At 45.3% G+C, this 115,343-nt stretch carries 112 protein-coding genes, 9 tRNA genes and 1 pseudogene (2 of these 122 running past the window's edge); 74 read left to right on the top strand and 48 right to left on the bottom strand.

The window, feature by feature from the left end:
• Both EE116_RS09190 and EE116_RS09185 read right to left on the bottom strand, forming a co-directional pair.
• A protein-coding gene (locus EE116_RS09190; protein WP_122874156.1) for an MFS transporter crosses the window boundary here: on the bottom strand, positions 1-589 show its start. It extends 614 nt beyond the left edge of the window; 589 of the gene's 1,203 nt are visible here — the first part of the coding sequence; it begins with the start codon at positions 587-589; its stop codon lies off the left edge, out of view.
• Positions 590-628: 39 nt separating this feature from the next.
• A complete protein-coding gene (locus tag EE116_RS09185) occupies positions 629-1,081 on the bottom strand; it encodes a copper resistance protein NlpE N-terminal domain-containing protein (RefSeq protein ID WP_122874155.1) in 453 nt (150 codons plus the stop codon).
• 107 nt (positions 1,082-1,188) lie between these two features.
• Between EE116_RS09185 and EE116_RS09180 the strand changes: the two genes are divergently transcribed.
• From EE116_RS09180 to EE116_RS09170, 3 genes are all read left to right on the top strand, one after another.
• On the top strand, positions 1,189-2,109 hold the full coding sequence (locus EE116_RS09180; protein WP_122874154.1) for an SPFH domain-containing protein: 921 nt from the start codon (positions 1,189-1,191) through the stop codon (positions 2,107-2,109).
• Complete coding sequence (locus tag EE116_RS09175) at positions 2,106-2,504, top strand: NfeD family protein (RefSeq protein WP_122874153.1); 399 nt, start codon at positions 2,106-2,108, stop codon at positions 2,502-2,504. Before EE116_RS09180 ends, EE116_RS09175 begins: the two co-directional genes overlap by 4 nt.
• An 81-nt stretch (positions 2,505-2,585) precedes the next feature.
• Positions 2,586-3,092: an endonuclease V gene (locus EE116_RS09170; RefSeq protein WP_122874152.1), complete on the top strand. Its 507-nt coding sequence runs from the start codon at positions 2,586-2,588 to the stop codon at positions 3,090-3,092.
• 97 nt (positions 3,093-3,189) lie between these two features.
• Here EE116_RS09170 and EE116_RS09165 read toward each other — a convergent pair whose 3' ends face one another.
• Complete coding sequence (locus EE116_RS09165; protein WP_122874151.1) at positions 3,190-3,561, bottom strand: hypothetical protein; 372 nt, start codon at positions 3,559-3,561, stop codon at positions 3,190-3,192.
• A 368-nt stretch (positions 3,562-3,929) separates the two neighbouring features.
• Between EE116_RS09165 and EE116_RS09160 the strand changes: the two genes are divergently transcribed.
• Genes EE116_RS09160 through EE116_RS09150 form a run of 3 tightly spaced genes read left to right on the top strand, consistent with a single transcriptional unit; the run spans position 3,930 to position 8,114 of the window.
• On the top strand, positions 3,930-4,979 hold the full coding sequence (locus EE116_RS09160) for a dehypoxanthine futalosine cyclase (RefSeq protein WP_122874150.1): 1,050 nt from the start codon (positions 3,930-3,932) through the stop codon (positions 4,977-4,979).
• Complete coding sequence (locus EE116_RS09155; protein ID WP_122874149.1) at positions 4,979-6,202, top strand: M16 family metallopeptidase; 1,224 nt, start codon at positions 4,979-4,981, stop codon at positions 6,200-6,202. Before EE116_RS09160 ends, EE116_RS09155 begins: the two co-directional genes overlap by 1 nt.
• Positions 6,192-8,114 carry a DEAD/DEAH box helicase gene (locus tag EE116_RS09150; RefSeq protein ID WP_122874148.1) on the top strand — a complete coding sequence of 641 codons (1,923 nt, stop codon included), beginning with the start codon at positions 6,192-6,194 and terminating at the stop codon, positions 8,112-8,114. The genes EE116_RS09155 and EE116_RS09150 overlap by 11 nt, the downstream gene beginning before the upstream one ends.
• Before the next feature lie 361 nt (positions 8,115-8,475).
• Here EE116_RS09150 and EE116_RS09145 read toward each other — a convergent pair.
• The 11 genes from EE116_RS09145 to EE116_RS09095 all read right to left on the bottom strand — a co-directional run bounded on the left by EE116_RS09145 (position 8,476) and on the right by EE116_RS09095 (position 11,740).
• Positions 8,476-8,550: transfer RNA gene (locus tag EE116_RS09145), tRNA-Glu, on the bottom strand.
• 20 nt (positions 8,551-8,570) lie between these two features.
• A tRNA-Lys gene (locus tag EE116_RS09140) sits at positions 8,571-8,646 on the bottom strand.
• 3 nt (positions 8,647-8,649) lie between these two features.
• Positions 8,650-8,726 (bottom strand) — tRNA-Asp (locus EE116_RS09135).
• Between the two features lie 8 nt (positions 8,727-8,734).
• Positions 8,735-8,810: transfer RNA gene (locus tag EE116_RS09130), tRNA-Val, on the bottom strand.
• Between the two features lie 19 nt (positions 8,811-8,829).
• Positions 8,830-8,905, bottom strand: a tRNA-Lys gene (locus tag EE116_RS09125).
• Positions 8,906-8,908: 3 nt separating this feature from the next.
• Positions 8,909-8,985, bottom strand: a tRNA-Asp gene (locus EE116_RS09120).
• 8 nt (positions 8,986-8,993) lie between these two features.
• A tRNA-Val gene (locus tag EE116_RS09115) sits at positions 8,994-9,069 on the bottom strand.
• A gap of 15 nt (positions 9,070-9,084) precedes the next feature.
• Positions 9,085-9,160, bottom strand: a tRNA-Glu gene (locus EE116_RS09110).
• Between the two features lie 12 nt (positions 9,161-9,172).
• Positions 9,173-9,248 (bottom strand) — tRNA-Lys (locus EE116_RS09105).
• Positions 9,249-9,444: 196 nt separating this feature from the next.
• Positions 9,445-10,875, bottom strand: a complete 1,431-nt coding sequence (glnA, locus tag EE116_RS09100; RefSeq protein WP_122874147.1) for a type I glutamate--ammonia ligase — start codon at positions 10,873-10,875, stop codon at positions 9,445-9,447.
• 85 nt (positions 10,876-10,960) lie between these two features.
• Complete coding sequence (locus tag EE116_RS09095; protein ID WP_122874146.1) at positions 10,961-11,740, bottom strand: histidinol-phosphatase; 780 nt, start codon at positions 11,738-11,740, stop codon at positions 10,961-10,963.
• 126 nt (positions 11,741-11,866) lie between these two features.
• Between EE116_RS09095 and EE116_RS09090 the strand changes: the two genes are divergently transcribed.
• From EE116_RS09090 to EE116_RS08980, 23 genes are all read left to right on the top strand, one after another.
• Positions 11,867-12,595: a chemotaxis protein gene (locus tag EE116_RS09090; protein ID WP_122874145.1), complete on the top strand. Its 729-nt coding sequence runs from the start codon at positions 11,867-11,869 to the stop codon at positions 12,593-12,595.
• Positions 12,595-13,854, top strand: coding sequence for a peptidase U32 family protein (locus EE116_RS09085; protein WP_122874144.1), 1,260 nt, complete (start codon positions 12,595-12,597; stop codon positions 13,852-13,854). Before EE116_RS09090 ends, EE116_RS09085 begins: the two co-directional genes overlap by 1 nt.
• Positions 13,851-14,348, top strand: coding sequence for a 5-(carboxyamino)imidazole ribonucleotide mutase (purE, locus tag EE116_RS09080; protein WP_122866867.1), 498 nt, complete (start codon positions 13,851-13,853; stop codon positions 14,346-14,348). Before EE116_RS09085 ends, purE begins: the two co-directional genes overlap by 4 nt.
• A gap of 10 nt (positions 14,349-14,358) precedes the next feature.
• Positions 14,359-14,832, top strand: coding sequence for a DUF3972 domain-containing protein (locus tag EE116_RS09075; RefSeq protein ID WP_122874143.1), 474 nt, complete (start codon positions 14,359-14,361; stop codon positions 14,830-14,832).
• A gap of 2 nt (positions 14,833-14,834) precedes the next feature.
• A complete protein-coding gene (locus tag EE116_RS09070) occupies positions 14,835-15,251 on the top strand; it encodes a GyrI-like domain-containing protein (protein WP_122874142.1) in 417 nt (138 codons plus the stop codon).
• A gap of 6 nt (positions 15,252-15,257) precedes the next feature.
• On the top strand, positions 15,258-16,796 hold the full coding sequence (locus EE116_RS09065; RefSeq protein ID WP_122874141.1) for an AbgT family transporter: 1,539 nt from the start codon (positions 15,258-15,260) through the stop codon (positions 16,794-16,796).
• A gap of 20 nt (positions 16,797-16,816) precedes the next feature.
• Positions 16,817-17,701 carry a glycine--tRNA ligase subunit alpha gene (glyQ, locus tag EE116_RS09060; protein WP_122874140.1) on the top strand — a complete coding sequence of 295 codons (885 nt, stop codon included), beginning with the start codon at positions 16,817-16,819 and terminating at the stop codon, positions 17,699-17,701.
• Positions 17,702-17,707: 6 nt separating this feature from the next.
• The gene (locus EE116_RS09055; protein ID WP_122874139.1) at positions 17,708-18,445 is read left to right on the top strand and encodes a Nif3-like dinuclear metal center hexameric protein; all 738 of its coding nucleotides are present in this window, start codon (positions 17,708-17,710) and stop codon (positions 18,443-18,445) included.
• A 9-nt stretch (positions 18,446-18,454) separates the two neighbouring features.
• Positions 18,455-19,165, top strand: a complete 711-nt coding sequence (locus EE116_RS09050) for a zinc ribbon domain-containing protein (protein ID WP_122874138.1) — start codon at positions 18,455-18,457, stop codon at positions 19,163-19,165.
• A 9-nt stretch (positions 19,166-19,174) separates the two neighbouring features.
• Positions 19,175-20,314, top strand: coding sequence for a lipid IV(A) 3-deoxy-D-manno-octulosonic acid transferase (gene waaA, locus EE116_RS09045; RefSeq protein WP_122874137.1), 1,140 nt, complete (start codon positions 19,175-19,177; stop codon positions 20,312-20,314).
• A complete protein-coding gene (locus tag EE116_RS09040; RefSeq protein ID WP_122874136.1) occupies positions 20,311-21,069 on the top strand; it encodes an RluA family pseudouridine synthase in 759 nt (252 codons plus the stop codon). Before waaA ends, EE116_RS09040 begins: the two co-directional genes overlap by 4 nt.
• A gap of 66 nt (positions 21,070-21,135) precedes the next feature.
• Positions 21,136-22,476, top strand: a complete 1,341-nt coding sequence (gene ffh, locus EE116_RS09035) for a signal recognition particle protein (RefSeq protein ID WP_122874135.1) — start codon at positions 21,136-21,138, stop codon at positions 22,474-22,476.
• Between the two features lie 67 nt (positions 22,477-22,543).
• Positions 22,544-22,774, top strand: coding sequence for a 30S ribosomal protein S16 (gene rpsP, locus EE116_RS09030; protein ID WP_002951203.1), 231 nt, complete (start codon positions 22,544-22,546; stop codon positions 22,772-22,774).
• A 6-nt stretch (positions 22,775-22,780) separates the two neighbouring features.
• Positions 22,781-23,023, top strand: a complete 243-nt coding sequence (locus EE116_RS09025; protein ID WP_122874134.1) for a KH domain-containing protein — start codon at positions 22,781-22,783, stop codon at positions 23,021-23,023.
• Positions 23,016-23,543 (top strand): ribosome maturation factor RimM, encoded by a 528-nt coding sequence (gene rimM, locus EE116_RS09020; protein WP_122874133.1) that lies wholly within the window; start codon positions 23,016-23,018, stop codon positions 23,541-23,543. Before EE116_RS09025 ends, rimM begins: the two co-directional genes overlap by 8 nt.
• Positions 23,543-24,247, top strand: coding sequence for a tRNA (guanosine(37)-N1)-methyltransferase TrmD (gene trmD, locus EE116_RS09015; RefSeq protein WP_122874132.1), 705 nt, complete (start codon positions 23,543-23,545; stop codon positions 24,245-24,247). Before rimM ends, trmD begins: the two co-directional genes overlap by 1 nt.
• Positions 24,244-24,600, top strand: coding sequence for a 50S ribosomal protein L19 (rplS, locus tag EE116_RS09010; protein ID WP_002951216.1), 357 nt, complete (start codon positions 24,244-24,246; stop codon positions 24,598-24,600). Before trmD ends, rplS begins: the two co-directional genes overlap by 4 nt.
• Positions 24,601-24,743: 143 nt before the next feature.
• Positions 24,744-25,076 carry a cupin domain-containing protein gene (locus EE116_RS09005; protein ID WP_122874131.1) on the top strand — a complete coding sequence of 111 codons (333 nt, stop codon included), beginning with the start codon at positions 24,744-24,746 and terminating at the stop codon, positions 25,074-25,076.
• 887 nt (positions 25,077-25,963) lie between these two features.
• Positions 25,964-27,364 (top strand): aspartate ammonia-lyase, encoded by a 1,401-nt coding sequence (locus EE116_RS09000; protein ID WP_122874130.1) that lies wholly within the window; start codon positions 25,964-25,966, stop codon positions 27,362-27,364.
• A gap of 86 nt (positions 27,365-27,450) precedes the next feature.
• Positions 27,451-28,794, top strand: coding sequence for an anaerobic C4-dicarboxylate transporter (locus EE116_RS08995; protein ID WP_122874129.1), 1,344 nt, complete (start codon positions 27,451-27,453; stop codon positions 28,792-28,794).
• A gap of 63 nt (positions 28,795-28,857) precedes the next feature.
• A complete protein-coding gene (gene cuyB, locus EE116_RS08990) occupies positions 28,858-29,541 on the top strand; it encodes a cysteate racemase (RefSeq protein ID WP_122874128.1) in 684 nt (227 codons plus the stop codon).
• A gap of 84 nt (positions 29,542-29,625) precedes the next feature.
• Positions 29,626-30,381, top strand: a complete 756-nt coding sequence (locus EE116_RS08985; protein ID WP_122874127.1) for a hypothetical protein — start codon at positions 29,626-29,628, stop codon at positions 30,379-30,381.
• Between the two features lie 308 nt (positions 30,382-30,689).
• Complete coding sequence (locus EE116_RS08980; RefSeq protein ID WP_122874126.1) at positions 30,690-33,062, top strand: tetratricopeptide repeat protein; 2,373 nt, start codon at positions 30,690-30,692, stop codon at positions 33,060-33,062.
• A 505-nt stretch (positions 33,063-33,567) separates the two neighbouring features.
• On the opposite strand, the gene EE116_RS08975 is transcribed toward EE116_RS08980, so the two are convergent.
• From EE116_RS08975 to alaS, 4 genes are all read right to left on the bottom strand, one after another.
• Positions 33,568-35,493 (bottom strand): transglycosylase domain-containing protein, encoded by a 1,926-nt coding sequence (locus tag EE116_RS08975; protein ID WP_122874125.1) that lies wholly within the window; start codon positions 35,491-35,493, stop codon positions 33,568-33,570.
• Positions 35,490-36,035, bottom strand: a complete 546-nt coding sequence (gene maf / locus EE116_RS08970; protein WP_122874124.1) for a septum formation inhibitor Maf — start codon at positions 36,033-36,035, stop codon at positions 35,490-35,492. The genes EE116_RS08975 and maf overlap by 4 nt, the downstream gene beginning before the upstream one ends.
• A complete protein-coding gene (locus EE116_RS08965) occupies positions 36,035-36,529 on the bottom strand; it encodes a 3-isopropylmalate dehydratase (protein ID WP_122874123.1) in 495 nt (164 codons plus the stop codon). The genes maf and EE116_RS08965 overlap by 1 nt, the downstream gene beginning before the upstream one ends.
• Positions 36,530-36,781: 252 nt before the next feature.
• Complete coding sequence (alaS, locus tag EE116_RS08960) at positions 36,782-39,331, bottom strand: alanine--tRNA ligase (RefSeq protein ID WP_122874122.1); 2,550 nt, start codon at positions 39,329-39,331, stop codon at positions 36,782-36,784.
• A gap of 179 nt (positions 39,332-39,510) precedes the next feature.
• Here alaS and EE116_RS08955 point away from each other — a divergent pair, with 179 nt between their 5' ends.
• From EE116_RS08955 to EE116_RS08945, 3 genes are read left to right on the top strand one after another with little or no spacing between them, the layout of a single operon-like run.
• The gene (locus EE116_RS08955) at positions 39,511-40,371 is read left to right on the top strand and encodes a Gfo/Idh/MocA family protein (RefSeq protein ID WP_122874121.1); all 861 of its coding nucleotides are present in this window, start codon (positions 39,511-39,513) and stop codon (positions 40,369-40,371) included.
• On the top strand, positions 40,368-41,300 hold the full coding sequence (hemH, locus tag EE116_RS08950) for a ferrochelatase (RefSeq protein ID WP_206159247.1): 933 nt from the start codon (positions 40,368-40,370) through the stop codon (positions 41,298-41,300). Before EE116_RS08955 ends, hemH begins: the two co-directional genes overlap by 4 nt.
• Before the next feature lie 40 nt (positions 41,301-41,340).
• Complete coding sequence (locus EE116_RS08945; protein WP_122874119.1) at positions 41,341-41,796, top strand: response regulator; 456 nt, start codon at positions 41,341-41,343, stop codon at positions 41,794-41,796.
• 382 nt (positions 41,797-42,178) lie between these two features.
• Here the strand turns inward: EE116_RS08945 and hpf are convergent, their stop codons facing one another.
• Genes hpf through fliW form a run of 6 tightly spaced genes read right to left on the bottom strand, consistent with a single transcriptional unit; the run spans position 42,179 to position 49,126 of the window.
• Positions 42,179-42,712: a ribosome hibernation-promoting factor, HPF/YfiA family gene (gene hpf / locus EE116_RS08940; RefSeq protein WP_122874118.1), complete on the bottom strand. Its 534-nt coding sequence runs from the start codon at positions 42,710-42,712 to the stop codon at positions 42,179-42,181.
• Positions 42,713-42,755: 43 nt separating this feature from the next.
• Positions 42,756-43,229 carry a type IV pilus modification PilV family protein gene (locus tag EE116_RS08935; protein WP_241091674.1) on the bottom strand — a complete coding sequence of 158 codons (474 nt, stop codon included), beginning with the start codon at positions 43,227-43,229 and terminating at the stop codon, positions 42,756-42,758.
• Positions 43,205-44,122, bottom strand: a complete 918-nt coding sequence (locus EE116_RS08930) for a PulJ/GspJ family protein (protein ID WP_122874471.1) — start codon at positions 44,120-44,122, stop codon at positions 43,205-43,207. The genes EE116_RS08935 and EE116_RS08930 overlap by 25 nt, the downstream gene beginning before the upstream one ends.
• Complete coding sequence (locus tag EE116_RS08925) at positions 44,122-44,730, bottom strand: prepilin-type N-terminal cleavage/methylation domain-containing protein (RefSeq protein ID WP_122874116.1); 609 nt, start codon at positions 44,728-44,730, stop codon at positions 44,122-44,124. The genes EE116_RS08930 and EE116_RS08925 overlap by 1 nt, the downstream gene beginning before the upstream one ends.
• Positions 44,731-44,734: 4 nt before the next feature.
• A complete protein-coding gene (locus tag EE116_RS08920; RefSeq protein WP_122874115.1) occupies positions 44,735-48,709 on the bottom strand; it encodes a hypothetical protein in 3,975 nt (1,324 codons plus the stop codon).
• 33 nt (positions 48,710-48,742) lie between these two features.
• Positions 48,743-49,126, bottom strand: coding sequence for a flagellar assembly protein FliW (gene fliW, locus EE116_RS08915; protein ID WP_122874114.1), 384 nt, complete (start codon positions 49,124-49,126; stop codon positions 48,743-48,745).
• A 152-nt stretch (positions 49,127-49,278) separates the two neighbouring features.
• Here fliW and EE116_RS08910 point away from each other — a divergent pair, with 152 nt between their 5' ends.
• The 4 genes from EE116_RS08910 (at position 49,279) to EE116_RS08890 (ending at position 55,148) form a co-directional block, all read left to right on the top strand.
• A complete protein-coding gene (locus EE116_RS08910) occupies positions 49,279-49,926 on the top strand; it encodes an outer membrane protein assembly factor BamD (RefSeq protein WP_122874113.1) in 648 nt (215 codons plus the stop codon).
• A gap of 9 nt (positions 49,927-49,935) precedes the next feature.
• On the top strand, positions 49,936-52,362 hold the full coding sequence (gene lon / locus EE116_RS08905; protein ID WP_122874112.1) for an endopeptidase La: 2,427 nt from the start codon (positions 49,936-49,938) through the stop codon (positions 52,360-52,362).
• A gap of 957 nt (positions 52,363-53,319) precedes the next feature.
• Positions 53,320-53,916: a hypothetical protein gene (locus EE116_RS08895; RefSeq protein WP_122874111.1), complete on the top strand. Its 597-nt coding sequence runs from the start codon at positions 53,320-53,322 to the stop codon at positions 53,914-53,916.
• Positions 53,917-53,933: 17 nt separating this feature from the next.
• On the top strand, positions 53,934-55,148 hold the full coding sequence (locus EE116_RS08890) for a LysM peptidoglycan-binding domain-containing protein (protein ID WP_122874110.1): 1,215 nt from the start codon (positions 53,934-53,936) through the stop codon (positions 55,146-55,148).
• A 155-nt stretch (positions 55,149-55,303) separates the two neighbouring features.
• Here the strand turns inward: EE116_RS08890 and rpsR are convergent, their stop codons facing one another.
• The 6 genes from rpsR to EE116_RS08860 form a co-directional block, all read right to left on the bottom strand.
• The gene (rpsR, locus tag EE116_RS08885) at positions 55,304-55,564 is read right to left on the bottom strand and encodes a 30S ribosomal protein S18 (protein ID WP_002946417.1); all 261 of its coding nucleotides are present in this window, start codon (positions 55,562-55,564) and stop codon (positions 55,304-55,306) included.
• A gap of 14 nt (positions 55,565-55,578) precedes the next feature.
• A complete protein-coding gene (locus EE116_RS08880; RefSeq protein WP_122874109.1) occupies positions 55,579-56,160 on the bottom strand; it encodes a single-stranded DNA-binding protein in 582 nt (193 codons plus the stop codon).
• Between the two features lie 9 nt (positions 56,161-56,169).
• Positions 56,170-56,556 carry a 30S ribosomal protein S6 gene (rpsF, locus tag EE116_RS08875; protein WP_122874108.1) on the bottom strand — a complete coding sequence of 129 codons (387 nt, stop codon included), beginning with the start codon at positions 56,554-56,556 and terminating at the stop codon, positions 56,170-56,172.
• A 90-nt stretch (positions 56,557-56,646) separates the two neighbouring features.
• Positions 56,647-57,633, bottom strand: a complete 987-nt coding sequence (gene holA, locus EE116_RS08870) for a DNA polymerase III subunit delta (RefSeq protein ID WP_122874107.1) — start codon at positions 57,631-57,633, stop codon at positions 56,647-56,649.
• Positions 57,626-59,545 carry an RNB domain-containing ribonuclease gene (locus tag EE116_RS08865; protein ID WP_122874106.1) on the bottom strand — a complete coding sequence of 640 codons (1,920 nt, stop codon included), beginning with the start codon at positions 59,543-59,545 and terminating at the stop codon, positions 57,626-57,628. Before EE116_RS08865 ends, holA begins: the two co-directional genes overlap by 8 nt.
• Positions 59,542-60,360 carry an HDOD domain-containing protein gene (locus EE116_RS08860; RefSeq protein ID WP_122874105.1) on the bottom strand — a complete coding sequence of 273 codons (819 nt, stop codon included), beginning with the start codon at positions 60,358-60,360 and terminating at the stop codon, positions 59,542-59,544. Before EE116_RS08860 ends, EE116_RS08865 begins: the two co-directional genes overlap by 4 nt.
• 136 nt (positions 60,361-60,496) lie before the next feature.
• Here EE116_RS08860 and ilvC point away from each other — a divergent pair, with 136 nt between their 5' ends.
• From ilvC to ruvX, 4 genes are all read left to right on the top strand, one after another.
• Positions 60,497-61,519 carry a ketol-acid reductoisomerase gene (gene ilvC, locus EE116_RS08855; RefSeq protein WP_122874104.1) on the top strand — a complete coding sequence of 341 codons (1,023 nt, stop codon included), beginning with the start codon at positions 60,497-60,499 and terminating at the stop codon, positions 61,517-61,519.
• The gene (locus EE116_RS08850) at positions 61,520-63,157 is read left to right on the top strand and encodes a divergent polysaccharide deacetylase family protein (RefSeq protein WP_122874103.1); all 1,638 of its coding nucleotides are present in this window, start codon (positions 61,520-61,522) and stop codon (positions 63,155-63,157) included.
• Entirely contained in the window at positions 63,154-63,921 is a 768-nt protein-coding gene (gene dprA, locus EE116_RS08845; protein ID WP_122874102.1) for a DNA-processing protein DprA, read from the top strand. Before EE116_RS08850 ends, dprA begins: the two co-directional genes overlap by 4 nt.
• A gap of 208 nt (positions 63,922-64,129) precedes the next feature.
• The gene (ruvX, locus tag EE116_RS08840; protein WP_122874101.1) at positions 64,130-64,504 is read left to right on the top strand and encodes a Holliday junction resolvase RuvX; all 375 of its coding nucleotides are present in this window, start codon (positions 64,130-64,132) and stop codon (positions 64,502-64,504) included.
• A 256-nt stretch (positions 64,505-64,760) separates the two neighbouring features.
• On the opposite strand, the gene EE116_RS08835 is transcribed toward ruvX, so the two are convergent.
• The 8 genes from EE116_RS08835 to EE116_RS08800 all read right to left on the bottom strand — a co-directional run bounded on the left by EE116_RS08835 (position 64,761) and on the right by EE116_RS08800 (position 71,556).
• Positions 64,761-65,360 carry an alpha/beta hydrolase gene (locus EE116_RS08835; protein WP_122874100.1) on the bottom strand — a complete coding sequence of 200 codons (600 nt, stop codon included), beginning with the start codon at positions 65,358-65,360 and terminating at the stop codon, positions 64,761-64,763.
• Positions 65,361-65,443: 83 nt separating this feature from the next.
• Complete coding sequence (locus tag EE116_RS13305; RefSeq protein WP_478210137.1) at positions 65,444-65,647, bottom strand: VOC family protein; 204 nt, start codon at positions 65,645-65,647, stop codon at positions 65,444-65,446.
• Between the two features lie 344 nt (positions 65,648-65,991).
• Positions 65,992-67,014 (bottom strand): hypothetical protein, encoded by a 1,023-nt coding sequence (locus EE116_RS08825; RefSeq protein ID WP_122874099.1) that lies wholly within the window; start codon positions 67,012-67,014, stop codon positions 65,992-65,994.
• Positions 67,015-67,016: 2 nt separating this feature from the next.
• A complete protein-coding gene (gene queA / locus EE116_RS08820) occupies positions 67,017-68,045 on the bottom strand; it encodes a tRNA preQ1(34) S-adenosylmethionine ribosyltransferase-isomerase QueA (RefSeq protein WP_122874098.1) in 1,029 nt (342 codons plus the stop codon).
• A gap of 25 nt (positions 68,046-68,070) precedes the next feature.
• The gene (gene tatC, locus EE116_RS08815) at positions 68,071-68,820 is read right to left on the bottom strand and encodes a twin-arginine translocase subunit TatC (RefSeq protein ID WP_122874097.1); all 750 of its coding nucleotides are present in this window, start codon (positions 68,818-68,820) and stop codon (positions 68,071-68,073) included.
• Entirely contained in the window at positions 68,820-69,224 is a 405-nt protein-coding gene (gene tatB, locus EE116_RS08810; RefSeq protein ID WP_122874096.1) for a Sec-independent protein translocase protein TatB, read from the bottom strand. Before tatB ends, tatC begins: the two co-directional genes overlap by 1 nt.
• Before the next feature lie 64 nt (positions 69,225-69,288).
• A complete protein-coding gene (hemW, locus tag EE116_RS08805) occupies positions 69,289-70,341 on the bottom strand; it encodes a radical SAM family heme chaperone HemW (protein WP_122874095.1) in 1,053 nt (350 codons plus the stop codon).
• A 264-nt stretch (positions 70,342-70,605) separates the two neighbouring features.
• The gene (locus EE116_RS08800) at positions 70,606-71,556 is read right to left on the bottom strand and encodes a helix-turn-helix domain-containing protein (RefSeq protein ID WP_122874094.1); all 951 of its coding nucleotides are present in this window, start codon (positions 71,554-71,556) and stop codon (positions 70,606-70,608) included.
• 113 nt (positions 71,557-71,669) lie between these two features.
• Between EE116_RS08800 and EE116_RS08795 the strand changes: the two genes are divergently transcribed.
• From EE116_RS08795 to EE116_RS08730, 15 genes and pseudogenes are all read left to right on the top strand, one after another.
• On the top strand, positions 71,670-73,631 hold the full coding sequence (locus EE116_RS08795) for a TonB-dependent receptor domain-containing protein (RefSeq protein ID WP_122874093.1): 1,962 nt from the start codon (positions 71,670-71,672) through the stop codon (positions 73,629-73,631).
• A gap of 87 nt (positions 73,632-73,718) precedes the next feature.
• Positions 73,719-74,855, top strand: coding sequence for a PepSY-associated TM helix domain-containing protein (locus EE116_RS08790; RefSeq protein WP_122874092.1), 1,137 nt, complete (start codon positions 73,719-73,721; stop codon positions 74,853-74,855).
• A gap of 40 nt (positions 74,856-74,895) precedes the next feature.
• Entirely contained in the window at positions 74,896-75,648 is a 753-nt protein-coding gene (locus EE116_RS08785) for a hypothetical protein (protein ID WP_122874091.1), read from the top strand.
• A gap of 204 nt (positions 75,649-75,852) precedes the next feature.
• Positions 75,853-76,320: an RNA pyrophosphohydrolase gene (locus EE116_RS08780; protein WP_122874090.1), complete on the top strand. Its 468-nt coding sequence runs from the start codon at positions 75,853-75,855 to the stop codon at positions 76,318-76,320.
• Positions 76,320-77,519: an aspartate kinase gene (locus EE116_RS08775; protein WP_122874089.1), complete on the top strand. Its 1,200-nt coding sequence runs from the start codon at positions 76,320-76,322 to the stop codon at positions 77,517-77,519. The genes EE116_RS08780 and EE116_RS08775 overlap by 1 nt, the downstream gene beginning before the upstream one ends.
• Positions 77,516-78,058, top strand: coding sequence for a HobA family DNA replication regulator (locus EE116_RS08770; RefSeq protein WP_122874088.1), 543 nt, complete (start codon positions 77,516-77,518; stop codon positions 78,056-78,058). The genes EE116_RS08775 and EE116_RS08770 overlap by 4 nt, the downstream gene beginning before the upstream one ends.
• A gap of 3 nt (positions 78,059-78,061) precedes the next feature.
• On the top strand, positions 78,062-78,682 hold the full coding sequence (locus EE116_RS08765) for a DNA polymerase III subunit delta' (RefSeq protein WP_002951794.1): 621 nt from the start codon (positions 78,062-78,064) through the stop codon (positions 78,680-78,682).
• Complete coding sequence (gene folP / locus EE116_RS08760) at positions 78,679-79,815, top strand: dihydropteroate synthase (protein WP_122874087.1); 1,137 nt, start codon at positions 78,679-78,681, stop codon at positions 79,813-79,815. Before EE116_RS08765 ends, folP begins: the two co-directional genes overlap by 4 nt.
• Before the next feature lie 24 nt (positions 79,816-79,839).
• The gene (gene ligA / locus EE116_RS08755) at positions 79,840-81,783 is read left to right on the top strand and encodes an NAD-dependent DNA ligase LigA (protein WP_122874086.1); all 1,944 of its coding nucleotides are present in this window, start codon (positions 79,840-79,842) and stop codon (positions 81,781-81,783) included.
• A pseudogene (locus tag EE116_RS13250) lies at positions 81,773-81,847 on the top strand (23S rRNA (cytidine-2'-O)-methyltransferase TlyA); the annotation flags it as partial. The gene ligA and the pseudogene EE116_RS13250, both read left to right, overlap by 11 nt.
• A 45-nt stretch (positions 81,848-81,892) precedes the next feature.
• Positions 81,893-82,924, top strand: a complete 1,032-nt coding sequence (locus tag EE116_RS08750) for an SAM-dependent methyltransferase (protein ID WP_241091696.1) — start codon at positions 81,893-81,895, stop codon at positions 82,922-82,924.
• Complete coding sequence (locus EE116_RS08745) at positions 82,890-83,771, top strand: bifunctional riboflavin kinase/FAD synthetase (protein WP_122874084.1); 882 nt, start codon at positions 82,890-82,892, stop codon at positions 83,769-83,771. Before EE116_RS08750 ends, EE116_RS08745 begins: the two co-directional genes overlap by 35 nt.
• Complete coding sequence (gene cmoA / locus EE116_RS08740; protein ID WP_122874083.1) at positions 83,768-84,472, top strand: carboxy-S-adenosyl-L-methionine synthase CmoA; 705 nt, start codon at positions 83,768-83,770, stop codon at positions 84,470-84,472. Before EE116_RS08745 ends, cmoA begins: the two co-directional genes overlap by 4 nt.
• Before the next feature lie 722 nt (positions 84,473-85,194).
• The gene (locus EE116_RS08735; RefSeq protein WP_122874082.1) at positions 85,195-86,133 is read left to right on the top strand and encodes a TAXI family TRAP transporter solute-binding subunit; all 939 of its coding nucleotides are present in this window, start codon (positions 85,195-85,197) and stop codon (positions 86,131-86,133) included.
• 328 nt (positions 86,134-86,461) lie between these two features.
• Positions 86,462-88,561, top strand: coding sequence for a TRAP transporter permease (locus EE116_RS08730; RefSeq protein ID WP_122874081.1), 2,100 nt, complete (start codon positions 86,462-86,464; stop codon positions 88,559-88,561).
• Between the two features lie 144 nt (positions 88,562-88,705).
• Here the strand turns inward: EE116_RS08730 and EE116_RS08725 are convergent, their stop codons facing one another.
• From EE116_RS08725 to EE116_RS08715, 3 genes are read right to left on the bottom strand one after another with little or no spacing between them, the layout of a single operon-like run.
• A complete protein-coding gene (locus tag EE116_RS08725; protein WP_122874080.1) occupies positions 88,706-89,188 on the bottom strand; it encodes a tetratricopeptide repeat protein in 483 nt (160 codons plus the stop codon).
• Between the two features lie 45 nt (positions 89,189-89,233).
• Complete coding sequence (locus EE116_RS08720; RefSeq protein ID WP_122874079.1) at positions 89,234-90,055, bottom strand: M48 family metallopeptidase; 822 nt, start codon at positions 90,053-90,055, stop codon at positions 89,234-89,236.
• Entirely contained in the window at positions 90,031-91,350 is a 1,320-nt protein-coding gene (locus tag EE116_RS08715) for an MATE family efflux transporter (RefSeq protein WP_122874078.1), read from the bottom strand. Before EE116_RS08715 ends, EE116_RS08720 begins: the two co-directional genes overlap by 25 nt.
• Positions 91,351-91,512: 162 nt before the next feature.
• On the opposite strand from EE116_RS08715, the gene EE116_RS08710 reads away from it, so the two are divergent.
• The 6 genes from EE116_RS08710 to EE116_RS08685 all read left to right on the top strand — a co-directional run bounded on the left by EE116_RS08710 (position 91,513) and on the right by EE116_RS08685 (position 98,613).
• Positions 91,513-92,826 (top strand): sodium-dependent transporter, encoded by a 1,314-nt coding sequence (locus EE116_RS08710; RefSeq protein ID WP_122874077.1) that lies wholly within the window; start codon positions 91,513-91,515, stop codon positions 92,824-92,826.
• Between the two features lie 8 nt (positions 92,827-92,834).
• Positions 92,835-93,818 (top strand): HTH domain-containing protein, encoded by a 984-nt coding sequence (locus EE116_RS08705; protein WP_122874076.1) that lies wholly within the window; start codon positions 92,835-92,837, stop codon positions 93,816-93,818.
• On the top strand, positions 93,805-95,745 hold the full coding sequence (gene abc-f, locus EE116_RS08700) for a ribosomal protection-like ABC-F family protein (RefSeq protein WP_122874075.1): 1,941 nt from the start codon (positions 93,805-93,807) through the stop codon (positions 95,743-95,745). Before EE116_RS08705 ends, abc-f begins: the two co-directional genes overlap by 14 nt.
• The gene (locus EE116_RS08695; protein WP_122874074.1) at positions 95,742-96,188 is read left to right on the top strand and encodes a hypothetical protein; all 447 of its coding nucleotides are present in this window, start codon (positions 95,742-95,744) and stop codon (positions 96,186-96,188) included. Before abc-f ends, EE116_RS08695 begins: the two co-directional genes overlap by 4 nt.
• 46 nt (positions 96,189-96,234) lie before the next feature.
• Positions 96,235-97,758: a DKNYY domain-containing protein gene (locus EE116_RS08690; protein ID WP_122874073.1), complete on the top strand. Its 1,524-nt coding sequence runs from the start codon at positions 96,235-96,237 to the stop codon at positions 97,756-97,758.
• A 96-nt stretch (positions 97,759-97,854) separates the two neighbouring features.
• Positions 97,855-98,613: a flagellin gene (locus EE116_RS08685; RefSeq protein WP_163028049.1), complete on the top strand. Its 759-nt coding sequence runs from the start codon at positions 97,855-97,857 to the stop codon at positions 98,611-98,613.
• A 109-nt stretch (positions 98,614-98,722) separates the two neighbouring features.
• On the opposite strand, the gene EE116_RS08680 is transcribed toward EE116_RS08685, so the two are convergent.
• The 5 genes from EE116_RS08680 to rpsO all read right to left on the bottom strand — a co-directional run bounded on the left by EE116_RS08680 (position 98,723) and on the right by rpsO (position 103,217).
• Positions 98,723-99,154, bottom strand: coding sequence for a trehalose-6-phosphate synthase (locus EE116_RS08680; protein WP_122874071.1), 432 nt, complete (start codon positions 99,152-99,154; stop codon positions 98,723-98,725).
• 276 nt (positions 99,155-99,430) lie between these two features.
• Positions 99,431-101,308, bottom strand: a complete 1,878-nt coding sequence (gene dnaK / locus EE116_RS08675; protein WP_122874070.1) for a molecular chaperone DnaK — start codon at positions 101,306-101,308, stop codon at positions 99,431-99,433.
• 31 nt (positions 101,309-101,339) lie between these two features.
• Positions 101,340-101,867, bottom strand: a complete 528-nt coding sequence (gene grpE / locus EE116_RS08670) for a nucleotide exchange factor GrpE (protein WP_122874069.1) — start codon at positions 101,865-101,867, stop codon at positions 101,340-101,342.
• Positions 101,864-102,643, bottom strand: coding sequence for an HrcA family transcriptional regulator (locus EE116_RS08665; protein ID WP_122874470.1), 780 nt, complete (start codon positions 102,641-102,643; stop codon positions 101,864-101,866). Before EE116_RS08665 ends, grpE begins: the two co-directional genes overlap by 4 nt.
• Before the next feature lie 301 nt (positions 102,644-102,944).
• Positions 102,945-103,217, bottom strand: coding sequence for a 30S ribosomal protein S15 (gene rpsO / locus EE116_RS08660; protein ID WP_002952011.1), 273 nt, complete (start codon positions 103,215-103,217; stop codon positions 102,945-102,947).
• Positions 103,218-103,361: 144 nt separating this feature from the next.
• On the opposite strand from rpsO, the gene EE116_RS08655 reads away from it, so the two are divergent.
• From EE116_RS08655 to EE116_RS08625, 7 genes are read left to right on the top strand one after another with little or no spacing between them, the layout of a single operon-like run.
• Positions 103,362-103,766 (top strand): RrF2 family transcriptional regulator, encoded by a 405-nt coding sequence (locus EE116_RS08655; protein WP_002946513.1) that lies wholly within the window; start codon positions 103,362-103,364, stop codon positions 103,764-103,766.
• Between the two features lie 3 nt (positions 103,767-103,769).
• A complete protein-coding gene (gene flhA / locus EE116_RS08650; protein ID WP_122874068.1) occupies positions 103,770-105,932 on the top strand; it encodes a flagellar biosynthesis protein FlhA in 2,163 nt (720 codons plus the stop codon).
• An 8-nt stretch (positions 105,933-105,940) separates the two neighbouring features.
• The gene (locus EE116_RS08645) at positions 105,941-107,059 is read left to right on the top strand and encodes a DHH family phosphoesterase (RefSeq protein ID WP_122874067.1); all 1,119 of its coding nucleotides are present in this window, start codon (positions 105,941-105,943) and stop codon (positions 107,057-107,059) included.
• A 3-nt stretch (positions 107,060-107,062) separates the two neighbouring features.
• Positions 107,063-107,290: a hypothetical protein gene (locus EE116_RS08640; RefSeq protein ID WP_122874066.1), complete on the top strand. Its 228-nt coding sequence runs from the start codon at positions 107,063-107,065 to the stop codon at positions 107,288-107,290.
• The gene (locus tag EE116_RS08635) at positions 107,287-107,466 is read left to right on the top strand and encodes a hypothetical protein (protein WP_122874065.1); all 180 of its coding nucleotides are present in this window, start codon (positions 107,287-107,289) and stop codon (positions 107,464-107,466) included. Before EE116_RS08640 ends, EE116_RS08635 begins: the two co-directional genes overlap by 4 nt.
• Positions 107,466-108,371 carry a tRNA 5-methoxyuridine(34)/uridine 5-oxyacetic acid(34) synthase CmoB gene (gene cmoB, locus EE116_RS08630; protein WP_122874064.1) on the top strand — a complete coding sequence of 302 codons (906 nt, stop codon included), beginning with the start codon at positions 107,466-107,468 and terminating at the stop codon, positions 108,369-108,371. The genes EE116_RS08635 and cmoB overlap by 1 nt, the downstream gene beginning before the upstream one ends.
• 11 nt (positions 108,372-108,382) lie before the next feature.
• Complete coding sequence (locus EE116_RS08625) at positions 108,383-108,919, top strand: PaaI family thioesterase (protein ID WP_122874063.1); 537 nt, start codon at positions 108,383-108,385, stop codon at positions 108,917-108,919.
• A 6-nt stretch (positions 108,920-108,925) separates the two neighbouring features.
• On the opposite strand, the gene EE116_RS13065 is transcribed toward EE116_RS08625, so the two are convergent.
• Positions 108,926-109,048 carry a hypothetical protein gene (locus EE116_RS13065; RefSeq protein ID WP_277418949.1) on the bottom strand — a complete coding sequence of 41 codons (123 nt, stop codon included), beginning with the start codon at positions 109,046-109,048 and terminating at the stop codon, positions 108,926-108,928.
• 92 nt (positions 109,049-109,140) lie between these two features.
• Complete coding sequence (locus tag EE116_RS08620) at positions 109,141-109,764, bottom strand: MBL fold metallo-hydrolase (RefSeq protein WP_122874062.1); 624 nt, start codon at positions 109,762-109,764, stop codon at positions 109,141-109,143.
• A 117-nt stretch (positions 109,765-109,881) separates the two neighbouring features.
• On the opposite strand from EE116_RS08620, the gene EE116_RS08615 reads away from it, so the two are divergent.
• The 6 genes from EE116_RS08615 to kdsB all read left to right on the top strand — a co-directional run.
• A complete protein-coding gene (locus EE116_RS08615) occupies positions 109,882-110,637 on the top strand; it encodes an NAD+ synthase (protein WP_122874061.1) in 756 nt (251 codons plus the stop codon).
• Between the two features lie 253 nt (positions 110,638-110,890).
• A complete protein-coding gene (locus tag EE116_RS08605) occupies positions 110,891-112,027 on the top strand; it encodes a DegT/DnrJ/EryC1/StrS family aminotransferase (protein WP_122874059.1) in 1,137 nt (378 codons plus the stop codon).
• Complete coding sequence (locus EE116_RS08600; RefSeq protein WP_122874058.1) at positions 112,020-112,934, top strand: tetraacyldisaccharide 4'-kinase; 915 nt, start codon at positions 112,020-112,022, stop codon at positions 112,932-112,934. The genes EE116_RS08605 and EE116_RS08600 overlap by 8 nt, the downstream gene beginning before the upstream one ends.
• Before the next feature lie 26 nt (positions 112,935-112,960).
• A complete protein-coding gene (cutA, locus tag EE116_RS08595; RefSeq protein ID WP_122874057.1) occupies positions 112,961-113,263 on the top strand; it encodes a divalent-cation tolerance protein CutA in 303 nt (100 codons plus the stop codon).
• Complete coding sequence (thrC, locus tag EE116_RS08590) at positions 113,260-114,720, top strand: threonine synthase (RefSeq protein ID WP_122874056.1); 1,461 nt, start codon at positions 113,260-113,262, stop codon at positions 114,718-114,720. Before cutA ends, thrC begins: the two co-directional genes overlap by 4 nt.
• Positions 114,717-115,343 carry the 5' portion of a 3-deoxy-manno-octulosonate cytidylyltransferase gene (gene kdsB / locus EE116_RS08585; RefSeq protein WP_122874055.1) on the top strand. 93 nt of this gene lie beyond the right edge of the window, so 627 of the gene's 720 nt are visible here — the first part of the coding sequence; its start codon is at positions 114,717-114,719; its stop codon lies beyond the right edge, outside the window. Before thrC ends, kdsB begins: the two co-directional genes overlap by 4 nt.

Raw genomic sequence — 115,343 nt, 5'->3', positions numbered from 1 at the left:
TTTTAGCCCGCACGGATATATCCGTTTTAAGCAGGACGATAAGGGCTACTGCATAAAGAGCGCAGTCTAGTAAAAAGGCGCTTTTTATCCCGAAAAAATGGATATAAATGCCCGCCAGACCCATACCTGCGGTGTATGAAAACGCCCAGATGAGCGAGTGGATCTCATTTGCGGTTTTTAGGTCGTCTTTGTTTAAAATTTTGGGGAAAAGGCTCATCTCGACCTGAAAATACGTTCCGCCGGCCCCGACTCTGATAAATATTATCACAAATAGCAGCCACATCAAGGAGAGTTTGTCGATAAAAACGAGCATAAAAACAGTCACCATCTCTACGACCGTGAGCGCTATGAGCATTGGTTTGGGGCTAAATTTATCCACCACGATACCGCTAAAAGGCGATAGTAGCACGCCCGGCACGAAAGCAAGCGCAGCAGCCGCCGTGATAGCCCAAACGGGCGCGTCAAGCTCGATAAGTAGCGTAAAAATGCCCGTGTGCGAGAACCAAACGCCGAAATAACAAATCAGCTGTATGAGCGAGAGGCGCGCGAAAACGGGCTGGGTTCTTAATAGGTCGATAAATTTATTCATTTTGGGTTTTGGGTTAAATTTGGGCGCTAAATTTGTCGCTTAGTTGGCTTCTAGCTTTTTGTAGATGCGCTCCTGGGCGAAATTTTCTTTGATAAAGCTGTTTTGGTTGCTGATCTGGCGTAGCGTATCGCCGTTAATCTCGAAATTTAGCTTTTCGCGGTATTGATTTGTCACTCTTAGGGTGTTGCCCTCTATCTCGTATTTGCCATTTTGTAGCTCTCTTTGGGCGATCTTTTTTTGATAAACGGTGTCGATTTTAAACGTACCGTCCGCGTTGAGCGTTAGCGTGCTTTTCGAGTTTTCGCTACATCCGTCGCAAAACACCTTAGCCTCGTAAACGCCGATCAAATTTTCCTTATCTACCTCGGCGCCGCACGTTTCAAAAACCTCAGTGCCGCCGCATTTTTTGCTATTTACCGCACTTGCGCCGCCGCTTGCCGCACAGCCTGCAAATATCATCGCAGCCGCTGCCAAAAATAAAATATTTTTCATGATTTATCCTTAAAATTTTGGCTAATTATACTAAAAATTTTCCGCTAAAATGGCGATTTTTTAGCAAAAAGCGGCTAAAATGATGAAAAATATTTTAAGGAGTAGTCATGGAAGAGAGCATCCCGTTTATCGTATTTGCCGTGGTCGTGCTGGCCTTTGCGGTCTTGTTTTTAAAAGCCGGCATTAAGATCATCTCGCAGTCTGATATCTACATCGTCGAGCGTTTGGGTAAATTTCACAAGGTGCTTGACGGCGGATTTCACATCATCATCCCTTTTGTCGATCAGATCCGCGCCGTAATCACCGTTAGAGAGCAGCTAGTAGATATCACGAAACAGCAAGTCATCACCAAAGATAACGTAAACATAAGCGTCGACGGCATCGTGTTTTTAAAGGTCGTGGACGGCAAAATGGCTCTGTATAACGTCGATAGCTACAAGCGCGCGATCGCAAATTTAGCCATGACGACGCTAAGGGGCGAGATCGGCGCGATGAATCTCGACGATACTCTTAGCTCGCGCGACCGCCTAAACTCCGCGCTACAAAGAGCGCTCGGAGACGCCGCCGATAACTGGGGCGTAAAGATCATGCGCGTCGAGATCTCGGAGATCTCCGTGCCGCACGGCATCGAAGAGGCGATGAATCTGCAAATGAAAGCCGAGCGCGAAAAACGCGCGATCGAGCTAAAAGCGCAGGCTGAAAAAGAGGCGCTCATTCGCAACGCCGAGGCGCTAAAACAAGAAAAAGTATTGCAAGCCGAAGCCATCGAGCGTATGGCCGATGCGAAAAAATACGAGCAAATCGCGCTAGCGACGGCCCAAAAAGAGGCGATGGACATGATAAACGAAAGCATGGCGCAAAACGCCAAGGCTGCCGAGTTCCTGCTCGCGCGCGACCGCGTTGGAGCCTTTAACGAGCTAGCCAAAAACGGCTCGAAAGATAAAATTTTAGTCCCTTACGAAGCAACCGAGCTCATCGGCTCTTTAAGCGTCTTAAAGGACTTTTTAGGCACTAGGGCGGCGAAATGATACCCGCATATTTGATGCTAGCCGCTGGCGTCGGATTAGTCATGCTCGAGTTTATGCTCGGTAGCTTTTTCGTGCTATTTTTCGGGCTTGGATTTTTAGCGGTCGGGGTGCTGGGATTTTTCGTCGATATCGCTTGGGAGTATCAAATTTTACTCATCGCTATCGTCTCTCTAGTCCTGCTTTTTGCGCTCAGAAAGCCTTTAAAGGCCAAATTTAACCAACACGAAAGTGAAGTCAAAGACGACTTTTTAAACGAGAGCGGCGAGGGCGAAATCAGAGAGGGTATGGTTTATTTTAAGGGCACTTTGTGGCGCTACGACGGTGATTTAGCCGAGGGCTCGAAGGTACGCGTGCGCGGCACGAAGGGAAATAAAGTCGTTTTGGAGCGAGATTAAATTTGAGCTTTTGAGGCGGCTTAATGCTTTAATCTAAGTCGCCTTTTTATGCGGCTCAAATTTAAACAAAAAAGGATAGCGGTGAAACTTGCCGTAGATGCGTATTATGTGGGAAGCAAGGCTAAAGTCGTAGGGGTTTTGTTTGAAAACTTTAGCGACGAAAAGCCGCTTGAAATCATATCAAAAATAGTAGACGGCGTAGCGCCCTATGAGAGCGGAAGCTTTTATAAAAGGGAGCTTCCGTGCATCGTCTCGCTTTTGCAGGATTTGGATGTGTGGGATATCTCGCTCATCGTGATCGACGGTTTCGTTTATCTTGACGACGAGGGCAGATACGGTCTGGGCGGGCATTTATACGAGCGCTTGGAGCGCAGAGTGCAGATCGTGGGCGTAGCCAAATCGCCTTTTAAAGGTAGCTGTAAGCTCGTAAGAGAAATTTGCAGAGGCAAGAGCAAGAGGCCGCTTTTTGTTAGCGCGGTCGGCATGGATGTGGACGAAGCGGCGCGGCTCGCAAAGGGAATGAGCGGCGAGTTTAGGTTGCCTAGCCTGCTTAAAATTTTAGACGACGAGACTAAAAGCGATTTTTAACTACTTTGCGGCGAAATTTGAGCTTAATTTTGCTGTTGCCAGCTGGCGTAAATTCGATGGGAAGTGCGGCCAAATTTGACCTTGACCGCATTAAATTTTAGTGTTTGTGATGAGGACAGGCGTGCGTTTTGTCGCTTGCGCCGCTTTTGCCGTGATGAGCGCACTCTTTATGTTGCGCGCACCCGTGCGCTTTTGCGTCGCATTTTGGGCATGGTTTTGATTTGGCGCAGTCGCCGCTACAGCCGAGATTTTTGTCTGCTCCGTGATTTCCGTGATGAGGGCACTCTTTTATCCCGCCGTGAGCCTGTGCGCAGCTAGCGTTTGTCATGCCGTGATGCGGGCAGCTTGCATCTTTTATCTGCGTAGCGTGGCGATACTCCTGCGCGTTTTGCTCGGCGGGAGCCGGTTTGTTTGCTGCACAGCCTGCAAAAAACAGCGCCGCAATCGCAGCTAAAATTAAATTTTTCATCTTTTCTCCTTTGGTAAAATGTCTCGCGATTTTATCAAATTTAAGCTTTATAAATCGGGTTAAATTTAAAAAGCCGCGGCAAATTTACGCCGCGGTTTATATAGGCGTCTATCTGCGACGGTGCGGACCATAGTGCCTACCTTGGCGATGCCTAAGCCCGTTGCGGCCGTCTCTGCGGTCGGGCTGTTTTATGACGCAACGAGACTCAACACCCCGTCTAGCGCCAAATGGCTAAATTTCTTAGCTTGGTTGCGTCTTTTCCCTTTTTTGAGGCGCGAAACGATATCCGCAAGACGTCAAAAAACGTGAATTTATCAAAGATAAAAGCGTTTTTCGCTAAACTCGCGTAAAAAATTTAAAGGAAAAATTTGACTAGACTAAGCGTGGACGAGGCGGTAAATTTGATAGAAAACGCCGAGCTAAACGAGCTTGGAGCGATGGCTCTAGCGCGCAAACGCGAGCTACATCCAGACGGCGTCACGACCTTTATTGTGGATAGAAACATCAACTACACGAACGCGTGCTGGGTGGACTGTAAATTTTGCGCGTTTTACCGCGATCACAAGGACGAGGACGCCTATGTGCTCGGATTTGACGAGATCGGGCAAAAGATCGAGGAGCTCATCGCTATCGGCGGGACGCAAATTTTATTTCAAGGCGGCGTGCATCCAAAGCTAAAAATCGAGTGGTACGAGGATCTCGTGGAGTTTATCGCGAAAAAATATCCAAGCATCACGATTCACGGATTTTCCGCGGTCGAGATCGACTATATCGCGAGGATCTCGCGCATAAGCACTAGAGAGGCTCTACGCCGTCTGCGAGAAAAGGGGCTCTACTCGATGCCCGGAGCCGGAGCAGAGATACTTAGCGACCGCGTCCGCGACGTGATCGCGCCTAAAAAATGCGACGTAGAGACCTGGTTGCGCATCCACCGCGAGGCGCACGAGGAGGGGCTAAAGACGACTGCTACGATGATGTTTGGCACCGTCGAAACCACGCGCGAGATCGTGGAACACTGGGAGCATATCAGGAGCTTGCAGGATGAGACTGGCGGCTTTAGAGCGTTTATCTTATGGAGCTTTCAGGGGCTAAATACGCGCCTAGCCGCCGAGCATCCCGAGATCAAAAAGCAAAGCTCGAATCGTTATTTGCGCCTGCTTGCGGTATCTAGGCTGTTTTTAGATAATGTGCCAAATATCCAAAGCAGCTGGGTCACGCAGGGCAGCTACATCGGGCAGCTAGCCTTGCTGTTTGGCGCAAACGACCTAGGCAGCACGATGATGGAGGAAAACGTCGTCAAGGCCGCCGGCGCTAGCTACCGTATGAATCAAGACGAGATGATACGCCTCATCAAAGATATAGGCGAAAAACCCGCCAAACGTAATACCAATTATGATATTTTAGAAAGGTTTTATTGATGAAAATCATAAATTTAAAAGCCGCAAATTTACAAATCCCTACCGTTTACGAGGCTAGTAAAACCCTGCCCGCGGTGAGCCTAAAGCTTATTTTTAAGGTTGCCGGAACTTGCGCGGAGGAGAAGGCCGGACTTGCTAAATTCGTCGCGAAAATTTTCGACGAAGGCACGCTAAGCAAGGGTGCGGCAGGCTTTGCCAAAGAGCTTGAAACGCGCGCGATCAGCCTTTACGCGAGCGCGGGATTTGAGACGTTTGCGTTTGAGCTAAACTGCCTAAAGGAGCACTTTTCTTTTGCGCTTGCTAAGCTAAAAGAGCTTTTAGAGGAGCCGAATTTAAGTCAAAAAAGCTTTGAAAAGGTTCGAACTCTGACTCTGGGCGAGATATCTAGCAATGAAAGCGACTACGACTATCTAGCTAGAGTCGCGCTAAACGGACTACTCTATCCCGGTACGAATCTAGCAAGACCTAGCATCGGCACGAAGCAAAGCGTGGAGAGTATCACGCTAGACGACGTTAAAAACTTCATCTCTAGCAAGCTTGATCTAGCAAATTTATTTGTAGTGCTCGGCGGCGAAGTGGCGCCGGGGGAGCTAAATTTGGACGAAATTTTAAGCTCGCTAAAGCATGGCGAAGCGCGCAAGCTAAAACTACTAAAAACAGATGAAAAATGCGGCGAAAAAGCCATCATCAAGCCTAGCGAGCAAGCCTATATTTACTTTGGCGCGCCTTTTGACGTTTCCCGTGAGGAGCGGTATAAGGCCAAGATAGCGACGTTTATTTTGGGCGAGGGCGGCTTTGGCAGTAGGCTGATGGAGGAGATCCGCGTGAAGCGAGGGCTAGCGTATTCGGCGTATGCTAGGAGCGAATTTGCGCTGAGCCACTCGCAAATTTGGGGTTATCTACAAACCAAAAATGAGAGCAGAAGCGAGGCGGTCGCAGTCGTAAAAGACGAATTTGCAAAATTCGTCAAAAACGGCGTAAAGGCTGGCGAGCTAGCGCAGGCTAAAAGATTTTTGCTAGGCTCGCAGCCGCTACGCCAAGAGACGCTTTTTAACCGCCTAAACATCGCTCAGAGCGAGTTTTATAACGGCTTTAAACTAGGAAATTTTAAAGACGAGCTAGAAAAAATCTCGAAGCTAAAGCTTGCCGAGCTAAACGCGTTTATCGCGGAGCACGCGGAGATAGAAAAGCTCAGTTTTGCCGTGCTTTACAATGAAATTTGATGAAAAAGACAGAATCAATCTAAAAAAAATCGGCGTAACCACTCTGCTCGATCTAGCACTTAAGCTTCCTAAAAGCTTCGAGGATACGAGTCTAGCCGCCGCACCAAAAGACGGGTACGTGAGCGTCGCCGTGGAGATAAAAAGCGCGTATCGCCAAGGCGGAATGCTGCACGCCGTATGCTGGTGTGAGGCGTGGGGGCAAAGCGTAAAGATCGTGATTTTTAACGCCAAACCTTGGCATCACGGCGCTTTTAAGGTCGGCAAAAGCGTATTTGTAAGCGGCAAATGCGCCTACGCCTACGGCTCGTGGCAGCTAACAAATCCAAAAATTGTCACGAAAATAAACGAAATCATACCCAAATACAAGCTTTCTCTCAGAGACGATTCGTTTAAAAATTTGATCCAAAAATACGTAAATTTGCCAAATTTGATCGAGGCGGGACTCGCGCCTAAGGAGGCTCGGTTTTTGCTAGATCTGCACAGAGGAGACGAAAAAAGCGTGGCGATGCTAGAGGCTCTCGTGCGAGAAAAAGCTGGTGAAGAGGTGCTAAAATTCGTCGAAATTTACAACTACCTAAAAAAGCTAAACGTCAAAAAAACGCATTTTAAAGCGCCTAAAATCAAGCTTTTTGATATCTCGGAGTGGCTTAAAAATTTGCCGTTTGCGCCCACGGATGACCAACTAAATGCCATCGCTGATCTGCGTGCGGACTTTAGCAGCGAGGAGGCGGTGCGGCGCGTCGTGATGGGCGATGTGGGTAGCGGCAAGACACTTGTTATGCTAGCTGCCGCGCTTAGCGTCTATCCCGGCCCTGCGCTCATCATGGCGCCCACGTCGATACTGGCCGAGCAAATTTACGCCGAGGCGGCGCGTTTGCTGCCTGATTTTATGCGAATTTTGCTTGTTAAAAGCGGCGACAAGCCTGAATTTGACGGCGTAAATCTCATCATCGGCACGCATGTTTTGCTCTATCAAAGCTTGCCCGCCGCGCCTTTAGTTATGATAGACGAGCAGCACCGTTTCGGCTCAAATCAGCGCGAGAAAATCAACGCTCTAGCTAGCGGAGGGCTTGGGCAAGAGACGCAACTTGACGGGGCGGAGGGCGAATCTAGCGGTAAATTTGACAGCGGCGAGCGGGCAAATTCGACCGCAACCGAGCCCGAAAAAAGAAATAAACAAACAAAAGCGGCGAATGAGACCAGAGCTCACGTGGTGCAGTTTTCGGCGACGCCGATCCCGCGCACGCTAAGCATGATACAAAGCAGCTTCGCGGAGTTTAGTTTTCTAAAGCAGATGCCTTTTGAAAAGCACATCCATATGCAAATTTTACAAAGCGCGAACTTTGGCGAGCTACTGACGCATATCAAATCGCAAATCGCCAAAGGCAAGCAGGTTGCCGTGATCTATCCGCTGGTTGAGAGCAGCGAAAACTCGAACTATCAGGGACTAGAGGAAGCGCAGGGGTTTTGGCGGACAAATTTTACAAATGTCTACGTCACGCACGGCAAGGACAAAGAAAAGGAGCAGGTGCTGCGCGAATTTCGCGAGCGCGGAGACGTGCTACTCTCGACGACGGTTGTTGAGGTCGGTATCTCGCTGCCGCAGCTTAGCACGATCGTGATCGTGGGCGCAGAGAGGCTAGGACTAGCGAGCCTGCACCAGCTGCGCGGGCGCGTAGGGCGAAACGGCGGGAGCGGATTTTGCTTTTTGTTTACAAAGCTCAAAAATCCGCCGTCGCGTTTGAGGGAGTTTTGCGAGACGCTGGACGGCTTTAAGATCGCCGAGATAGACCTCAAAAATCGCCAAAGCGGCGACATCCTAAACGGCGCGTTTCAACACGGTGCAACGTTTGAATACTACGACTACGAAGAGGAAATCACGCAAGCGGCGAAGGATAGGCTTGGGATTTAGCTAAATTTGCCTTTGGGATGGCAAAAATTGCTACTTGCCTGAGTATTTTTATATTTATTTTTAAATTTAAAATAAAATCGGTAAAAAATTGCGTTCAGAATTTTATGATTTTTAAAATTTACTTGAAACAAAATTTGCGGATAGTTTTTGGAGTGTTTTTGGCCTAATTAAAGCTCTCATGTTTGCATGGTTTATTATTATTCCTTTTTTACAGATTATTAAAAACAGAATTTGCATAAAACTCAATGCTTGTAGTTATTTATTTTTGTAGAAGCTAGATATATGCCAATTAGGGTTATATTTAAATATGGTTTTTTGTATAATGCAATTTAAAAAGTGAAGTAATAAATTTAAAGTGGATTGGTGACCCTTACGAGAATCGAACTCGTGTTACCAACGTGAGAGGCTGGTGTCCTAACCGCTAGACGAAAGGGCCAACAATGATAAAATAAATCGTGGTGCCCCGTGTAGGGCTCGAACCTACGACCCCATCATTAAGAGTGATATGCTCTACCAACTGAGCTAACGAGGCAAATGGCGCAGCGGACGGGGCTCGAACCCGCGACCTCCGCCGTGACAGGGCGGCATTCTAACCATCTGAACTACCGCTGCACCTAAAATGGTGGTCGCTATAAGACTCGAACTTATGACATCCACCTTGTAAGGGTGGCGCTCTACCAACTGAGCTAAGCGACCCAAATTTAACAAAAATAAATGGTGTCCTGTGCTGGACTCGAACCAGCGACCCCTTCATTAAAAGTGAAATGCTCTACCGACTGAGCTAACAAGACAAATGGCGCAGCGGACGGGGCTCGAACCCGCGACCTCCGCCGTGACAGGGCGGCATTCTAACCATCTGAACTACCGCTGCACCTAAAATGGTGGTCGCTATAAGACTCGAACTTATGACATCCACCTTGTAAGGGTGGCGCTCTACCAACTGAGCTAAGCGACCGAAAAGACTAAATCGTGGCGACCCTTAAAGGATTTGAACCTCTGTTGCTACACTGAGAGAGTAGAGTCCTGGGCCACTAGACGAAAGGGTCTATGTAAAAAAATGGTGTCCTGTGCTGGACTCGAACCAGCGACCCCTTCATTAAAAGTGAAATGCTCTACCGACTGAGCTAACAAGACATTTTTCAAAAAACGAAACGTGATTATATATAAAAAAGGCTGATTTGTCAAGACAAAAAGCCGTTGTTTTTCAAATTTGATTTATTTTGACAAATTTTGCATTCGTCAAAATCGCGAGAAAAGTCAAATTTGGCCCAAATTTAAAAAGGTCAAATTTGACTGAAAAACTAAAAAGGGATTTTAGCATCCCTTAAATTTAGCAAGAAAAGCAAGTTTTAAACTCATACGGAGTAGGGCGCGCTTCATACGGCCATACTTGACTCTCAAATTTATAATGCTGATACGCGTTTATAAACGTTGGGGTCATGATCGGGTGCAGATATTCGTTATCGCGAATTAGCGCCTCTAGGCTACCCCTCAACGTATGAGGGAGCTGCTCGATACCGCGCTCGCGGATTTCATCTAGGTGCAGTTTAAATAAATTTTCATCCATCGGACCGACTGGCTCCATCTTGTGTTTTACGCCGTCAAGCCCGGCCATGAGCATCGCTGAAAAAGCCAAATACGGGTTTGCCGTACCGTCAGGGAAGCGCATTTCGGCGCGGACTGATTTTTCTCCCGAGCCGTACGGGATACGGATCGAGGCGGAGCGGTTTTGGCTAGAATACGTTAGGATTGACGGCGCTTCAAAGCCAGGGATTAGGCGCTTGTAGCTGTTTGTGCTCGGGTTTGTAAATGCCGCGACGCTCCTTGCGTGTTTTAAAATCCCGCCGATGTACCAGCGCGCAAAATCGCTTAAGTTTGCGTATTTTCCCTCGCCGTAGAATAAATTTTTGCCGTCTTTCCACACTGACTGATGCACGTGCATGCCGCTACCGTTGTCGCCGTAGAGCGGTTTTGGCATAAATGTCGCCGTTTTGCCGTTTAGGTGGGCGACCATTTTGACGACGTATTTGTAAATTTGCACGTTATCGGCCGCTTCAAGAAGGGTTCCGAATTTAACGCCAAGCTCGCCTTGTCCTTGTGCGACTTCGTGGTGTCCTAGCATGACTTCGAGGCCTACTTGCTCTAAAACCTGCATCATTTCCGCGCGCAGATCGACCATGCTATCGGTCGGTTGCGTCATCAGATAGCCGCCTTTTCTTCTTGGGCGGTGGCCTGTGTTGTAGCTATCTTTAAAGTCCCTAGCGTCGTTCCACTCGCCTTCTTCGCTGTCCACTTCAAACATCGCGCAGTTTGGGCTATCTACTATTTTTACGTTATCAAATATAAAAAACTCATTTTCCGGCCCAAAATACGCCACGTCGCCCATGCCGCTCTCTTTTACGTAGGCCATGGCTTTTTTGGCTATCGAGCGTGGACATTTTTCATAAATTTGACCCTTGTAAATGTCGTAAATATCGGCAAAAACTACGACTGTAACGTCAGCGGTAAAAGGATCTAAAAAGGCGCTGGTCGCCTCAGGGCACATTAGCATGTCGCTTCTTTCGATCGGTTGCCACCCTCCTAGCGAGCTCGCATCCATCGGTATGCCGTTTACGAAGTGATCTTTTTCTACGAATTTTATGTTATAAGATATGCTGTGCCAAGCGCCGTTCATATCGGTAAATCTAAAATCCACGAATTTAACCTCGTGTTCTTTGCAAAAATCAAAAAAATGATCGACGCTTTTTACAAATTTTCCCATTTTTCGCTCCTGTGTTTATTGATTTCGTAATTTTATCATAAAATTTTACTTTTAAGATTAATTTAAATAATTTTTTCTACCCGATCTAAAATTTTACAAATTCTCTGTCGCGGTTTTTAAATACCGCACATTTTGTAAAGCTCAAAATTCTGGCGATTTGCTCGCATTTTTCGCCGTTTAGACCGACTTGGTCTTTTGCGTGCGCGTCCGAGCCAAACGTGATAGGGATTTCTTTTTCGGCGATCATTTCTAGCAAATTTACGCTCGGATACTGTTCGCCGACGGGTTTTCTAAAGCCGGCCGCATTTATCTCCACCGTCAAATTTGCCTTTTTTATCGCATCGATGGCGTTTTTGGCGAGGAGTCTAACGTCTGTTTTTGGCATAAATTTAAACACTTTTAGCAAGTCTACATGCCCGACGATGTCAAATTTGCCCGACTTCGCCATCTTTTCGACGCAGTAAAAATAATCCCGCCAAATTTGATCTATGTCGCGCTTTTTATATTCGCCGATAAACTCGGGATTGTCAAAGCCCCAGCCGCCCAAAAAATGCACCGAACCGATGAGATAATCGACCTTGCGCGTTAAAACCCGCTCGTCCATAAAGCCCTCTAAAAAATCGACTTCGTAGCCAAGCAAAATTTTGATCCGTCCGTCAAATTCGTCTCTGAGGCGTAAAATCTCGCTCTCGTAAGAGGGCATTTGCGAAAACTCCATGCGGTACGCTTCGTCAAATTTCATCGGCGCATGATCGCTAAATCCAAAATACTCGCAGCCTGAAGTTATCGCGCTTAAAACATACTCTCTAGGCTCATCCACGGCGTGTTTACAAAGCGGCGTGTGGTTGTGCAGATCGACTCTCATTTTTATCCTTAAATATTTTGCAAATGCTACCTAAAATTTAATAAATTTAAGGATAAAGTTCGGGTTTTTAAACTTATATTTCGTTAATTTTCTATATAATCAGCCCAAATTTAAATAGGAGTTTTTATGACGCAAGAAGAACTTGACGCCTTGATGGCGGGCGATCTGGACGACGTCGTTGCCGCAGACGAGAGCGACGCGCAAGCTAGCGGAGATGAAAATTTAGACCTAAAGGCTACCGACAAAGAAGTAGTGGAGCGCAAAGATGATGATGTCAAATTTGACGGTGACTATAGAGCATCCTCGAATATATCGTGGCCTCCGCCTCCTCCGACAGATGATCACAAGATGGTTCATCAGCTAGACGATGTCACAAAGGACAGCGAAGAAAAAGCTACGCAGATGTTTGACAAGCTTGACGCGATCAATAACTTCTCTATGGACGCAGAAAGCGGACTTAGCGAGATTATCAGCGGTATAGAGACTAATATCGAAATTTTTACCAAACTACACGAAAAATTCCCGAATATCGCTACTTTTGCCGAAGCGCTAGAAAAAAATAACGCACTAAAAAGCTCCGCCGAAACGACGCTAGATAACGTAAGAATGGCGGAAGACGAGATCATGATGGCGATGGACATGATGCAGTATCAAGACATCCACCGTCAAAAGATCGAGCGCGTCATCAACGTCATGCGAGCGCTTAGCAAGTATATGAGTAGCCTATTTGAGGGCAAGATCGACGACGAGAAGCGCGTAGCCTCGGCCGTACATATCGCGGGCGATACGCACACCGAAAACCTCGTTAGCAACGACGATATCGAAGCTCTGATAGAAAGTTTGGGCAAAAAATAGTGCTAAAGCCCGAGCTTTTATCTCCCGCGGGGAATTTAACCAAGCTAAAAATAGCTCTAGAGTACGGTGCAGATGCGGTTTACGCATCGGTGGCGAGCTTTTCGCTTCGCACTCGTTCGGCGCGCGAATTTAACCTTGAAAGCTTTAAAGAAGCTATCGAATACACGCACGCAAAAGGCAAGAAATTTTACGCGACGGTAAATGCGTTTCCTTTTAATTCGCAAATCGAGCCGCTAAAACGCCATCTACAAACGGTATCGGCGATGAAGCCAGACGCCTTTATTATCGCGACTCCAGGCGTCATGAGCCTAGCAAAAGAAATAGCCCCGGACATCGAGATCCACCTCTCGACACAGGCAAACGTTATGAACGCGCTTGACGCTAAAATCTACCACGAAATGGGCGCAAAACGCATCGTCGTGGCGCGCGAAATGAGCCTAAAAGACGTCGTGAAAATAAAAGAGCAAATCCCGACGCTAGATATCGAAATTTTCGTGCACGGGTCGATGTGTTTTGCGTACTCGGGGCGCTGTTTGGTTAGCTCCGTACAAAGCGGCCGCCAATCAAACCGCGGTAGCTGCGCTAACGACTGCCGATTTAAATACGAACTCTACGCCAAAAGCGAGGAGAGCGGGGTGCTGTTTCGCCTCGAGGAGGACGAAGGCGGCACGCATATAATGAACTCCAAAGACTTAAATTTATCCGCGCACATCAAGGATATCATCGAAAGCGGCGCTGTCGATAGCCTAAAGATCGAAGGCCGCACGAAAAGCGAATACTACGCCGCCTGTGCGACTAGGGCATACCGCATGGCCGTCGACGACGCAGCGGCTGGCAAATTTGATGCGCAAATTTACGCCGGCGAGCTAAATACGCTAAAAAATCGCGGTTTTACCGACGGCTACCTAGTAAATCGCCCGTTTGAAAAGGCTGACACGCAAAATCACGCTAGCAGCCTAGAGGAAGGCACCCATCAGGTAAACGCCATGACTTTAGACGGTGAGTTTTTTAAATGCAAATATAAAATTTTCCCCGGCAACGAGTATGAGATCGTGGCGCCTCTGGGCTCGCAGATAGATGAGTGCGAGAGCGAAATATCTCAAATTTTCGCTCGTGACGGCAAGAAATTTATCAAATTTAAAAAGCTCGTAACCAAAAAAGACAAAGAGATCACCGAGATCCACAGCGGCAACGAAAACGAAGTAAATTTGGGCGCGAGGCTGCCTAAATTTAGCTTTTTAAGAGAGGAAATAAAATGAAATTCGTATCTATAATAATGGGAAGCAAGAGCGACTACGACGTAGTTAGCGAGGCGGCAAAGGTGCTTGAAAAATTTAACGTCCCTTACGAGCTGATCATAAGCTCCGCGCACAGAAGCCCGAAGCGAACGAGCGAATACGTCGCCGCAGCCGAGGAAAAAGGCGCGCAGGTATTTATCGCGGCAGCCGGCATGGCGGCACATCTAGCGGGCGCTATCGCAGCAAACACCACTCGCCCCGTGATCGGCATACCGATGGCAGGCTCAGCGCTTAGCGGCGTGGATGCGCTTTACTCGACCGTGCAGATGCCCGGCGGCATGCCCGTGGGTACCGTGGCGATCGGTAAGGCGGGTGCGGTAAACGCAGCATATCTGGCGCTACAAATTTTAGCCCTAAACGATCAAAATCTAGACGAAATGCTAAAAGCCGACCGAGCGGCGAAAGCTAAGCAAGTAGAGGAAGACTCGGCGAAGGTGGAAGTTTTACTCGCCTAAAGGAGCAAAGATGCAGACATACTTAAGCATAGACGAATTTTGCAAGCTCGTGCACCTAGAGCGCGAGGTAATCGAGGGGATGATAAACCGCGGCGTGCTAAATACGAAAGAAGAAGGCGGCGAGATCCTCATAGAGGCTAGCCAGGGCACGATGAGCGTGGTGCCTAGCGTCGTGGCCGTACCTGCGCCCCAGATCGGTGCCGACGGCTTTAGCTTCGTGGAAAAGACGATCGGCACGATATTAAATTTGCACGAAAAGGTGCTCGACGCCAAAGACGAGACGCTAGAGACCCTGCGCAACGAAAATAAATTTTTAAAAGAGGCGCTAATCTCGATGCAAGAGCTCTACGACGAGGATCGCCGCACGGTCGAAACGCTTACAAAGCAGCTAAAAAATTCGCAAGATGAAGTCGAGTTTTTAAAACGAAAATACAAGCTTATGTGGAACAAAGCTGTTGAAAATTTTAAAGGCGACAAGGAGTAGTCGTGGAAATTTTAGCGGTAGATGGTTTTAAAATTTGCGGATTAAAAACTCGCACCAAAAATACCGACGAGATAAACGGAGACGGTAAAATCCCGGCCTTGTGGGCTAAATTTACAAAAGAATTTTATGACGGTAAAAGCGAAATTTACGGCGTTTATTGTAGTTACGAAAACGGCGTAAACGGGCTTTATGATTTATTTATCGGTACGAAGTCGCTTTGCTCAGGCGGTGAAATTTTAGAGATAAAAGGCGGCAAATACGCTGTTTTTAGCTTTCCAAACGAGCCGCAAAACGTAGCAAAATTTTGGGGAGAAATTTGGAAATATTTTGAAAGCTCAAAGCTAAAAAGAGCCTACGAAACGGACTTTGAGTTTTACGGTGGCGACGAGATAAAAATTTATATCTCGGTTTTAGATTAGGAAAAAATGGATAACAAAAATAGCGGATCGATCTTAGGCTTTATCGAAAAATTCGGCAACAAGCTGCCAAACCCTACCATGCTTTTCGTCTATCTTTCGGTTATCACGATTTTGCTATCGTTTGTGCTAGAGAGGCTCGGAGTTGGCGTCAGCTACCAGGCTATCAAGGACGGGCAGATCTCACAGCTAAGCGCAAACGTCGTAAATTTGCTCTCGGCTGATAGCATCAGGACCTTTGTTTCATCCGTGCTTAAAAACTTCACTGGATTTTATCCTCTTGGCGTGGTTTTTGCGATCATCTTAGGTATCGGAGTAGCGGACAAGGCCGGGCTTTTATCGGCGCTAGTTAAAAAAATCACCCTAAAATCGTCTAAAAAATGGGTAACTCCTATCGTGATATTTTTGGGTGTGATGTCCAACGTTGCCTCCTCGGTCGGCTACGTCGTGCTGATACCGCTCGGAGCTATTTTGTTTGCGGGTTTTGGACGTCATCCTATCGTGGGGCTGGCGGCGGCTTTTGCGGGCGTTAGCGGCGGCTGGTCGGCAAATCTGCTAATCGGCACGAACGATCCGATGTTTGCGGCGTTTTCTACGCAGGCAGCTAGCGTGCTAAATCCCGACTACGTAGTTTTAGCCACGGCAAATTGGTACTTTATGATAGCTTCGACATTTTTGATCGTGATCGTGGGCTCTTTCGTGACCGATAGGATAGTCGAGCCTAGGCTTGGCAAATTTAGCTTTGAGGGCGCGTTAAATTTAGATGAGCGCGACGAGATAAGCGCAGAGCAAAGGCGCGGGCTAAAATTTGCCCTCATCGCGTCTGTTGTTTTCGCGATCCTTTTGCTAGCGGCGCTTTTGCCGTCAAATTCGCTCTTTGGCGCAAAAGAGGGCGAGAGCTTTACGAAGTCCGTTTTCATGCACTCTATCATCATTTTTATGATGCTGTTTTTTATAGTAGCGGGCGCTGCATACGGGGCTGGAGCCGGGACGATAAAAAACAGCGGCGATTCGGTTAAATTTATGGAGCAAGCCGTCGCCGAGCTATCGGGATTTTTGGTTTTGATATTTTTCGCGGCTCAGTTTACATATCTATTTAACGCCTCGAACATCGGGCTGGTGTTATCGATAAAAGGCTCGGTTTTCTTAAAAGATATCGGCCTAACCGGGCTTAGCCTAATTATCGTCTTTATAGTCGTGATCGCGTTTATAAATTTATTTATCGCCGTGGATTCGGCTAAATGGGCAATGATGGCGCCTATTTTCGTGCCGATGTTTATGAATCTAGGCCTCTCGCCCGAGCTAACGCAAGCTGCTTTTAGGATAGGCGACTCGACGACGAATATTATAACGCCCTTGATGCCGTTTTTCGTGCTGATAGTGGCGTTTATGCAGCGCTACGACAAGGGGCTGAAAATCGGCTCGGTAGTCTCGATAATGCTGCCTTACACGGTCGCATTTTTGATCTCGTGGGCGGCGCTGATATCGGTTTGGTACGTTTTTGACCTGCCTTTGGGGCCTGGCGCGGTTATACACTATCTAAAATAAAATTTTAAAAAGGAAGAAAAATGACGTTTTCAGAGATTATTTTGACGTTGCAAAACTACTGGCGCGAGCAGGGTTGCGTGATACTGCAGCCATACGATATGCCTGCAGGTGCTGGCACCTATCATCAGGCGACTTTTTTAAGGAGCCTCGGGCCAAAGCCGTGGGCGACGGCGTACGTAGCACCTTCTCGTCGCCCAACCGACGGTAGATACGGCGAAAACCCAAACCGCCTAGGCGCTTATTATCAGTTTCAGGTGCTCATTAAACCAAGCCCGGAAAATATACAAGAGCTTTATCTAAAAAGCCTTGAAAAGCTCGGGTTAAATTTGAAAAATCACGACATCCGCTTCGTCGAGGATAACTGGGAGAGCCCGACGCTTGGCGCTTGGGGACTAGGCTGGGAGGTCTGGCTAGACGGTATGGAGGTAACGCAGTTTACCTATTTTCAGCAAGTAGGCGGCATCGCGTGCGAGCTGGTTTCGGCCGAGATCACCTACGGCCTCGAGCGCCTTGCGATGTACTTGCAGGACGTAAATAGTGTCTATGACATCGTTTGGGACGATAGGGGCGGCAACATCGTGACCTACGCCGACGTGCATAAGCAGGGCGAATTTGAGTGGAGCAAATATAACTTTGAAATCGCCGACGTAGATATGCTATTTCGCCAGTTTGAAAATGCATTCGGCGAGTGCAAACGTTGCTTGGAGGCTAAAATTTCGCTGCCTGCGTATGATTATTGCATGCTTGTGGCGCATACGTTTAACGTCCTTGACGCGCGCGGAGCGATCAGCGTAACGCAAAGGCAAGACTATATCCTAAAAATCCGCGAGCTGGCCAAAGAGTGCGCGCTGACGTATAAAGCTAGTATCGACGCTGCCGCCCAAAACAGCGCGAAGGGCGAATAAAATTTGATGAAAATCGGCGAAATTTACAAAATTTTAGACGAGATTAGCCCGTTTGCGAGTCAAGAGGAGTGGGATAATAGCGGACTGCTCGTGGGCTCTTTTGAGGCTAGCGCGCAGCGCGTTTATCTTAGCCTCGACGTCGACGACGAGCTTTTGGACGAAGCGCAGCCAAATTCGCTTATCATTACGCATCATCCGCTCATTTTTAAAGGACTAAAATCGCTAAATTTGGACAAATACCCAAGCAGCCTAATCGCAAAGATGGTGGCTAAAAACTTAAGCCTGATTGCTATGCATACTAATTATGATCTAAGCCATCTAAACGAATACGTGCTAAGCGAAATTTTGGGCTTTACGCCAAAGGAGCGCGATGGATTTTTGCTTTATGCGGACGTAAATTTGAGCTTTGACGAGCTTTGCGAGAGGGTAAAAACAAAGCTAAATTTGAGCCATTTAAGGGTTTGCAAAGGGCGAAAATTTGACCGCAATACGCAGGTAAAGCGCCTTGCATTTTGTACGGGAAGCGGCGGCGATTTGATTGATATCGTCAAAGCGGACCTGTTTTTAACGGGCGATCTAAAGTATCACCAAGCCATGAGCGCCGCGCAAAATAATCTTACTATGCTAGACATCGGACACTTCGAGAGCGAGCGGTATTTTGGGGAGTCGCTTGCAAAATATTTGCAAATTTTGCCGATTCCTACTATAATATCCAACTCAAAAAACCCGTTTTCATACAGTTAAAGGAAAAAGATGAATAAATATTTAGAACAGCTAGTCGAGCTCTCAAACATCGATAAAGATATCGACGATTTTACCCCGCGCCTTGAGAAGGTTCAAAGCGTTTTAAAAGCGACCAAGGACGAGCAGGCAGCGATTTTGGCGCAGATCGAGGAAGCGGCTACGAGCGTGACCGAGCTAAAAAATCAAAAATCTCAAACCAACGCGCATATAGCGGAATTTAGCGCAAAGATAAAAGACGTCGCCAAAAAGAGCGGTGCGGCAAAAACAGAAAAAGAGATAAAAGCGCTTCAACTAGAAGACGAGCTAGCTAAAGAACAGCTGGAGGCCGCAAACGAAGAGGTCGAAAGACTAGAAAAAATCATAGATAGCAAAAATGCGTTAAAAAGCGAGCTTGAGGCAAAGGCTGCGGAGCTCGGCGAAAATTTGACAAAAATCGAGAGCGAAATCTCGGCCGAAGTCGGCGCCATCGAGCAACAAAGAGATGAAATATACGCTAAAAAAAATAAGCTAGTCGGCGAGATGAATCAAAAAATCTTAACCTTTTACGAGAAAATCCGCAAATGGGCGCACAATACAGCCGTAGTGCCGGTCAAAAAGCAGGCGTGCTACGGCTGCTTTATGCAGATAAACGACAAGACTTATTCTGCCGTCATCAAGGGCGAAGATATCGTGACCTGCCCTCACTGCGGCCGAATTTTATACAAAGAAGCGGCGAACTAGCCTTTAAATTTGATAATAATTTATTACGTTTTAGTCCTCGCGGCGTTTGCCTTGGGGGCTTTACCGCTTGCGATTTTAGCTTTTAAGAAAAAGTACAGAGCCTCGATCCCCGCTAGATTTTTTTTGTTTAAAAATCCTAAATTTGACGCCTCGCGCGTGCATTTTCACGCGTGCAGTTTCGGCGAGGTGCGTTCTATCACGCCGCTAGTTAGTAGATTTAAAGATGCGGCCGCAGTCTCGGTCGTAACCAAAACGGGATTTGACGAGGCGAAAAAAATCACGCAAAATACGCGCTTTTTGCCGTTTGAGATATTTTTACCGTTTTGGCTAAAGCCTGTCAAAATAACGGTTATTTTTGAGGCCGAGCTTTGGCTAGGGCTTGTTTTTTGGGCTAAATTTAAAAGCTCGCGCATCATTTTGATAAACGCCAGGATTTCTGATAGGAGCTACAAAAGTTATCTCAAATTTAGCTTTTTTTACAGATATTTATTTAAATTTATAGATAAAGTTTACGCCCAAAGCGATCTAGATAAACAGCGCCTAGAGCGGCTCGGCGCTAAAAATATCGTCTTTAGCGGCAATATAAAATCAGCCTTTTTGCCAAGCCCGAGTAAAATTTACGCCAAACCAAAAGAGCGCGTGATCGTGCTAGCAAGCACTCATGCAGGCGAAGAGGAGCTGATTTTACGCGAGCTAAATTTGAGCGCAAACGACAAGCTGATTTTAGTTCCGCGTCATCCTGAGAGATTTGGCGAGGCGGGCGATATTTTGGCTAAATTTGCCGTAAAAAACGGACTTAGTTTTGTTAAATTTAGCGAAACTAAAAACTTTAACGCGCAGTGCGTGCTGGTAGATGCGATGGGCGAGCTGGTAAATATTTATAAATTTAGCGACGTCGTCGTGCTCGGCGGCAGCTTCGTGCCAAACGTTGGCGGACACAATCCGATTGAGGCGGCGCAGTTTGAAAACGCCGTGATAAGCGGGGAGTTTATATTTAACCAAAAAGCCTTGTATAGTGCGGTTGACGGCATAAAATTTGCAAAAGCGGGCGAGATAAATTTGCTTTTAAAGCAAAATTTACCAAAGGCAAAAATCGTCGCCAAAGGCGATGCAAGCGAGATTTTAAAAGATATTGAGGAAAATTTATGAAAGAAGAAAAAGCCTATAAACTGCTAGCGATCCAAGAAGGCATCTCAAACAACGAGGCAAAGGAGTTGATTGACGCTGGGCTGGTTAGCGCCAAAGGGCAAAGGATTGCTGTAGCGCGCGCGATGATGAGCGCGGCAACTAAATTTAACGTGCAAAAGCTACCGCGCCCAAGTGTGATTTTCGAGGATGAAAATTTGATTGTGATTGATAAACCGGCATTTTTAACATCGGAAAAAGTGAGCGAAACTTATAAATTTCCGTTGCTTCATAGGCTTGATAAGGAAACTAGCGGAGTGCTTTTGCTCGTGAAAAACGAGGAATTTCAAAAAAAAGCGATCGAGGAGTTTAAAAACTGCCGCGTAAAAAAAGAGTACGTCGCGGCTGTAAAAGGCATCGTGAGTGAGGAATTTAGCGTAAACGAACCTATAATCACGCTAAAAAACAGGGGCGGCGCGTTTTCTAAAATCTCGCCAAACGGCAAAGAGGCCTTTTCGCACGTAACTCCAGTGATGGTCGCAGGCAAAAAAAGTCTCGTAAAAGTCGAGATAAAAACCGGCAGAACACACCAGATCAGAGTACATCTAAAGCACGCGGGATACGGGATCGTCGGCGATGAAAAATACGCTAAAAATAAAGCCGCGAGAATGTATCTGCACGCCTATAAAATCGAGCTTCTGGGATATAAATTTAGGTCAAATTTGAGCAGTGATTTTAACAGGCTCGGTTTTGAAATTTCAAGAAATTTTGAGATTTAAAGAGCGATAAAGCTTAAATTTAATAAAATACGCGCTTTAGCTATAAATGTAAATAAAAGGTAGAATGTGTTTGAACAAATCAGCGAGTCGTTTCGTTTAGCCGTTAGTAAAATTCGTTTCGTAGACGATGAAAAAGCGCTAAATAACGCGCTTGACGTGCTTAAAAAAGCACTGCTAAAGGCCGATGTTCATCACAAAGTTACTAAAGAATTGCTAGCTCTCATAGAGGCTGATCTAAAGCAAAGCGGAATAGGCCAAAAGCAGTTTTTAGATGCGATAAAGTCAAATTTGACGAAGGTTTTAACTGCGCCGGGTAATCAAGGCTTTGTCTTTGCGTCCGTGGCTCCTACGATCGTGCTAATGGCTGGCTTGCAAGGTAGCGGAAAAACCACTACCACGATAAAGCTAGCAAATTATCTAAAGCTTAGAAAGAAAAAAGTTTTGGTCGCAGCGTGCGATTTGCAACGTTTGGCGGCGGTAGAGCAGCTTCGCCAGCTTTGCGAAGCAAACGAGATAGAGCTTTTTAGTATAGAAAACGAAACCGATCCGCTAAACGTAGCAAAGCAAGCGCTAGCTAAAGCAAAAAGCGGTCTTTACGACGTACTTTTGGTCGATACCGCAGGACGTTTGGCGATAGACGAAGCTTTGATGAAGCAGATAAAAGATATCAAATCAGCGCTCGAGCCGCATGAAATTTTTTACGTAGCTGACGCCATGAGTGGACAAGACGGCGTAAAAACCGCGAGCACGTTTAACGATGCGCTAAAAATAAGCGGCGTGGTGCTAAGCAAATTTGACTCTGACAGCAAAGGCGGCGTGGCTATAGGCATAGCAAAGCAGTTAAATATACCGCTTAGATTCGTAGGTATCGGCGAAAAAGTCGGCGATATGGAGAGCTTTATCCCTGAACGCATCGTGAGCCGTATAATGGGCGAGGGCGACTTAGCGACGTTGGTTGAGAAAACTAGCACCATAATAGACGAGCAAGAAGCAAAAAGAATAAATAAAAAGATCAAAAAAGGGCAGTTTAACTTTAACGACTTTTTGTCGCAAATGGAAAGCGTCAAAAAGCTTGGAAATATGAAAAGTCTAATCGGTATGATACCGGGTCTCTCAAGCGTGGCAAATCAGATAAAAGATATCGACCTTGATAACTCCAAGGAAATTTTACATATCAAAGCTATGATAAATTCGATGACGCAAAAAGAACGCGAGAATCCGGATTTACTAAACAATAGCCGAAAAAGACGTTTGGCTGCTGGATCTGGACTATCTCAAGTAGAGGTAAATCGCTTTTTGAAGCAGTTTGAAAACGCATCAAAAATAGCAAAGAGGTTTTCTGGTAAAGAAGGTCTAAAAGGGCTTGGAAATTTACTAAACCAAGCTAAAAATACTCGCCCTAATTAAAGGGCTTAAATTTGGCTACGAGTGTGGCTAAATTTAAGCCTATTTAAAAAACAGAAGGAGAAATATAATGGCAACAGTAGTAAGACTAACGAGAATGGGACGCAAGAAAAAACCTTTTTATCGTATAGTCGTAACAGATAGCAGAAAAAGAAGAGACGGCGGCTGGATAGAGTCGATCGGTTACTACAACCCGATGGTTGAGCCTGAGGTGGTAAAATTTGACGCTGAGCGCTTGGCTTATTGGAAGGGCGTCGGTGCGAAACTTAGCGACAGGGTTGCAAAAATAACTAGCAAATAATTAAAAATGGTAGAAAATTTTTTACTTGAATATGCTAAGCTCATCGCCGATTTTCCTGAAAAAGTGAAACTCGAGCGAATCGAGCTTGGCGAAAATTTTGCCGAGCTGATAATTTACGCCGATAAAGTCGATACTGGTAAACTTATTGGCAAAGACGGCAGAATGATAAACGCGATAAAGACTGTAATTGTCGGCTATAAAGCCAAAGATGCGACGTCATACCGCGTTACGGTAAAGCCTCTTGAATGAACTTATAGAAGTCGCACTGCTTGGCAAAACTGTAGGACTAAAGGGGTTTGTCAAGCTTCATAATAAGGGCGACTTTCCTAATCAATTTAAAAAAGACGCTATATTTTGCGACAAAGATGGCAAAGAACTTGTTGTAAAAAGCTACAATCATGCAAATGATACAATCTCTTTTTATGGTTTTGAAAACATAGATAGCGCAAAAACTCTTACAAATAAAACAATCTACACTACAAAAGAAGAAACTAGAAAAAACTGCAAACTAAAAAAGGGTGAATTTTTCTATTTTGATGTCATTGGTTGTGAAATTTACGAGAACGGTCAAAGGCTCGGCGAGGTAGAAGATATAGACGAGGTCGGCGCAAATCATCTGTTTTTGGTAAAAACCGATGAAAATTTGATTACCAAGGGATCGGAAAAAAGTTTTTACATTCCATATATCGACGTTTATGTGGAAAAAGTTGATGTAGAAAATAAAAAAATTTACACCAAAAACGCTATCTTGATTTTAGAAAATTCCTAATGAAATTTACCTTTGTTACGCTTTTTGAAAGCCTTGTACAGCCTTATTTTGAAGACAGTATTTTAGGTCGCGCTACAAAAGAGAAACTTATTTCGATTGATTTTTTAAATCCTCGTGATTTTAGCACGGATAAGCATAAAAAAGTAGATGACTATATGGTTGGCGGTGGTGCGGGACTACTTATGGCATGTCAACCTCTTGATGATACTTTAAATTTTTTACTAAAAAAGGAACCAAAAACTCACATTATTTTTCTTGCGCCTGCCGGGAAAAAATTTACTCAAAACGACGCTAGACGTTTGGCAAAAAAAGAGCACATTTGCTTAGTTTGCGGTAGATATGAAGGCATAGATGAGCGCATAGCAGAGAAATACGCGGATGAAATTTTTTGTATCGGCGACTTTGTGATGACGGGTGGAGAGCTGGGGGCGCTTTGTATTTCTGATGCGATTTCTCGCAATATCGACGGCGTTTTAGGAAACAATGAAAGTCTTGAAGTTGAGAGTTTTGAAGGAAATTTACTTGAGGCTCCGTCTTTTACAAAACCCAGTGATTACAAAGGTTCCGGCGTGGTTTCAGCGTTTTTAAAGGGAGACCATGCTAAAATCAGAGCTTTGAAAAATAATATGGCGTTCTTAAAAACTAGGTTTTTTCGTCCGGATTTATACCGAAAATTTGAGCCGCCGACTAAGGAAAAAATATGAGAAACAAGTATATCGAGGCGTTTGAACAAACTCAAATAGCCCAAAAGTCTGTGCCTGATTTTCGCGCTGGAGATACTTTGCGTATAGCTATCCGCATCAAAGAGGGCGATAAAACGAGAATTCAAAATTTTGAAGGTATCTGCATAGCAAGACGCGGAAGCGGAACTGGCGAAACATTTATCATCAGAAAAATCGGCGCAAATAGCGTAGGCGTAGAGAGAATTTTCCCTATCTATAGCGAAAGTCTAGAGAGCATAACTGTTCTAAGACAAGGTCGCGTTCGCCGCGCTAAGCTATTTTATCTACGCGATAGACGCGGTAAAGCCGCTCGCATCAAAGAGCTTAAAAAATAGTTTTACTCCTTGCAAAAGTCTAGTTTTAGGCTTTTGCCCCTACCTAATTTTTATTAAATTTCAAAAATTGCTTAATTAAAATCAATTATTTTATCTAAAATTATAGTTACAATGTCGTTATTATTTTATAATAAAGGTTGTAAATGGAAAAGATAGTATGGCAAAATAGTATATTTGACGGTGTTACCATCGCTAAGCTTTTTGATGGCCCGCATAGCAAGGAGATTCGTATAAATTTAGAAAAAGGCGCTCAAATGAAGGAACATAAGGCTCCTGGCGCTATCATGGTGCAGGTTTTAAGCGGCAAGATAGATTTCAGCGTTGGAGAAAATAGTGTTATCTTGGATACGCTAGATATGATTACGCTCGAGCCAAATGTAGTGCATGCTCTAGCTGCTTTAGAAAATAGTATCGTAAGACTTAGCTTGAGCAAAAATGACGATGTAAGTAGGGTTTTTAGAGTCTTAAAACCTTAGTCCCTGTTCTTGTGGTTTTTGCTATAAAGCTACCGATAAATAATTAGTCTATATAATAGCTGTAGTGGTGCCATACAGGGATCTACGATTAATTTTTGGCACCAAAGTACGACAATGAAAAGAGCTTATTATAGGCAACTCTGCTGTGAGGTGGCTTTGGCGGGGTTGCCTATATTGCGGTAATTCAAATTTTACTGTGCTGGCGTCATTTTATAAGGCGTTTTAAACTTTTTTAATATATGATTTTTGCATAGTTTGTCTCTGAGTAGCGGTGGCGAAGCCATCAACCTCCATAAGGTTTTATGTGTATAAGGTTTGGCTTTAAATTTTATAAAATTTAGATAATAGCGCGCAACTAGAAGTACTTTTGTTAAATTTATTACATGGATCTAAAAACAAAGTAAAAACCAGCTATATAAAATAAGTGTGTTTAAATTTAACGCTCGAAAATTTCTTAAATTATAAAAAACTAAGATTTTGTCAGTCTACAATAAAAAATATAAATTTAAAACCATATAAAATTTATAGCCGTCAAGCCACTCAAAAAATCAAAATTTAAACCATCAACCTCTTTCAAGAAAAATTAATATAACATTTTAAGTTAAGCTTTGTTATAAGTATAAAATAGTAAAACAAAAAGTTAATAATTTAAATTTTAGAAACACTATCCCATACATTTACTACTCGTGTTTAAAAAATGTATAATATTTAAAAGCAAAAATTATTGCGTTATTTAGGATATTTTAAAGATAAATTAAGTTCACATGGATATATTAAAATAACAAAATAGTAATAAAAAAATAAATATAAAATTAAACTTTTAATTTAAATATCAGTTTAATTGCGCTATAGTTTCACTATTCAATTTCATCACAAGGAGTACCATTATGGGAACCAGAAGAGAACACGACTTCATAGGTGAGCTAGAGATAGCTGATGATGTATATTACGGCGTACAAACATTTAGGGCGCTTGAGAATTTCCACATGAGCGGACGACCGCTTAAAGATTATCCGTATTTCGTTAAGGCATTTGCTCAAATCAAAAAGGCTGCGGCCTTAGCCAACAAAGAAGTCGGAGTTCTAGACGCGCAAAAAGCCGACGCCATCGCAAAAGCGTGCGACGAGCTGATCGCGGGTAAATATTTAGATCAATTCGTAGTAGATATGATTCAAGGCGGCGCGGGAACTAGCACCAATATGAACGCGAACGAAGTTATAACAAACGTCGCGCTTGAAAGCCTTGGCCACAAAAAAGGCGAATATCAGTATCTGCATCCAAACGACCATACGAATTTAGGCCAAAGCACCAACGACACTTATCCAAGCTCGATCAAAGTCGCTACATACGCTAAACTAACCGATCTTTTAAAGGCTATGGAGCTACTTAAAAACGAGCTAGAAGCCAAGGCAAAAGACTTTAAAGATATCATCAAAATGGGTAGAACCGAGCTGGAAGACGCCGTTCCTACGACGCTTGGCAACACGTTTAACGCATTTGCAAGCTACATCAAAAGCGATATCGAAAAAATCACCGCCGCAAGAGAGTCTATGGCTGTGCTAAACATGGGCGCAACTGCTATCGGTACGGGCATCAACTGCCACCCTGATTATAAAGCTGCCGTTCATAAAATTTTGAGCCAAATCACCGGCGTAAATTTTAAACCTGCAGATGATTTCATCGCAGCCACTCAAGACACTGCCGATTTCGTTCACGTTAGCGGCGCGCTAAAAACCGCAGCCGTTCGCCTAAGCAAGATCGCAAACGACTTAAGATTAATGAACTCAGGTCCAAGATGCGGTCTTGGCGAGATAAATTTACCTCAGATGCAGCCTGGTAGCTCCATCATGCCTGGTAAAGTAAACCCTGTCATCGCAGAGGTCGTAGGCGAGGCGTGCTATGAGGTAATGGGCAACGACGTAACTATCATGCTTTGCAGCGAGAGAGGCGAATTTGAGCTAAACGCATTTGAGCCGGGCATCGCTTACGCGCTATTTAACTCTATATTTATCCTAGAAAACGCGATGAAAACTCTAGCCGAAAAAGCAATCAGAAAACTAACTGCAAATCCTGAGGCATGCCTAAAATCAGTACTCGGCTCAGTCGGTATCGTGACTGCGTTTAATCCATACATCGGCTACGAAAAATCTGCAAGCATCGCTAAAGAAGCATTGCAAACAGGCAAAGCCGTGGGCGATATTTGCTTGGAGAGAGGATATTTGAAAAAAGAGGAGATAGACAAGATCCTAGAGCCTAAAAATATGCTAAACCCTCATATGGGCAAATAACTGAGCAAAAGTCTTAAAGCGCCGAAGTTGAATTCGGCGCCTTTTAAATTTAGTAAGTAAAAAAATCTAATACAAGGAGTTTTCCTATGGATATAATGCTGATTTTACAGATTATAGTCCTACTCGGAGGTATCTACCTAGGCGTTAGGCTAGGCGGTATGGGCGTAGGTTACGCCGGTGGTCTTGGCGTCGTTATTTTGGCGATGCTTGGTATGAAAGTGGATATGAAAGATATCCCGATGGACGTTATTTTAATCATCGCGTCCGTTATTTCGGCCATCACTGCGATGCAAGTCGCGGGCGGACTTGATTATTTGGTTCAGGTCGCATCTAAAATTTTGCGCAAAAACCCAAAACAAATCAACTACCTAGCGCCTATCGTTACCTATCTGCTTACGATCCTAGCAGGTACGGGTCACACTGCGTTTTCTATGATCCCTGTTATCGTAGAGGTTGCTAAAACGCAAAACATCAAACCTAGCGCGCCTCTTGCGCTTTCGGTCGTTTCGTCTCAAGTAGCGATCACTGCTAGCCCTATATCTGCGGCTTTCGTTGCTATGACTGGCGTTTGCGAGCCTCTTGGCGTTAGCTATCCGATGCTACTTTTCATCTGCATATCTACTACTTTCGTAGCTATGATAATTACGGCCTTTATCGTAAATAAATTTTACGATCTTGACCTCTCAAAAGATCCTATCTATCAAGATAGACTAGCTAGAGGTGCGGTCGCTGAGATAAAAGAGGTAGAGTATCAAGCTCTAAAACCTTATGCGAAAAGATCGGTTGCGATATTTGCCGTCGGCGTTTTAGTCGTCGTTTGCTATGCGCTTGTTATTTCAAAGAGCCTTGGCATCGTGGCAAAACCTATCCTTTCTAGAGACGCTGCTATTATCAGCTTTATGCTTACTATCGGCTTCCTTATCGCTACGCTTTGTAAGATCGACACTAGCAAATTGCTTTCAACCAGCACTTTCCAAAGCGGTATGAATGCGTGCATATGCGTCATCGGTATCGCATGGCTAGGCACTACTTTCGTTAACGGCCACATCGATAGCATCAAAGAGGTAGCTAAAAACGTCGTTACGCAGTATCCGTTTATACTAGCCGTCGCGCTGTATTTCCTAAGCTGCTTACTATACTCTCAAGCCGCAACCACTCGCGTTATGATGCCTGCGGTCGCTGCTGCGCTAGGTATGACTACGCCTGAAAACTCAGGTCAAATTTGGATCCTAGTAGCTTCATTTGCCGCTGTTTCAGGACTATTCGTACTTCCTACGTATCCTACGACTTTGGGCGCTATCGCTATGGACGATACCGGTACAACAAGAGTCGGTAAATTTGTATTTAACCACTCATTCTTCGTGCCTGGCACCATCATGGTTGCTCTTTCGGTTGTGCTAGCATTCCTCATCGCTCCTGTTCTTCTCTAAGAATTTTGAGCTAAATTTAGCCGAGACTTCACTCTCGGCTTTTTTAAATTTAAGGACTTTTTCATGAAACGAATCGGAATTTTAGGCGGTATGGGACCGCTAGCTACGATAGATCTGTACGCCAAGATCGTAGAACTCACAAACGCCGCAAAAGACCAGGACAACATCCCTATCGTCATCGATAACCACCCGCAGATCCCGGACCGCACGGCGTATATCCTGCATGGAGGCGAGGATCCGTTTCCTTTTATGAAAGAGTCCGCGACGAGGCTCAAAAACGCGGGCTGTGAGGCTATCTGCATAGCTTGCAACACGGCTCACTATTTTGCCAAGCGTCTAACGGAGGAGTGCGGCGTAAATATCCTGCACATCGCTAAAATCGCGACCGCGTCGATAAAGTCAAATTTCCCGCACGCTAAAAAGATCGCCGTCATCGCCACTACCGGTACGACCGCAGCTAAAATTTACGAAAACGAGTTGATCGCCGCAGGCCTAGAGCGCGTGAAAATCCCCGAAAATTTGATGACAAACATCATGGACTGCATCTACAAGGGCGCAAAAGCAAACAAGCTAAAAGAGTACGTGGGTCTCTTTAACGATACGATCGCGGCTATCGAGGCTGACGCATATATCGCGGCTTGCACGGAGATACCGCTATTTTTACCGTATGCGACGAAAAAAGATAAATTCGTAGACGCTACTCTCGAGCTTGCTAAAGCAGCCGTCAAATTCGGCCTAGAAAAATAATCAATTTTGCGTCTAATCGGCGCAAATTTACCCCCTCTTAAAACAAATTTTTATAAAATCCAAGCTAAATTTAAAGGATAAACGATGAAATTCGGCGAATTTAGAAATGCAAAAACTTTGAGCCTGGCAAGCTTGCTCTGCGAGCAAAATCCGCAGCTAGCGGAGCAGATAAAGCAAAATGAATTTTTATATATTTCTTGCTTTGAGGATAAAATTTTAGGTACTGAAAATCTCGTTCGCTGCGAGATCGGATCGGCCAGCTACGTGCTGGCTTTGCTTTGCAAATACTCGCTTGACGCGTCTAAATTTGACGAGCAAACGCACGAATATTTTGAGGGTCTTGACGAAGGATACCTAAGCGGCGAGTGCAACGTCGGCGAGGAGGAGTTTGAGCAGATCGCGGAGTTTTTAGAGGAGTGCGAAAATATCGTGATCGATAGCTCCTTTTTGGCGCACGCGGACGCAAAAAATATATTCGAGTTTTTGCAAATGCTCGGCAAAAACGTCGTTTTGGCTGACGGCAAGCAGGGCGAGTTTAAAACGGACGGCGAGCTAGCTCCGCTAAAAGAACCCGAGAGCTTTGACGGTAGTGTCGTGTTTTTTATGGATGAGGCGGACGGGTCAAATTTGAGCGGCGAGCCAAAAGAGCTAATCGGCTCGGCGTCGTTTGCCGCGGCCGCAAAGGTAAAAGACTGTGATATAGTGAGCGTGCAGGCTAAGGGCGTAGAAATAAGGGCTAAATTTAAGCTAGAGCCGCAGATGAAGGGCACGGTCGCGCTTTGCAGGGCGAAATTTAGCGGATACGCGTTTAAGCTCGTTAAGATATCAAAAGAGGCGTAGCGGCAATCAGTCAAATTTGACATATAGATTTATCTGCCGAGGCGGGCAAATTTTATAAATTTAATCACAAAAGCCGGGTTTGCTACGTCAAATTTGACGTAGCGGGCGGAGCTTTTTGGCGTGAGGCGGGTAAATTTGCCCGCAACCTCGCTACTTCAAAACCCAAATTTCTCCTCTATGCCAAAGTTAAATTTAGGCTAAATAAAATTTTATCCAAATGCGTGAAAATTTAGTAAAAAAATCGCCTCAAAAGCGCGTGATATTCGCTTTTATAGCGCTTTTTAAACGAAAAAGGGTATAATGGCCGCATGAGAAAATATTTTTTGATTTTTTTACCGATTTTGGCGTTTTCTTTTAGCCTTAGCGTAAATTCGGGCGCAGAGGACGGCAGGCCCTACACCGTGATAAACATCAGCGACGAGAAGGAATTTGTCTGCAAAGAGGAGATTCTCGCCTACGACCGCAAGCTTTATTTTTGCGACGTTGCCGGCGGCGCACTGCCGAAAGTCGACGATAAAATTTTAGCCCTGGCTGAAGTGAGATTTCGCGAGGAAAAGGGCGGTATGCGCGTCTATGTCGTGCCGCGCGCGAGCTCTCGCCTGATCTCGTCTAGCGAGCCTCTTTACGGCGCGTCCACAGTGCCGTTTAGTAAAAACGGCGGCGCAGCCAAACGCCACGCTATCGTGATAGATCAAAATTTAAGCGAATTTAAAAAGCAAACAAACGTGGGGATAAATTTCGCCCCGATATTTGAGCAGATGACCGCGCCTAGCGTCGGACCGCTCGATCTAAACAAAGCCCCGATAGAAAGCGGCGATAGCAACGATATAAACATGTATCTAGACGTCAAAAAAAGCTACGACGCCAAGCGCTACGACGATACGATAGCCACGATCCAGACAGCGCTAAGGCGCTATCCAAACAGCATTTTTGCCAGCGAGTTTTTGCTATACAGACTGCGCGCTTTGGATAAAATTTTAGACTCGCAAAATAGTTTCGAGGGCCTTGGCGCGGCAGACGTCGCGAGCGAGGGTCGCGCGTGGATGAGGCGGTTCGTGTCGGACGAAAACTACCCCGAGGTGCTCTATCTCGTGACCAAAGCCTACCTCAGGCAGGAGCTTGTTAGCGACGCGAACTACACGCTAGATATCCTCATGAACGAGCATCCAAACTCAAATTTTACCAAGCTAGCAGTCCTTGAGTTTGCCGACAGGCTCTACGTCACGGGCAGACAGGACGAGGCGGTAAAGATGTACGAGGATGTGCTATACTCGGCGCAGACGCTAGACGTCGCTAGCCGTGCGGCCCTGAGCCTCGTGCAGGGCAGCATCGACAAGGCCAAATTTGACCGCGCCAAGGACTTTATGCTCAAAATTTTAAACAGAAATCAAGAGTACCTGCTAAACGACGCGTCCAAGCTAATGACGCTGGCCGGGGTATTTCACGAGAAAAATATGGACGATATCGCAGCAAGAATTTATGAAATTTTGCTCGCTCGCCTAAATAAAAACGACGATGACTACGAAACCGTGCTGAAAAATCTAGGCATCGCGCTAACCGGCACGCCTGACACGCAAAAAGCATACGAATACCTAAAAAGATACCAAAGCGAGTTTGCGGACGGGCAGTATGCCGCCATTGTGCAAAATGCGCTAGATAAGCTATTTTTCGCTAGAAACGACGAGAGTAACGCGACCAAGCTACACGAGCACTACGACGCGCTCATCGACAAATACGGAAAAACGGACGTCGGCGCTAAGGCGCTAAAAGAACAGGTCGCGCTCTATCTAAAAGAGCGTAAATTTGACTCCGTCCTGCGCTATACCCAGGCCGTGCGCGATCTAAATGATACGGACGCTAGTGCTGTCTTGGATCAGGCGGCGTTAAATTTGGCAAATGAAGCCATCCGTCAAAACGACTGCGTTACGGCTGTAAATTTGACCGAAAACTACGGCGTAGGCGAGAAAATCGGGGCTAAATTTAAGCTCTTTGACTGCTATATGCGCCTCTCTCGTTTTGCCGCCGCGCACGAGCTCGCCTCGCAAAATATCTCGACGCCCGATATGCTCGACCGCGTGGAGTGGCTCATCAAACTAGCCTCCGTGTTGATAAAGACGGAGAAGTATAACGACGCCTTGCGCGTGGCCGACGAGGCGCTGGCTATCGCGTCTAGGCAGGAGTACGCCGACGTTTCGCCCGTGCTTTTTTATAGATTTGAGGCGCTGATGGGGCTAGGTAGGCTCACCGACGCCGCCGCGACGATAACGGCCGTCGAGACGCTACGCAAAAACGACTTTAAGGTCATCGAGCTCTACGACCGCATGGCTGAGGCGACGTACGGCGCGAACGACTTTTTAAACGCGTCGGTTTACGCCAAAAAGGCGATCGATCTGCAAAAACGCCTACATATAGCCACCTTTAGCCCGAAAATCGACTTTGAGTACATCGGCTCGCTAAGCAAGCTGGATAGACTAGGCGAGGCGTTGCAAGCCGCGCAGGAGCTCGTAGATACGCGCCTAGATCCCGAAAACAGGCTGCGCGCGCTAGCTCAGATCTCGGAAATCTACATCAAACTAAAACGCGAAAGCGAAGCAAAGCCGTATCTACAGGAGTGCGTCGGCTCAAATTTGCAAAGCTCGTGGAAGGCCATCTGCGCCGAGCAGATGAAGCTCGTGGAATAATTTATCCTCTTTTGCTTTTGAAACCCGCTCAAATTTAGCCTGAAAGCTCGGGCTAAATTTGAGGTTAATCGCCATACTTTTGGCTTTGTACCGGGCCTAGGCTCGTGCGGGACGCGGCGCTATCTTTTTATCCGAAGATATTTTACGGCAAATGGGTCAAATTTAAGGCGATTTGACATTAAATTTGACTTTTTGTCTGATTAAATTTGCCAAGCGGCGGCAAAACGTAGTATTTAAATTTTAAAACGTCGCTGTTTTTGTTTCTTAAGTTTTATCTTGGAGATGTAAAAATAACAGCTAAATTTAACGCGACTAAACTATAAAAAAGCGAGCTCAAATTTGCCTTATATCTACGAAAAAATCAAATTAGACCATAAAAGAGGGCTTAAATTTGAGGGAAGATTTAGGCTGTCGTAGCTTTTTGGCAAGCTAGTTTAAATGTGACGAAGCAACGGCTAAATTTACGCCCTAAAATGCTCAAATTTAGCCGATATTTTTAGCAAATTTAGAAAATCAGCCCCTCATCGTCTTGTTTTATCAGCGTATCTTGCGCGTCTTGTTTTGGTACCGGCGAGATCTTCGTATAGACTTCGATCAAGCCCTCGTACGCAGTGTGAAAGACGCCCTCTGGCTCGATGAAAGTTTTTTGTTTTAGCGGGTACTCCTTCATATAGCTTTCCATAAATTTCTTAAACACCGGAGCTGCCGTACGTCCGCCGCCCTCGACCTTTCTCATCGGCGTATTATCGTCGTTGCCGTACCACACGACCACCTCTACTTCAGGCGTAAATCCACAAAACCACGCGTCGACGTTGTTATTTGTTGTGCCCGTCTTGCCCGCGACTTGCACGCCGTTTAGCCTAGCGCTTTGTCCCGTGCCGCGCTCCACGACCGTTTTCATCATGTCAGTCATCAGATAGGCCTGCTCGGGCTCGGTGACGAACGTCCGCTCAGGCTCAAAAACCGCTTCTAAATTTTGATAATTTATGATGCGTTTTATCAGGCTTGGCTCCACGATCTCGCCGCCGTTTGGAAACATCGAGTAAAATTTGGCAAACTCTAACGGCGAGATACCGAAGCTACCAAGCGCGATGGAAAGGTTTTTAGGGATGTTTTTAAAGCCCATTTCGGATAGTTTTTTATAAGCCGTATCAAGCCCGATCTCGTCGAGTAAATTTATCGTGGCGAGGTTGCGCGACTGACGCAAGGCCTCGCGCAGCGTGATATAGCCCTGGAAGCCGCCGCTATAGTTTTTCGGGCGCCACTCGTACTGGCTGCCTTCGTTAAAGACCCTTGATATGTCGGCAGCCTTGCTCATCGGCGAGTAGCCCATGTCTAGGGCGATCTGGTAGATAAAGGGCTTAAAGCTAGAGCCCGGCTGGCGGGTGCTCTGCGTGGCACGGTTGTAGCTGCTTTTGGCGTAGTCTACGCCGCCAACTAGCGCGAGCACCTCGCCGGTTTTTGGTAGAGTGACGACGATAGCGCCGTTTAGGATACTGGCGTTTGCGTCTTTGTTGCGTTTTAGTATCTCGTTGTAGCCGTATTTTAGCGCCTCGGACGCCATATCTTGCACCTTTAAATCAACGCTGGTTTCGATGACGTAGCCGCCGGTTTTTATATCCTCAAAGCGCTTTGAGGCCTCTTTTAGCACCTCGTCCACGATATACGGGGCTTTGTTTTGCGTGAGAGTATCGTCAAAAACTACGGGCTGCTCGACTAGCGCGGCTTTGTACTCTGCGTCGCTGATCCAACCTAGCGCGTTCATCCTTGAGATTACGTTGTTTGCGCGGCTTAGAGATAGATCTAGGTGGCGGGTCGGATCGTAGGTGCTAGGCGCTTTTGGTAAGCCCACTAGGATAGCGATCTCTTTTAGCGTGAGCTCGTCAAGCTCCTTTCTAAAGTATCCCTTCGCCGCGGTTTTTATGCCGTGATAGCCGTGTCCTAGATAGACGTGATTTAGATAGCGCTCTAAAATTTGCTCTTTGGTTAGCTCGTTTTCCAGTTTCATCGAGATGATCATCTCTTTGACCTTGCGAGTTAGCTTTTTTTCTCTGGTGAGCACCATGTTTTTAACGAGCTGTTGCGTGAGCGTGCTCGCGCCCTCGACTAGTTTGCCCGCCTTTATGTCCTTAACGATAGCTCGCGTGATGGCCTCAGGATTTACGCCGCCGTGTTCAAAAAAACTCGTATCCTCGATAGCTACCAGCGCCTCTATGACGCGCGGCGGGATGTCCTCGTATTTGACGTAGATCCTGTTTTCGTCAAAGATATTTGCGATGAGTTCGCCGTTTCTGTCGTAAATTTGAGTCGTGAGCTTTGGCTTAAAATCAATAATATTTGACGCATCAAAGGTGACTTGCGAATAAAGATAAACAAACGCCGCGCTCAGCGAAACAAAGATAATAAACAAAATAGAAGCTAGAATTCTCATAAAAACGCCTTTAAAATTTTCACGTTTAGCCCCATTGCGGTGCTAGTTTCGCCGTTTTGGCTTAGGATGTATTTTTTGTTGAAATTTTCTATCGTCATGGCTCCTGCCTTGCCCCGCCAAAGATCGCCCGATAGGTAGTTTTGCAAGTCGGCTTCGTCAAATTTGGCAAATTTATACTCGGCAAAGCTTACGTTAAAAAGCTCGAATTTCTCGCCTAAAAATATCATCGCGGTTACGATCCTAGCGACGTTGCCGCTTTGCATTTGTAGCATTTTTAGCGCCTCTTGTTCGTCTTTAGCTTTGCCTAAAATTTTACCGCCACATACTACGACACTATCGGCTAAAACTACGTTTTTTGCATTTTCATTCGCCTTTAAAAACTGCTCTTTTTTTGCCGCGACGATCTTTTGGACGTAAACGTGCGGCGGTAAATTTTTATCTACGCCGCCCTCGTCGTAGTCGAAAAAAACCTGCTCAAATTTAACGCCGTGATCTTGCAAGACCTTAGCTCTAGTGACTGAGCTCGAAGCCAAAATAATCATCAAAACTCCCTATAAGATACGCCAAGATACGCCGCCAGCAGCGCAAACGCCACGTTTAGCGGGATGAAATAATAAATCGTAACTATGAGGTTCTCGTGAAGCTCGATGTATTCGCTATTTTGTAGAGATTTTGAGGCTTTGTTTAGGCGGTACGTGACGTAAATAACGTTTAAAAATAAAAATCCCCAGATCGCCCATTTCGTCGTTAAAATCGTGTTTAGCATCGGATCGGCGTTTTTGATAGCGTTTTGTTTGGCTAGTATCGCGCCGGTTACGCCCATGACGGCGATCGAGCCGTAGATCGCGCAGCCAAGGCGCTTTAGCATGGAGATTATCGTTTGGTATTTTTGCGTGTCGCCTTCGATATTTTTCATAAAAAATTTAGCAATGAGTAAAAAATTTGCTTGAAATCCGATAAAAACAACCACGGAGAGGATGTGGATAAAGGGTAGGGCGCTGCTAATCTTTGCAAAAGCTATGTTAAATTCGGGCATTTGTCCCCTTTGATTTAAAATTTTCTCGCGCTATAGCAAATTTGACGGCGATAAGACTCGGCGCCAAAACGCGCGAATAAAATAAACTCATAAACTTATTTTTTCCTTTAAATTTTATCTCGGTTCGCAAAATGCAAATTTTGGATTTGCTTTGCGGCGTCAAATTTGGCTGTCAAAATTTTGCCTAAATTTTACGTCGCAAAAACCGCGGTCAAATTTAAGCGATTTTCTTGCATTTGACCGACGCCAAGCTTATTTTTCCAGCTTGATTTTAGCAAACTCAAACGCCTGCCTGATCGCATCCTCTATCGCAAGTACGTTTTTACCGCCTGCGGTGGCGAAATCATCCTTGCCGCCGCCGTTTCCGCCCAAAATTTGAGCCGTAAATTTGACCCATTCGCCAGCCTTTAACGGCGCGTTTTTCACGCCTGCGGCCAGAGCGATTTTGCCCTCTTCGTTTACTTGTGCGAGTAGGATCGCGGCCTTTTCGTTCTCGTTTTTAAACTCGTCTATCGTCGCCTTTATGTCGCCGCCGTCAATCACCGCAACGCAAAGCTTGGTCTCATTTACGTTTACCACGGCTAGCGCGTGCGCGTCTTTGGCTTGCTTGGTCTTGTCTTTTAGGCTCTTTATCTCAGCCTTTAGTTTTTTTACCGCATTCATAGGCTCGGCGCTTTTTAGCTCGGTTTTTAGCTCTTCGATCTCGCCGCGCCAGGCTTTTGCTAGATTTAGCGCGGCCTTAGAGCATACGGCCTCGATCCTGCGCACGCCCGCGCTCACGCCACCTTCTTTAGTTATGAAAAACGCGCCGATTTGGCTTAAATTTGCCACGTGCGTACCGCCGCAAAGCTCCTTGCTAACCTCGCCGAAGCTTAGCACGCGCACCTTGTCGGCGTATTTTTCGCCAAAAAGAGCGATAGCGCCGCTGTTTTTGGCGTCTTCGACATCCATTATCTCCGTTTTTGCTGCGATACTCTCGGCGATTGCGCTATTTACGAAATTTTCGATCTTCGTTAGCTCCTCCGCCGTCACTGCCTTTGGATGCGAGAAGTCAAATCTGAGTCTGTTTGCCTCGACGCTAGATCCGGCCTGTGCGATATGCGTTCCTAGCACGCTTCTAAGCGCAGAGTGGAGCAGGTGCGTGGCGCTGTGGTGACGCGCGATCTCGGCTCTTTGCTCGCTTACTTTTAGCTTCACGGAGTCGCCGACTTTAAGCTCTTTTTTTACTGCGACGTTTGATAAATTTAGTCCGAAAAACTTCTGCGTATCTAGTATGTCGGACGCGCCTACGATCTCGCCGCTGTCACCTGCCTGGCCGCCGCTTTGCGCGTAAAAAGGCGTAACGTCAAACATCGCCCAACCTTGCTCGCCTGCTTTTAAAATTTGAGTTTCTTTAAAATCCTCGTCAAGCAGCGCTAAAACCTTGCTCGTGCGCTCAAGCTCCTCGTAGCCGCTAAATTTGTTTTCGCCGAATTTCTCTAAAAGCACCTTAAAATCGCCCTTTGCGCTCTTGTCGCCGCTGCCTTTCCAAGCAGCTTTAGCGCGCGCTTTTTGCTCGCTCATTAGCTCGTCAAATTTTGCCTCATCGACTTTGAGTCCTTTTTCGCGTAGCATATCGGCCGTTAGATCTAGCGGGAAGCCGAACGTATCGTAAAGCTTAAACGCAGCCTCGCCGCTAAAAATATCTTTCGTGCGCGCTAGCTCGCTCTCAAAAAGCTCTAGTCCGCTTGCTATCGTGGCTAAAAATCTTTCTTCTTCGAGCCTGATTTGCTCTTTTACCGCCGCTTTTTTCTCGTTTAGGTAGGCGTAGTGGCCGCCCATTAGCTCGCAGACTTTATCGACGAGGCGGTACATAAATGGCTCTTTTATGCCCAGCAAATATCCGTGCCTGATCGCGCGGCGAAGGATGCGGCGAAGCACGTAGCCGCGGCCCTCTTTGTCAAATGTAGTGCCTTGGGCTAGCAGGAAAGTCACCGAGCGGATGTGATCGCTGATGACTCGGTAGCTAGCGCCGCTCTCATAGGCGTAAGGCTTGCCACAGAGCTTTGCGACTTCTTCGATAAGAGGCATAAAAAGCGAGCTATCGTAGTTGCTAAATTTGCCTTCCATTATCGCCGTGACGCGCTCAAGGCCCATGCCGGTGTCGATGCTCGGTTTTGGTAGCGGAGTTAGCTTTCCGTCGCTACTGCGCTCGTACTGCATGAAAACCAGGTTCCAAATTTCAAGAAATCTGTCGCCGTCACCGCCCATGTAGTCCTCAGGCGTGTTAAAGTGCTCGCCGCCTTGGTCGTAAAAGATCTCCGAGCACGGTCCGCACGGTCCCGTATCGCCCATCTGCCAGAAGTTATCGTGATCGCCGAATCTATAAATGCGCTCCTTTGCGATGTGCTGCTCCCATAGCGCAAACGCCTCGTCGTCGCTCTCGTGAACGGTGACGTAGAGGCGGTCTTTTGGTAGTTTTAGCACCTGCGTTACAAACTCCCACGCATACGCGATCGCGTCTTTTTTGAAATACTCGCCGAAGCTAAAATTGCCCAGCATCTCAAAAAACGTGTGGTGGCGCGCGGTGTAGCCGACGTTGTCTAGGTCGTTGTGCTTGCCGCCTGCGCGGATGCAGGTCTGACAGCTCGTGCGGATCGGCGGGGTAGGGCGCGGTACTTCGCCGGTAAAAATGCTCTTAAACGGCACCATGCCCGCGTTTGTAAAAAGCAGCGTAGCGTCGTTTGGCACTAGCGGCGCGGACGGGATGATCTCATGACCTTTGCTTGCGAAAAAATTTAAATAAGCCTCTCTAATATCCATCGTTTTATTCCTGATTAAAGTTTTAAAATAGGGCTGATTTTAGCATAAATTTAATAAAACTTGTTTGAGGCCCGCTATAAAAAGGCGTCGGTAAAATTTAAAAATCGCTCGCATTATCCGTTTAATTACTATTTTTTACTATAATTGTCTAAAAAACATTAAAATTTGGAAAAAAGATTATGAAAAAAAGAGTTGCGATAATAGGATTTGGAAACGACGCGAAGCACTACTATAACGAGCTTCGTCGCTCCGAACACTTCGAGCTGGCGGCGATTTTTGACGGCGTTAAAAATAGCGAAATTTGCGGACGGATTCCTTTTTACGATAATATAAACGACCTTTTGGACTCCGTGCGCATCGACGCTCTTATCGTCACTGATACGCACAAATATCTAAATTTGATACCTAAATGCCTAAATTTTATAAAATTTATCATGCTTGATCCTTGGCTTTGCAAATCAGGCGAGATAAGGGAGCTAAAATACTGCTTTAAATCCCAAAATATAGGCGCTTATGTGGCTTTTATAGATAGATTTAATCCCGTTATCGCCTCTATAAAAAAAGAACTCGCCAAAGAAAAAGATATTTTTTCGATAAATATCGCTCGAGGGTTTAGTAGGGGCGTAAATTTGCAGCTTGAAATTTTACAAAACATCGATGTTGCAAGGTTCATAACGGGTAGCGAGATAATCTTTAGCAATAAAGTTTCAATCCAAAACGACGATAAAAGAAGCGAAACCGACTCGCTTTTCCAGCTTAAATTTAAAAACCAGACGCTAGCTAGTATCCACAACTCAAAGCGCTTTAAAGCAGAACGCTTTACGATCGAATTTGCCGCGAATGGGGGCGTGTATTTCGGTGATATGCTGGGCCTTAAGCTAAACAAATACACGCTTGACGGGCAGCAAAATTTAAAGGTTTACGGCGACGTTTTGCCGATTAAAGCGCTACTAAACGAGTTTTATCAGGCATGTTGCGGCGCAAAAAGCGATCTAAGCACGCTCGAAGACGCCCTAAAGGCTCAGGAGATTTGCGAATGAGACTTATTTTGCTACTAAATATGGGCGGACCGAACGACCTTAGCGAGGTTGGAGTTTTTTTAAAAAATATGTTTAACGACCCGTATATCTTGGGGATAAAAAGCCCGCTTTTGCGCAAATTTGTAGCATTTATGATAACCAAGTCTCGCCTAAAAGCCGCGCAAAATAACTACCGTCAAATCGGCGGCAAATCGCCTATCTGCGAGCTTACGGCAAGACTGTGCGGTAAAATTTCGCATTTTTTAGACGATGATACGGCGGTAGCCTTTGCGATGAACTACACGCCGCCTTTTGCGAAAGATGTTTTGGCTGAGTTTACGGAGGCTTCGGAGATCGTCGTTTTTCCTCTCTATCCGCACCATTCGTTTACGACCGTAACGTCTAGTATAAGCGACTTTGAAAAGGCGCGAGCCGAGCTAAATTTAAAGGCGAAAGTAAAAATCATCGAGCCGTTTTTTGAGGATGAGAGATATAATGAGGTAATCGCGGACGACATCGAAAAAGCTGCGCGTAATCTAAACTCAGGCGAGATAACGCTGGTATTTTCGGCTCACTCTTTGCCGCAAAAGATGATCGATGCGGGCGACGTTTATGAGGAGCATGTCAAGCGTCACGTTCAAATTTTAACCGAAATTTTGGAAAAGCGAGGAGTTAAATTTAAGCAAATTTTGCTCGCATACCAGTCAAAGCTAGGCCCCGTAAAGTGGCTCGAACCATCGCTAAATCAGGTTTTAGCCGAGTTAAAAGACAAAAAAGCGCTCGTTTATCCGATATCGTTTTGTATCGATAACTCTGAAACCGTTTTTGAGCTGTCAAAGGAATTTCGCCATATCGCAGACGAGCTAAAATTTGATTTTTACGACGTTGTAGACTGTCCAAACGATAATGAAAAATTTGCTAAATTTATCGCAGATAGAGCTAAGGAATAAAATTTGCTTGCGATAATGTATCTTTTATAAAGGATGCGAAATGACGATCGAAGAGCAAAAATTTATCCAAAAGATTTTGGCCGAACTTGCGCAAAAAGTTGCTGAAAAGAGTGCAAAAGCGGCAAAAGAGGGCGACTTTGAACAGGAGCTCAAAAAAGCTACCGTGCAGGTAAAAACCTCTAAAGAGCCTGATGTCGAGGGGTTTAAAAGAACACTTACCGAGCTTGGCGCGGCTGGATTTTTATCGCAGATGAACGAACAAAAAATCCAGGAAAAGCTAAGCATCAAAAAAGAGGAGCTGATGGAGGCTCTAGGGCTAAATACCGATATGAAAAAAAGCCTAAGAGATGAGCTTGAAACCGTACTTGATGATCTCTTAACTAAATACGAAAAAGAGCTACGAGCTAGTTTGCAAAGCAACTCCTTGCTAGAAAAACAGCAATCTTTGCAAAATAAAAATCTGTCGATGTTAAGTACGGTTTTGGGCATCGTGTAAAATTAACGAAGTTTTAAGTCTCGACAAGCTGGCGGCGAAATTTGGGCTTGATGCCTAGTGGTTAAAGTCTTAGAAGCTTGACGAGGCTAAATTTGCATGTTTTGAGCGTGGTTGCTTATAGGGTTTTGGTTGATAAAAAAATTCATATAAAATGGCTATTTTCTCTTACAATCATCAAATTTAAAAATAGCTTTTCAAATTTGATCTTGCTAAATTTGATAACCTTGTCTTTAAAACTACATATCGGTGTTACACAAATTTGCTTATCATTAAAATTTAAGCAATGCGTCGCAAAGTCGGTAATAAATGATTGAAATTTGATTGGTAGTTTTTGTGTATTTGAAAAAGCAAGAAGGCGAGAGTTTATCTCGCCTAAATTTGATTAATAAAGTCCAAATTTGCCGTCAGAGCGCCTGTAGATCACGCGCATTTTGGCGTCCATATCGTTAAATACATAAAACTGCGCATCGCTATCTTTTAGCTTTTGCATAGCCTCCTCGATCTCTAGAGGTTTATATAGCTCAAGCTCCATAGGGATTATCTCATCTACCTCGCCTTCGTTTATATGTTCGTCGGCGATCGCAGCTCTAACCGCTTTGCCGTCGTCTTTATTTTTGACGGTTGTGTTTTTGTCGTGCTCGCGGCGAAGCACCTTTGACGCGCGCTCGAGCGCTAGATCGACTGCGGCGTAAAGGTCTTTGTCTTTTTGACATATTACTATTGTGTCTTTTCTTGCTAAATTTATCGCAAATTCAACCGTAAAGCCCTTTTTACCATTTTTTTCATCTGCCGAGATGACGCAACGCCCTGAAATGATGTCTAGATTATATTTTCCAAGAGCATCAAATGCATTCTCTACATAACCTTTTATAGAGTCTGTTAGCTCAAATTGTTTACCTACAATGCTTGTGTTCATTATATGGCTCCTTTATTAGAAATGTGCCATATTATAGCACATATTAGAGCTTTTGGATAGTGCGCCTATGGAATCTAATAGGGGTATTTGTGATATTTTGATTTGCTGTTACCGTAACATCAAGTATTACTGTGCCTTTGGATGCGTCTGTGGATATGGCGGTACCGCAACCATTAATGTCACCAAAAATTTTAATTACGTCAACAGTAGCTGTAAATAAAGATGTGTCGCCACCATCTGGCGTAAAATTTGTATCTACAATTCTTCTATTACCATTGGAATCAGGGCAGTTTGCTGCACTAAAAGTCATGCCTAGCAAATTTTGCACCGCTATCTCTGTAGCACCTTGCGCCAAAAGCTCTGCTTGCTCTCTTAAAAATATGTCGGTAGTGTGTTTTGCGGTAGCGGAAGATAAACTAAGCGCAAATGTACCAAGAGTGGCTACTAAAACCATAAAAAAGATTGCCATGACCATTGTAAATCCGCGTCTCATTAGTATATAGCCTTTGTTTTGCATACGGTAGTTTCCTCTTCACCATTACGAAGTGATCTGCCGGCATCTCTCATGCATAGTTTAAGCACTATCATACCATTTACTTCCGTGAAATTAAATCTGGTAACATTTGTGGCAATTATAGAACCATTTGAATTTTTACCATTATATTGATTGTCGGCTCCTAATAACCATGGACGATAGTTATAACGCAATACTAAATTAGAGTCGCCATTGGCAGAAGGGTCTCCGGGAACAATAGCATAAGCTGTATGGAGTAGATAGTAATACTCTGATATATCGGTTCCTTTATATGTAGGCATAGTCAAATTTGTAGTGCTACCTGTTGTAGTATTGACTGTCCCTATTGATTTTGCATTTGTCTTGTCATATCCAAATGATGTATTTACCTTTGCACCAAAGCCCCTAAAGTATATTCCGACAGTGCTGTTATTAAGTGTGGCTTTTTTGTTTGTCAGATCTGATATTGTATTGTTTGCTCTGGTTAGGTTGCTACCCGGTGTTTCTATCTTTCCACCACCACCACCTGGTGTAGCTGGTGGAGTAGTATTTGCGTTTTGAAGATCTATAAAGCCACTCCATCCCCCATCTTGAAAACTTTCATAACTATAGCTTATCCACTCTAATATAGTGTAGTCTTGATTAAGTCCTGTATCAGAGGTGGATACAAATTCCCCTGTGGGCTTTCTGCCGATTGTCGATTCTTTTATGCGAAACATAAGTCTTTTAGAGATTTGTTCTAATACTATCTCTGTTTGAGCCTCAAGAGTGTTTATTGCTCTGCTCTGTAAATAGCCTTTATATACATTTAGTATTATATCTGTGCTTAGAACGGATAAAATTCCAGTGATAGTCAAAACAACTGTTAGTTCAAGAAGTGTAAAGGCTTTTTTCATTACCATGATCTTGTATGTATAGTAGGACTATCGCCTATATTTGATGAATATGCTCTAAGTGTTATATTTATATCTGGACTAGCGTGTGCGGTTGTTGTTATTTCTATGACTTTGATATTATTATTTGCTGTTCCTGTCATGTCTTTTGTGTTAATTTCTGTCCTCATTGTTGCACTTACTATGTTATCTCTGTTGTAAGTTATAGATTCTGGATTAACTTTAAATTCTAATCCTTTTTTATCATTAAATGAGCTTATGCTTTTTTCCCCTTGAGAAGTTGCAGTTGGAGGTAGGCAGCTATCACCCGATGCAGGTGAAAACCTCCTTCTATCGGTTTCCAAAATCCCGTTTTTTGTATAGAAATTATCCGCAGGATTACCATTAAAAATAGGAGTAGGTTTACCTATAAGAGAGGTGTCGTTTACGCAACCCCATGGTGCTTTAAGTATAAGAGCTATACGTGTTTTAGTGTCCATTACGCTTTGTTGAATTATAGCTGATGTATTGTTTTTCGCATTTTGTATTATTATTGTGGGAATAGATAAAAAAACTATTCCCATAACTACAATAGAAACTACAAGCTCAAGCAAAGAAAACCCGCGCCTCATATTATCACCATTCTAGTCTTCTATTTGTTTGACTTGGTATGTCTTCTAGCTTACTTCCGCCCACCACAGAACCTACTCCGGCTTTGTTTTTGCCTTCTTTGTTTAGGGATTGTCCTCCCCATACAGTACCATCTGTAAATTCTACTATAAAATCATTTGTCTTTGCGTCTTTATCAACTTGGTTAAATAAAAGCCAAGAAGAGGCTTCCATTTTTATGGTATCAGAACCTGGAATCGAGCTTGATAAAAATATTTTTTCAATACCATCTTGTACGGATTTTTTTACAGATACATTCGTAGAAGGAGAATTTGGCTTGTAACTTTTGACTTGACCTATATCGGTGCCGTCATGTTCTGCATTGACAAACCAGTTTGCTTGATCCGGAAATAAATCGGCGGTTTTTGCTATAATATATTTGTCTGTATCGCAAAGATTGCAGTATACGCCAAAGTATACATTGTGATCAAAACCTTTTTTGGGACCAGATTTTTTAGGAGCATATACTCTTCCGTAATAAAAATTAGCCTCTGTTTCATTTGCTGTATCGGGTTTTTTGTAAGTTGCTCCCGCTACCGAATCCGCATCACTTATATTTTTAAATTCAAAAATTTTACTATTTACGGCAAAAGGGTTTCTAGGCGCAGTAATATTTTTATCAAAATTAAACCTCACTTCTCCACTTGCGATTGCCGTAGCATCACTAAAGGCTGTATTTAATATTCGATATTGACCAGCACCACCATTGCCTGTTGTTGTTTTTCTAATGTCTAAATTGGTTGTATCTTCAAAAAACAAAAGATCGTTTTTTAATTGGGCTATACCTGTTATATTATTTCCATTATTATCTATTGTATATTCAGGTATTAACTGGTCTATATCTAGTGTAAAATTTACATTTTTAGCATAACAATTTTTTGTATATAGTCTAGCTATGCTTCTTCCCGCATCATCAATTCTTGCTTGAGCATTAAACAATACTTTAGCATACATTCCTGGATCGCTTGAAGTATATGTCATATTGTTTGCAAAATTTGAAACAGTTACATTGTCTATTAATATATCATTAGGTAAGAAAGTAAAGTCAAAAGTCGATTTAATATCACAACCTATTTTTCCTTCCGTATTCGGTGTGGTGGAATTGCTACCAGCTATACAATCACCAGAGGCTCGGTCTACAAGCGTAAAAGATGAGTCTTGTAGTGCAAGTTTAGCGGGGCCTATATCCGGGTAAGAGAAATTTATTGCACCGGATTTATAAAATTTTGCTTTGCCCATATTAAAATCAGCACTTATTTTGTGACCTGCTATTTCTGATAATACACTCGAGCTTATGTTATCTTTGCATATTTCACTTGGAGTTGATTCAAATTGAACTATATCTAATGCAGGGTCCTTTCCTGGTGCTATTTCAGTAGATTTGGTTTCTAAAATTCTAGTATATCCAGTGGCTATATTATTTGTATTAAATACTGCTACAGCTCCTGTTTCGGCATAGTTTCTTCCTCCTATTAAATTCTGTAAATTTGAATCGCCTAAAAAGCTACCAGATGAAGTGTTATACATCATAAATTTTTCAGGCCTTATGGAGAATCTGTCTGAAAAACAGTTTACTATAGTCTTCTTTTTAGGCGGTGCAGTAGGATTTTGAGGGTCTATAACAGGATCTTGAGCCGGATCTATATAGGATAATCTAAATGTCAATGATGGATAAGCATTATTTATCAATAGCCTATCTTTTGGTATCTCTATAATCCCTGTACTCTTGTTAAATCTCAGACCTTCTATTTTAGGTATTATGGATCCTCCACCACAATCCTCAACTACCTCAACGCTTACATCCAAATTCTCGGATGGGCCTTTAGGGGTTTCGTTGTTTTTTAAGTTTTCGTCCATATAGACGATCTTTGTATTAAATCCTTTTCCTGCAAGCTGAGTATAAAGGTTTTCTGAATCACCTTTTTTGGCGAAATTATGATTGACCGCCTTAAATCCGGCTATATTAAAAATAGACAAGAAATAATCTTTCTTTTCGCATTTTTTTATAATTATTCCATCATTATATTTGAGATTTAATGCTTCGTTGGAGAATGTGGCTTTATAAGTACTCTCTTTAAAATTTTCATTTAATGATATATCATATTGAATAAAAGCACTGTCTGTAGGATTAAGTCTACCACCGTTTCCACTGTCGGCGCCTTGTCCTACATTAACTTTAATACCATTTGTAATCTTTTTTTGAAGATCTTTATTGTCTTTGTTATGAGAGCCGAGTATGAAATTGGAGTTTCCTACATTATACTTATGAATATATGTGCTATTGTCTTTATATGTTCCGTTTGTCGGATCTATATTTGCAATTATTGATAGCTTTTCTACTCTTTCATTTGTTTTATTTTTTATGCTAAGCTGAACTCTTAAAATATCATCTTTTTTTAAAACGGTTTTTGTTCCGCTTATTGTGCTAACTTCTTTAAAAGTTGCATCGTTATCGTTTTTTCTTTTATAAAGTAGCTTTTCTTCATAGCAAACATTTGGGACATATAAGTCTGTAGAAAATGCCACTAGCCCAACTGTAGCTTCATCTCCCATTGAAGAGCCACCGTTTGTAACAACTTTTGCACTCAATTTAGCATAGGCATTTGTTTGGCCATGGCTCATTAACTCAGAAATATCATATATATCCAAATCCATACTTGCGTTGTATATCTTGCTTGGATTCATATGTTTGTTAAATCTAGCAATAGTACTATTAAACTGAGAGCCTTTTGGGTTTATTGAATCTGCGCCAGAAACAAATACTGAATTATTATCAGAGTATTGGTCGCTTTTGTTTTTTTTCAGCTGGATATCTTCAGCTAATACCTCTTTTGCTGCACCAAACGATAAAATTGTTAAAGATGCATCAAATTTGCCGCTTATTGGAGTATAAAAATCTTTAAATTCCATTTCTGTACTAGCATCGCCATATAGAGGGGTTAAGGGTTTTATACCGTCATATATATTGATACCTTTTGGTTTCATATTATGATTTTCTGTGGTTCCAAAATCATAAACTATAACCAAAGCCCATCCTCCATAGGTAGGGGAGGCCACATTTCTATACCATACTCCGTCTAAAGGATCACTTGGATTATATAGCGACACAAAGCCCGGAACACGCGGTGGAGTGCCAGCAAAAACTTTTATGTCTCCTGCGCTAAAGGTTCTTCCTGGTGATGTTGTGCCTAATGCTTTCTTAACTATATCTGTTACATCATAGCTTGCTTGATATTGAAATCTAAAGCCCAAATTGGTAAGCGAGCCAAACCATTTCGTATCTTTTTCTAAGGCTTGTAGGGTTTTATAACTCATACCTCCGGTACTATTAGGATACCCAAATTTTATCTGATTAAATCCTTTGATATTTTTAAAGTATTCTTTTATGGTGTTTTCGTAGCTATTTTGCTCTTTCGACCACCTTTGTACTATACTTGCTCCCCAGTATAGTCTGGCAAATATTATTTTTTCTCCTGTTATTTTTCTATCTATATCTGTTCCTGTTTGATCTTTTCTGTCCGAGAAGTTAAAAGTAGCTTTTGCGGAATTTGTTCCATATGACTTATCTTCTTTTTCAAACTCTACTGTTGTTATCGATGTTTTTTCTGTTGGATTATATCTTGGATCTCGTGGTTGATAGTTGTAGTAAGTGCCTTGGTCACTATTGCCTTTAGTTTTAACTATTGAAGCTCCGATAGTCTCTATATCTCCATAGATTACTTTTTTTTCAGATCTTTTTCCTCCGATTATCTCATCTATTGTTCTTTTTGTTAAGGTTTTTTCTTCGTTATTGTCTATATATCCATCTCGACCAATGCGAGTTTTTTCTTTTTCAATGGTTGTAATATTGTGACTAAATCCGTCTTGGTCTTTGTGTGTTCCAGCAAATAGAGAGCTGCTTAATGCAAATAAAACAATCAGAACAATTTCTAACTTTTTCATTTTATATCCTTTTGTTTGGAGAAAGGCGGAATTTTATTGTTGTATAAAATCCGAAATTTTTTCAGCCTGTTTATACATCGGATATGCCCATGCATCAAGGACTATTTGCGAGAGCGTCATATTTGTCATATTGCAAACGATAGGAGCGATGAAATTTACCGTTGATGTCTCGATCGGAGTGCTTACAACCATGATGTTGTAAATCCTTAGCTCGCTTTGATCGTTTATATCCATTAGCTCCTGATAGTACGTTGGTATCTCAAATTCGTAATTTCTCAAAGCATACGGATTTATCGCGGTGAAAGATGTATCGTCGTCCATGCTTTGAAGCTTTATGAAAAACTGATCTAATTCTTTTAACTCATAACTTTTGATGTGCTCAAAGCCTAAAATCGGACTTTTGACTTGAAAAATCATATACGTCTCCTTAATTATATATTTACTTTATTTACGCGAATTGTATCCAAAATTTCCTATTTTTAAGCATAAATGAAATCAAATTTACCGAAAAGAAATAAAAACAATGGTAAAATAGTCCGTTTTAAAAAATTTAAAATTTAAGGGAACGTATGAAAAATTTGATCAAATTTTTATCTGCGGTGTTTTTTGTTGGTTTAGTCGGCGGTTGTGCCGACAAATACACCGAGCTTTATAATCTAACGCCGGATCAATGGTACTCCGAGATCATCGGCGATATCAAAAATCGCGACCTAGAAAGCGCCGACAAACACTACACGGCTATGTCTAGCGAGCACGTAGCTAGCCCGCTTTTGGAGCAAATGCTACTAATCCTAGCCCAAGCTCACGCTAACGACGAAGAGTATCTGATGGCGAATTTTTACCTCGATGAATACCTTAAAAGATACGGCGATAGCGGCCCTAGGAGCGAATTTGCGCAGTATTTGAAGATAAAAGCAAATTTTGATTCATTTTCACAACCGAATCGCAACCAAAAGCTAATGCAAGACAGTATCGCCGAGATAGAAAAATTTCTCTACGTCTACCCAAACACGCAGTATCGCCCGCTGATTGAAACTATGCTGGTTAAATTTAAACTCGCTATCTACAACCTAGACGTGCAGATAGCGGATTTATACGAGCGCACGGGCAGAGACGAGTCGGCGCAAATTTATAAAGAAAAAGTACAAGCCTCGCCTCTAAACGACGCAAATATCGTGCTTCCGCAGCTTCCTTGGTATAGAAAAATGTTTGAGTAGGAGCTAAATTTGCAAATTTACGAATCAAAAATGTTCCCTGCGCAGCTGCCCGTCATCGTAGAAGACGAGCTGTTTTTGTATCCTTTTATGATCACGCCGCTTTTTTTAAGCGACGAGGAAAATATCGAAGCACTAAATTTGGCTCTCGAGTCGCAGAGTCCCATCCTAGTCGTGCCGACGAAAGCGCAAAACGAAGGCGCGCGAGAATTTGACTCCATCTATGACGCCGGCGTCATCGGCACCGTGATGAGGCGAGTACCGCTACCGGACGGTAGAGTAAAAATTTTATTTCAAGGCACGAGCAAAGGCCGCATAGTCTCAAAAATATCCTCAAAGCCGCTGCAAGCGGTCGTGGACGTGTTGCACGAAAAAAGACCAGAAAATACCAAAAGCGACGCGCTACTAACCGTGCTTCGCGAAAAGGTGCGAGATCTGGCCGCGCTTAGCCACTTTTTCCCACCGGATCTTTTAAAAACGATAGAGGAGAGCGCCGAGCCCAGCCGTGTTTGCGATCTGATTTTAAGCTCGCTAAGGCTCAAGAAAAAAACGGCGTACGAGTTTTTCATCGAGGAAAATTTGGAGCAAAAGCTACTAAAACTTATCGACTACGTCATCGAGGAGATCGAGGCAAACAAGCTTCAGCGCGAAATAAAAAACAAAGTCCACTCAAGGATCGATAAGGTAAATAAGGAGTATTTTCTAAAAGAGCAGCTAAAGCAGATCCAGCAAGAGCTTGGCTCCGATACGAGCCGCGAAGAGGAGATCGAGGAGTACCGTAAGAAGCTGGAAGCTAAGAAAAAATTTATGGGCGAGGACGCGTATAAGGAGATAAAAAAGCAAATCGACAAACTATCGCGCATGCATCCAGACTCTGCCGACGCCAACACGACGCAAAGCTACCTCGACTGGGTTGTTGAGGTGCCGTTTGAAAACCTGGCAAACAAAAAGCTAAGCGTGCAAGAGGTCGCAAAGCAGCTAAACGCCGATCACTACGGGCTTGAAAGACCAAAAGATAGGATAGAGGAGTATTTTGCTCTGCGCGAGCTTTTACAGCTGCGAGGCTTCGCGGGCAAGGTAAATAACGGCGCAATCTTGTGCTTTGCGGGGCCTCCGGGCGTTGGTAAAACGAGTCTGGCAAACTCCATCGCAAAGGCGCTAAAACGCGAACTAGTGCGCGTGGCACTGGGCGGACTGGAGGACGTAAACGAGCTGCGCGGACACCGCCGCACCTACATCGGCGCGATGCCGGGTCGCATCGTGCAGGGACTGATAGAAGCAAAGCAGATGAATCCGGTCGTCGTACTAGACGAGATCGATAAGGTCGGCAGGAGCTTTCGCGGCGATCCGACGGCGGTGCTGCTAGAGATTTTAGATCCCGAGCAAAATAACAAATTTAGAGATTATTATTTAAATTTTAATATCGACCTGAGCAAGGTCGTTTTCGTCGCGACGGCAAACGACGTGAGCGCCATACCGCCGGCACTGCGCGATAGGATGGAGTTTATCGAGCTTAGCTCATACACCCCGCAGGAAAAATTTGAGATCGCTAAAAAATATCTAATCCCCCAAGAGCTCAAAAAACATGGGCTAAAGCCGAGCGAAGTGACTCTAGGTAAAGACGTGCTAAGCCTCATCATCTCGGACTACACGCGAGAAAGCGGAGTGCGAAATCTGCGCCGCCGCCTAGCGGATATCTTTAGAAAGGCAGCAAAAAGGCTACTTGAGGGCGAGGCGCAAAAGATAACCGTGACGACTAAAAATTTGAACGAGTTTTTAGAAAAAAAGGTCTTTGAGATTGAGCATGCGGACAAAAAGCCGCAGATCGGCCAGGTAAACGGGCTGGCGTGGACGAGCGTGGGCGGCGACGTGCTAAAGATCGAAGCCATCCGCATACAGGGCAAGGGCGGTCTGCAGATCACGGGTTCTTTGGGCGACGTGATGAAGGAGAGCGCATATATCGCATTTAGCCTCGTTAAAGTGCTGATCGACGCTAAAAAGATAAAAGTGCCTACTAAAATCATCCCGAGCCTGCCGGACGACGTCAAAGATGGCGTAAAAAAAGAGCCTAGCGCTAGCGAAGTGTATCGCCGTTATGACTTGCACATTCACGTGCCAGAGGGCGCCACGCCAAAAGACGGACCGAGTGCAGGTATCACGATGGTGACGGCGATCGCCTCGATCCTAACGGATACCAAAGTGCGAAGCGACGTGGCGATGACGGGCGAGATCACGCTCAGCGGCCGCGTGCTACCTATCGGCGGGCTAAAAGAAAAGCTCATCGCCGCGCATAAGGCCGGCATCAAAACCGCTCTGATACCGCGCAAAAACTATGAGCGCGATCTAGGCGACATACCGCAAGACGTCAAAAACGATATGCAAATCATCCCCGTGGACGTCATCGAAGACGTGCTAAAAAATGCGTTCGTCACAAAGTAACTACTAAATTTGATTAAATTTAGCCTCGGTAGTGGGGCTAAATTTCTACTTTAATATCATCAATTTACGATTAAAATTTCATTTATGATCAAGAAAATTTAAAAATTTTGTAAAGCACAAACACTATAATTTTACCGATATTCTTAAAAATAGAGAGCATGGTGAAACAGAGTTTGCATGCAATAACTGTAAAGACTATATCTCGCTTTACTAAAATTGACAAGACACTTTACAAACAATAGAACGAAATCGCCGCTAAAATTTACTTAAGTTTTATTGAGCGTGCGTATTTCTTAGTATTTGCTGTTTGTGCTTAGGCTAAGCCTGGGATATATACTTGATCTTATTTCTTCGTTTGCTAGCATAGTTTGAAGCTTAGAAGATAGGATGGAAGGATTAGTAGATTCTAGAGATTTAGAGAGAGGGGGAGAAGGATATGGATTTGGCGGATAAGGGCACACCAAATAAGTAAACAATAAAAAACAAAAAAGATATCCTTCGCAAACTCTACTTTCCTAACTACCCTGAAATCTAGGCCTAAATTTAATCACAATGAGTCTTAATAAGGCATTAAAAATACCTAACAATCAATAATATTTTAAAAATAAAGAGTGATTGTAGCTTAAATGCAGTTTAAGGCAGGCAAGGGTAAAATATGGGAACTTGAATTTAGGTGGGGTGAGATGCAGGGAGCCAGGAGTGAATCAGGATTACTTTGTAACTTTTATTTCTTATTCTTTTATGCTATTTATTCCATACTTTCCTACTTTTTATTCCAACAATTTACTATCTATCCCATTATATTTTATGGTTTTTGCTTTTGTATGTATTTTTTTAAAACATATTGCATGAATTTAAAAGCAATAGCAAGTTTAAATTTGTGAATTCATAAAATTCAGTATCAATGATACTGACTGAGATTGAATTTACGATGAAATTTTGTAAAAAGGATAAAATTTGGAAAAACTAAAAGAAAATTTAGAAATCGATATTGAAAATTTAAAATTCCAAAATGATGAAAATTTAGAAAAAGAGCTTTTAGAAAAATATAATATTAAGCTTGATAGTGATGAAAGCGTGTTTTATAAATTTACTTGTCACTCTAAATTTTGGCTTTTTGTTGAGTTTTTTTCTTGTTTAATTGTCGGTATTGGTTGTTGTATAGCTATTGTTACCGAAACGATATTTTATAAAATTTGTTGTTCATTATTGTTGATTTATATTTTATTCAGTTTGTTGCCACGCACTATAAAAAATTTTATAAATACAGGGTTTTACATAACGGATAAAAAATTGATTGCTTTTAACGGCGAAAGTTTTTTGTTGGAAAGTTTATATTTTAAAGATTGTGGTCATAAACGCGGATATTATGGTATTGATTTGTATGAAAATTCGACATTTATTTTATGTGTATATGATACAACCAATGGATTTGACAATTTGCTTGCATTGCTACACAAATTAACTAGTAACGATATTATTTTGCAGTTTAAAACAAATAATGATAAACGAATTTCAATAGAAAAAACAAAATTAAAATTAATAAACAACTAATTTTAAAGGAGTAAAAAATGCCAGACAACAACTCAAGCAATGCAGAAGAAAAATTTCTTACAGATGCGGATTTTTTGAAAATTCCAGGAATTTATTTTGATACTTCCAGTGGGTTATTAGATACGCTTGGTTCAGATAAAGAAATAGCTACAAGTGGTGCAAAATTTATAGCAAAAGTAGGTTTTGGCGTTGGAACAGCTATTGACTTAACAGTAAATCTTTCAAAAGATGAAAATAACAATGATTTTTATGTTGTATTAAGCACTATTGGAAAAAATATAATAAAATATAAAATTGGTTCCGCATTATTTAAAAGGTCAGTTATTACAGCCGTATCGGCTGGTACTGCTTCATTGCTTGGGTTATCTACCACACCAGTTTGGCTAACTATCGCCACAACTGTTGGAATAGTAGTTATTACTACATACGTAGCAGATAAGGCTTTAAATTTACTTGAAAATGAATTATCTGATTTAAAAGAATTTGAGTTTTATTCTCCAACGATTTATGGCAAAGTCTCCCAAAAAGAATTTATACTCAAAGAGCTAGAAAGCAGCAATGGAAATTTTTGCAAAAAGATATTTCCCGAGTACGCAAGATATATTCAAACAAGAGACTTTAGCAAAGTAGATATCAGCACGGTTTCAAATTCTGATTTTATCCAAAGAATTACGCTCGAAAAAAACAAAAATGCACTAGCCATAAAAACAGCCTCCGAGGTAGGTAGCGTAAAACAAGCTACCGAGATATTTGAGATCATAAACGCTATACCTAATATCCCAACCGTAACCCTCAACTCCCACACTTACGACATAAGAAACTTTTCAAATTTAGAGATAAGAAATGCGATCGATAAGATACCTCCCGTATCATTCCTGCTTTCCGACATATTAATAAGAACGGGCGAAGAGCTGGATCTGGGAAGCAAGGGAATAAAAAGCGGAGATACCCTCTCGACTATAGCTCAAAGAAACGGTATGGTCACAAAAGAGCTACTAAAGCTAAACACTTGGCTGGTAGATGAAAGCAGGGTTAATTTCTTAGAAAACAAAGTATTGGTAGAATCGAACATACTAGCTCTAAACGAAACAGATCGCGTCCTAACGGGCGATAGAAACGCCGAAAACATCCTAGTGGACACAGGAAGCAATAAAAAAAGCATCCTAAAAGGCGGAAAGAGTTTAGGTGCAACAACGGCAAAGATTCAAAAGAGTTCTATCATATTTTATTAAAGATAATAGGAGTTATTGGGGTGGCAATGTAAGTCGTAGCCAAAACTACGTTTAAGTTATTATAGTTTGTGTTTTTGTCTTATCAATGTTAGAAAAGTGATGTAGGGGGTCGGAAATAAAATTTAAAAAATTAAGCCCTAAAAAGGGCTTAAAAATTATAGCCCTTCAAAAGGATTGGTTACTACGTCGTCGCGATCGACTACGTAAGGTATCAAAGCTGCTTGGCGAGCGCGCTTAATAGCTTTTTCGACCATCTCTTGGTATTTTTTAGAAGTGCCTGTTAGGCGTCTTGGCATGATTTTAAATCTCTCTGACAAGCAGTACTTCAAAAGCGAAGTGTCCTTGTAGTCGATAAAATCTATCTTTGCCTCTGTAAATTTGCAGTATTTGCGTGAATATTTTCTTTTTTCAGCCATCGTTTTTTCCTTAATTAAAATGGTATCGTTTCGTCGCCGTCATCGTATTTGTCGGCATCTATATCTATTTCTCGGACGTTATCGCCATAGTATTCGTCTTTTGGCTGTTGCTTTTGTTGCTGCGGTTTATTAAAATTTTGCCTTTGCACGCCACCTTGAGCGTAGCTATTTTGTTGATTTTGTCCGCCTTGATAGCCGCCGCCGTAGCTGTTATTTTGATAACCGCCTTGCTGATAGCCTTGATTACTATTTTGATTATATCCGCCTTGCTGTTGTCCTCCGCCTAGCATCTCCATATTTTCCACGCTGATCGTGTGTTTGCTTCTATTTTGTCCGTTGTTGTCTGTCCATTGGTCGAATTTTAATCGACCTTCCACTAGAAGCTTTGAGCCTTTGGAAAGATATTGGTTTGCTATTTCCGCTTGTTTTCCGAAAAATGTTATGTCTATAAAGCACGTTTCTTCGCGTTTTTCGCCGTTTACGTTAAATTTTCTCGTTACAGCGATAGCGCTGTTGCCTATGGCTGCGCCCGCAGTCGTATATCTAAGCTCGATATCTCGTGTTAAATTTCCTACCAAAACGACTCTATTAAACATTTTTCGTCCTTATTCTTGCGCTGCCGGAGCTTCTTCTGCTTTGACTTTCGGTTCTTTTTTGTTTAGTTTGATGCCCTTGCTCATCTTTTCCCAAGCGGCGATCTCTTTTTTGTTTTCAAATTTGACCGTTAAGAATTTGATGATCTCTTCGGTGATTCTGATGATACGCTCGACTTCGGCGATAGCTTGAGTCGGAGCCTCGAAATACACGACGAAATAAGTTCCGCGCTCGTATTTTTTTACGGTATAGGCTAGTTTTCTAGTGCCCATAGACTGCACAGACGCGATATTTGCGCCGTTTTTGGTTAGGATTTCTTTAACGAAATCAACTTTTGCGCTTACTTCTTCTTCCGTCAAAGTAGGCTTCAAAATGAATAAAAGCTCGTAGTGCTTCATTGATTCTCCTTGTGGGTATTAAGCTCGTTTGCGCGGTTGCAAACGGGCAAGGAAGTCTTTCGACAAGAGCTGATTTTATCTTTTTTTTACTTAATATTTGCTGTTTTTGCCGATAAGATTTTGCAGGCTCAGCACGCAGGAGAGCAGAAAAGTTTTTTTATCGAGGATAGAGTTTGTTTTTAGTTCAAATTCCGCCAAATTTAGCGCGGTAAATATTTCTTTATACGCTTTTAAATTTATCGCCAGACACTGCCTTTTTAGTTCGTTTGCGACGTTTGGTGGCGGCGCGTAGCCGAGCGTTTCTTTGATGTCGAATTTGCCTGTTATTTTGATACCCGCATGTAGTTTAAAGAGCCTAAAAAATGCACGGTAAAGCGAGTTTATAAACAAAATTTCATTAAAATTTCCATCATCCGCGCAGGAGAAAAAATCGGCCCTGATATCTTTTAGCGCGATAAATTTATCGAAAAAATCGTCAAAACTAACGCTTGATAGCGAAAAGACCAAGCTTCTTACGATATTTTCGTTTATGGGCTCGTTTAGAGAGGCTAGTTTATTTAACTCGCTTGCGGCTAGATATAAATTTTCGTTGTGTATGCGGTAGAGTTCAAAAAGCGCGTTTCTCGTTATATTTAGGCTCATTTTTGCAGCTTGTCTGCCGAGTAAATTTACTGCCTCTTCGGGCGAGCCGGGTTTAAAAAATCTCGCAAAATTTGCCCCGAAAGCCTTTTGCGTATCAAAAACGGCTTTGGCGTCGGGCTCAAAAAGCTCGAAGATAAATACGCCGCCGTTTTTGCAACCGTCTATCAGGATTTTTAGCTCTTTCGCGGGGATTTTTTTGTCGCTTTTTACGTGCAAAAGCGGACTGCCGCCAAAGAGCGAAGGCTCGCAAAGATGCGCTCGTGCAGCGTCAAAATCGTACTCGTCGTAGTAAAGGCTCAAAATTTCGAAATCTTTAAATTTGGCTAAAATTTCCTTTGCAAAAAGCTCGATTTGGTATTCGTCCGCTCCGTAAAGCAAAAAATAATTTGGAAATTTAGCCGAATTTAGCGCGGCTTCTAGCTCTTTTCTATACATCGATTTTCTTTACGACTTTGCCAAAAATTTCAGCCGTCGCGATATTTACGTCCGTGATTTCGACGATGACTTTTTGTAGCAAATTTACGCCGTACGCGCCCAAAAATATCCTAGCGCCCTTTATCTCGTCGTCCAGCCTAGCGACCGCGACGTTTTGATTTTCGCTGATATAGGCGTTAAATCGCTGTCCGATGCGCTCTTTTGCCCAGCGCGCGAATTTCCTATCCATAAAATCAAACGCGACTCTGTCGGCTTCGCGCTCGAGTTCGCTTAAATTTGAGCAAGTTGCTTCAATATTTAAAAGCAGGTAGTTAAAAAATTTCTCGTCGTTGCGCAGTTTGGCCTTTAAAAGGCGGTGTAGCGTGAGGTCGGAGTAGCGGCGGATCGGGCTCGTAAAGTGCGTGTAGCGCTCAAACCCCAGCCCGAAGTGGCCTAAATTTTGTGCGCCGTATTCGGCCTTTTTTTGCGATTTTATGATGAGTTTGTCGATCTCTTCGCGGTTGCCTACGGCGTCGGCTTGGGCCTGGATTTTGCGAACCAAATTTGCAATATCGCTCTCATAAACGAAGTCAAAGCCCAGGGCACCGAGGTCTTCGAGTAAAATTTGTATTTTTCGCAGATCCGGCGAGCCGTGATTTCTAAAAACACCTTTGCCGATGCGTTTTGCCGCCGCGATGTTGGCTAGTAGCATACAGTCTTCGACTAGTCTGTGCGAGTCGGTATCAGTCTCAAATCTCGTAGAGGCAAGCCCGCCGCCTGCGTCAAGGCACATGCGAAGCTCCTGCGTCCTAAAGTCAAATGCGTTTTTCAGGCGTTTTTTGCGCAGGCGCGATGTGAGCGTGAAAAGAGGCTTGATCCAGCCGGCCTCGTCTTCGCGTTCGCCGCGTAAAATTTGATCGACCTCGTCGTAGTTAAAGCGTCTTTGTGAGACGATAACGGCTTCTAAGAGCTCTTCTTTTGCGACTTCGTCCTCTTCGCCTAGCGTGATTTTGAAACAAAATGCAAGGCGCGCGGTATTTGGCTTAAGCGAGCAGATATTTTCGCTCAAATTTCGCGGTAGCATCGGCACGGCTTTGTGCGGAAAATATATAGAAAATCCGCGCGTTTTGGCTTCTGCGTCTATCGGAGAGTATGGCGTGACGTATTCGCTGACGTCGGCGATCGCGACGTAAATTTCGCGTTTTTTCTCGTCAAAATATATCGCGTCGTCAAAGTCCTTAGCATCGACGGGGTCTATCGTGCAAAATGGCAAACCCCGCAAATCCACTCGCTGCGGGTACATCGTAGGATCGACCTCGTCGCCCCATGCGATCGCTTCGGCTTCGCACTCTTCGTTAAATTCATCATTTTTGTTAAATACGGCGAGCGAAATTTTTTCGTCGCTGAGCGGGTCGTTTATGTTGCCGATAACCTCGACTATTTCGTTATTTAGGTTGCCGATTTTTAGTAGCGTGCCAGGCGGCAGCATTTTTAGCGATTTTTGCGAGGCTTTTAGCGGCGAGCTAAGCGCTGTTTTTACGTTTACGCCAAGGATCACCGAGCCTATTTGCTTGGTATAAACTACGCTCGTTTCGTTGGCGAGTTTTAGCGTCATCACGACCTTGGCACTTTGGCGTTTTTTCTTTAGCGGCAGGAGTTTTGCCAGTACGATGTCACCGTAGTGCGAGGCGTTTAAATTTTTATTTTCTATTATTATATCTTGCTTAAAACGTTTGTCGTATGGCGTCAAAAAGCCCGTGCCGTTCGCGCTTATATCGAGTTTGCCGCAAACAAAGCCGTTATTTAGATAGTAGCGATCTTTGTGGCGGCTTACGGCGTTTAAATTTAGTAAATTTCGTAGGATTTCTTTATCGGCGGAGGCGACTTCCTTTTCACTCGCTCCGTCAAGTAGTTTAGTTAAAAATTCTTTCACAAATTCGCTTTGACTTTTGCGACGGCTTCTAAAAATTTATCTTGCGCAAAGCCGTATTCGTCGAGGCACATTAACGTATTTTGCAGATTGTCGTCGTTTAGTTGGTTAAAGATATTGACAGCATTTTTTACTACCTTAAGCGCTTTTGAGTAGCTTTTTATGTGTTCAGGCGCATCGTCTGGGTTGTTTGAGTATAAAATCGCGTCAACAAGCTCAGGCTCAAGGTTCCATTGTTCGAAAATTTTAGCCGTTACGGTTTCGTTAGAGATACCGACGATCTCGTTTTCTAGCTCAGATAAATCAAAAGGGCTTGAAATATTTTTTAATTTTGCCTTAAAATCATCAGCTTTGCCTGTTTCGTTTAGCTCGTTTGAGATGACGATTTTGCCCACTTCTAACATAAACGAGGCGGGGCTTAAAACGGTAAGCTCGCTAGCGTTGATTTTCGAATACCAGTTATACATTAGGGCATTTTGCATTATAGAAATATTTAAAAAATCTTGACTAGTGATACCGTAAGGATCTAAATTTATCTTAAAGCTTTTTTTGACAGCGCTTGATAGAGCGAAACCGCGTATAGTCGCCATGCCAAATAGCGTAACTGCTCTTGATATCGTAGTAATCTCTCTGCTAAATCCATAAAGAGGAGAGTTTGCCGAGCGCAGTATATTCGCCGTTAACATCGGGTCTTTTTCGACTATTTGAGATAGGTCGTTAAGCGAACTATTGTCGTTTGAGCAAACGGTTTGAATTTTTATTATCGTATCGTCAAGCGGCGGAAGAGCCTTTATATGTTTATAAATTGATTCATTCATTTTTTACACTTTGCATCGAGATTTCGTAAGTGACAATTCTACACTAAAAGGCTTTTTAAAAAACTTAAATACATATGTTAAGCTTATTTTAGCGACTAAATAGTATAATCTCGCAAATTTTTTAAAAGGAGAGAATATGGCAGTAAGCATTTACTATGACAAAGATTGCGATTTAAGCTTGATTAGAAGCAAAACCGTGGCGATGATAGGTTTTGGTTCGCAAGGACACGCGCATGCTGAAAATTTACGCGATAGCGGTGTAAAGGTGATCGTGGGTCTAGCAAAGGGCGGTAAAAGCTGGGCGAAGGCCGAGGCGAAGGGCTTTGAGGTAAAAACCGTAGCCGAAGCCGCAAAGGCCGCAAACGTCATAATGATACTGACTCCTGACGAGCTTCAAGCTGAAATTTTCGAGCGAGATATAAAGCCGAATTTAAACGATGGCGACGCGATAGCCTTTGGACACGGTTTTAACGTGCATTTTGGACAGATCAAAGCTCCTGAAGGCATCGACGTCATCATGATCGCTCCAAAAGCGCCGGGCCACACCGTAAGGAGCGAATTTGTCCGAGGTGGCGGCATCCCTGATCTAATCGCCGTAGAGCAAAACGCAAGCGGAAAAGCAAAAGAACTAGCTCTAAGCTATGCTAGCGCGATCGGCGGCGGCAGAACCGGTATCATAGAAACTACATTTAAAGACGAGACTGAAACCGATCTTTTTGGCGAGCAGGCGGTGCTTTGCGGCGGACTTTGTGCGCTGGTAAACGCAGGCTTTGAGACGCTGGTAGATGCGGGATACGAGCCTGAGATGGCGTATTTTGAGTGCCTGCACGAGCTAAAACTAATCGTGGATCTAATGTATCAAGGCGGCATGGCGGATATGCGTTACTCTATCTCAAACACCGCAGAGTACGGCGACTACGTGAGCGGACCGCGCGTTATCGGCGAAGACAGCAAAAAAGCGATGAAAGAAATCCTAAAAGAGATCCAAAACGGTAAATTTGCAAAAGACTTTATCCTCGAGCGCAAGGCCGGATACGTACGCATGAACGCAGAGCGCGGCATCGCCGAAAGAAGTCTACTAAATCAAACCGGCAAAAAATTACGCTCCATGATGCCTTGGATCAGCTCGGGCAAACTCATCGACCAAAGCAAAAATTAATTGAACTCGAAACCTAGAAAAAAAGCCGCGAAAAGGCGCTCCAAAAAGGGGCGCTCGCGCGGCGGACTAAAGCTACTACTTTCCGTTTTTCTCATCGCCTGTATCTTGATTGCAGGGGCATTTTATCTGCTGGACGTCAGGGTAAAGGTTAAAAGCGACAACGCGCTGATCGCTAAAATCGAGCGGTATTTCGGCGATAAAAGCGAGTCCGAGCAAAAACAAAATTTAAGCCACAAACCAAGCCTTTCGGCCTCAAACAGCTCTGAAAAAGTCACCATAAAAGACGCGCAAGCGGCCTCAGGCGTGCACTCGAGAGCAAATTTGACCGATATCAAGGCGCTTTTTGACGAGGCGGATGCTAAAGGTAAAATAAAAATCGGCGGCGAAAAAGCTAGAGCTGAAGAAAAAAACGATCAAAATTTGATAAACGAGCAGGCTAAATTTGATAAAAGCAGGCAAGGCGCACCTGCGACCAAAGATAAAATCTCGCCCGAGAGCGTAAATTTAGCATCCCGCGATACCTCCGAGCTGGACGGCGCAAATGCCAAAAAGGTCGGCGAGCTAAATTTGACAAATTTAAGCTCTAAAAACGAGCCTGCTAAATCCGCTCAAAATAGCGGCGTTAACGTCAAATTTGACGCCTCGCAAACGCCTCAGCGAACGCATATTTTTGCAAATTCCGAAGCCGTGATCTTTGACGATACGCCTATGTCGCAGGCGCAAAATAACCCCCTCGAGCAAGCGCTAAAAAAAGAAAAAATCCATATCGAATTTAGCGACGTAAACAGTGTCACAAATGATCAGGCGGGGCAGGTCGAGGCGAAATTTGACGCCGAAAATGCGACGCAAAGCGCCGAGAAAAACGAGCAAGAAAAGATCGAAAAAGAAAAGTCTAAAAAGAACGAAAAAGCCAAATTTGCCGACACGCAAAAGATGGATAAAAAAAGCGCAACCGAGGCAAACGAGATAAAGGCCACCGTAAAAGCGGGCTACAAACCGCGCCTAGTCATCATCATCGACGACGTGGCGTACAAGCACCAAGCAGACGCGATAAAATCGGTCAATCTAAAGCTCACGCCGTCCTTTTTCCCGGCTACTTCCGCCCACCCCGAAACGCCTGTTTTGGCGCGGCGCTTTAGCTTTTATATGATCCACCTGCCCATGCAGGCTCTAGGCGGCTTTAAGGGTGCTGAGATAGGCACTCTCACGGTCGACGACGACTACGAAAAGATCGCGAAAAAGCTGCAAAACATCAAGCGAGACTTTCCGAATCTAAAATACATCAACAACCACACGGGCAGCCGATTTACGAGCGATGCGGCCGCGATGGATAGGATGATGCGGGCGGTGCGTGACGAAAATTTGATATTTGTCGATAGCAAGACGACCTCGCCGACCAAGGTCTACGGCGCGGCGAAAAAATACTCTATGCCATACATCGCGCGCGACGTATTCTTGGATCACGACGGCTCCAAAGCTGCTGTGCGAAAGCAGCTAAAATATGCCGTCGAGCTAGCCAAAAAGCGCTCATACGCCATCGCAATCGGCCATCCGCACAAAAACACGCTAGAAGTCCTACAAGAAAGCGCAAAACTCTTGCAAGAGGTCGAGGTTGTTTATCTAAAGGACCTTTTTTGAACGTTTTAACCGAGCTTCCGCGCGGCCTTTTGCGTCTTAAAAAGCTGCCGGCAAAGCTGTATTTCGAGGGAAATTTAGCCCTGCTTGAGCGTCCGATGGTCTCGATCGTGGGTTCTAGAAAGGCAAGCGCTTACACCAGGCAGTGCGTAGAGGCGCTGGCTAGGACGCTGGCAAACAGTGGCGTTTGCGTAGTTAGCGGGGCGGCCATCGGCGTAGATATCGCCGCGCACAAGGGCGCATATCCGCATACTATCGCGGTTTTTGGCAACGGACTAAATAAAATCTACCCGCCAAGCAACGCCAAAATCATCAAGGAAATCTATCAAAACGCGCTGGCTCTGAGCGAATACGCCCCCGATGAGCCGCCGCTTGCTTATAGATTTTTGGAGCGAAACCGCATCGTAGTCGCGCTCTCGCAGGCTCTAGTCGTGGCGCAGGCGGATACTAAAAGCGGCTCGATGCAAAGTGCGCGCATGGCAAAGGAGCTTGGCGTGCCGATATTTACGCTGCCTCAGCGCCTAGGCGAGAGCGATGGGACAAACGAGCTAGTAGCTAGCGGTGCGGCAAATTTGATAAACGATTTTGACGCCTTTGCGCTTCGTTTCGGCGGTAAACCCGCACCTGCGCAAGAGGACGAGGTGATAAAATTTTGTAAAAACGGCGCGAGCCTCGATGCAGCTTTGGCAAAATTCGGCGATAAAATTTATGAATATGAACTCGAAGGCAAGCTGCGAATATCTGGGCTTACGGTATTTGCGGAGTAAAATTTAGTGGCTTTTGAGCTCAAATTTGCGCCGCGCGAGTTTTTGTTAAAACGGCGGTAAAATTTGAAGTAAAAATTTATCGGCTTGACGGCGGTAAATGCATTTCGGCGACGTTTGATTTTGTAAATTTGACGGAGCGTGGCTATCAAATTTGAGCCTGTCTGCCGTCAAATTTATCGCTAAATTTGAGAAAATCTAAAGGACGAAAATGAGCATAATGGCCATCGACGTTGGGCTAAAACGTATCGGCTTGGCGCTAGCCGTCCGGCAAACCGTGATGCCGCAAACACCCGTGCTGCGCAAAAATCGCAATCAAGCCGCGCGCGACGTTAGCGCCGTTTTGCGCGAATACGGAGCAAAAAAGCTAGTCGTGGGCGTGCCGCTTGGGGGATCTAGCGAGGATGAGATGCGGCGGCGGATCGAGCACTTCGTGTCGCTGCTCGAATTTGACGGCGAGGTGGTCTATCAGGACGAGGCGATGAGTAGCTTTGAGGCGAGCGAAATTTACGCCGAGGGCAGACGCGACGGACGCCTGGATAGCATCGCGGCGATGATTATTTTAAAGCGGTATTTGAGACTTTGAGCAAATTTGGCGCGCGGTAAAATGGCGGCAAATTTTAGTTTTGCGCCAGAGTTACGTTAGGGCCGTCTCGGCTGATCGTTGCCTCGTATAGAGTGAGTAAATTTGAGTCAAATTTACGTCTCGGCTGTAAATTTAGCCGAGATTTTACGTAAAATTTTAAAAGCGGCTTAATTTGCGGGTTTGCAAGTTAAATTTGACTTGCGGGTTAGGCGCGTTACGATTTGGAGTCAAATTTACTCTGACGACAGCCCGCCGATCAGCTATAGCGCCGTATCCAGTCATCTAAAAAACGCATTTGCTCTGCCGTGTGGAACCTATGCTCGCCGTTTTTCATGACGGTAAGCGTTGCTTTGATTCGGTTTGCAAACTCGTAAATCGTTTCAAAAGAGGTTAGATCGTCCTTTTCGCCGTATAAAATATGCGTCGGCGCCGTCCAGCAGATAGGATGCTCTCTGGCGTAGCAAAGATATTTCCACGAAAGTTTTTCTCCGTATTCCGTATCGAGCTCGCCCCTATCTCGCAGCTCCTCCTCGCTCGCGTTTGCCCGTGACAGCATGTTTAGTATCAAATTTTCCATGTTTACGATAGGGGAGATAAAATACGCCTTTTTTATCTCCATGCCCTGCAAGGCATGCATGGCAAAAAACGCGCCGATACTGTTTGCGACAATCGTCACGGATTTGCGGCTTTTAAGGATAGGCTCAAAAAACGGCGCAAATTCCTCTTTCGCCTCCCACGGCGCGCGAGCCTCGTAATCAAATCCCAGCACGTCGCTATCCGCAAAAAACTGTTGAAAATGGGCCGCTTCTTGCGCGCTTCCGCCTTTACCGTGTATATACACGACTATATTTTTCATGATTTTTCCTTTTTGCTGCCGCTAAATTTTAGCTTTGTTGCAAGCGAACGTACAAAATAAAGCTCGCTTTAACGCCGTTTGCTCTAAAACTTGAGTAGTCCGTCCTCGTCAAATTTAAAATTAGGCCCCCAAGCCACCTCCCAGTAGTATCCGTCCGGATCGGCAAAATACGCGTGGTATCCGCCCCAAAACGCATCTTGGGGCTCCTTGACGATGGTTCCGCCCGCCTTTTTTACTAGCTCTCTAGCTACGTCCTCTTTGTTTTTTACGTTATAGGCTAGCGTGATGCCGCCAAATCCGCTGTCCTTTGGCGGATCGTTTTCGTTGATATCTCGCGTCAGCGCGTCTAGCGGGCAGAGCTCAAATTTGCTCCCCGGCGTATTGAAAAAACAAACGGGCGGATTGTCCTCTTTGCAGTACGTTTAAAATCTCAGGCCGTCTCTGTAAAATTTCAGCACCCTTTGCGCCCTTTGCACGCCTAGGCAGATGCAGGTTATTTTATTCATTTTAGCCTCCGTTATTTGGGCTTATTATATCATTTTGAGGTAGAGGTTTTGGGTCAAATTTGAGCTTATCAAACGAAGCAGGGCAGTTGGGCGAGCTTTAAAAATGCGAGTAAAATTTCAAAAAGCTAAATTTTATCCCCGTTTTGCGTCTCAAATTCGTAAGCTTCGTTTAAGATACGCACCAGAGTATCGGAGAGATAGGGCTGAACTAGCGTCCAAACGCGGATTTTCAGGTTTAAATTTACCGCCGCGTTCGTGGTTTTTAGCACGACTAGCGCGATCTTTTTTTCTATCAAAAGCGTAGCTAGGGCGTCATCTATCTCGCGCAGCAGGCTCTCCTCGATAAAGACGACGTTTGAGCGAAATATCATATCCTCTATGTGGCGTTTTACGATGCTCCACTCGTTGCTCGGCTTCACGTCGATACCGATAAATTCGAGATCTTTTTTGATGATATTAAATGAGTGCGGGTTGGGCTCGGCGACGAGGGCGCTAAAATTTTTGGGATTTTTTATCTTAAAGCTTTTCATGAGATCAAGCTTATCGCCGCAAAGACGCAGCGAAATCTCGGTGCTAGCGCGTATGCCGTGATCAAACTCAAATCTGATGCTCGAGCCGTTTTGCTCGGCCAGCGCCATTGCCGTTTCGTAAAATTTACGGCTTTGCGCGTTCATATTTACGCGAGGCGTGCTTTTGACCGTAAAAAAGTCGTGATCGCAGTGGACGCTAAGGGTAAATTTGATGTTATTTTTGTGGTAGTTCGAGAGTAAAAATTTGATCGTAACGGTCGAGTTTGAGACGTTTAAAAGGAAAATTTGAGCCATCGCGTCGATGAGCTTTGCAAGAGCTGCGATATTCGCGTAAAATAGCCTAGGGTAGGCGATATCGTAGTCTAGCAGCACGTAGTTCGTGTTTTTTTGCGCATCCTCGTTTAGCGAGGAGGCCAAAAATAGCAAACCGCCCGCGATATCGACTTTGGGTAGCGTATTTGTCTCGCTAGATTCGCCGATTTCGCTCGCGCCGTTTTTTTGCGTAGTTTCTTTTTTTATCACGCCGTTTGACCTTCTAAATTTATCCATAAAATAGCAACCGCCCAAAACCGCTAGATAAAGCGCGGCAAAAATCAGGAAAATATACGCGAAACTCACGGCTATATAACCAGCATCGCGTCGCCGTAGGAGTAAAATTTGTACTTTTGCTCCACGGCGGTTTTGTAAATCCGCATAGTTTGCCTAAGTCCGACAAAGCTGGTTACTAGCATGATTAGCGTCGATTTTGGCAGGTGAAAATTCGTAAGCAGGTAGTTTTGGCGGATGGGTTTATTGTTTAAATTTAAAAACAGTCTGCACTCGCCGCTAGACTTGCCGCTTCTGGCAAACTCCTCTACGCAGCGCGTCACCGTCGTGCCTACGCCTAGGATCGGTCTGTTTGAGTTTATCAAATTTTGCGTATCTTGCGGGATATCGTAAAACTCCGCATGCATCTTGTGCTGCGTGATATCCTCGATCTCCACGCCCTTAAACGTCCCCGCGCCCACATGCAGCGTGAGGTAGGCTATCTCGCGGTCTTTGGCTAGGCGCACGATCATCTCGTCGCTAAAGTGCAAGCTAGCCGTCGGAGCCGCCACCGCGCCCTCGTTTTTAGCAAACACGCTTTGATACCAGCTCTCGTCGTCTTTGTTGTCGCTTCGTTTGATGTAGGGCGGCAGAGGCACGTGACCGATGCGAGATAGGATTTTATAAAGCGCAGCCGTATCCAAAAGTTCGCTGTTTTGGCTAAATTTGACCGTGCGAGAGCCGTCCTCAAAGAGCTCGCAGACCTCGGCGGTCAAATTTTCGCCGAAATTTAAAATGCTGCCCGCGCGGACTTTGCCTTTTATATAGACGCTAAATTTACCGTCCGCAAGCGGAGAGTTTAGCAAAAGCTCCGTTTCGCCGCCGCTATCTTTTTTGCCGAAAATTCTAGCCTTTACGACCTTGGTATCGTTAAAAATAATATCGCAAGGCGGTAAAATTTCGGGCAAATCGCCGAATTTTTGATGAGAGATTTTTTCGCTAGCTCGCTCGTAGACTAGCAATCTCGCGTCCTCTTTGGGAAAGGTCGGGAAATTTGCGATTAGCTCCGGCGGTAGCTCGTAGTCGTAGGCGTCAAGCGAGTTTGGATTTAAAATTTGACTCATTTGGCTAGCCTACCTTGTTTCATGACTATTCGTCCTCTTTTTCTTCGTCGGTTTCCGACTCCTCGTTTTTAGCCGGATTTACGCGGGCGGCTATAAAGATAGAAAGCCCGTAAAGACCGATGAGAGGCACCGCCATCAAAAACTGGCTGAGGATATCAGGAGGCGTCATGATCGCGGCAAATATAAAAATCACGACGATAGCGTAGCGGAAGGAGTTTTTGAGCATCTTATCATCGACTAGGCCGAGTTTAGCGAGGAAAAAGGTGATAACGGGAAGCTCAAATGCGATACCGAATGCAATCACTAGTTTCGTAAAAAACCCGACGTAGCCGCCGATATTTAGCATCGCGGAAAAGAGCTGTTGGCCGAAATTTATAAGAAATGCAAAGCCGATAGGAACGACGACGTAGTAGCAAAACGCCGCGCCAACGAGAAACATAAAGGTCGCCGAGATCACGAAGGGTATGACGTATTTTTTCTCGTTTTCGTAAAGCCCGGGCGCTACAAACAGCCAAAACTGCCAAAAAATGATGGGCAACGAGAGCAAAAATCCCGTAAAAAACGCCACCTTCATCGCTACGAAAAATGGCTCTTGCACTTCGAGAAAGACCATTTTTTGGTTATCGGGCAGAGTGTTTTGCAGCGGCGCGATGATAAAGTCTAAAATTTGATTCCAAAAGCTAAAGCACACTACAAACATCACGATCACGGTCATGACGCTGATGAAAAGCCTTTTTCTAAGTTCTACTAAATGCGGTTTTAGCTCTTCAAACATTACGCCTCTTTTTTCTCGTTATCGCCTAAAACGGCGTTTTTGACGGCTTCGCCCGGATTTTTGACCGCTTCGACGCTCTTTTTTACGTCGTTTAGGCCGTCCGTGATGCCGCTAGCGACGTCGTTTACGCCCTTTTTGAGCTCGTCAAGCTCCTCAAACGTGAGCTTTTTTCGCACCGTTTCGGTTGTTTTTGCGATGCTTTCTTTATATTTTTTCGCGTCCTCTTTGAGTTCTTGGATTTTTATCTCTTGATCGAAGCTACTTTTTGCGTCATTGACCGTTTTTTTAACGGTTTTAAAAAATTTCGCTATCTCGACCATCGCGCTAGGAAGCTTATCGGGTCCTAAAAATAATACCGCGATGACGGCTATGACGATGATCTCGGGTAAGCTCATGCCAAACATTTTTTATCCTAAATTTTATTTTAAAGCGTTCATTTTAGCGTTTTTTATCTCAAATTTGCATAAATCAACCCGCGATAAATAAAGAAATTTCATCCGCGGTGAGGAAATTTTTAGTGTAATATCGCCCGTTTTTAAATTTTAATTTCCCGCTCTTTTTTAGTAGCAAAGCTCTTTGCTCTTGCTCGGCGTTTAGGCTGTTTTTATCGATACCCACGATGCTTCTAGCGCCTAAAAATATACGCTCTAAATTTAGCTCGTCCGCGCTTAAATTTTCGATTTTTTTAGCGTGCGGATTTTTTACGTAGGCATTTAAATTTGAAGCGTTATAAAAACGATGATCCAGCCAAAATCCGACCGCGTAAGCGCCCAGGGCAAGGTAATTTTTGCCCTGCCAGTAGCCGAGGTTATGCCTGCAAATTTGACCGAAATTTGAGATTTCGTATTGTTTTAGCCCGGCCTCCTCGATGCGGTCTATCATAAATTTAGCTAGCCTCGGGCTATCTTTTGCGTAGTTTATTTTGCCGGCAAAGGGCGTATTTTCTTCAAGCGTTAGCGAATACGCCGATATGTGCGAAACGCCTAAATTTCTGATATTTTGTGCCTCTTGCTCGAGGCGTTTTTTGGTATCTAGTTTCGTGCCGTAGATGAGATCTACATTGATATTTTCTAGCCCCGCGGTCTTGGCGCTTATGATGGTTTCGTAGATCTGCTTTGCGTCGTGGATGCGCCCGAGAAATTTAAGCTTATCTTCAAAAAAGCTTTGAGCGCCGAAGCTCACGCGATTTACGCCGTATGATTTCATCTGCGAGAGCCACTTTAGGCTTGCAGAGTTTGGATTTGCCTCCGTCGTGATCTCGGCGTTTGCCGCCAGATATGGCGCGACCGCCTCAAATAGCCGCTCGTAGTAGCCACCGTCCACGGCGCTTGGCGTCCCTCCGCCGATGAAAAGCGTCTCGATCTCGCCTTTTTTTACGTCAAATTTTAAAATTTGCTCTCTAAAATCCGCAATCATCGCGTCAAAATACGCGCTCGTTAAATTTCGTTTGCCCACCACCGAGCCAAAAGCGCAGTAGGGGCATTTGCTCTCGCAAAAGGGGATGTGGACGTAAAGAAGCATTTTGACCTTTGTTTTTGCCGTATTTTAGCAGATTTTACGGCTTTATCGCGCGGCGTTTGATATTTTGCTTTTGTGCCGTTTATGTGCAGGTTTGCGGTAAATTTTGGCCGGATTTAGGCGCAAAACCGACTCCGACAAGCTATTTGACGCTTTTAAATTTAAAATTTACCGCCGTTTTTACCGCTCGTTAAATTTAAAAAGTCGCGCCGATACGTTTAAATTTGATTTTAATTTAACGCCCGCAAAGCTTTGCAAGCGTTAAATTTACGTGTAAAATTTCTTTTGTTTTAAAATTTGCGTTGGCAAAACGCCGAATTTTTCTCTAAAAATCTTTGCAAAGTGCGGAGCGCTGGCGTATCCGACGATTTTTGCGGCTTCGCTCACGCAGACGTCTCCGCGCTCTAAAAGTTTTTTTGCCGCGTTTAGCCGCTCGGTCGCTAGCAGCCCGTAGATCGTATCGCCAAAGTAGCTTTTAAAGCCTGTTTTTAGTTTAAATTCATTCGTTGCGCACGCTCTGGCTAGCTCTTTTATGCTGGGCGGATTTTGGACGTCGCTTAGTAAAATTTGCCTTGCTTTATTTAAAATTTTTACGTATTCGTCGCTAAAATTGCGCTTTTTTTCATCGGCTTCGGGCGTTTTAGGCGCGCCTAAGCTTTTGTAGATTAGCTCTAAAATTTTAGCTTCCATAAAGATTTCGCGCATCTTACCTTCAAACTCGCTCGCAGCTAAAAGCTCCCGTAAAATCAGGCTTTGGGCTAAATTTATCTTAGCCGTTTGGATGCAGATTTCGTTTTCTTCGCCTAGATTTTTAAATGCCGCTAGCTCGCCGGCCAGCTCGTTTTTTAGCACGATGCATCGCCCGGCGTAGCTGCTACTTTGATACTCGCAAACGCCCTCAAATCCGCTATCCACGCGTCCCATCCAAAACTCTCCGGCCTTTAGGCAAAAAGTTTTTTTACCCGCCTTAAGCCCGGCGTCCGCTCTTGCGTCGTTAAAGAGCAAAAAGCAGTAGCCAGCGCTCCTTTCAAGCCGTCTTTTTACGCTTTTATTACAGATTATTTCGCTCCTGCAGTAGCTTGCGCCGCTTGTGCCTTTAAAAAACTCGACTTTACATTTTCTATCTTGCTCTTGCCACGCGCTTTGTCCGTAGCGCACCGAATTTTGCGCGATTTCTTGTTCGTTTGCTCGTAAAATATCTTTAAATTCGACTTTCATTTGCTTTTATCCTTTTAGCGTTGATAAAAATCCCTCTACCGTTTGCCTAAGTATTGATAATAATTATCTGATTATAGTAAAATAGGGTTTAAATTTAAATAAGGAGTCTAAAGGTGAAAAGTATGCCTAAAATTTCTATGCTAGCTTGCCTAGCACTATCTTGCGCGCAGGCGGCCGATGAAGTAAAACTAAACGAAGTTACCGTAACTAGCGCGACGGGTTTTGAACAAAATATCAAGGACGCGCCCGCCTCCGTTTCGGTAATCTCGCAAAAAGAGATAGCCAGGCGCAACCATCAAGATATAGAAAGCGTCGTAAAAGACGCTCCGGGAGTTTTCGGCGCGACGCTGGGGGCGGCTAGCAGACGCGGTATCACGATGAGAGGCCTTGGTCAAAAATACACTAAAATTTTAATAGACGGCCGCCCTGCGACCAGCGATAGCGCGTATAGAGGGCTTCGCGCGGTCGGTAGCGCTCAAAATTTCCTCCCGCCCGCAAACACGATCGAGCGTATCGAAATCGTGCGAGGGCCGATGAGCTCGCTATACGGCTCAGATGCGATGGGAGGTGTGATAAACATCATCACCAAGGGCTTTTCAAACGAATTTAGCGGTAACGTAAACGGCTACTACACGCTTGCAGGCAAAAGCGGGATAAACGACGACTATCAAACCGGCTTTTACGCAAACGGCGCAGTGATCCCGGACGTGCTAGGCATCGCGCTTTACGGGCGGTATTTTCACAAATTTGAAGATGAGCGAGTCTTTACGAACCGCAAAAACGAGGACGTAAATTTCGGCGCGAAAATCATGTATAACGCCACCGAAAACGACGAAATAGCGCTGGATCTGCGCCGCGTAGTAAATAAATACGAGCGCACCGAAGGCAAGACGCTAAACCGCACGGCTAGCGATAACACGAGCGTGGCTTTTGAGAAGATGAGCGGATATACCGCCTCGCTCTCGCATACGGGCAAATACGACAAGCTGCTGCTTGAAAGCTTTTTAATGCACGATAATATGAAAGAAAGCGGTCAGCAAGACCTCACGTTAAAAACGACGACGCTAAATACCAAGGGAACGTATTTTTTTGATAACAACACGCTGAGCCTGGGAGCTGAATACAGAAGAGAAAGGCTAAACGAAAAGGCAACGACGGCCGACGCCGCAAACGTAAAGAGATATGATTTTTCCCTATACGGCGAAGATGATTTTGACGTGACCGACGCGCTCACGCTAACTGCCGGCCTAAGGTATAATCACGACAAAGACTACGGCGGACACGTATCTCCGCGCGGATATGCCGTGTATCATCTAAGCGAAAATTTATCGCTAAAAGGCGGCGTGTCGGCAGGCTACTCGACGCCAGATATCAAGATGCGAACCGACGGGCTTGCTCTGCCTTTTGCCGGCGGTATGGGAGCACAGCTGGGTAAAAGCGACCTAAAGCCCGAATCCAGCCTAAACTACGAGGCGGGCGTCGCGTACGGGGACGAGAGCCTTAACGTCTCGGCGATGGCGTTTTATACGCGGATAAAAGACGGTCTAGGCACGAAGCCAGTTTGCGTCGCACGCCCGGGCGTTCCTTGCGTGCATAACGGCAAGACCTATAGGCGCGGCATCTGGGAGAGCGTAAATATCGGCAAAGCCGAAGTAAAGGGCGTCGAGCTCGCCTCAGACTGGCAGATTTTATCAAATTTAGCCCTGCACTCAAGCTACGTTTATACTAAATCAAAGCAAAAATCGGGCGCGTACGAGGGCAAATCTCTAAACAATCTACCCGTCCATACCGTAAAAATAGGGCTTGATTACGACGCGATGCCTGATCTAAATTTCTGGACGCAGATGAACTATCTGGGCAAAACCAGAGCCGTTTACGGACTGCCTGGAGACGAGGAGATAAAGGATTATACGCTATTTGACGCGGGCGCAAGCTACAAGCTAACTAAAAACGCGAGCGTAAATTTTAGCGTTTATAATATCTTTAACGAATACGTAACGACAAAGTCGGGACGCTATGAAATTTTGATCGCCGACGGGATTAAATATAGGCTCGGATTTAACGTAAATTTTTAAATTTAGCCGAATTTAAGCGGGGCGGTGCGTAGCGATCGCCACTCTGCTACCGGTTTTTAAAATTTGAGCTTAAATTTAAGGAGAAAGATGCCGTTTTTAAAGAAAAAGAAATTTTGGTTTAATGTTCATTTGATTTTAAGCCTAGCCTGTGTTTTGCCGCTGCTTATCGTCGCTCTTAGCGGCGCGGTCATATCCTATCACGACGAGATTATAGACCTTGCAAACTCGCAAAAAACCTTCGTCGAGCGAGGCGAAAAAGAGCTTAGCGCGAGAGAAATTTTAGATATTTTTAAAGCTAAGGAGCCAAAATTTACGCTTAGCTACTACAAGATAAACTCTGACGCAAATCACGCTATAGGCATATCCGGCACGAATGCTAAAGGCGAGTTTAAGTCGTATTTTATAAATCAATACACCGGCGAGATAACGGGCGAAAATTTCGGCGATAAATTTATCGGACTAATGTTAAATTTACATACTAACTTAGGCCTTGGACTTAGCAAAAACGAGACGTTGCGGCTTATAGGCAAGCATATCGTTGCGATTTGTTCTATCGCTTTGATTATCTTGGTTATATCTGGATTAATAATCTATTATCCTAGTTTTAAAACTAAATTTATGCGCGCGTTTACTTTAAAAATCAAGGCCAAAGGCTATGCGTTTTTATACAGTCTGCACGGATTTGCGGGCGTTTATCTTTGTTTATTTTTGGCTTTTATGAGCGTTACGGGGCTTTACTGGTCGTATGACTGGGCGGCAAAGCTCGTAAATAACGCGCTTGGCGAAAAAGAAATTTTTAGAAAAAAGAGCTTTACGCAGGTGAGGGGATTTTCGCTGGAGGACGAGGGCAAGATAGCAAATTTAGAGGTCGCGATAGATATTTTTAAACGAGATAGAGAGGATTACGAGCTTTTTAACGTCATCACGCAAGAAGACGGCGAAAATTTTATGATATTTTACTTTGACAAAGGGCTGGAAGAGGACGATAAGGTAAATACGATGACGATAAACGCCGCCAAGGGGCAAATCATCAGGCACGCGAGGTTTGACGATGCTAAAAGCTCGATGCCTAGGCCTTTTGCGATTCATAAAGCGGTTTTAAGCTTACATTCGGGATATTTTTTGGGCGAGGTCGGTAAATTTATATTTTGTTTAGCTTCGACATCGGTTTTGTTTTTCGTTATAAGCGGCTTTTGGATGAGCTTAAAACGGCTCAAAAGATAAATTTGATAAAATCGCTCGAAAAAACTGAAAAAGGCTAAATATGCGAGTGATTTTAGATGGATTTGACGGCTCTTTTTTGCCGATTTTGCAAAGCTTTAAAGCCGTGATGCCGAGCCTGCGTATAACAGGTATAGAGGAGCTCGGGCAGAGCGTAAACGATGTGGTGCCCAGCGTAGAAAACGGCGACGCCATCAACGTAAGCGAGCTCTTTGCGCGCCAATACGAGCAGGACGAGCTTTTATCGGACGGAGCTTTATTTTTGCAGGACGAGAAATTTAACGAGAGCGGCGAGAGTGCGGCTGTCAAATTTGATGAAAACGTAAAATCTGAAGGTATTCAGGCTAACGACGACGCTAAATTTGAACAAAATTTAGTGGCTGATATCGAGAAAACGGTTTGCGTATGGGAGCAAAATTTGCAAAGCAGCCAGGACAATGCGCCGCGTCAAGAGGGCGGCCTGCAAGGAAAAGCTATTTCGCAAACCAGTGCTTTAAGCGAAATAACCAAAACTGCGCCAACTAGCCAAAGCGCGCAAACCGCCGCTCCGCGCGAAACTCCTGTTTTTGACAGAGCTACGCAAACGGCACCGTCTAGTAAAATATCCGCTTCTAATGAAGCCGTAAAAACGGCCGCCTCGGACGCATCAGCGCAGGCTGCGCTATTTGATTTTAACGAATCTGCGCAAAATTTGCCGCCGCGCGCCGAGCCAAAAGCCGCGCCCGAGCGTAAAAAGCATGAAAGCGCGAGTCTGTTTACCGACGAAGAGGTGCGAGCGATACTGGAGCTAAAATAGCGGCTTAAATTTAGCGGATAGTCAGGCAAAATGCGCAAATTTTACCGCGTCACAATGTACCGCAAAAAGTAAAATTCGTAATTTTAAATTTTAAATAAAAATTTTAAGCCTAAGCGTCAAATTTTTCCGCTAAGCTAGCGATATTTAGCTATATCTTAACTATTTTTCGTTAAAATCGACAATTAAAAAATCTCGGAAAAAAAGATGGAAAAGAAATATAGACCAAACGTCGCGGCGGTCATACTTGCGCCCTCTTATCCGTTTGATTGCAGGATATTTATCGCGCAAAGGTGCGATATGACGGGTATTTGGCAGTTTCCCCAGGGCGGTATAGACGACGGCGAGACGCCGTGCGAGGCTCTAAAAAGAGAGCTCAAAGAGGAGATAGGTACGGATGATGTGGATGTGCTCAGCGAGTATCCGCAGTGGCTTAGCTACGACTTCCCTGAGGGTACGAGCAGTAGGAAATTTTATAACTTTGACGGGCAGACGCAAAAGTATTTTTTGGTGCGGCTAAGACCTAGTGCGAAGATAAATATAAACACCAAAAAGCCCGAATTTGACGAATATAGATTTATAAACTCAAGCGAGGTTTTGAGCGACGTAAACCACTTCAAAAAGCCGATTTATAGCAAGGTTATCGGCTACTTTAAAGAGAAAGGATTTATCTAATGTTAATCGTCCAAAAATACGGCGGCACGAGCGTAGGGACGCTTGAGAGGATAGAAAACGTCGCCGCTAGAGCGATAGAGGCTAAAAAAAGCGGAGCAGACGTCGTAGTCGTGGTCTCGGCTATGAGCGGCGTGACTAATCAGTTGGTGGAGTACGCCGAGCATTATACGAAAGCTCCCGACGGCGTGGCGATGGATATGCTGCTTAGCTCCGGCGAGCGCGTTACCTGCGCGCTTTTAACGATAGCGCTGATAAATTTAGGCTATCCCGCAGTTGGTCTAAGCGGTAGGCTAGCGGGCATCATAACAGACAGCGTGCATACCAAGGCTAGGATCGAGGCGATAGATACTAAGCGTATGAAAGAGGAGCTAAAGGCGGGCAAGATCGTCGTAGTAGCGGGCTTTCAGGGTATAGACGAAAAGGGCGACGTAACGACTCTGGGACGAGGCGGTAGCGATCTTAGCGCAGTGGCGATCGCAGGCGCGCTAAATGCCGATCTTTGCGAGATTTATACCGACGTAGACGGAGTTTATACCACCGATCCTCGCATCGAGCCAAAGGCTAAAAAGCTAGATAAAATCAGCTACGACGAGATGCTAGAGCTTGCGAGCCTAGGCGCAAAGGTGCTGCAAAACCGCTCAGTCGAGCTAGCTAAAAAGCTAAACGTAAATTTAGTCACCAGAAGCAGCTTTAATCACAACGAAGGAACACTAATAACAAAGGAAGAGAGTATGGAAGCAGTGCTTGTAAGCGGTATCGCGCTAGATAAAAACCAAGCTAGAGTAACTTTAAGAGGCGTGGTCGATAAGCCGGGCATCGCGGCTGAAATTTTCACCGCGCTTGCAGAAAAAAACATAAACGTAGATATGATAATCCAAAACGTAGGCCAGGACGGCACGACGAATCTTGGCTTTACCGTACCGCAAAACGAACTTCACGTCGCAAAAGAGTGCATGGATAAACTAAGCGCGTCGAGGGAAATTTTATACAACGACGAGATAGTCAAGGTCTCGGTCGTGGGCGTAGGTATGAAAAGCCACACGGGAGTAGCGTCTTTGGCTTTCCAAACGCTGGCAAACGAGGGTATAAACATCCAAATGATCTCGACTAGTGAGATAAAAATCTCGATGATCGTCGATCAAAAATACGGCGAACTGGCAGTTCGCGCGCTACACGAAGCTTATAAACTCGATAAATGAGTGATTTTATAAAATGGACGCTCGAGGCGATCCGCGAGGAGGGCTCGCTGATGAGCTGGATGGAGGAGAGGCGCACTGAGTGGACGCCTCTGCTCGCCTCGAAGCTTAAATTTTTACTCGAAGGACGCGCGTTTATCTTGATAACAGATAGCGAGCGTGGCTGGTTTGAAGAGTATTTTTTAAAAAATATAAACAAACCGACAAACGCCCGCCCCGTGCTACCTTTTTTCTCGCTAAAGGCGCTTTATCCGTCTTTTGAAAATATCGGCTCAAAAGAGGAAGTCTCGCTACTTTTAGATATGCTTAGCCTTGCTTTTCCAAACGGCTACGTATTTTTTTACGTCGGCAAAAGTGCCGAAAAAAGCTCGCAGATAGCCAAAGGCAAGGACGATAGCTACATGTGGCTTTTTGACGAGCAGGCGCAAAATAGCTTTTATCTCAGCTCCTCCGACGGCGCGCTAGATATCAAGCTTTTGTCGCTGTTTAGGCTTTTTGATAAGAGCATAGACGCCGCTTTATTTGCGAAAGTAGCACTCTAATCTATGCAAAGCAAAATCGTAATCACGAGCGATTTTGAAGCCTTAAAAGAGGAAATTTTAGGGCTTTACGGCGTAAATTCGGTTAGATTTTTTTTCGCCGAGGACTTTTTGCTAGAAAATGCAAAAGAGGTTGCCGCCGAAGCCTATATCGCGGAGAGCGAGCCTAAGCTGCTAGTTTTGGGCGCTAAAAATTTCCGCGTCGAGGCTCAAAACTCTCTATTAAAAATAATCGAAGAGCCGCCTAAAAATATCTTTTTTATCATAGCCTGTGAGTCGAAAAATATGCTCCTGCTGACCGTTCGTTCGCGTCTGGTTACTGAAAACAGACTCGAAAAAAAGCAGCGCGAAAAAACGGGGCTAGATTACAAACGCCTCGAGCTAAAAGAAATTTGTTCGTTTATCGATGAAAAATCAGCTTTTGAACGCTCCGAAAAGTTTGGCAAAAATGACCTAAAAGAGCTGATCGCCGCGATAGTTCTCGAGGCTACGGCGCAGGGGGTCAAATTTAGCGCCGATGAGCTTGAGTATTTTTTCAAAGCCGTGCGCCTGGCTGATCTAAATACCAAAACTCACGCCCTTCTTACGCCGATACTTCTTATGATTTACGAAAAAGGGCTTAGATGAAAATTTTTAAAATCAATCCGCAAACTGATTTTAACGAGATTTGCGAGATTATTCGTCCTAGCGACGAGGGGCGAAATTTGATGAAAAAAAAGTCGGCGATCAACTTTTTTTTGATTAAAGATTTACGCTCGCCGGCTGCAAACATCCTAAAACAAGACGCGCTAAGCATCGGCGCGGAGCTCGTAACTAATCGCGACGTGATTCTGGGCGGCGCAAACTCGACTGCGCTTTTGATGGCGACCGATGCGCAAGTTCTTGCGCTTGCCAAAAAAGAGGCCGCGCAGGATTTCGGCCTAAAAAATTTGGCTAAATTTTTAAAATCTCCGTTTAAAAAACCGCAGCGCGCGCAGATCATGGGCGTCGTAAACGTAAATGAAGATAGCTTTAACGCCGCAAGCCGCGTGAATGAAAAAAGCGGTATCGAAAAAATCGAAGCGATGATCGAGCAGGGCGCCGAGTATATCGATGTGGGCGCAGTTAGCTCGCGTCCCGGCAGCAAATACGTCGGACGCGAGGTTGAGTTTGCCAGGCTTGAAAAGATACTTGCTGAAATTTACCGTCTAAATTTGTACGAAAAAGCGATATTTAGCCTCGATAGCTTTGATCCGTATTGCCTAGAGTACGCGTTAAATCACGGCTTTAAAATGATAAACGACATCACGGGCGACGTTAGCCTCTGCGCTCTAGCGGCGCGGTACGGCGCGAGCTACTGTCTCATGCACATGCAAAACAGCCCCGAAAATATGCAGGATAATCCACATTACGATGATTTGCTTGGCGAGATAGACGCGTTTTTCGAGGCTAAGATCGCCGCGGCGCAGGATCTTGGATGCCGCGATATCGTGCTGGACGTGGGTATCGGCTTTGGCAAGACGGCGGAGCAAAATATGATTTTGATAAAAAATTTGGAGCATTTTTTACGCTTCGGTTTACCGCTTTTAGCTGGCGCTAGCCGTAAATCGGTCATAAATTTTTATAGCCCCAGCGAGATAAAAGACCGCTTGCCGGGCAGCCTCTATCTGCATCTTGAGGCCTTTAGAAACGGCGCGCAGATCATCCGCACGCACGACGTGGCCGAGCATGCGCAGATGTTTAGGCTGGAAAGCGCGATGAGAAAGCTCGCGGCGTGGTAAGCAAAGTAAATTTAACGAGGAAAAATGGATAAAAAAGAGTATTTAGAGGCCGTAGATACGCTAAACGCGTGGGCGAAGGCCTACTACACCGACGATGCGCCCATAGCCACCGACGAGGAGTACGACGAGCTTTATCATAAAGTGCTGGAATTTGAGAGAGCAAATCCCGGTGAAATCTCGATGTTTAGTCCGACAAAGCGCGTCGGCGGCGAGGTTAGCGAGGGCTTTATCAAAGCTCGTCACGGCGCGCGCATGTGGTCGATGGAGGATATTTTTAGTTTTGATGAGCTACTAGCGTGGCTAAAGCGCGGCGACAAAGAGGGGCTGGAGTTTGCGCTTCAGCCTAAATTTGACGGCGCGAGCTTAAATTTACTCTACGAAAACGGCGCTCTCGTGCGAGCTATCACGCGCGGCGACGGCATAACGGGCGAGGATGTTACGAGCAACGCCAAAGTCATCAAAAATATCCCGCTGCAAATCGCCTATAACGGTAGGATCGAGATCCGCGGCGAAGTCGTGATCGCTAAAAACGACTTTGACGAGATAAATTTCGCCCGCGCACAAAGGGGCGAGCCGCAGCTATCAAATCCTAGAAATGCGGCCGCCGGCAGCCTGCGCCAGCTAGATAGCACCGTTACGGCGTCGCGCAGGCTGAGGTTTAAGCCATGGGGCTACGGCGAGCAAAATTTGGGCCTTGAAACCTACTCGCAGATGATGGATTTTATCTATTCGCAGGGCTTTGAGCGCGAGGAGTTTTTTAAAATTTGCCGCACTGCCGAGCAGATCGAGGATGCGTATAAACAGCTCGTAGCGCAGCGAGATAGTAAGCCCTTTATGATGGACGGACTCGTGGTGCGCGTGCAGAGTATCGCGGCTAGCGAGGAGCTTGGCTACACGGAGAAATTTCCTAAATTTATGGTCGCGTATAAATTTCCAGCGATCGAAAAGACCACGCGACTGCTTGACGTGGCGTTTCAGGTCGGGCGCAGCGGCGTCGTGACTCCTGTGGGCGTGCTTGAACCCGTAAATATCGACGGCGCAATCGTAAAGTCCGCCACGCTGCATAACTTCGACGAGATCGAGCGCCTAGGCGTGCAAAAGGGCGATTTTATCAGCATTATCCGCTCGGGCGACGTGATACCAAAGATCACGGGCGTCTTTAAACAGCGCAGAGACGGCTCGCAGACTCCGATAGAGAGGCCGCGCGAGTGTCCCGTGTGCGGGTCGATGCTGCTAGACGAGGGCGTTTTTATCAAGTGTCAAAACCTCGAGTGCAAGGCTCGCGTGATAAATTCGCTCATACATTTTGCGAGCAAAAAGTGCCTAAATATCGACGGTCTTGGCGAGGCGATCGTAAATCAGCTTTTTGAAGCGGGTTTAGTCGCCAAAATCGCCGACATCTACGAGCTTACGGTGCAGGATTTGGCGCGGCTAGAGGGCTTTAAGGATAAAAAGATCGCAAATTTACTCGGCGCCATCGAGGCTAGCCGTACGCCGGCTCTACACAGCTTTATAGCAAGCCTTGGCATCGAGCATATCGGCGAGGTAGCTGCCAAAAAGATAGCGCAAATTTACCCGCAAAACTGGCGCGAGCTGAGCTTTGGCGAAGTCGCCGCGATCGAAGGCTTCGGCGAGGCGATGGCGGAGAGTTACGCGGAGTTTATGCAGGTAAATAGGCAAAATTTGGATGAGATTTTGCGTTTCGTTAGCCCGCAAGCGCAGAGTTTTGAGACAAAGCAAAGCGCTATAAGCGGCAAGACGTTTGTGATAACGGGCACGCTTAGTAAGGGCAGGGATGAATTTAAAAGGGTTTTGGAAGCAAACGGCGCGAAAGTAAGCGGCTCGGTAAGTAAGAAAACCGACTTCGTGCTTTACGGCGAGGAGGCGGGCAGCAAGCTGGATAAAGCTCGCGAGCTAGGCGTCAAGGCGATAACCGAGGACGAGCTAAGGCGGATGATTGAGATTTGATCTATTTGTCGCAAGTCGCCTAAATATCAGCCGAAACAAAGCTGCCGAACTCATAAAAAGCGGCAAAATTTTGCTAAACGGCAAAATTTGCTCTAAGCCCAGCTTTGAGGTGGGCGAATTTGATAAATTTGACGGCTTGGGCGGGCTAAATTTAGACGGTACGGCGAGCGTAAATTTAAATGGCGCCAAAAACGGCACAGTAGCGGAAACTAAAAATTTACGTGACGCAAATTTAGCGAACGACTCCGAGGCTGCGCGCGAAAAAGCTCCTAGCGACGAGCAAAATTTAAACTCAAACGTCGCAAAAATCGAGCTCGTCGGCGAAATCTACGTCGGACGCGGCGCGCTAAAGCTAAAAAGCTTTTTAGCGGCTTGTCCGCTAGAAGTCAAAGGCAAAAACGCCCTAGACGTAGGTTCAAGCACGGGCGGTTTCGTGCAAATTTTGCTGCAAAACGGCGTAAAAAGCGTTACGGCGCTAGATGTGGGCAGCTCTCAGCTTGATAAAAGCCTGCGAGCCGATTCGCGCGTGAAGGTTGCTGAAAATACCGACGTACGCGAGTTTGCGGCGGGGTGTCAAAGCTTGGCCAAAGACGGTAAATTTAACGGCACAGAGCAAAATTTAAAAAACCAAATCGAGCCGAATTTTAATCTAGGCAAATTAAATTTTGCCGAGCGGGACGGATTTTTAAGCGAGCCATGCGAACCGGCTTTTTCGCCGTCAAATTTAACGCAGGCTGGAGCTAGGACGGACGAGTCAAATTTGACTGACGTAGATTTCGCAGCAAAAAACCAAAATGCAAAATTTGACTCCCGCGCCGCCAAAAACCTCGCACGCAAATTTGATCTCATCACCTGCGACGTGAGCTTTATCTCGCTTAAAGAAATTTTGCCCTCCATCGACGCTCTAGCAGGCGAAAACTGCGATATTATCCTGCTTTTTAAGCCGCAGTTTGAGGTCGGCAGGAGCGCTAAACGAAATAAAAAAGGAGTCGTGACGGACGCAAAGGCTGTTCGCGAGGCGAGGGCGAAATTTGAGCTTGCGGTGGCAAATTTGGGCTGGATAATGCGCCAAACGCTCGAATGCGAGGTAAAAGGAAAGGAAGGGAATGCCGAATTTTTCTACGCTTTTAACAAAAGATAATATCACGGCCGTCGCGATCGGGCACTTTGACGGCGTGCATCGCGGTCACAAGCAGCTTTTAAAGCAGCTGGGCGAGTACGGCGGACTAGTCGTGATCGACAAAAACAAAGCCAACATCACGCCAAAGCTAAAGCGCGCCCAGTACTCTCGCTACCCGTGCTTTTTGTATGATTTTGACAGCATAAAGGGGCTTGGCGGCGATGAGTTTATCGCGCTTTTGAAGCGAGATTTTAAAAATCTGCAAAAAATCGTCGTGGGATTTGATTTTCGTTTCGGGCGAAACAGGGCGTGGGATAAACATGATTTGCGGCGCATTTTTGACGGCGAGGTGGTCGTAGTAGACGAGGTTTGCTTTGACGGCATGGGCGTGCACAGCTCAGCCATACGCGAGTATATCAAACAAGGCGAGATATACAAGGCAAACCGCCTGCTAGGCCGCGAATACTCGATCGAAGGCCGCGTGATAAAGGGTCAGGGCATCGGATCGCGCGAGCTCGTGCCGACGCTAAATTTGGACATCAAAAGCTACCTTTTGCCGCGCGAGGGCGTATATGCGACGAGGACCCGCATCGGATACAAGACCTACGGCTCGGTTACCTTTATCGGCAACCGCGTGAGCACGGACGGCAACTTTAGCGTCGAGACGCACGTAATAAACGAAAATATCGAGGGCGCCAGCGACGTCGCGGTTTGCTTTATCAAACGGCTGCGCGATAACCGCAAATTTGCAAGCCTAGAGGAGCTAAAGCGTCAAATTTACATCGACATCAAGCAGGCGATGGAATTCGTCGGCGTGTGCGATCTATACGTCGTTGGCGATGGTGTGGCGCAAAGGAGCGAGCCGTGAAAGACGAAATCTTTAAAGAGCCGATAAAAAAGCAGTTTGAATTTGACGCGAGCGTTGCGTCGGTGTTTGACGATATGATCGGGCGTTCGGTGCCGTATTACGACGCTTCGCAAAAACTGATCGCCGATTTTTTAGCGCAAATTTTACCGCAAGGCGCAAGCGCGGTAGATCTTGGCTGCTCGACCGCCTCGACGCTGCTAGCTCTTTGGCGCAAGAGAAACGACCTCGCGCTAAAAGGCGTGGATAATGCGCCTGCGATGCTACAAAACGCACGCGCTAAGATAGAGGCGTACGGCGCTAGGATCGAGCTTGAGCTGGCGGATATTTTGGAGTGCGAATTTGACGCCCGCGACGCCGTTTTGATGAACTATACGCTACAGTTTATCCGTCCGCCCAAGCGTCAGGATTTCGTAGCTAAAATTTACCGCGCGCTAAATGACGGCGGCGTGTTTGTTTTTAGCGAGAAGCTCATTTTTGAGGACAAGACGCTGAGCAAAAATATGATCGAAATCTACGAAAAATACAAGCTAGAACAAGGATACTCGCGCTACGAAATCGCTCAAAAACGCGAGGCTCTGGAAAACGTGCTGATCCCCTACACTGAAGCGGAAAATAGAAATTTAGCGCTTAGCGCGGGGTTTAAAAATGTGGAGTGTATATTTAGGTGGGCGAATTTTGCGACGTTTGTTGCTTTTAAATAATAATTTTTACGGCTCGTCTCGTGAGCGCTTTTCCGAGATTTTGCAAAATTTTCGCTCCGCAGGCCATATGCCTAGCGCACGCTCAATTTTGCTTCAAAACTCGAAAAATCATCTCACGATACTTCGCCTCAAATTTCCTTCAAATAAAATTTGAACTCAAATTTTACTCACCGAGACCCGTATCTTGAAAACATAAATTTAAAACTCGCGACGCTTTGCGTCAGCAAAGCTACGTCGCCACCCTTAACTTCGCTTCGCTCGTTACGAGACGGCAACAAGTTGCCCCTACGAAGAAAAGCGTCGTAGGGGGAGGGGATTAAAGGGGGTGGGGGAGCTCTTTTGCATCGCTACGCTTGCAACTGCAAAGCAGAGCGAAATTTAAGCCCACACCCCCTTTACAATAAAGTAAAAAACAACCTTAGACGGTTGTTTTTTACGCAAGAAAGCCGAACTTGCAATGGCAAATTTTAATCAAACCAAATTTTATATTTTTAAGATGCAAGTCTCGGTGCGTAAAATTTAGAAATATCCCCATACAAAAAATATGATTTTTGCTTCGCTTGTAAAAAATATATAAATTTTACCTTAAGAAATATTTTTCTAAGGCTAAAGTGTGTAAAATAGTCGCAATTTTATAAAAAAGCTTGATAAAAGAGCTAAATTTATACGCAAAATGCGGATTTTGAGAGTAAAATCAGAAAAATTCTTTGAAAGGAAGTTAAATGAAAACTACATCTTTGGCATTAGCCGGCTTGCTTTTCGCGTCTGCGCTGGGCGCAAAGGAGTTCGTATCTATCGGTACGGGAGCGATGACGGGCACGTATTATCCGGTGGGCGGAGCGATATGTCGCCTCGTAAATAAAGACCCGCAGATGAAATGCTCGGTGCAATCAACCGGCGGCTCGGTCTATAACGTAAATAACGTGCTAAAAAAAGAGCTAAATTTCGGTTTCGTCCAAAGCGACGTGGTTTATGATAAATTTAACGGCGTGGGTAAATTTGAAGGTAACGGCGATCAAAACCTACGCGCCGTCGTATCGATCTACCCTGAGCTTCTCGCGTTCGTCGTCTCAAAATCAAGCGGTATCGGCTCGATAAACGACCTTGAGGGCAAAGCGATCAACGTCGGCAACCCGGGCAGCGGCAACGAAATGACCGCGCTTGGCGTGTTTAAGGCGTTTGGATTTGACGAGAAAAAGCTAAAACATCACGGCGTACTCACTGCCGGCGAGTGCCCGCACGCTCTAAAAGATAAGAAAATAGACGGTTATTTCTACATGGTCGGCCACCCGACGGCTAACATCACCGACGCGGCAAACTCGCTACCTATCGACATCGTGAACATCGAGGGCGAGCAGGTGGATAAGATGATAGCTGCGATGCCGTATTTCGCCAAAGGCACGATACCAAAAGGCACCTATGAGGGCGTGGATCACGACGTAAACAGCATTGGCGTTAAAGCCGTACTAGTAACCGACAAGGGCATGAGCGACACTGCAGTGGCTGCGGTCGTAAAGGCTATCTTGGATAACTTTGACGAGTATAAGAGCCTGCACCCGGCACTCGCGTCGGTTACCAAAGAGAGCCTAGTAGAGGGGCTTTCTGCGCCTTTGCACCCTGCTGCCGAGGCTGAGTTTAAAAAAGCCGGCATAATAAAATAAACCAGCTTGGCCGCATGGGTTAAATTTGGCCTGCGCGGCTTGTTTTTAGTTTTTGAGGATTTAAAATTTGATGCTTTGCTAGCTTGTTTTCAGGCGGCGGCGAGTTTGCTTTAGCCGCATCAAGCGTCAAATTTTAGATTTGGCTCATACGCGCGTTTTTGATTTGACTTCGTTTGCCGTTTGCAAAATCCGCGTCTTTAGGGTGCTTGGTTAAATTTGCCAATAATTTAATGCACAAAAACGGGTCAAATTTAAAAATAAAGCCCCGATTTATGCGGGCAAAATCGCCGAATTCTAGAAAATTTAAGAGGTCAAGAAAAGAGCAAATATGGATAAAAATCTAAATGAAACGCGAACAAACATCGAGTCGGCGCAGGAAAAGGAGGAGTTCGTCGAGGTAAAGACGCGCGAGATAAACTCGAGCTTTTATATTTATTTTACGAGCATTATCTGCTTTGCGTGGTCGGTTTTTCAGCTTTATATCGCGTATTTTCCGATGAACACGACGATGTCGCGCTCGGCGCACCTTGCTTTTGCTATCTGTTTGCTGTTTTTGCTCTATCCGCTTAAAATTCACAAAAAAGCCCACTCCAGCCTGCCGTTTTACGACATCGCGCTTTGCGTTTTGGGTACGCTAGCCGCGCTCTATCCGCTCATAGAGTTTTACGCGCTAGCGCAGCGTCCCGGAGACTACACGAGCTTTGATATCGTCGTAGCCTGCGTCGCCGTGGTCGTGCTGTTTGAGGCGGGCCGCAGGATCATCGGCCCGGCGCTTCCTATCATCGCAGCTATATTTTTGGCGTATGATTATTTCGGTCAATACATGCCGGACATCATCGCGCATCAGGGCGCTAGCCTAAACAAGCTCGCAGGCCACATGTATCTTACGACCGAGGGCGTTTTTGGCGTGCCGCTGGGCGTTAGCGTCAGTTTTATCTACCTTTTCGTCTTGTTCGGTTCGCTGTTAGAGCGCGCGGGTGCTGGGCAGTACTTTATAAATTTAGCCTTTGCGCTGCTTGGTAAATTTCGCGGCGGACCGGCGAAAGCTTCGGTTATCGCATCAGGACTAACCGGCATGGTGAGCGGCAGCTCCACGGCAAACGTCGTAACGGTTGGTACGTTTACGATCCCGCTGATGAAAAAGGCCGGTCTAACTAGCACTAAAGCGGGCGCTATCGAGGTGGCCGCGGGCGTAAACGGTCAGCTGATGCCGCCTATCATGGGCGCGGCGGCCTTTATCATCGCCGAGTTTTTGGGCCTTAGCTATACAAACGTCATGATCGCGGCCGTGATTCCGGCATTCGTGTGCTATTTGTCGCTGTTTTTTATCGTGCACCTTGAGAGCTGTAAGCTCGGGCTAAAAGGCATGGAGCAGGGCGCAGGCATATCTAAGCTTAAAATTTTCGTGAGCGGTCTGCACTACCTTATCCCGATTTTGGTTTTGCTCTACACCTTGCTAATCGCAAACGAATCGCCGATTTCGGCGGCTTTTAACGCTATTTGCGTGCTATTTTTGATCATCCTTTTCCAAGAGCCGGTCAGAAAGATAGCTCACGGCGAGGACATCGGCAAAGAGGACTTTATCATAGGCTTTGCGGATATATTTTGGGCGATGGTGACGGCGGCTAAAAGTATGACTACAATCGCGATAGCTACGGGTCTAGCCGGTATCATCGTGGGCTCGATCTCGCTAACGGGTGTCGGTCAAGTGCTATCTGAAGTCGTGGAAAATTTAGCCGGCAACAACATCGTGCTCATCCTCTTTCTCACGGCGATAATGTCGCTTATACTAGGCATGGGCTTGCCGACGACGGCAAACTACATCGTCGTTAGCTCGCTAGTTGCGCCTGTGATTTTGTTTTTGGCGCACAAAAACGGCTTTCTCATACCGGCCATCGCGGTGCATCTTTTCGTCTTTTACTTCGGTATCCTAGCCGACGATACGCCTCCGGTCGGCATCGCGGCATACGCTGCGGCCGGTATCGCCAAAGCAAACCCGGTAACCGTGGGCGTGCAGGGCTTTTTCTACGACCTGCGCACGACGATTTTGCCGTTTTCGTTTGTGTTTAACAACAAGCTGCTTTTGATAGAGAGCGTAAACGCCGCCAATCCAAACGACGCCAAAGGCATAGTGTGGATAACAAATCCGCTCGAGATGGCGCTGATTTTCGGTACGGCGCTAGTGGGTATGTTTGCCTTTTCTTCGGCGCTTCAAGGGTATTTCGTTAAACGCGTAAACGTGCTCGAGCGTGCGCTGCTTTTATGCGTAGTGCCGCTAACCTTGGTGCCAAATATGTGCGCTAAATACATCCCGTTTATCGCGAACGAATATATTTCTTACGCGATCGGCGTGTCGCTTTACGCGGCATTATTTGCGTTTCAATGGATACAAAATAAAGCGGAAAAGAGAATCGGCGTAGGCGCTTAAGCCTTCGCTTTTTTATTCTACGATTATTGCTATATCTTAAAATTTAGCCTAGTTTCTTACGTAAATTTAAGCTGGCGTTGTAGTGGGAAAGAAAGATAAAATCGGGTTAAATTTGATCGCCAAATTTAACCCGAGTAAGTAAAATTAAAGTCTTTTTGAGCGTTTTAGATCGCTTGCAAATTGGCATCCGAGGCTATCGCCTATCTTGCACGCTTTTTCAAAAAGAGCGTAAGCCTCTTTAAATTTTTTCTCCTCTAGCAGATACGATCCCGCGGTCGCGCATGAAAAGCCATCGCCAAGCTCGCAGCCTTTATTTAGCAGCGCGCGCGCCTTTTCTTTATCGCTAGACACGTATATGCCGCCAGCACCCGAGCAGGCCTCTTTAGAGCCTAGTTCGCAGCCTTTTTCGTATAGCTCAAGCGCTTTTTTTGTGTCAGGCAGGATATCTTTGCCCAGCTGATAAAGCGCGCCTAGTTTTGCGCAGGCTAGGCCGTTGTTAGCGTCGCAGGCGGCTGCAAATTTCTCGCGAGCCGTTACGAATTTAGAGCTCTCGTAGGCCTTTACGCCGTCCTCAAAATCGCCGCCCAGAGCAAAAACCGCGGCAATTAGCATTAGAAGTTTTTTCATTATCTCCCTTTAAATTAAAAATATTCTATTTTAGCATATTTAAAATTATTTTTTGTTTAGCCGTTGTTCTCGCGTTTTGAAATCAGGCATCAGTCCTGCGATAAAGCCATAAAAGCTTTTTTGGTGGTGGGGGTAGATGAGGTGGGTAAGCTCGTGAAGCACGACGTATTCGACTAGTTCGGGGGCTTTTTCGATCAAATTTAGACTTAAATTTATATAGCCTTTGCGCGAGTTGCAGCTGCCCCAGCGCGTGGTCATTTTGCGCACGACGACGCGGTTTATCTTGCGGTTTACGGCTGGAGCGAATTTAGCTATAAAATGCCCGTAAACACGCCTTGCAAAGTCTTTTTTGTAGTTTTCTAGCGCAGCTAAACTCGGAGCGTAAATTTCGCCGTCAAATTTACGCTCGTCCGATATTTTAAATTTGGCTTCGTCAAGGTACTGGTTAAGCTGGCTAGCGTCAAATTTGCCCTCAAATTTGGCGCCGTAAAGGTGCGGGTCTAGCCCGTCCGAGCTCAAATTTAAACCGTCAAAAACTCCTGAATCGCTTGCAAATCGTATCAAATTTACGCCCTTTAAATTCGGCTCAAATTTGATGCGGTAAACCTCGCCCAGCAGCCTAAACTCGTCCTCGCGCGGTAAATTTGCTAGCGTTTTCTCGTGAGCAGATTTTAGCCAGTCGTAGTGTTTTTGCACGAACTCTAGCGCATATTTTTGCGCGGCGTAAAAGGGCAGCGAGACCGAGATTTCGCCTGATTTGGCGACCTTTAGGCGAGTTGTTTTCACACCCTTTTTAAAATTTAGCGTGATGCCAAATTCGCCGCATTTTACGTAAACGGTTTTTACACGAGGCGTTTTGACTGCCATTTTCTGCTTCTCCAGCGCCATGTGTTTACGAGTCCGCGCAGCCACTCGTCGGCGGTAAATCCGATCCAAACGCCGATGATACCCATGCCCTGCACGATGCCTAGATAATATCCCAGCGGCAGGCTCACGCCCCACATAAACACCGCGCCCGTCATCAGCGGAAATTTAGCATCCCCGCTCGCGCGCAGGGCGTTTACGATGACGATGTTAAACGTTCGTCCCGTCTCAAGCGCGATAGAAAGGGTAAAAAGCGGCAGCATGACGGCCTTTAGCTCCTCGGTTAAATTTAACCGCTCCATGATCTCAAATTTACCGAAATATGCCGCCAAAACGACCGCTAGAGTCGCGACAAAGCCGATGCGAAGCGCGCGGAAAGTGCGCGAGTATGCCTCGTCAAATCTCATCGCGCCGACTAGGTGGCCGACGATGACTTCGTTTGCGACGCTGATGCTGGCTCCGCAAAGTAGGATCAAAAGCGTGATCTGAAAGTAAATGGTCTGCACGTTTAGACTAGCCTCGCCCATGCTCGCTACAAAGCCGAAAGCCACCATATACTGCGCCATCCAGAGCAAATTTTCGCCCGCGCTCGGAAGCCCGACGGATAAAATTTTACGCAAGATCGCAAACGGCAGGCTAAATAGACGCTTGAAGAAAATATTAACTTTCGCGTAGCGAGTCAGGATCAAAAATAGCACGATAATGCCCACTAGGCGCCCCACGACCGTCGATACCGCGACGCCGTAGAGGCCGTAGTTGGGTAGTCCCAGCCAGCCAAAAAGCGCGATGGCGTTGCCGCAAAGAGTGATGACGTTCATAAGCAAAGAAACCAGCATAACGGCGGTGGCGAAGTTATAAACGCGAAGCACGGCTGCAAGCACCATGCCGATACCGTCAAAGGCTAGCGCGATACCAAGCATATGCAAGTAGCCAAAACTCTGGGCGCGAAGCTGCTCAGGGACGTTTAAAAGCTCTAAAATCTCAAATCCGAAAAAGTAAATAAAAACCGCGCTGCCAAGGCCGATGATCGTATTAAACGTGATGCTGGCGTGCACGACGTGTTTGGCTAGGTTGTGATTTCGCGCGCCTAGAGCCTGCGCTACCACGACTGAACAGCCCACGCTAAGGAAGCTAAAAATGGTCATAAAAAGATCCATGATTTGATTGCCCGCGCCCATGGCGCCGACTAGATGGACGCTGACTTTCGTCACCATGTAGGTGTTTATGATGAGCGTAACGAAGTGCAAAAACATATCTAAAAATATCGGGATAGTGAGCTTTTTGAGCGATAAATTCATAATTTCTCTTTTGTAACGTGGATTTTATGACGCGCGATTATATCCAAATATAAATTTAAAGCGTTTTAAGGCGGCGCTGCGTGCTTTGCGGGCGAGCGGGCATAATCTTTTTATTAGCTTAATCAAGTATAATTGAAAAAATTTAATCTAAACGGATATCAAATGCACAAAACAAATTTCACGTCACGCTGGGCGTTTATCATCGCTTGCGTGGGCTCGGCTATCGGTATGGCCAACGTCTGGGGGTTTCCTTATAAGGTCGGTACGAACGGCGGCGGCGCGTTTTTGCTCGTTTATCTGTTTTTTATCGCGATATTTTCCTACGTGGGGCTTTCTGCTGAGTACGCTATCGGCAGACGCGCCAAAACCGGTACGCTAGGCTCATACGAATACGCTTGGAAGAGCCGAAACTGGGGTACTTTCGGTAAAATTTTAGGCTGGATACCGCTGGCTGGCTCGATGTGTATCGCTATCGGCTACGCAGTCATCATTGCATACGTTTTAAAGGCGCTATTTCAGGCGGTTACGGGCTCGCTGATGACCGTGGATACGAACACTTGGTTCGAGTCCTTTGCGCTTTCGTCCTACTCGGTCGTGCCGTTTCACTTTATCGTCGTTGCAGGCACGCTATTTACGCTATTTTTCGGCGCGCACAGCATCGAAAAGACAAATAAAATCATGATGCCGCTTTTTTTCGTGCTATTTTTTATCCTCGCTATCAGAGTGGCGTTTTTAGACGGGGCCTTTGGCGGGTATAAATTCGTCTTTCACAGCGACTGGGGCAAGCTAGCAGATCCTATGGTATGGGTAGCGGCGATGGGGCAGGCCTTTTTCTCGCTATCTATCACGGGCTCGGGTATGATCGTTTACGGCGCGTATCTATCAAAGGACGAAGACGTCGTCGATAGCGCGCAAAAAACGGCGATCTTTGATACGATCGCGGCGATGACGGCGGCGCTTGTTATGCTGCCTGCGGTATTTGCTTACGGTATGGATCCTGCGGCGGGGCCTGGGTTACTTTTCGTAACGCTACCTAAAATTTTACAAGACATGCCGGGCGGTCAAATTTTCGCGATTATTTTATTTACGGCTGTGATTTTTGGCGGCGTGACTTCGCTGCAAAATATGTTCGAAGCAGTCGCCGAGTCGATAATGCACAAATTTCCTAGCCTAAAGCGCGGCGTCGTGCTTATCGCGCTTTGCATAATATGCTTTGGCATCGGCGTAAATATGGAAGCCATAACCAGCTGGGGGCCGTGGATGGACTTTGTATCGATCTATATCATCCCTATCGGCGCGGTGATCGGTGCTGTGTCGTGGTTTTGGGTCATAAAAAAAGAAGAGATCATGGACGAGATCAACACGGGCGCGGCAAAAAAGCAAGGCGCGTTTTGGTATTTTACCGGCAGATATATCTACGTACCGATGGCGCTTACGCTTTGTATCATCGCGCTTAGCATGCATATCTCGTTTTAAAGGGGAAGATAGTGGAAAAATATACATTTTCGGATTTAGCGTATGATGTTTTAAATAATAGCCGTGAGCCGCTTAAGTCTCAAGAAATTTGGCAAAAAGCAGTTGAATTAGGTTTTGATAAGAAGCTGAATTCTGGCGGTATAACACCTAAGGATAGTTTGGCTGCACTGCTTTATACTAATGTAAAAAAACAAGATTCAAAATTTATTGCACTTTCTCGTCAGCCGACGAGATTTGGACTAAAGGGGCGTAAATATCAAGAAATTGCAGAATCAAAAAAAGAAATTGATTCGGAAAATTGTGTAGCATTGGAGCAAAAGGTAAAAAAAGACAAATTTAAAGAACGAGATTTGCATCCTTTGCTTGTAAAATTCTTGCTTGAAAGCCCATTGTTTGATGTATATGCTAAAACTATCTATCACGAAAAAAGTATCAAGGAAAAGGGTGGTCAAAATGAATGGCTACATCCAGATGTAGTTGGTGTTCATTTTGGTTTTAATGATTTTGCGAAAACCTCTTTTGACCTACTCAAAAAACTAAATGTTATAAATCATAAACTTTATTCTTTTGAAATTAAAATTTCACTTGATTGGTCAAATCTCAAATCATCGTATTTTCAAGCTGTTTCAAACTCAAGCTGGGCTAATGAAGGATATTTGGTAGTATTTGATTTTGATGAAAATGATGAGATCATGCAAGAGCTAAGAAGACTAAATGCGAATTTTGGCATAGGACTTATAAAGCTCGACACTGAGATTTTAAGCTCAAAAATTTTAATTGCATCAAAACAAAGGCAAATTGATAGTGTTACACTTGATATTTTGACGGAAAAAAATCCAAATTTTAAAGAATTTTTGGACGACATTGTTAAAGATATTCAGATAAACGAAGTTGGCGGCAAGATTGCTGGGAATTATGATGATGTGTTTGATGATGAAGAAATACAAAAACATATAAAAGATAAAAAAATGGAAACTAATGGCATTAATTGATTTAATCGACGTTAGTAAAAAATTCGGCCCCAATGAAATTTTAAACAAAGTAAGCCTTAGCGTAAACGAGCGCGAGCGTATCGCTATCATCGGCAAAAACGGCAGCGGCAAAAGCACGCTGATGAAGCTAATCGCGGGCGCGCTAGAGCCTGATAGCGGCAGGCGTATACTGCAAGGCGGCGTAAAAGTAGAAATGCTCGCGCAAAATCCCAAATTTGACGATGCGGCTACCGTAAAAGACGCGCTAAATTTGGAGCTAAAAGAGATATTTGATGCGCGTGAAGAGTATGCCGCGGTGCTAGAAGCGCTCGGACGCGACCCGCAAAACAAAGAACTAAACGCGAGGCAAGACGAACTAATTAAATTTATCGAGGCAAAAGACGGCTGGCAGATCGAGCGCAAGATCGAGCGCGTGCTGGAGGAGTTTAAGCTAAAAGAGTACGAAAACCGCGCTGTCGCAAGCCTTAGCGGAGGTGAGATACGCCGCGTGGCTCTGGGCGCACTGATACTTAAAAAGCCCGATATTTTGCTGCTTGACGAGCCTACGAACCACCTTGACGTTTATATGGTGAGATTTTTAGAGGATATGCTAAAAAGCTCGCGCCAGACGATAGTTTTTATCTCGCACGATCGCTATTTTATCGACGCGCTAGCAACTAGAAGCGTCGAGATCGAGGAGGGCGCGCTGGCGTCTTTTGACGGCGGTTACGCAAACTATCTAGCTAAAAAAGAGGAAATCCTAGCCAGCCTAGCCAAATCTCACGAGACGCTGCTAAAACAGCTAAAAGCCGAGGAAGAGTGGCTACGCAGAGGCGTCAAAGCGCGTCTAAAGCGCAACGAAGGGCGCAAAGAGCGAGTGCTAGCCATGCGCGAAGAGGCTAAGAAAAATCCTGGCGTGATACGCCGCGTTAGGCTCGAGCTTGAGCGCGCGAGTAAAAATTTTAACCAAACGCAAAGCGTAAACCGCAAAAAAATGCTCTTTGAGATCAAGCAATTAAGCAAAAATATCGGCGGCAAGCAACTTTTTTCGGGTTTTAACGCGCGCGTTTTGCAAGGCGAGCGTATCGCGATAGTCGGACGAAACGGCAGCGGCAAAAGCACTCTTATTAAAATTTTACTCGGGTTTGAAAAGCCTAGCAGCGGCGAGATCAAGCGAGGCGAAGTGCGAGTGGGGTACTTTGATCAGTCTCGAAGCGCGCTAGATGACGACAAGAGCCTTATTGAGACCTTTTGTCCAAACGGCGGCGATCACGTCATGGTGCGTGGGCGAAATATGCACGTCTACGGCTACCTTAAAAATTTCCTATTTCCGAAAGAATTCCTCGATAAACCCATCGGCGTGCTAAGCGGCGGTGAGAAAAACCGCGTGGCGCTGGCTCTGCTTTTTAGCAAGGAGTACGACGTACTCGTGCTTGACGAGCCGACAAACGACCTAGATATCGCTACTATCAACATCCTTGAAGACTATCTGCAAAGCTTTGAGGGCGCCATAATCATCGTTAGCCATGACCGATACTTCGTCGATAAGATCGCGCACAAACTCTGGGCATTTGAGGGCACGGCGATCGAGGTGCTACATCAAGAATACAGCGTCTATCTCGAGCTAGAAGACGAATTAGCCGAGCTTGGTAAATTTGAAGCAAGCCTATCAAGCGAAGCCGAGCAAGCGCAAAAACAAAAGAGCAAAACAAGCGCGAAGCTAAGCTACAAGCAAACGCAAATTTTATCCTCGCACCCAGAAAAAATCGCCGCGCTAGAGGCTAAGATAAAAGAGCTAAACGCGGGCCTTAGCGATCCTAAAATCTATCAGCAAATCGGCCTAACCGCGCTTTATAACGATCTAGAAGCGGCAAAAAGCGAGCTGGAGACGCTTGAAAACGAATACTTTGAAGTTTTAGAAATCGCCGAAAATTTGGATCAAATTTGAAAAAATTTACCAAAATCGGCAGGGTCGGCGGGCTATACACGAGAACGATCAGGCTAAATGAGGCCGTCGCAGTGAGTTTTGAGGTTGGCGGTCAGAGATTTAGTGGGACGTTTTCGCCGCAAAAATTTGATCTAGAAACGGGCGATCTAGTCAAGATAGAGTATGAAAAAGACGGCTTTTTAAACAAAATTCTTACCTTTGAGACGCTTGCTAAAAATAACGAAAACGCGAGCAAAAGCGCAAAATTTTTAAACATTTTTGCCTTTGTTTGTTATGTTTGCATTAGCTTGCTGCTATTTAGCGGGATAGTGACCTTGCTTGCTACGAGCGGCGGCGAATTTAGCTTTGGCGACATTACTACGCTTGCTATACTTTGTACGACTTGCTATCTTGCGGTGAGTGCGGCCGTGTCTAAATTTAAAATTTTGAGGCATTTTGCATAAAATTTGAGTTCGATAAACATTAGAGCTTCTAAAAATAGGCGGCACTTTGAAAGATAAAAAACCTATACTACTTTGCTTATTTGCGCTTTTTGCCGTGCTTTTTACGGTATTTTTCATGGTTTACATCGCTAGCTACGAGGAGGAAAACGAATTTACCCAGATAGGCAGCAGCGAATTTTACGCGACGCCGCAGGGCAAAATTTACGCGCTCATCCCAAGCGGAGGCAAATTTGAGCTAAAAGGCGTGCGGGCGGATAAATTTAAGGTCCTTGCGCCAGGCGGTTATCGCGGGCGAAACGTCGGCATGGGCGAAAATGCCGTCTACTGCGGCAATCTAGTCATGATTGGGCTTGATCCTTCTCGCGCTAGGGCGATTGGCAACGGATATTTCACGGACGGCGAGATTAGCTATTTTTGTAGCGACGTAGGCGGGAGAAACTACGAGTTAGGCGGCTTTAGCGAGGCGGTTCAAACTATGGCGTACGCGATACTGGGCGCTGATAAACCGCAAAGCTATATCTATAAAACCCAGCGCGTTTCTAGCGTAAATTTAGCCCCTATTTTAGATTTCGGTTTCGCCGCGGAAAAAGCGGCTTTGGGCGGCGAAGGCGGCAAGGTGTATTTTGAGGGCAGGCAGCTAGAGGGTGCAGACGCTAGGGCGCTAAGATACGTGCTAGACGTGCGCGGACGAGCTAGCGATTTTTACGTCACGGACGGACGAAACGTCTATTTTAAAAGCTCTCGGCTCGCAGTCAAATTTACCCCTGAGCTACACGAGACTGCGTATTTTGGCGGCGTGCACTATCTTTTAGAGCCCTCTAGCGGCGCGGTTTATGCAGATGAGCATGAGTTTGCGTCCGAATTTGCGCCTTATTCGCTACCCTTTGGCGTCTCCGGCGCGCACGCCTATCATCTACTTTTTCGCGGCAAAGGCGGGATTTACTTTTGGGAGCGCGAAAGCGGTGAGCTAAAACGCGCGGCGGCGGATCCGTTTACGGGTGAAATTTCGCCGCTTGCGGGTAGCGTTTTTATCAGCGGCGGACAGACTTATTTTGTGCAGAGCCGCGAAGTGTGGCACAGAAATAAGAGCGGCAGGCGGTTAGGCTCGCGCCATACGGAGCTTTTTAGGCTAAAAACGAGCGAGCAATGGCGCAAAATAGGCCTCGTTCGCAACGGCGTATACGGCGCGGTTTATGCAAACGGCGATAAAATTTACTATTTTGACGCGATGGGGACGGGGCAGCTCATAGACTCTAGCGTCTACGAGATCGCGGATACTGCCGTCATAGAGGTCTTGACGCGGCCGTATGACCCGCGCGGCAAAAATCTGAGCGGCGAGGATATCCGCAAGATGATAAAAGACGAGCGGCTCGTACCGGCGCAGGGCGAGCTCGTTTTTGAGGCGGTTACTAGCTATGACGGCGAGGAGAGGTATTATCTTTGGATATTTTTAGGGGTTGCGATTTTAGCGGCGATCGCGGGCAAAGCGTACGAGTATAGAAATCGCGCAAAAGCGGTAGAAAACGAAGTCGCGACAAAACCTCGCGGCAAGTTAAAATTTAGACGGTAAATTTGCTTAAAACGCTCAAATTTGACGCTGTGCTCGCCGCTAGCAAATTTTAATCAAATTTTCGCTAAAATCGGGTCAAATTTAAAAGGAGTGCAAATGAAACTGGGAAATTTTTCCGCAAACTCAAGCCTAAGCAATCAGTACCTAGAACAAGCTCAAAACAACAGCGCAAAAGCCCTAAATAACATCTCCGCACAGCGCGCTCTAAGCGGCATCGACAGCGCAAATCTGGCTATCGCAGATTCGCTTCGCTCTCAAAGCTCCACGCTAGAGCAGGGCGTCGCAAACGCAAACGACGCCATCGGCATCCTACAGATCGCAGACTCCACGCTAGCAAATATCACTCAAAGCGCCGACCGCATCGGCGAGCTATCGGTGAGATATAACGGCGGCATCCTAAACGCCGATCAGCAAAAGATGATAAAAAGCGAGGCGGACGCTCTAGTGGGCACGATGAGTGAGAGCACGCAGCAGGCGAGTTTTAACGGTAAAAACGTATTTGGCGGGCAGATGAGCTTCCTAACCGGCAACGGTACGGCGAGCGTAAATTTAAACGCGCCCGATTTTAGCGGTATAGACGTGAGTAACGGCGAGAGTGTGAGCAAATTTATCGGTAGCGTAAACGCTCTGCGAGGTGAGATCGGCGCGGCGCAAAACGGCATCATCTCGGGCATCAACGCGAGCCTAACCAAAAACGTCGCGCTAAGGCAAAGCGAGTCGCAGCTACAAAATAACGACATCGCTAAAAATCTAAGCGCTTTTAAGCAAAACGACCTGCAAGCAAACGCCGCTATCCTCGCGCAAGCGCACAATACCGCAAGCTTGCAAAGCCAGTTTAACAGGCTTTTGGGCTAAATTTAGCTAAATACCGCTTTAGCCGCTACGCTCCTTGGCGGCTAAAGCTCTTTTGTTTTCTATTTAGACTTTGGCGATCTGATCGCACATTGCAATCGGTCAAATTTACCTAAACCCTCCACATTAGCTTTGCTAGGATTATCATTATGACGCACAAAACAAGGGCGATGACGTGCGAGTATTTGCCGAAGGGATCGGGCTTTTTAAGCTTATAGACGAAAAATAGCGATATCGCCGTGATTAGGCACATTAGTCCCAGCACGCCGATCTTGGTCGCGAGTAAAATTTGAAACGGACTACCGAGCCATCCATTCTCTCCGCCAAAATAATCCTTCGCCATATAAGCGCCGCTAATAATCAGCAGCAAAAACGCCGTACCGAATACCTTTGCGCTGCCTTTGGTGTAGGATTTTTTGACGCGAGCGAGGGTATCTTCGTCTACGTGCTTTTTTGCAAACGGAAATATACAAACGTCGAAAAATACGTAACCGACGAAGGCGACGGCGCTCAAAATATGAACGATCAAGAAAAATAGATACATTTAAGACCTTTTTTGTTTGATTATATTTAAATCGGTCGTTTAAACGGATGATTTTGATTAAGGATTGTGCTGAAAAAAGGGCTAAATTTTATAAAAATAAGCAGATGAAAACTACATGGGGTCAAATTTGGATTGGGTAAATTTGAGATAACGAATTTAAAGATTTATAAAAAACCGCCCGTCAAATTTAACGGGCGGAGTAAATTTAAGGGCATGTAAAAACGCCGAAACCTTAAATTTAAGCTTAAAGCCCTCGCAGAAACAAGGGCTAAATTTTTACTCGACTTCGGCGTCGATGACGTCGTCGTCTTTTTTCTTGCCGCCGTTTGCTTGCTCGCCAGCAGCACCGTCTTTTTTATACATCGCTTCGGCTAGCTTGTGGCTGGCTTCGCTTAGAGTTTTGACCTTCGCGTCGATCTGCTCTTTGCTCGCGTTTTCGTCTTTTAGCGTCTCTTTTAGCTCATCAAGTGCCTTTTGGATGCGCTCTCTATCCTCGGCAGGTATTTTCTCGCCTAGCTCATCAAGGCTCTTTTGCGTTTGGTGCGCTAGCGCGTCGGCTTGGTTGCGAGCCTCCACCGCGTCTTTGCGTTTTTTGTCGTCCTCTTTGTGCAGCTCGGCGTCTTTGACCATGTTGTTGATCTCGTCTTCGCTTAGACCGCTTGAGCCTGAGATCGTTATATTTTGGGCTTTGCCTGTAGCTTTGTCTTTAGCAGAGACCGTTAGGATGCCGTTGGCGTCGATGTCAAACTCGACCTCGATCTGCGGCACTCCGCGAGGAGCGGCAGGGATACCCTCTAGGTTAAACTGACCCAAAGACTTGTTGTCGCGGGTAAATTCGCGCTCGCCTTGTAGTACGTGGATCGTAACGGCGCTTTGATTGTCCTCGGCGGTTGAAAATACCTGATTTTTCTTGACCGGGATAGTCGTGCCTTTTTCGATGATTTTCGTCATCACGCCGCCTAGAGTCTCGATACCTAGGCTTAGCGGAGTGACGTCAAGTAGCAACACGTCCTTCACGTCGCCTTTGATGACCGCACCTTGGATCGCCGCGCCGATAGCTACGACTTCGTCCGGATTTACGCTTTTATTTAGCTCTTTGCCAAACGCCTTTTTGACCTCTTCTTGAACTAAAGGCACGCGCGTCGAGCCGCCCACCATGACGATTTCTTTGATATCGGATTTGCTTAGGCCGGCGTCTTTTACGACCTCGTTTATCTTGGTGATCGTTTGAGCGACCAGATCCTCGATCATACCTTCAAATTTAGCCCTAGTTAGCGTCTTTGTAAGGTGTTTAGGACCCGTAGCATCAGCGGTAATAAACGGTAAATTTATCGTCGTTTCTTGAGCCGAGCTTAGCTCTTTTTTAGCCGTTTCAGCCGCCTCTTTTAGGCGCTGCATAGCCATCACGTCGGTTTTTAGATCGATGCCCGAGTCGCTTTTAAATTCGCTCGTTAGCCAGTCGATTAGGCGGTTATCGAAATCATCGCCGCCTAGGAACGCGTTACCGCCGGTAGCTAGAACCTCGACCACGTTATCGCCGGTTTCTAGTACGGTAACGTCAAACGTACCGCCGCCCAGGTCGTAAACCATGATCTTTTCGGACTCTTTTTTATCTAGGCCGTAGGCTAGAGCCGCCGCAGTAGGCTCGTTTATGATACGAAGCACGTTTAGTCCTGCGATAGTTCCCGCTTCTTTAGTCGCTTTTCTTTGGCTATCGTTAAAGTATGCAGGCACCGTAATGACGGCGTCTACGACGGTTTCGCCCAGGTAGCTTTCCGCATCCTCTTTTAGCTTCATTAGCACTTTGGCCGAGATTTCTTGCGGAGTGTAGACCTTGCCCGCGATCTCTATAGCGCACGCGCCGTTTCTATCTACGACGTGGTACGGCAGCCTAGCTTTAGCCTCCTGCGCATTTTTCTCGTTGCTCATTAGACCCATTATTCTTTTGATAGAGTAGATGGTTTTTTCAGGGTTGGTTACTGCTTGGCGTTTTGCGCTATCGCCTACTAAAATTTCACCCTTATCCGTGAAAGCTACGACCGAAGGAGTCGTGTTTTTGCCTTCTTTGTTCGGGATTACCTTGCTCTCGCCTCGCTCATACACGCTTACGCATGAATTCGTCGTTCCTAGGTCTATGCCTATTACTTTTGCCATTGTTGATCCTTTTTACTAAATTTTTATTTTTTTACTTTGCTATCGATACCATCGCAGGTCGTAAAACTCTGCCGTTGATGAGGTAGCCTTTTTGTATCACTTGCACGATCTTGCCTTTTTCCACCTCTTCGCTCTCTACTTGCAGCATTGCATTGTGGAAATTCGGATCAAATTCGCCCTCGGTTTCGATCGGCGTGATACCGTTTTTTTCAAAACACTTTTTAAACTGATCTATCGTTATATAAATTCCTTCTTTGATTTTTGCCGCGTATTCATCGCCTTCGGTTTCAAAATTTACCGCCATCTCAAGCGCATCTATCACCGGAAGCAGATCTCGCGCGAATTTCTCGTTTGCATACGTCGCGATGTCTGTTTTTTCCTTTTCAAAACGCTTTTTGATGTTTTCAAAGTCCGCGTTGGCTCTATAATACTTATCCGTTAGCTCCTCGAGCTGCTTTTGAAGCTCGACGTACTTCGCGTCTAGACCCTCAAAGCTGATGCTCTCGTCGAAATTTGACGGGATTTGCTGCTCAAGCTCTACATTTTCATTCTCGTTCATGCCGCCTCCTTTAGGTTGTTTAAAAATCTTTCATAATCATTATAAATACTGCCCGCGCAAAGCATTTTAGCCTCTTTACCCTCAAAATTTACGTCTAGTTTCATGCCTAGATAGTTCTCGCTGAAAAAGACTAAATTCGAATCAAAAACCATCTCAAAGCTAGGGCTTAGCGCGTTTTTAAAACTCTCTCCGAAAATTTCAAGCGCAACCCTTTCGTTTTCTAAAAAGCGAATTTTAGTGCGCTTTAGCTCGGCTATCTTGTTTCTTAGCTCGTTTAGACCCACCTGCATACAGGTAAGCTCGAGTCTGCCCAGGTCTATGCCGATGAGATTGCTCAAAAATTTCTCTACCTTCGAGTTAAATTTGAGCGCGATCTCGTCCTCGCCAAAGCTCAAAATCAAAAATCTATTGTTTAAATTTAAGACCTCGTTTAGCGTTTGGGCTTTGCTTTCAAAAACCATAGCGTAAATTTCAAATTTATCGCTTAGCAACTTTAGTAGGCTTGGATTTGCGATATCTAGCGTCTCGCCAAAATTTAACCTAGCTCGCCAATAACCCCTCATCGTCGCAGCCGTCGGTATCCTGCCGCCGCTAACGTGAAACTGCGTAATCGCGCCCTCGTCGGAGAGCTTTTTAAAATAAACCCTGATCGTAGAGGCCGGGATCGACATCGCCATGCGCGAACCAAGCTCGCTAGATCCGATCGGAGCATTGTCGCTAAGATAAGCTTGAATGATAGAATCAAGTATCAGATCTCGCTTGCTCACCTTTATCATATTTAGCACTCTCTCCTTTAAATTGCTAGGCGCATTATACAACATTGAGCGGATAATTGTCAAGGGGTAGAGTTAAAAAAATTTATTTAGATAACTTTAGCGTAGTTAGCTCAAGGTTAGAAAGGTAAAAATTGGGTGTGATGAGTGGCGCGCGGGAAAAATTGAATAAATTTAATGTAAGAGTATAGTAAATTTGATTTTATTGCTAGAAATTTTATGAATCTAAAAATTGACGTGTTAAATTTTTAAACGAGTAAAAGAGTAAAATTTGAATGAAAAGCCCCGAATTTGGGGCTTAGGATTATTTATCTCTGAGGTTTAGCTCAGCGATAACTTTTGTGTAAGCTGCGTAATCTTTGGCTTTTAGATATTTCATCAAGCGTTTTCTGCGGCCGACTATTTTAAGTAGTCCGAGGCGAGACGAGTGATCTTTTTTGTAGATTTTTAGGTGCTCGGTTAGCTCCTCGACTCTTGCTGTTAGCAATGCGATCTGAACTTCCGGAGAACCAGTATCTTTTTCTTTTCTAGCGAATTTCGCAACAATTTCTGCTTTTTTAGCCGAATCCAAAGCCATAATGACCTCCTGATTGGTGAGATTAAAAAAGGCGATTATATCATAAAAATCAAAAAATGCGGCGCCTGTTTTAAAAAATATTGATTTAATCAAATTTGCAGATAAAATTTAATAAAATATCCGCAAAAAATTTAAGGGGAATTTATGCTTTTGACAAAAGCAAGCGAATACGCGCTGCTTTCACTGATTTACATAGCGCAAAAAGACGCTCCGTCAGACGTCGATACGATGTCGGGCGAGCTTGAGATATCAAAAAGCTTTTTGGCTAAAATTTTGCAAAATTTGGCTAGAGAAGGCATTTTGGTTTCGTTTAAGGGCGCAAACGGCGGATTTATGCTCGCGCAAAAGCCTGAAGAAATCAGTATAAAAAGAATAATCGAAAGCGCAGAAAAGCGTAAAATGGCGGTATTTGAGTGCTCGATCTCGGCTGATAGCTGTGCCTCTAGTAAGGGCGGAATGTGTCAAATTTGGCCGATGTTTAGCGCGCTTCAGTCTAAAATCGACGATTTTTTAGATACAATTACGCTAGCAAATATAATCAAGAAGTAAATTTTGGCAAAACAAAAGCGCAATATCCTAACTCTGGTTGCACCGTTTTTAGAGCCTATCGTAAGGTTTAAGGGGCTCACGATCGTCGGCGTCATAATCGCCATCCTAGCGATCATCATCGTACCGCTTCCTAGCGCGGTTTTGGACTTTTTTCTTGCGCTTTCCATCTCTATCTCGGTGCTTATCATCCTGATCGCCGTTTATGTGCCAAAGCCGACCGACCTTAGCACCTTTCCGACACTTATTCTCATCATCACGCTTTTTAGACTCTCGCTAAACATAGCCACCACGCGTATGATTTTGAGCGAAGGACACAACGGTCCAGATGCTGTAAGCGAGATCGTCTCAAGCTTTGGGCAGTTCGTCGTAGGCGGCAATTACGTCATCGGCGTGATCGTCTTTACGATCCTAGTTCTTATAAATTTCATGGTCGTTACCAAGGGCTCGACGCGCGTGAGCGAGGTGCAGGCGAGATTTACGCTCGATGCGATGCCTGGTAAACAAATGGCGATAGATGCCGACCTAAACGCCGGTCTAATCGATGAAAAGACCGCCAGAGAGCGCCGCGAAGCTATCATCGGCGAGGCGAATTTCTACGGTGCGATGGACGGTTCGTCTAAATTTATAAAAGGCGACGCAGTCGCTGGCATCATCATCACGATCATAAACATCGTCGGCGGCTTTCTCATCGGCTCGTTTCAGTACGGCCTAGATATGGCTACCTCGGCGCAAAACTACACGATCCTAACGATCGGCGACGGTCTAGTGAGCCAGATTCCGGGCCTCATCACGTCGACGGCTACGGCGATCATCATCACGCGCGCTAGCAAGGACGATGAAAATTTCGCCGAAGGCTCGCTAACGCAGCTGCTGGGCGAATACAAAACGCTTTTGATAGTCGGCTTTATACTATTTATCTTTGCTCTAGTTCCGGGGCTACCGACGCTATCTCTGGGCTTTATCTCGCTTCTATTTTTAAGTATGGGCTATATAATGAAAGAGGTAAAAGAGGGCAAGATAAATTTGACCGCCAAGGCCCAAAGCGCAAGCTCTACCCAAGGCGAAGAAGAGGGGCAGGCCGCACCAAAACCCCCTAAAAAAAGCGAAGAAGAGATCGCCCGCGAAGAGGAAGCTAAGATAAACGATATCTTAAAGCTTGAAATTTTAGAGCTTGATCTGGGTTACGGCTTGCTAAAGATCGCCGAAACAGATCTCATCGAGCGCATACGAGCGATGCGCCGAAATATCGCGGCACAGCTTGGTTTTTTGATGCCAAAGATCCGCATCCGCGACAACCTCCAACTACCGCCAAACGAATACCGCTTTAAGCTAAAAGGCGTCGTGATCGGGCAGGGCGAAATTTACGCGGATAAATTTCTCGCGATGGATAGCGGGCTAGTTAGCGACAACATCGAAGGCATCCCGACTAAAGAGCCGGCGTTTGGCCTAGACGCGCTATGGATCGATGCGAGCGTGAAGGAGGACGCGATACTAAGCGGCTACACGATCGTAGATCCCGCGAGCGTCATCTCCACGCACATGAGCGAGCTGATAAAGCAAAACGCCGCCGAGCTCCTAACTCGCCAAGAGACGCAAAATTTGCTCGACAAGCTAAAATCGGAATACCCCGTAATCGTCGAGGATACGCTACGCATCGCGCCTATCGGAGTGATCCAAAAGGTGCTAAAAGCGCTATTAAAAGACCACATCCCGATAAAAGATATGCTAAGCATCCTGGAGGCTCTAAGCGACATCGCCGAGGTTAGCAAGAACCTCGATATGATCGTAGAGCACGTCCGCACCGCGCTTGCTCGAGCTATCACTTCGCTTTACGTCGATGAGGGCGGGCGACTAAATTTCTACGTGATGGAGCCCGCCGCGCAGCAAAAGCTGATCGACGCCGTGCAGTATAAAGACGGCGCGTATCACCTGATGATAAACGTCTCGCAGACGTCGGCGATCGTGCAGGCTCTGCGCGAGGCTAGGGCGAAGCGGCCGATCTCGGAGTACGGCTCGATGATACTTTGCGTGGAGCCTAGCTTGCGTAAATTTATCGCCGATATCTGCGCGAATTTCGCCATAGATATCACGGTGCTTAGCTTTGCCGAAGTCGCGGCAAATACGCCATTTGAGACGCTAGGCACGATAGAAATATCAAATTTGTAAGGAATAAAATGACCATCCACCACCTTTCGCACACCGATCTGGACGGATACGGCGCGCAGGTAATAACGAATCACTATTTTAAAAACGTTAAATTTTATAACTCAAACTACGGCAAGGAGATCGACGAGAAATTTGATCAAATTTTGGCTCAAATTTCGGATAAAAGCGTAGCCAAGGCGCAGTCAAATTTAAGCGGCGAGCAAAACGAGAGCCAGCAAAACGCTCCCGAAAATCACGGCGAGAGCGAAGCGGCTAAAAACGACGAAAAAGCGCTTATCCTGATAACGGATCTAAATTTAACTGTGGAGCAGTGCGAAGCCTACGAAAAAGCGCTCGTAAATAAAAACGCTAAAATTTTACTCCTCGATCACCACCAAAGCGGAGCCGAGTGCGCGAGCAAATTTAGTTGGTATTGTTTAGATAGCTCAAGGTGCGCGACTAAGATCACGCATGATTTTTTCGCTAAAATTTACGGGGTCGATGCTAGCCTAAATCACTTTAGCAACATCGTAAATGCGGTCGATATCTGGCTAAAAGACGACGTAAATTTTGAGATGGGCAAGGTCGGACTCGGACTCGTCGCAAACGCAAAAGAGATAAATAAAACGATGTTTGAGGCTGAAAATTCGCGCTATCTTTTTTATCTTATCGAGCGTGCGCGGGAGTTTTTTGACGCTGGAGACGACTATGTCGGGCTTGATGAGGCGATTTTCGGGTTTAAAAAGGATTTTTTCAAAGAGGATAAAAACGATACGCTAAGCAACCTGATCTCAGCCTTTGTCGTAAAAAAACTAAGCGAGGAAAAAGAGAAATTTAGCATAAAATATAACGATCTTAACGGCATTTTGACCTACAATATTGGCAACACCTCGGTTATCGGCAACGACTTTTTAGTCGCTAACCCAGATATTGATTTTTTCATCGACGTTACGAGCAAAAAGACGCTGAGTTTTCGCGCTAACGGCAAGGCGGACGTAAGCCAGATGGCTAAAATTTTAGTCGGAGGCGGCGGACACGTGAATGCTAGCGGCGGGCTTTTTGCGGGCTTTAAGGATAGCTTTAGCTATGAAAACGTAAAAGCACAGATAACCGACCTAATAACCAAAAAAACGATTTTACAAGGATAGAAAATGAAAGAAATAGAACCTACCGTAGACGAGCTAAGCTACGAGCTTTCGATGATGCTGGAGGCGATGCTGTATTATGCCGGCGTGAAAAAAGATAGGCTCGAGGACGCCGCAGAGACCTACATCGAGTGCATCGACGACGCGCTGGAAAACTCGGGCGCCGAGGGCGTGGACGAGGTGTTCGAAGTCGTCGAATACATGAAGAAAAAGCACGCTAAATTTTTCAAATGAAAACTCTAGCGCAAATTTTACTTTTATCGGCTCTGGCGGCGATACTGGGCGGTTGCGTGTTTTTAAACGACCGCGGCGTGACGACGAAGTACTATAACGAGTGCAAGGAGTACTACGACGCGACAGGCGTCTATCACAAAGAGTGCCCTAAAAACATCATCGACTGGACGGAGTGATGAGCTTAGAAGCGGCTAGAGCGGCGAAGGCTAGGGAGTTGGCGGGCAAAACATATGCGCCCTTGATGCGTGAGATAGAGGAGCTGGCGGTTAAATTTAAAGAGCGCGAATTTGGGCTTAAATTTGACGATATAGTCGAAATAAGCGCAAATTTAACCCCAGCGGAGCGTGAAGAGACGCTACAAACGGCGCTAAATTTACGCTCGTGGCGCAAGGGACCCTTTAAGATAGACGATATCTTTATCGACAGCGAGTGGAGGAGTTTTGTCAAATTTAACCTACTCGCGCCGCACATGGATCTAGCGGACAAGGTCGTGGGCGATATCGGTTGTAACAACGGCTACTATCTCTTTCGCATGCTGCCAAAGCGTCCAAAAAAGCTGATCGGCTTTGATCCTGGCGTGATGAGCTTTTTGCAGTTTAAATTTATCGACGCTTTCGCGCGCTCGGGTATAGAGTACGAGCTGCTGGGCGTCGAACATCTGCCGCACTACGGCGTCAAATTTGACGCGCTATTTTGCCTGGGCGTGCTCTATCACAGAAGCGATCCCGTGCGTACGCTAAAAGAGCTAAAAGGCGCGCTAAATGCGGGCGGTGAGCTCTTTTTGGACACGATGTATCTTGATATGGATGGTGATTTTGCCCTGAGCCCGAAAAATACATACTCAAAGATACCAAATATCTACTTTGTGCCGACTATTAGCGCGCTTTTAAACTGGTGCGAGAGGGCGAATTTTAAAGACGCGCAAATTTTAGCCGCAAAGCCTACGGACGCGCATGAGCAGCGAAAAACAGAGTGGATCTTGGGGCAGAGCTTGGGCGATTTTCTAGATCCCGCAGATCAGGCGCGCACGGTCGAGGGCTATCCCGCGCCAAAACGGGTCTATCTAAAACTAAGCGTATAAAAAGGTTAAAAATGGACGAAAATATCTATGACGACAACAGTAGCGACGGGGTCGTACTACCCGAGGACGAAAATCCGTTTCGCAACGAGCTAAAAACCTCGCCGAATATAAAAATCGGCCTTAGCGGCGCCGTGACGCAGCTCGAGCCAAATCACGCCAAAACGCGTTTTTTCGCCACTGGCGATATGGTCGCCGATAGCGAGGGGCTTATACATAGCGGGTTTGTTTTCTCTGCGGCTAGCTACGCGGCGATGGCGGCGGTCAATGAGACTTTCAGCGTCGTTATCGGGGCTAAGATACATTTTTTTGCCCCGACCAAGCTAAACGAAGCGATCGAATTCGACGCGCGCTCGCACTTTAACGAGAGCAAAAAACGCGAGGTGCGAGTGACGGGCAAAACAAACGATATAAAGGTGTTTGAGGGGACTTTTCAGGTCGTGATTTTAGAGGATCATATCTTTAAAATTTACAAAACCAACCTGCAAAAACAAGCCGCGCAAAGACGAAACGAAGAAAAACGTAAAGAAGAGGCGAAACAAAACGCGTAAAATTAGTCAAATTTGATGAAATTTTTGGACGGCGCAGTAAAATTTGACGCCGCCCTTTCTTTTAAATTTGATTTTTATGCCGTCATTTTCGGCGGCATTTTGGCAAAACCTGCATAAATTTAACGCCAAATTCGCCGCCGTCAAATTTGCCGTTTTGTTTGACTAGACTGCTTTAAATTTGGCGCGGTTTTTTTAAAAATCTTAAAAGCTCAAATTTTACCTTAAAATCTCATCTCTCTACCGATCATATTTATCCAAAAGTCCAAATTTGCTCGCTCGGCTTTTAGCGTCGTTTTGTTGCCATGGCCTGGATACAATATAAAATCTCCTTGCAAATTTTTACATTTTAGCAAGCTTTGGCGCATATCCTCGGCGTTTGAAAACGGAAAATCATAACGCCCGATCGAGCCTCTAAATAAAAAATCTCCGCTAAAGATAACTTCGTCCACGCGCACCATACAGCATCCCGGCGTATGTCCAGGAAAGTGCATAAACTCGATCTCAAAGTCCTCTATGTTAAATTTAACGTCCTCAAATTTCGCTCCGCCTACGCAGATCGCATCATACATCAGCTGCTGTCCCGCATTCCAAAGATCGTCATGAAGCATGAAATTGTCGTCTTTGTGGATGTAAATCGGAACATTAAAAAAATTTTTTAAGCTAACATTGTCAAGAACGTGATCGGAGTGTCCGTGAGTGTTTATAATAGTGAGTGGTGCGTGTGAATTTTTTACGACAAAGTCATATGAATCTTGACCTGGATCAATGATAATCTCGCGCCCGTTTTTGGATACTACGTAGCAGTTTGTTTGATAATCTCCGCATGGTTTTGAAAAAATTTTCACATTTGTCCTTTTATAAAATTTAATTAAAATAAATTGTATATTTTTAAGCTTAAAAGTTAAATTTTATAAAAAAATTGTATAATATTTTAGAAATTAAATTTATCGGTGATAATCGTTATGAAAAATTATTCGCAAATCAGCCTGAAGCTAACCGAGTTTTTAGCGAGCTACCTCCAAAAAAGCGGCGCAAAGGGTTTTGTTTTGGGTGTTAGCGGCGGTCTAGACTCTGCCGTCGTAGCCGCTCTTTGCGCGCGCACGGGCTTTGAAACGCATGCGCTTTTGATGCCGACGAAGTACTCAAACGAGCGAAATTTAAGCGACGCGTTAAAGCTTTGCGAAGATCTAAAAATAACGCATAAAATCATCGAAATCCAGCCGATTTTGGATAGCTTTACCGCGCAAATCGGCGAGCCGCTGTCAAATTTGCGCATGGGAAATCTAAGCGCAAGGGCGAGAATGTGCTTGCTTTATGATTATTCGGCAAAGGTAAATGCGCTAGTGGTCGGCACGAGTAACAAAAGCGAGCGCCTTCTTGGATACGGTACGATCTACGGCGACATGGCGTGCGCGCTAAATCCGATCGGCGAGCTCTTTAAGACTGAAATTTACGAGCTGGCGCGCGAACTAGGTATCGATGAAAAAATCATCGTAAAAGCCCCGTCCGCCGACCTTTGGGAAGGACAAAGCGATGAAGCCGATATAGGCTACAGCTATGAGCGGCTAGACGAGGTTTTGCGTCTGGCGCAGAGTAAAGGCAAGGCCGAGCTGGCGAGCGAATTTGACCCAAGGCTCGTCGCGACTGTATTTTCAAGGATGAGAGCAAATAAATTTAAACTCTCGCAGCCGCCGATTGCTAGCCTGGACGGCGAGTAAAAATTTGAGCTAAATTTACGGCTTGGACGCTAAATTTAGATGAGGTTTTGCGAATAAAAACGGTAAAATTTGACGGCTGGTTAGGCGTCAAATCTACTCGGTTTTGAGATACGGTAAATTTAACGGCAAAGTTGCGATGATTTTTCTGAAAGTAAAAATAGATAAAACTGCCGTAAATTTGGTGGCAAAATAAATTTAAAAACAAAAAAGAAACGCAGAAGGTAAGATAAAAATAAAAAAACAAGGAGGCGCAATGGAAGAGATAGCGTTTTATAGACCCACTATCGACGAGGCCGAGATTACGCTCATCAAAGAGGCTCTAAAAGACCACGGTTCGGTGATCGTGGAGAGGTTGGAGGCTGAGCTTAGGGAGTATTTTGGCGTAAAACACGCCGTTACGACCAATAACAACAGCGCCGCTCACCATTTGGCGCTTTGTTCGATGGATCTAAAACGCGGCGACAAGATCATCTGCTCGGTAAACTCTACTCCGAGCGTGGCGCAGGCGATCAGGCACTTTGACGCCGAACCGATATTCGTCGACATCAACGAAGACGACTTTAACATGAATGCCGAGTCGCTGCGAAACACGCTAAAAGTGCATAATCACAAAAAGTTAAAAGGTATATTCGTAAACCACGTCGCGGGACAGGCTTCTGATATGGACGAAATTTACGCTATCGCGCAGGAGTACGATGTAAAGGTGCTCGACGACGCCGGCAAGTCCATCGGTTTAACCTATAACGGAGTTCAAATCGGCTCCGATAGCCGCTCGCTCATCTCTTGTTTTAACGTGCATTCGCAGCTAACTAACCCGATCGCGACGGCCGGCTTTATGCTGACCGACGACGACGCGGTCGCCGAGCGCGCTAGGTTGCTGCGAAACCACGCGATCGTGAATGGCGGCATAGATAAAGACGGTAACCTAGGCTATGTCTATGACGTCGTTGATATCGGCGTGAAGTACGATCTGACCGGACTTTGCGCGGCGTATGCGGTGGCTCAGTTTGAAAAAACGGATAAATTTATCGCGCGACGCAGACAGATCGCCGCTATCTACGATAAAGAGCTCGCAGACTGCCCGCACGTCTCGCTACCGATCAAAAAGCGCGATCACGTCTATATCCAGTACATCATCAAGATCGATAAAAATCGCGACGGGTTCGCTAAAGAGCTGCTAGAGCGCGGTATCCATACGGCGCTTCACTACAAGCCTATGCACCTTTTAAGCTACTATAAAAGTAAATACGGGCTTAAGGTAAATTCATTCCCGAATGCGCTAAAAACATATCAGCAGGTGCTTTCGCTGCCCGTTTATAATGCGCTTAGCGACGAAGAGGTCGCCTATATCTGCGAGAGCGTTCGAGAGATAGCCAAAACGCGTGTTTAAAAGGAAAATTTACACTTTCGCGCAGGAGTATTTTTACGCTCCGAATTTGTGGCAAAAGTGCCTAGCCATAGCGCTTTTGCCATTGAGCGCGCTTTACTGCGCGGGCGTGATTTTAAAGGCCAAATTTAGCAAAGCTTTAGATTTTGGTATCCCTATTATTAGTATCGGGAATTTAACCCTAGGCGGCAGCGGAAAGACGCCGCTTGGTATTGCTATCTTAAACGAATTTGACGGCGGTTGCGTTATTTTGCGAGGCTACGGCAGAGCTTCAAGCGGACTCGTTAAGGTCGCGATCTCGGGAGAAATTTTAACCGATGTAAAAACTAGCGGCGACGAGGCGATGGAGTACGCAAAAAGCGTGAAAAACGCAAACGTCATCGTGAGCGAAAACCGCGATATCGCAATAAAAGAAGCCCTAAATTTAGGCGCAAAGTATGTGTTGCTCGATGATGGCTTCGGCAAATTTCACATCAAAAAATTTAACGTCCTAATACGCCCATCCTCAAAGCCTTATTTTGATTTCGTCCTGCCTAGCGGCGCGTATCGCTACCCGAGCAAATTTTACGCCAAAGCCGACTACGTCGTAAAAGAGGGCGAGGATTTTACTCGCGAGAGCGAAATTTTAAATCCGACGCCAAAGATGGTTTTGGTCACCGCTATCGCAAATCCGCAGCGCCTGGAGCCTTATTTTGGCCTTTGTATGGGGCGCGAGATTTATCCCGATCACTACGCGTTTTCGTGGGACGAGCTGGTAGAAATCCTAGCTCGCTACGGTGCGACCTCGCTTTTGGTCACGCGAAAAGATGCCGTAAAGATGGAGGGGTTTGTCTTGCCTCTCTCTGTCATCGCGCTAAAAACGACGTTGGCGGATAAATTTAAACGAATTATCAAAGAGAAAATTCTATAATCTCCTAAAAATTTTAGGACGCTTTAATGAAATTCATACTAACTTCTTGCGCCGATAAGGACGCGGCTAAAACTCTAGCCAAAAAGCTCGTAAAAGCTAAATTTGCCGCTTGCGTTAGCATTTTTAAGGCAAATAGCGTTTATTTTTGGGGCGGAGAGATAAAGGATGAAAAGGAGCGGGTCTTACTCATAAAAACCGCGGTTAAATTTAAAAAAGTCGCTAAATTTATAAAGAAACATCACGACTATGATCTGCCAGAGATTGTAGCTTTTAAGGCGGACAAAGCTAGCAAAAAATACAAAAAATGGATAAAAAAGGAAAGTAAATGAAGTTATTTCAAACTAGAGCGAGTGCGGGCGAGAGCCTAAAAAGCGTGGAATTTAGCCAGGCGCTACTAAGCCCTAGCTCCGCTCACAGCGGGCTTTACGCACCGGCGGAGCTGCCGCAGCTGGACGCAAATTTCTTTGCTGAGGCGGTAAATTTAACCTACGCACAAATCGCGCTAAAAGTCATAGAGAAATTTGGATTTGACGCGGACACGGCGATGTTTGAGAGGGCGGTGAAGCGGTACGAGAGATTTGATGATCCGCAAAATCCCGTGCAGGTGCAAAAAATCGGCGAAAGCCTCTACGTAAACGAGCTTTATCACGGGCCTACGCGCGCGTTTAAGGATATGGCGCTGCAGCCTTTTGGCGCGCTACTTAGCGAGCTAGCAGCAAAAAGAGGTGAAAAATACCTTATAATGTGCGCCACCAGCGGCGACACGGGACCTGCGACGCTAGAGACTTTCGCGGATGCACCCGGCGTCAAAGTCGTCTGCCTCTACCCAAAAGACGGCACTAGCGAGGTACAGCGCCTGCAAATGATAAACGCAGACGCTGCAAACCTCAAAGTAATCGGCATCGAGGGTAACTTCGACGATGCGCAGCGCGCGCTAAAAAGCCTGCTAGCTAGCGAGAAATTTAAAGAGCGTCTAAGCGCGGCCGGACTCTCGCTCTCGGCGGCGAATTCGGTAAATTTCGGCCGAATTTTATTTCAGATCATCTATCACATTTACGCCCACGTCTATCTGCTAAAAACGGGCGCGCTAAAAGGCGAGTTTGACATCATCGTGCCTAGCGGCAACTTCGGCAACGCCCTAGGCGCATACTACGCTAAAAAAATGGGCACGAAAATCGGCAAAATCAAAATCGTCTCAAACGCAAATAACATCCTGACCGAGTTTTTTACGCTGGGGCGATACGATCTGCGCGGCAAAAGCCTGGTTAAGACGATCAGCCCTGCGATGGATATCCTCGTTTCTTCAAACGTCGAGAGGCTGCTTTTTGATAAATTTGGTGCCGTGCGAACCAAAGAGCTGATGGACAACCTTGCTAGCGATGGCTTTTACGAGCTTTCAAGCGGCGAGCTTGGCGCGCTAAAAGAGGACTTTGACGCTGATTTTTGCAGCGACGAGGAGTGCGAGAAATTTATAAAAGAGTGGGCGGCAAAAGGCGTCGCAGTCGATCCGCACACGGCTACTTGCTTTAAAGCGGCGGTAAATTTAACGCGCCCGGCCGTGATAACCTCTACCGCGCACTGGGTTAAATTTGCTCCGAGTATGTTTAAAGCACTAAAAAACGAAACTCTAAAAGATGAAAAAAGCGGGCTTGAGGCCTTGGCGGCGGAGTTTAACGACGAAGTGCCCGGCGCGATAAGATCGCTATTTGCAAAAGCCGCCGTGCATAACGAAATCGCCGCAAAGAGTGATATAGAGGCTAAAATTTTAGCCTGGATCGAGCGATGATTATCATCCCTGCAAGGCTAGCTTCGACGCGAATGCCTAATAAAATTTTACGCGAGATAAACGGCGTGCCGATGTTTGTCGCTACGGCGCGCAAGGTGAGTGCGGCGGACGAAGTCGTGATCGCCGCAGACGACGAGGGCATAGCGCAAATCGCGCAAAAATTCGGCTTTAAAGCCGTGATGACGAGCCAGGCGCATCAAAGCGGAACCGACCGTATCAACGAAGCTGCGGAAATACTCGGCGTCAAAGATAGCGAAATCATCATAAACGTGCAGGCCGATGAGCCCTTTATCGAGCCTGAAAATATCGTCAAATTTAGAGAATTTTGCGAGAAAAACGCGGAGAGAGCGTTTATGTTTTCGTGTTTTAAATTTGTGGGCAGCGAGCTAGCGGACGATAAAAACCTGGTCAAAGTAGTGACAGACGACGCGGGCTATGCGCTATATTTTTCGCGCTCGCGCATCCCGTTTGACCGCGCTGCGTTTGACGCATACAAGGCGCATCTGGGCATCTACGGCTATAGCGCGGCAAATTTGAAAAGATTTTGCTCCTTTGCGCCTTCGACGCTCGAAAATACCGAAAAGCTCGAGCAACTGCGCGCTCTATCAAACGGCGAAAAAATC

The sequence above is a fragment of the Campylobacter showae genome (assembly GCF_900573985.1).
In the GTDB taxonomy this organism is placed as follows: Bacteria; Campylobacterota; Campylobacteria; order Campylobacterales; family Campylobacteraceae; genus Campylobacter_A; species Campylobacter_A showae_E.
Note: the sequence above shows the minus strand (reverse complement) of the source record. Positions and strands in the feature narration are given on the sequence as shown.

Coding starts and splice junctions, on each gene's coding strand:
- EE116_RS09185 (WP_122874155.1), bottom strand. CDS start 1,081: ATGAAAAATATTTTATTTTTGGCAGCGGCTGCGATGATATTTGCAGGC.
- EE116_RS09180 (WP_122874154.1), top strand. CDS start 1,189: ATGGAAGAGAGCATCCCGTTTATCGTATTTGCCGTGGTCGTGCTGGCC.
- EE116_RS09175 (WP_122874153.1), top strand. CDS start 2,106: ATGATACCCGCATATTTGATGCTAGCCGCTGGCGTCGGATTAGTCATG.
- EE116_RS09165 (WP_122874151.1), bottom strand. CDS start 3,561: ATGAAAAATTTAATTTTAGCTGCGATTGCGGCGCTGTTTTTTGCAGGC.
- EE116_RS09155 (WP_122874149.1), top strand. CDS start 4,979: ATGAAAATCATAAATTTAAAAGCCGCAAATTTACAAATCCCTACCGTT.
- EE116_RS09150 (WP_122874148.1), top strand. CDS start 6,192: ATGAAATTTGATGAAAAAGACAGAATCAATCTAAAAAAAATCGGCGTA.
- glnA (WP_122874147.1), bottom strand. CDS start 10,875: ATGGGAAAATTTGTAAAAAGCGTCGATCATTTTTTTGATTTTTGCAAA.
- EE116_RS09095 (WP_122874146.1), bottom strand. CDS start 11,740: ATGAGAGTCGATCTGCACAACCACACGCCGCTTTGTAAACACGCCGTG.
- EE116_RS09090 (WP_122874145.1), top strand. CDS start 11,867: ATGACGCAAGAAGAACTTGACGCCTTGATGGCGGGCGATCTGGACGAC.
- purE (WP_122866867.1), top strand. CDS start 13,851: ATGAAATTCGTATCTATAATAATGGGAAGCAAGAGCGACTACGACGTA.
- EE116_RS09075 (WP_122874143.1), top strand. CDS start 14,359: ATGCAGACATACTTAAGCATAGACGAATTTTGCAAGCTCGTGCACCTA.
- EE116_RS09065 (WP_122874141.1), top strand. CDS start 15,258: ATGGATAACAAAAATAGCGGATCGATCTTAGGCTTTATCGAAAAATTC.
- glyQ (WP_122874140.1), top strand. CDS start 16,817: ATGACGTTTTCAGAGATTATTTTGACGTTGCAAAACTACTGGCGCGAG.
- EE116_RS09055 (WP_122874139.1), top strand. CDS start 17,708: ATGAAAATCGGCGAAATTTACAAAATTTTAGACGAGATTAGCCCGTTT.
- EE116_RS09050 (WP_122874138.1), top strand. CDS start 18,455: ATGAATAAATATTTAGAACAGCTAGTCGAGCTCTCAAACATCGATAAA.
- EE116_RS09040 (WP_122874136.1), top strand. CDS start 20,311: ATGAAAGAAGAAAAAGCCTATAAACTGCTAGCGATCCAAGAAGGCATC.
- rpsP (WP_002951203.1), top strand. CDS start 22,544: ATGGCAACAGTAGTAAGACTAACGAGAATGGGACGCAAGAAAAAACCT.
- EE116_RS09025 (WP_122874134.1), top strand. CDS start 22,781: ATGGTAGAAAATTTTTTACTTGAATATGCTAAGCTCATCGCCGATTTT.
- trmD (WP_122874132.1), top strand. CDS start 23,543: ATGAAATTTACCTTTGTTACGCTTTTTGAAAGCCTTGTACAGCCTTAT.
- rplS (WP_002951216.1), top strand. CDS start 24,244: ATGAGAAACAAGTATATCGAGGCGTTTGAACAAACTCAAATAGCCCAA.
- EE116_RS09005 (WP_122874131.1), top strand. CDS start 24,744: ATGGAAAAGATAGTATGGCAAAATAGTATATTTGACGGTGTTACCATC.
- EE116_RS09000 (WP_122874130.1), top strand. CDS start 25,964: ATGGGAACCAGAAGAGAACACGACTTCATAGGTGAGCTAGAGATAGCT.
- EE116_RS08995 (WP_122874129.1), top strand. CDS start 27,451: ATGGATATAATGCTGATTTTACAGATTATAGTCCTACTCGGAGGTATC.
- cuyB (WP_122874128.1), top strand. CDS start 28,858: ATGAAACGAATCGGAATTTTAGGCGGTATGGGACCGCTAGCTACGATA.
- EE116_RS08985 (WP_122874127.1), top strand. CDS start 29,626: ATGAAATTCGGCGAATTTAGAAATGCAAAAACTTTGAGCCTGGCAAGC.
- EE116_RS08980 (WP_122874126.1), top strand. CDS start 30,690: ATGAGAAAATATTTTTTGATTTTTTTACCGATTTTGGCGTTTTCTTTT.
- EE116_RS08975 (WP_122874125.1), bottom strand. CDS start 35,493: ATGAGAATTCTAGCTTCTATTTTGTTTATTATCTTTGTTTCGCTGAGC.
- maf (WP_122874124.1), bottom strand. CDS start 36,035: ATGATTATTTTGGCTTCGAGCTCAGTCACTAGAGCTAAGGTCTTGCAA.
- EE116_RS08965 (WP_122874123.1), bottom strand. CDS start 36,529: ATGCCCGAATTTAACATAGCTTTTGCAAAGATTAGCAGCGCCCTACCC.
- alaS (WP_122874122.1), bottom strand. CDS start 39,331: ATGGATATTAGAGAGGCTTATTTAAATTTTTTCGCAAGCAAAGGTCAT.
- EE116_RS08955 (WP_122874121.1), top strand. CDS start 39,511: ATGAAAAAAAGAGTTGCGATAATAGGATTTGGAAACGACGCGAAGCAC.
- hemH (WP_206159247.1), top strand. CDS start 40,368: ATGAGACTTATTTTGCTACTAAATATGGGCGGACCGAACGACCTTAGC.
- EE116_RS08945 (WP_122874119.1), top strand. CDS start 41,341: ATGACGATCGAAGAGCAAAAATTTATCCAAAAGATTTTGGCCGAACTT.
- hpf (WP_122874118.1), bottom strand. CDS start 42,712: ATGAACACAAGCATTGTAGGTAAACAATTTGAGCTAACAGACTCTATA.
- EE116_RS08935 (WP_241091674.1), bottom strand. CDS start 43,229: ATGCAAAACAAAGGCTATATACTAATGAGACGCGGATTTACAATGGTC.
- EE116_RS08930 (WP_122874471.1), bottom strand. CDS start 44,122: ATGAAAAAAGCCTTTACACTTCTTGAACTAACAGTTGTTTTGACTATC.
- EE116_RS08925 (WP_122874116.1), bottom strand. CDS start 44,730: ATGAGGCGCGGGTTTTCTTTGCTTGAGCTTGTAGTTTCTATTGTAGTT.
- EE116_RS08920 (WP_122874115.1), bottom strand. CDS start 48,709: ATGAAAAAGTTAGAAATTGTTCTGATTGTTTTATTTGCATTAAGCAGC.
- fliW (WP_122874114.1), bottom strand. CDS start 49,126: ATGATTTTTCAAGTCAAAAGTCCGATTTTAGGCTTTGAGCACATCAAA.
- EE116_RS08910 (WP_122874113.1), top strand. CDS start 49,279: ATGAAAAATTTGATCAAATTTTTATCTGCGGTGTTTTTTGTTGGTTTA.
- EE116_RS08890 (WP_122874110.1), top strand. CDS start 53,934: ATGCCAGACAACAACTCAAGCAATGCAGAAGAAAAATTTCTTACAGAT.
- rpsR (WP_002946417.1), bottom strand. CDS start 55,564: ATGGCTGAAAAAAGAAAATATTCACGCAAATACTGCAAATTTACAGAG.
- EE116_RS08880 (WP_122874109.1), bottom strand. CDS start 56,160: ATGTTTAATAGAGTCGTTTTGGTAGGAAATTTAACACGAGATATCGAG.
- rpsF (WP_122874108.1), bottom strand. CDS start 56,556: ATGAAGCACTACGAGCTTTTATTCATTTTGAAGCCTACTTTGACGGAA.
- holA (WP_122874107.1), bottom strand. CDS start 57,633: ATGTATAGAAAAGAGCTAGAAGCCGCGCTAAATTCGGCTAAATTTCCA.
- EE116_RS08860 (WP_122874105.1), bottom strand. CDS start 60,360: ATGAATGAATCAATTTATAAACATATAAAGGCTCTTCCGCCGCTTGAC.
- ilvC (WP_122874104.1), top strand. CDS start 60,497: ATGGCAGTAAGCATTTACTATGACAAAGATTGCGATTTAAGCTTGATT.
- ruvX (WP_122874101.1), top strand. CDS start 64,130: ATGAGCATAATGGCCATCGACGTTGGGCTAAAACGTATCGGCTTGGCG.
- EE116_RS08835 (WP_122874100.1), bottom strand. CDS start 65,360: ATGAAAAATATAGTCGTGTATATACACGGTAAAGGCGGAAGCGCGCAA.
- queA (WP_122874098.1), bottom strand. CDS start 68,045: ATGAGTCAAATTTTAAATCCAAACTCGCTTGACGCCTACGACTACGAG.
- tatC (WP_122874097.1), bottom strand. CDS start 68,820: ATGTTTGAAGAGCTAAAACCGCATTTAGTAGAACTTAGAAAAAGGCTT.
- tatB (WP_122874096.1), bottom strand. CDS start 69,224: ATGTTTGGCATGAGCTTACCCGAGATCATCGTCATAGCCGTCATCGCG.
- hemW (WP_122874095.1), bottom strand. CDS start 70,341: ATGCTTCTTTACGTCCACATCCCCTTTTGCGAGAGCAAATGCCCCTAC.
- EE116_RS08800 (WP_122874094.1), bottom strand. CDS start 71,556: ATGAAAGTCGAATTTAAAGATATTTTACGAGCAAACGAACAAGAAATC.
- EE116_RS08790 (WP_122874092.1), top strand. CDS start 73,719: ATGCCGTTTTTAAAGAAAAAGAAATTTTGGTTTAATGTTCATTTGATT.
- EE116_RS08785 (WP_122874091.1), top strand. CDS start 74,896: ATGCGAGTGATTTTAGATGGATTTGACGGCTCTTTTTTGCCGATTTTG.
- EE116_RS08780 (WP_122874090.1), top strand. CDS start 75,853: ATGGAAAAGAAATATAGACCAAACGTCGCGGCGGTCATACTTGCGCCC.
- EE116_RS08775 (WP_122874089.1), top strand. CDS start 76,320: ATGTTAATCGTCCAAAAATACGGCGGCACGAGCGTAGGGACGCTTGAG.
- EE116_RS08770 (WP_122874088.1), top strand. CDS start 77,516: ATGAGTGATTTTATAAAATGGACGCTCGAGGCGATCCGCGAGGAGGGC.
- EE116_RS08765 (WP_002951794.1), top strand. CDS start 78,062: ATGCAAAGCAAAATCGTAATCACGAGCGATTTTGAAGCCTTAAAAGAG.
- folP (WP_122874087.1), top strand. CDS start 78,679: ATGAAAATTTTTAAAATCAATCCGCAAACTGATTTTAACGAGATTTGC.
- ligA (WP_122874086.1), top strand. CDS start 79,840: ATGGATAAAAAAGAGTATTTAGAGGCCGTAGATACGCTAAACGCGTGG.
- EE116_RS08745 (WP_122874084.1), top strand. CDS start 82,890: ATGCCGAATTTTTCTACGCTTTTAACAAAAGATAATATCACGGCCGTC.
- EE116_RS08735 (WP_122874082.1), top strand. CDS start 85,195: ATGAAAACTACATCTTTGGCATTAGCCGGCTTGCTTTTCGCGTCTGCG.
- EE116_RS08730 (WP_122874081.1), top strand. CDS start 86,462: ATGGATAAAAATCTAAATGAAACGCGAACAAACATCGAGTCGGCGCAG.
- EE116_RS08725 (WP_122874080.1), bottom strand. CDS start 89,188: ATGAAAAAACTTCTAATGCTAATTGCCGCGGTTTTTGCTCTGGGCGGC.
- EE116_RS08720 (WP_122874079.1), bottom strand. CDS start 90,055: ATGGCAGTCAAAACGCCTCGTGTAAAAACCGTTTACGTAAAATGCGGC.
- EE116_RS08715 (WP_122874078.1), bottom strand. CDS start 91,350: ATGAATTTATCGCTCAAAAAGCTCACTATCCCGATATTTTTAGATATG.
- EE116_RS08710 (WP_122874077.1), top strand. CDS start 91,513: ATGCACAAAACAAATTTCACGTCACGCTGGGCGTTTATCATCGCTTGC.
- abc-f (WP_122874075.1), top strand. CDS start 93,805: ATGGCATTAATTGATTTAATCGACGTTAGTAAAAAATTCGGCCCCAAT.
- EE116_RS08685 (WP_163028049.1), top strand. CDS start 97,855: ATGAAACTGGGAAATTTTTCCGCAAACTCAAGCCTAAGCAATCAGTAC.
- EE116_RS08680 (WP_122874071.1), bottom strand. CDS start 99,154: ATGTATCTATTTTTCTTGATCGTTCATATTTTGAGCGCCGTCGCCTTC.
- dnaK (WP_122874070.1), bottom strand. CDS start 101,308: ATGGCAAAAGTAATAGGCATAGACCTAGGAACGACGAATTCATGCGTA.
- grpE (WP_122874069.1), bottom strand. CDS start 101,867: ATGAACGAGAATGAAAATGTAGAGCTTGAGCAGCAAATCCCGTCAAAT.
- EE116_RS08665 (WP_122874470.1), bottom strand. CDS start 102,643: ATGATAAAGGTGAGCAAGCGAGATCTGATACTTGATTCTATCATTCAA.
- rpsO (WP_002952011.1), bottom strand. CDS start 103,217: ATGGCTTTGGATTCGGCTAAAAAAGCAGAAATTGTTGCGAAATTCGCT.
- EE116_RS08655 (WP_002946513.1), top strand. CDS start 103,362: ATGCTTTTGACAAAAGCAAGCGAATACGCGCTGCTTTCACTGATTTAC.
- EE116_RS08645 (WP_122874067.1), top strand. CDS start 105,941: ATGACCATCCACCACCTTTCGCACACCGATCTGGACGGATACGGCGCG.
- EE116_RS08640 (WP_122874066.1), top strand. CDS start 107,063: ATGAAAGAAATAGAACCTACCGTAGACGAGCTAAGCTACGAGCTTTCG.
- EE116_RS08635 (WP_122874065.1), top strand. CDS start 107,287: ATGAAAACTCTAGCGCAAATTTTACTTTTATCGGCTCTGGCGGCGATA.
- cmoB (WP_122874064.1), top strand. CDS start 107,466: ATGAGCTTAGAAGCGGCTAGAGCGGCGAAGGCTAGGGAGTTGGCGGGC.
- EE116_RS08625 (WP_122874063.1), top strand. CDS start 108,383: ATGGACGAAAATATCTATGACGACAACAGTAGCGACGGGGTCGTACTA.
- EE116_RS08615 (WP_122874061.1), top strand. CDS start 109,882: ATGAAAAATTATTCGCAAATCAGCCTGAAGCTAACCGAGTTTTTAGCG.
- EE116_RS08605 (WP_122874059.1), top strand. CDS start 110,891: ATGGAAGAGATAGCGTTTTATAGACCCACTATCGACGAGGCCGAGATT.
- cutA (WP_122874057.1), top strand. CDS start 112,961: ATGAAATTCATACTAACTTCTTGCGCCGATAAGGACGCGGCTAAAACT.
- thrC (WP_122874056.1), top strand. CDS start 113,260: ATGAAGTTATTTCAAACTAGAGCGAGTGCGGGCGAGAGCCTAAAAAGC.